Here is a 115,343-nt window from a genome sequence, read left to right as displayed (position 1 = left end):
GGGCCACCGATTCTTCAAGGAATTTGGTATCTCCGCTCTCGATAACCGATTTGAAACGCTGAAGTGCTTCGTCGTATTCTTTCTTGCTAAAGGCGATGCTTCCCAGATAATAGTTCGCATTCGAGCTGAAAGCGCCTTCGGGGAAGGTCTGCAAATAGTTGATCAGGCTGCGGCGTGCTTCTTCGTTGTTGCCACGGTTGAAGAGTTTCTCGGCGGCAATATAGGTAAGCGAATCCTGTTCGCCGACTTCCAGACGGATATTTCCACCCAGTGAGTTGACGTAGTTGGCATACGAATTGATGTCGTTCAGGTCGATGTAAACCGACTTTAAGTCTTGTAAAGCCACTCTGGCTTCTTCGCTACCCGGATAGTTGCTGATCACTTGCTTATAGGCTGTAGCCGCTTTTTCGGGTTGGTTGTCGTTGAAGTAAAGCAATCCTAACTGGATGCCGGCTTTACGGGCAAGGCTGCTTTGCGGGAACTGCTGTATCAATGTCTCGAATGCCTGTGCAGCTTGTGAACTGTTTTCAAGCAATACATAGGTACGTCCTTTTTCGAACAACGCATCGTCCACATATTGTGATTCCGGATAATCGCGGAGCAGGCGGTCCATTGCGCTGATCTTACCCCGGTAATCTTTCTGCAAACCCAGCAGGAAGCCTTTCTGGTAAACGGAATAGTCGCCGGCAGACGGTTGCAATTGGGCGGCATGTGTATAGTTTTCTTCAGCCTGTGCGAACTGGCGGTTCTGGTACAGGCAGTCGCCGATACGGTTGTAAGCATCTGCCAATGCCGGTGCCTGCTGGTTGTTTTCCAGATTGATATACTGGCGGAAACGGTTTTGTGCCTCTCCGTATTCTTTGAGTTTGAAATAACAATATCCCAGGTTATAATGGGCCAATGCGTACATATCTGTATTCCGCTGGCGGGTGTTGTTCAGATAAGTACGGTAGTCTGAAATAGCCTGGCGATAATCTCCTTTGCGGTAATAGGATTCGCCGCGCCAGAAATAAGCGTCATTGCGCGATTCCATATTATAAGAACCCAGGTTGATAGCCTTCGAGAACAGGTCGACCGCTTCATCCAGCTTCATGTTGGTGAAAGCCTGCGTTCCCAGCTGGAACAGAATGTCCTGTTTGGCTTCCAGTATCTTGGTGCTCGGATGATTGATCTTATTGATAGAGTTGAGAGCTGCCTGGTAGTTCTTGGTTGTCAGGTAGACTTCCACCAGGTAGTCGTTTACTTTGTCGGCATATTGAGAGTTCGGGAAATCATTCAGGAAATCTTCGAAGATCGTAACAGATTCGCCGAATCCGGTAAAGGCAGTTTCATGGATCAGCAGCGCATAATTGAACATGGCTACTTCCTGAATCTGTTTGTCGAATGAAGAGGTTGCCGCAGCCTCGAAAGCCATACGGGCATTGTTCTTGTCTTTCAGTTTCAGGTAAGACTGTCCGAGATAGAGGTAGGCATTCTGCGAGAGTGCGTCGTTTTCGCGTACTGTCTGCGACAAGGCGTTTACGGCACTGCTGTAATTCCCTTTATTGAAATAGCAAACACCCAGAATGTACAAATCTCCTCTTAACGGGCTGTCGGTCGACGATACATATTTGCTCAACATGTTGGTCGCCTTGTCCTGGTTGCCCAAATGGTAATAGGAATTACCCAGGATACGGTACACTTCGCTGTTATTCTTGCTGTTCGGATAGGAGGAAAGAAGTTCTTCCCCTTCGCTCACTACCTTTTCATATTTATTCTGAATGAAATAGATCTGTGTAATATAGTACAAGGATTGCTCGCGGTAATCCGGCATCTCTTTCAGGCGGCTGAACTCTATCAGCGCGTTATTGTATTTGCCGGTTGCATAATCGATATAGGCCACATAATAGGTGGACGCTTCACGGTACTTGGTACCGATTTGCTGTATCCGCGAAAAATATCTGCGTGCCTTATCCATCTCGCCGGTCTGCAATAATGAATAGGCCAGCCAGAAGCTGTAAGCCTCCTGTTGCTCCGGACTGAGCATGTCTATATCCGATTCGTTGAACCAGAAAATAGCTTTTTGGTATTCCCCGCGTTCGAAATGAATGGAACCGATCAGGAAATTCACTTCATCGCTATGGCGTGAAGCCGGATAATCTTCCAGATAATCTTTCAATAGTTCGTCGGCATTGGGACGTCCCTGTTCATAAGCTGCATATACGATCATATAGTCAGCTTCCTGGATCAGGTCGGCATCTTTTGCATGCTGTTTATAAGCTTCCAGCTTATCGATGCAACCCGGATAGTTCTTTAAACTAAACAATTCTTTACCTTCTATGAACAAACGGTCCGGTGCCTCAAACTGGTACGACCGTTGCCCGCTAGCCACATGACTTCCTACCACCAGGCACAGTGGAATAAGTATTCTTTTCATCGCTCCTTCGCTTTAATGTACAGATATTAAACAGTCTCTGTTATTTCTAAGTTGCAAATATAAAGAATAACATACAAAAGCTAAGTAAGTTATTAACAAAAAGAATTAATATTTGGAATCATAAACAAATATCTTATGTTGCAAAAGGTGCTTGCGATATCTTTGCAGTGCATGGAAACCAGGCCCAAAAGAAGGAACCTTTGCCTTTCTGGCTTTGAACGCCGATCTTTCCATTCATTTTGTCGGTGATGGCTTTGCAAATGGAAAGTCCTAACCCTGTACCCTGTGCAAAGGTGTCGAACTTTTCAAACCGATGGAAAACGCGGGGCAGATTCTTTTCAGAAATGCCGATACCTGTATCTTTTACATATATCTTTATTCCATTGTTTTCATATTCATACCCCATGGTTATGTCACCTTCGGGTGTATATTTGATCGCATTGGTCATAAAGTTGAGCAGGACCTGTATTAGTCTGTTTTTATCCAGATTTACCATACATTTCCGGTAAGGGTTGTGTGCTGTGAGTTTCACCTTAGAAGAAGTACATTTAAGGCGTAAAGTGGCTGCTGTTTCTTCGAACGCTAGCTTTACCTTTTCTGTTATGTCTTGCCCGTAGCTTTGGCGATACGTAGACCGTGTTATCTGTACTTCGCAGAAAGCGGGAGTTGTTATTCTATTTCAGGTCGGTCGTCACCTCCATTGTCTCCAACGGTGAGCAGTATTGGAAAGCCGGGCGTGCGATATAGTCGCCTTCTTTCTCTGTTAACGGATTGTCGTAGAGTTCTGCATTAAAATTGTACTTTGCCATAATTTTACATTTTTAGTTTAACAATGAGTACTGAATATGGATTGTATTATATTGTTTCTGCTTCCGGATGATTACAAGGTTTCACTTCGCAGGGGAACCAGGCCCAGAAGGTGGAACCTTTACCGACGGTACTTTCAAATCCTATTTCTCCTTTATAGGCTTTTACGATGGTTTCGCAAATAGAGAGCCCCAGACCGGTTCCTTGAGCAAATTGGTCGAGCTTTTCAAAACGGACGAAGACGCGCGATTTTTTACTGTCGTCAATACCGATTCCGCTATCTGCAACAGACAAGAGCAGACCACCTTTCGAAGGCAACTCATAGCTGACGCGTATAAAACCGGCAGGGGTATATTTAATTGCGTTGGTAATGAAATTACCTAATACTTGCAGTAGCCGGCTATGGTCGATGTAGGCCAGGAAATTTCCATCGGTCGGTATTTCCAGAATAAATTCGACATCGGTATTTCGAAGACGTTCTTTGTATGTCAGTTCGGTATCTTTAAAAAGACTGGGAAGATTTACCCAGATGGGTTTGAATTGGACGAACCCGGCATCAAGCTTGGAAAGGTCGAGTATGTCGTTTATCAGCTTAAGCAACAGATCGTTGTTGTGGGTAATAATATTGGTGAACATTTTCTTTTCCTCTGGGTCGTCAGTTTCGCTCAGTAATTGTGAAAAGCCGACAATGGCGTTGAGCGGCGTGCGTATCTCATGGCTCATATTTGCCAGGAAGACGCTTTTTAGTTGGTCGGAACGTTCTGCAGCGGCTAGGTCGCGCAATATTTTCTTGTTTTCGGTGATATTTTGCATATATCCGATGGCTTGTATAGGCTTTTTTGTCTCTGGATCTCTTTCTTCTATTGATATCTTAATGTCGAATGTTTGAGTGAATTCACCGTTGATGTCGAAACGCATCTCTTGTTGTGCTTCTTCTTTTCGGCCGTTTAAAAGCTCCATCATATCGGCCAGTATCTTTCCACGGTCGTCGGGATGTATATTGTTTATCACCTCATCCAGGGGCATGCCTTCTTGTGTTTGCCGGAAGACTGTAAATTGTTGTTTCAACCTTTCGACAGGAATTGTTAATATATTCTTTTGCATATCCCATTTCAAAGGAATGATTTTACCTATTTCGAGTATTTGTTTGATTTGCCGGTTCTTTTCAATCAGGATTCGGTTTAGTTCTACCCATTTTGTGTTGTTACGGCGGTAACCTACATATTTGCTGACTATCTCGTCATTCACGTTTTTGAAAGGACCTCCGGCAATCGTACAGTATTCCCACTTTTCATTGTTGTCGTATCGGATACGTACATCGAAAGAGTAAGAGTGGTTCTCGCCTTGCTGCATACCATTCATGGCTGCTTTTACGGCTTCCGTGTCAAGATCGGTTGGATGTATGGCCCGGCAGTAATCTTCAAAATTCAGAAGAATAGAAGGGTCGAAATGATTGAGAGGTTCGTTATATGCTTTGAATGTTCCAGTTTTTACGTCAAATTCCCAAAGTACGAGAGTTGAATTCTGTATGATGAAATTGGTGCGTTTCATCTCTTTTTTAAGCTCTTGCTCGGTTTTCAGAGTTCGGTTGTAAAGTTCATGTATTTCTTTATTCATTTGCTCGATCTTCTGCTCCTTGTGGATGCGTTTATCGATGTTGTATATCCCATTTACGATACGGATTACTGTACCGTTTTTGTCTTTTATGCTTTTGAACGAGCAATCGTAATAGTTGTATTGTTGATTTGAAGTCCGTAATATACGGAAGACTTCGACGCAGAAGTCCGTTTCTCCTGTTGAAAGTTTGTGGTAGAGTTGGCGAGCGCGCCCAAGGTCATCTGGATGTATATAATGACCGAACAGCTGTTCGGTCGGAGAGTTCGGATTTTCTGAACTCTCCGACTTGATATATGTAAAACTCTTTTTTAGGAAGTTCGAGGTAAGAGAAGTGCATTTTGCCGGCTTGAACAGCCAAGCTTAACATTTCAAGTGTGTTTTTTTGCTGTTTTCTGGTGGATGTGAGTTTTTGGTGTTCACGTTGTACCCTTCTTTTCAATTGGTTGACGATAAGTAAGATTACAATGAGCAGGATTACCAGTCCGCCTATGAGATAGTTATATTGGAGGAGGGTATCCTTGTCTTTATATATACCGAACCATTTGTCATATATTTTATCGTAAGTGCCGTTCTTTTTCAGACGGGCCATAGAACTGTCGAGGTCCTGTATGATCTGGTTGTTGTTGATAGTCGTGAAGCAGTAACTTTGCGGTTCTATATCGAGGTTACGGATCTCAAGATTCTTGAGATTATTTTTTAGGATGATGTGGCGGGCTGGATTGTTACCACAGAGAGCGGCGTCGTATTTGCCGGAGTTGACAAGGCGAAGTGCCTCTTCCATATTGTTGAAAGTATGAATGAGGGCGGTCGACTTGTGCTTTTTGAGTAATTCTTCCATGATTTCTCCTTTTTGTAAAACGATATTACGTCCATCAAGGGCTGATAGATTGCGTATAGTTGAGTTTTTCCGGCAGATGACACTGGGATAGACATAGCTGTGGGGCAGTGTAAAACTGAAATCCTTGTCACGAAGTTCTGAATAACACAATCCGGTGAGTATATCTGCCTGACCGTTTCGGATAGCCTCTACCGCATCTGTGAAATGACACAGTTCGAGTGTGTATTTGCGTCCCATGTCATCCATTACTGCTTTAACCAGATCTACAACAAAGCCGATAGGGTTGTTGTTATTGTCAAGAAATTCGTAAGGAGGATACATGCGATCGCCTACAATACGGATAGTAGTTGTATCGGTACTCTTACTTACGGCATATATCGGAAGTATTGTCTGATAAATAGTAAGAAGAAGTATGAGGTTTATTGTTTTCATATAAATAATAGTAAATTATTATTAGAATCCTTGATCGTTTTTCGGCTTCTTGTAATCTTTCCAGCTTATCTATATATTCAAGATATAATTGATGATGTCAAATATATAGCAGAGGCAAATGTAGTATGTTTATTTTGTACAAACAACAAAAACTCGTTGATTCTCTATGTTAATAACTGAATTTGGTGTGTGTAATTTATTCGTTCCCTCGTGGATGTTCGGTTTAATGTAACAAAACCGCCGCGAATCACTTCGGGGCGGTTTCAGATTCCACATTTACCATCAATTATGTTTTATATAATTATGTGGAGTATTTTTTGTTCTTGTTTTATTTAATCATCTTATAATAAATCTTCTTAGCCCAGAAGAGGTTGGTGTAATAACCACTTGGCTCTTCGTAGTTTTTGGCGATAGCTGCCTGGCAGTTTTCGCTGTTGTAAGTCAACTCATCGTTCGGATAAGGCAAACGGTTAGGAGGAGTCGGATAGTTTGTTACCTGGTCGTCAGTAGCAAATGAAATAGTCGGATAACCTGTACGACGTACCACATTCCATGCTCCTAATTTATCCAAATAGCCGAAGTTTAACCAAAGCTGTGTGCAAATAACTTCCTGTGTCGGTTTCCAGATCTTTTCAGCATAAGCTGTAATATCTGTTGTGCTTGGACGGACCAACTCGCGGTAACCATAATAACTGTCGTTGCCTTCCTTAGCCAATGATGAACTTTCTTTTTGATCCCAGTAATATTCGCAAGATTGTTCCACACCAGTGATGAAGTTGCTTTTTGCCAAATCAGCGTTTGCAGCAACACCATACCCCATCAGATAAGCTTCCGCTTTACTGAAACTTACTTCTGCGGCACTCAGCCACAAACCGAAGAGGTTTTCATTGCCTTGATATTCAGCCCAACCTGCTACAGCTAATGAGTCTATTTTATTAAAATAGTTTGAAGTCATAAGACCTTTTTGGGCATATTCCTGTTTTTTCTGATCATTCAAATTGGTAATTTCGGCATTTGTCATACGAATATCGTAAGCAATATATTCACCGTCAGGATTGCAATCATACATGGCTGCAATACGCGGGTCGGTATTTGCATCTGGAATTCCGTTTGCCGGAAGATTCATGACATTTAAAACATTCTGAGTGGCACCGCCATTACCATGAAGTGCTTGTGACAGACTTTTACCAAAGTTGAATTTATCTGTTTGAGTATCGGCTGTAACACCCATGTTTTCTTGATTATTGTCGATAAGCGGATATTTAGTCGGATTGTTTAGGATCTCAGCAATAGCAGCATGTGCCTCGGATACACAATCACCGCCGGTAGACAAATGAAGTGCAATACGCAAACGAAGGGAGTTGACATATTTTTGCCATTGTGTTGCATTGCCTGCTGCTACTGTATAGTCTTGACGAGATAATGCTGTAAGACCTGTTGCATCCACATTGCCATTAGCAAAATAGTCGCCTACTTCTTTTAGGTCTGCAAGGATTTGTTTGTAAAGCGTTACGTCATCATCATACACACATTTTATCTTGGCTGCATTATAATCGCCATCTCTCCATAGTGTACCTGCACCATTGAAAGGGACATCACCGAATACTGACAGCATTTCATGAAGCTGCGCTTCAACAAGTGTACGGCTCAAATAATAGAATACAATGTTGGAAGGTTTCAAACCATCTTCCAGATTTTCGTATGTATGTTCCAATACACGGTGTTGGGTCAACATGGTGTAAAATTCTTTCCAGCGGTCGTCATAACGGCCTTCGCCTGCTCCCATGAAACGTCCACGTGAGTTGTCATTACCGATGATGCCGGAGAAAAGGCCGGAGGTAGTTGTTTGTATGTAATGACGATAATAGATCGGGTTCATCCATGTATTCCCAGCTTGCATGACTCCTGTGAATACCTGAGGTACAGCCACTGTGGACGTTTTAGATGGATCTGTGTACTTATCGTCGTAGTCAGCATTTGAACATGACGTGACCGACATAAGTGTAAGCCCGGTTAATGCTAATGAAATTATCTTTTTCATAAAATTGATTCTTTGTTTTAATATGATTTCAATGAATTATAATATTAGAAGCTGGCACGGACAGAGAAACCGAATGTACGGGCACTTGCCGTAGAGCCACCAATTTGTGACTGGCTGATCCAGTCTGTACCATCGGTGGTTTCAGAATCGAACAACTTCAATGTGCGGTAAACATAGAATGGGTTGCGAACGAAGCCGGAAACAGTCAATCTGCTGCAAGCAAATTTGTTAGTTAAATTTACCGGTAAAGTATAACCTAAACTGATTTCACGACATTTGATATAGCTATTTTTCTGGATAGCTTCCTGATATGTCATTGTAGCGCTTGTTCCCCAGCCATAGCTACCGTCATTAGCTTCAAATTGAGTCACTATGATGTCATTTGGAGTACCGTCTTCTTTTACACCGGGAAGGATCAAACCGTTGTCCCATACATAATGACCGTTGATCATGGTTTCACCGCGTTTGTAGTTGCCCATTTCACCAGCATTGACTACGCGAATAGAACCCTTGTCGGCTAAATTGTCTGTTTCGCTATAATAGAATATACCACCTGTTTCATGATCACGAACGCCAATAGCATCTGTAATATTACCTACGGACTTCATATATTGCCAAGGCTGGTTGATCAAGCAACCGCCAAAACGGAAGTCGAATGCCATGTCAAGAGTGAAGTTCTTATAGCTCAGGCTGGTACCAAAACCTCCGGTTACCTTAGGCATGGCATTGCCTACTTTGTGTCTTTTAGATGTATCTGTGATATACAAACCGTTTTCGCCTACGATTCTGTTGCCGTTTTCGTCAGTTTTCCAAGTATAAGTGTACCAGTCACCCATTGCTTCTCCTACATGAGATTCAAGTGTGGCTGCACCACCGTCGATGCTAACATGGCTTAGGACGTCAAGACCGTCAACTAGCTTCTTCACTGTATTTTTGTTCCAGGCTACGTTGGCACGTAAATCCCATTTCCAGTCTTTGTTTTCGATCGGAGTACCGTATACATTCAATTCAATACCCTTATTGGCAAGTTCACCTACGTTCATCAACATACTGTTTGCTCCCATAGATGTAGCAGCAGTAGCCGGAAGAATCTGGTCTTTGATTGTATTTGTATAGAAGTTGAATTCCATACCCAAACGGTTGTTCAGGAATTTGTTTTCAATACCAACTTCAATCTCATGTTTAGTTTCCGGTTTAATACTTTCGTTACCGATAGAACTTGGAATTGTATTATAAGTATATACATTGTTGCGTGTCAAAGATCCTTGTTCGAAGGCTAAGTTAGCACGGTAAATTTCAGGAGCGTTACCAACGATACCGTATGATAAACGTATTTTACCATAATTCCACCATGACGGATTCTTGTCACCCAACAGTTCTGTATACAATAAACTTGCACTGACTGACGGATACCAGAATGAATTGTTGCCATGTCTTAAAGTAGAAGTCTTTTCTTGGCGGATAGATCCTTCCAAAAATCCCCAGTTGTTATATCCGTAACTAGCAGTTAAGAATGCACCGGTCTTTAGAAGATCTCTTTTTGTCATAGATGCATTCTTGGTACCTACTGATGCATTCAGATGGAACCAGTTTTCTTGTGTTAAACCTTGTGAAGTACTTACGGATGATTCGTAGAAAGATTCCTGACGGGCATTCCATCCTAAGTTGGCTGTAATGTTATGAACATCGGCAAATGTTTTGTCGAACATCAACATGATATCACTATACACGATTGAATAGCGGTTGTTTTTCAAACCATAAGAATCGCTATATTGACCGTTGGTAGAAAAGACATGGGCATTCTCCGTATTGTTCTTATTCTCGATTTTGTCAATTGTGAGGTCGGTAGCCAAACGTCCACTTAATGTTAAGCCCGGAATAATTTCCCAAGTAGGGTTCACTGATCCGATAAAACGTTGGTGTTCTTCTTCCTGAACCTTACCTAAAATATTCCAGAAATATTCAGACATCAAGGAGGTAGACCCCATTGGAGTATAAAGGAACTGCTCGTCTGGAGTTAGTGTATTAGGTGTACCACCGTTGCCAGCATAAATACTATTCTGGTAGCCTAAGCTAGTTACTGTATGGTCGCGGATGTAAGCCACATCAGTGAAGCCACTGAACATACCTGAATAGTTTGTCACTAAACGACTGATACGATATGCACGGTTCTTGATGAACTGGTTCTGATAAGTAGCTGAATAATTTAATTTAAGATTCTTTGTAATGTCATAAGCTCCACTCAAATTGAAGTTATGTTTGTGGTTATTGGAATTCAACTGCATGGATTTTGCATCGTTGAACGTATAAGATAAACGGACATTGTTACGCTCAGAACTGTTAGTCATAGACAAGTTGTATGTCTGATTAACACCTGTGCGGAAGATGTCGTTCCATTGATTATGGTCAATTGGTGTAAATGCACGCTCGTTGCCATCGAAATAAGTAACAGACTTGTTTGCGTCATATTTTGCACCCCAAGAGTAATAAGTTTCACGGTTTGTTGTTGTAATCGGATTACCATTGCGGTCTACACGAAGATTACGAAAACCGGTCAAAGCCGATTGGTCATTCATTCCGAGTACATAGTTATCATACCCGGGGCCATATTCTTTTTGAATTTCGGGCATATAAGCAACTTTATCGAAACTTACGTTTGCACTGAAGTCGACGTGAGTGCCTGTACCGTTCTTTGCTTTTTTCGTAGTGATCATCACAACACCGTTGGCTGCTTCCGAACCATACAAAGCAGAAGCGGCTGCACCTTTTAAGATAGAGATGTTTTCGATATCTTCGGGGTTGATATCAACCATACCGTTTGATTCAATACGTTGGTTCGTCCAATAACCGTCTTTGTTAGCATTACCGTTACGGATGGGAACACCGTCCATGATGATTAAAGGTTGTGTGTTACCCGTAATTGAAGAAAGACCACGTACTGAGATAGAAACAGCTGATGTACCGCCACCGGGAGCAGACTGGATACTAACACCGGCAGCTTTACCATATAGACCGGTTGCTAAAGTTGTACCTCCAGTTCTTGTCAATTCTTCTGAAGAAACAGTACTTACGGCATAACCTAATTTCTTGGCATCTTTCTTGATACCCAAAGCTGTTACGACTACTTCGTCCAGCTTCTGAGTGTCTTCTGCTAGTTTAATGTTTAATGAAGGCTGGCCTGTGTAGGTGACTTCCTGAGTAGCATATCCGATAAAAGAAATCTGGATAATGTCTCCGTTTTTTACTCCTTCTAAATTGAATTTACCATCCATATCGGTAATACTACCGTGGGTGGTTCCTTTGATCACTACTGACGCTCCGGCAACAGGTCCGAAATCATCTTCTACAACACCGCTTACTTTACCACTTTGTTGGGTAATAGCGGTTTCTTGCTTTTCTGGCGCTAAATTGGCATATACACTTGTAGGAAGTGTTATTGCTCCTGCGACAAGAATTAAGCTGACAGGTTTGAAGTGTTTCAACATAATTAATGAGTTTATTTATAATAATACTAGTGTTAGTGGAGTTACTTTAGATTTGACGTTTATTGATGTTTTTGATCTTAGTTCTAAAAGAACTATGTTGAAACAAGAATAAAAAGACTATAATTATCAATAGTATCACCATGGTTAAGTAGAGTTAAAAAACTTTTTTTATAAGATTGTTTTTTCAAGTGTTCTATATGTTGCTTTTCGTCCCATTAATAAATATTGCTTAAATAATCTAGGGGGATATTACATAAAACCAACTAGTTTATGATTCTATTAAAATATACAATATGAGTGTAATCAAAGGGTGAAGTTTACGTTAAAGTATAGAGTGGTATTTATATATACCTTGTTATTGTAAATGTTAAAAATAAAGCATAATCCTTCTTTTGTTGACGTAAAATAACAGTATGTAATAAATTATTAATACATTTGTGCCGAATATTTAGTATGGAGTTCTTTTAGAACTATGATGTTTTTTATGATTATATATCCTCTTTTTTTGAAAAAAATCTAATAAACAGGATGTAGTATAAAAATTGTAACACAGAAAATAAGAAGGACGGAATATTCCGTCCTCTAATTGTCAATTGATAGATGAATCGATGGAAGTTAACAGTTGTTTTCTTTGTAAAGTCTAATAGCCTTCTTTATTGACATCAATCCAAACTCTTCCGCTTTCAACTCTTCCTTTTTCACGATAACGATTTCGGCGGCATCATCTTCCGCATGGACACCTGTGAAATCCTTTACATGGCATTCAAAGAACATATCTACCGTGTGCACTTCGAAACCGCAATACATATATAAATTAGGAATGGAAAAAAGATAACGGCATTCGGTAATATCCAGTCCCGTTTCTTCTTTTACTTCGCGGTGTGCCGCATCTTCTGCTGATTCGAACATATCGACGAATCCGCCCGGCAGGTCGAGCGTCCCTTTGGCAGGTTCTTTAGCCCGGCGCACCAGTAGAATCTCTCCGGCGGCATTTCGGATGAAACAGGCTACTGCCGAAGAAGGATTGAAATAGTATACGAAACCGCACGTTGTACACTGTTTCGCTTTTTCATTACGTTCGATGAAGGTGTTGGCTCCACATTTGGGGCAATAGATAAATTGATGCAAAGGATGGTTCATGTCTCTGATAATTAAGTGATATATAAAAAAGAAGGGCGACCTCAGGCCGCCCTTGATCCGGGGCAGAACCCCAGTGAATACGATTACTCTTTCACTTCCCAACCCAAAGCGCTGGCTCCCAATACGGCAGCATCGCTTTCTTTCAATTGAGAGAAAAGAAGTTTTGTTTTACCTTCGTAAACCTTCAGCATGTTCTTGTCCATAGAACGTTTGATCGGATTCATGATCAGATCGCCTGCCTTGGTAAGACCACCGAACAGAATAATGGCTTCCGGGCTGGAGAATGCAACAGCATCAGCAAAAGCTTCACCCAGGATATTTCCTGTAAATTCGAAGATTTCAAGTGCCAGTTTATCATTCTTCATGGCTGCATCGAATACATCTTTTGAAGTGATTTCATCCGGATCCAGATCGCGCAACAAACTTTCGTCTTTACGGATTTCGAGGTATTCACGGGCTGTACGTGCTACACCGGTAGCGGATGCATATGTTTCAAGGCATCCCTGACGACCGCAACCGCAAGGACGGCCATTGTTACGACGCATAATCACGTGTCCCAACTCACCGGCAAAACCGTCATGTCCGTAAACCAGATTACCTCCGATAACGATACCGCTACCTACACCTGTTCCCAGAGTGATAACGATAAAGTCTTTCATACCACGTGCTGCTCCGTAAGTCATTTCACCGATTGCAGCAGCATTGGCGTCGTTAGTCAATGCAACGGGAATACCGCCGATTTGTTCGCTGATCAACTGTGCCAAAGGTATTTTACCTTTCCATGGAAGGTTCGGGGCAAATTCAATACAACCGTTGAAAAAGTTGCCGTTAGGAGCTCCTACGCCGACACCTTTGATCTTATCCGGACCTCCGGCCTGGTCGATTACTGATAAAAGACCTTGTCCCAGTTCCGCAACATATTCTTCTATATCAGTATATTTACCAGTTTTGATTGATCCACTGTACAAGATTGTTCCTCTTGCATCTACTACGCCGAAAACAGTATTGGTACCACCTATATCAATACCTACTACATAAGGCTTCTCCATGATTTTATATTTATGATTAATAATGAGTCTTTCTGGATAGCAAATATAAGAGGAATATGCTTAGCTGCAATGATTTTATTAAAAAAAATGCTGAATAGTATCAGTTTTCAAATGTGACAATAAATGTAACTTTACTTAATAACCGGATCAAAATACGTCATTTTCAACTTTTTTCTTTCCGGTGACAACCGTTCTTTAGGTGTTTTTTTTATATTTGGTAGATTCTTAACCCATTAATGAATAACACTATGCCACAGGTTTCAGACATACGGCTTATGGTCCGGGCGGAACAACCTGTTTTATCGACCCGTACGAAAGTCAGTTACAAGGATTTAGAGTGGACGCTTGCCCGAAAACGTCAGGATGCACTGGCCCTTCTCCGGAAAACAGGGGAATATATGACGGATGTGCCTTTTATCATTTACTACGATTATCTGAATATGGATATATATGACCTGGATGTGGAAATTTGTTTCCCTGTGTCCTGCCTGATGGAAGGAGACGAAAACGTCCGGTCACGCGTAATACCGCAATCCAAAGTCGTGCATTGTTTATTTAAAGGCGATTACGAAGAAATTGATTATTTATATGGCGAGATGACTTTCTGGATGATGCAGAAAGGATACGAGCCGGAAGGTACGGCCTATGAATTTTATTACCGGCGGAAAGAGGAACCTTTCGATGACGGGTTAACCAAAATTGTATTGCCGGTGAAGAGCTGATACAATTTTGGTTAAGGTATTGCCTTTTTTATTTAGCCGGTAGTATTTCGATCCAGTAATCGTCCGGGTCGTTAATGAAATACAATCCCATGGCGGTATTTTCGTAACATACGCAATCCATTTCCTTATGGAATTTGCGTACTTCGTCGTAATCGCCGGCTACACGAAAACAGAGATGGCTTTCGTTATCTCCCAGTTCGTACGGCTCGTTACGGTCTTTCAGCCAGGTCAATTCCAGCAGGAAACCTGTCTGGTCGTCTGTCAGGTAAACGAGAACGAAAGAGCCGTCGGCTGCTTCCTTGCGGTGATGTTCCTTCAGACCCAGCGCTTTGTTATAGAAAGCAATGCTTCTTTCGAGGTCGAGGACGTTGATGTTGAAATGATCAAATCTACTTTTGATTTCCATACTTGTTTTCTTTATAAATTAAAAATCAGTGCTTTCTCCGGGATAGGACAACAGGATATAACGGCATCCCTTCGATTCGGCATAAGGGCCGAATGCTACTACTTCGGCGGGATGTTCCCAAAAGTGCATAGGGACTAAAACGTCAGTCTTTATCCGGTCGACAAACTGTTCCGCTCCCCGCATAAAATCAGTTCCGATACGCGGATCGACCGGAAACATGGCGAGATGCAGATGTCCGGTTGTCTGAGCCAGTATATCCAGTTCCCGCAAATAATCGCCTTCGGCTTTAGCCACTTCCTGTGGTGTCGATTCGTCTTTCCAATGCCAGTTATTCAGGTCGCCGGCATGAAACAGCAGTTTGCCTTCCGCTTCTATCAGGAAAGAAATGCCTACATCAGTCGAACCGAATGCCCGGATACGGATATTTTCATCTTCAAAAACGTCCCCTTTCTTAAGGTAAACAGCATCTTCGGCTGTCGCCCGGTGGCGTTTCAGAATATCTTTGGAGAAAATATATTTGATATCCGACTTAATCTCTTTCCATTTCAGGACGTCCGGGTTGAAATGATCCGGATGGAAATGGGAGGATAATATATATAATGTACCCGCGCGTCGAAGCAGTTCATCGTGGACAAATCCCGTATCCGGTGTTTTCCCCGTATCTTTAAAATAATCGATCAGGATAGTATATCCTTCTGTTTCGATCGCAAAGCCACTGTGATAAATATATGTAAGTCTCATACTGTATTCTTTTATTTTCATGTAAATAAAACATGATACGGTGTGATTAAGTTGCTTTTGGCGATACAAATATACAAAAGGATGAATGAAACAGATAATAGTTACCGTACGAATGTAAATAATATAGGATACTGGTTTTGGTTTTCTGCCGAACAAACTGATTGTCGATAGCTGTCAGTAATGTTGTTGATAGCTATCGGTAATTTTGTTAATAACTATAAGTAATATTGCTGATAGCTGTCGACAATAACTTACATAACTATATAAAATTGATAACATCTTGTGAGTTAGTCTTGTAGGTAGTGTAAGTATAGTTTGCAAATGTAATATTGTTTTTGGTTATTCCCTGCTATTTTATTTGATGAATTTATAAATAAAATGAATGGGGCAATGCAGTATATTTTGTAGTTGTCGATTTATTTAGTAAGCATTCCTTGATTACTTGTGTTTATCTGATAACAAAACGATAGTTAATATCTTGTAAAAATTAGTACCTTGTGATACAAGGTATCTTATATAAATATATATTTGTTGCGTCAGAGGGTAAAAAAGTTTCTTAAATGTGTAACATTTTTTACAAAGTGTACGTCTAATAAAGAAAAGTAATGACAAATATGATGATTCAGCTGAAAGGAATTAACAAAACGTATTTCAATGGTGCTCCGCTGCATGTCTTGAAAGGCATAGACCTGGAGATCGAAAAAGGAGAGATGGTTTCCATTATGGGGGCATCCGGTTCGGGGAAATCGACGCTGTTGAACATACTGGGGATTTTGGATACTTACGATACTGGTACCTATCATTTAAACGGACAATTGATTCAGAACCTCAGCGAAAGCCGTGCAGCTGAACTTCGTAACCAGATGATCGGTTTCATTTTCCAGTCATTTAATCTGATCTCTTTCAAGAATGCGGTGGAGAATGTCGCCTTGCCACTCTATTATCAGGGTATAAACCGTAAGAAACGAAATGCGATGGCAATGGAATATCTGGATATGGTCGGACTGAAAGACTGGGCGGAACATATGCCTAACGAAATGTCGGGCGGGCAAAAACAGCGTGTAGCCATTGCCCGTGCCTTGATTGCTAAACCGCAGGTGATCCTGGCCGATGAACCGACCGGTGCACTCGACAGTAAAACGACGGTCGAAGTAATGGAACTTCTGCGTAATGTAAATAAAGAAGGTATGACTATGATTATCGTGACTCACGAGCAATCCGTAGCCAATGCGACCGAAAAGATCATCCGCGTAAAGGATGGTTTGATAGAAAACATCGAAAAAGGAGAGGGATATGTTCGACTTTGATAATTTCCGGGAAATATGGAGTACGATTCAAAAGAATAAGCTCCGTACGTTCCTTACCGGCTTTTCCGTAGCATGGGGGATCTTCATGCTGATCGTTTTGCTGGGAGCGGGAAACGGACTGAAGAATGGTATCATGCACAACTTTGACCGTTGGGCGGGGAACCGTGTGGAGACATGGCCTCGTTATGCCAGCAAACCCTATAAAGGGATGCAGACCAACCGACGGATCGAATATAAAGATGATGACTTGGTGGCCTTGAGACAGCAGAATCCCGAAGTGAACCTGGTATCAGGTGTCCTTTACCAAAGCGATACGCTTTCGTATAAAGAAGAATATAACTCTTATTCTTTACAGGGGGTACATCCGGATAAAGCTATCATCGACAAGATTAAAATGACGGTTGGTAACGGACGTTTTATTAATGAAGTAGATATACTTCAGAAAAGAAAAGTGATAGTTATAAGTCCCCGTATAAAAGAAGTGCTTTTCCGTTCGGAGGATCCGTTAGGAAAATATGTGAATGCTGGTGATGTTCCTTATCAGGTGGTTGGAGTTTATACGGATGAGGACAACAATAATAATGCTCCGGCTTATATTCCTTTCTCTACGGCACAGCAACTTTACCGCTCCGGTTATGGGTTGGATAATATTATTTTCTCCCTGGATGGTATTAATACCAAAGAGGAATACGAAGCATTTGAGAAACGTTTCCGTCAGCAGATGGGGAAACGGCATATGTTTGATCCGGAAGATCTGCGGGCAATCGGTATGTGGAGCACGATTGAAGATTTTGCCATGTTTAACGGGATGTTGAATGGTATAGCCCTGTTTATCTGGATAATCGGTATCGGAACTTTGGCCGCAGGTATTGTGGGAGTCAGTAATATCATGTTGATTACTGTTCGGGAACGAACCCGCGAGTTTGGTATCCGTAAGGCGATTGGAGCAACTCCTTTTTCCATACTGAAACTGATCATCGTAGAGTCTATCCTGATAACGGCCGTCTTCGGTTATGTCGGCATGATTGCCGGAGTTGGACTGACAGAAGGCATTAACTTCATTATGGAAAATGCCAAGATGGGACAAGCCTCTTCCAGCGATGATATGAGTACCTTTTTGAATCCTACGGTCGACCTGACCGTAGCTTTGATGTCAACGTTGCTTATTGTTGGTGCAGGAGTGCTGGCCGGTTATTTTCCGGCTCGTAAAGCAGTGAAAATTACGGCTATCGAAGCCATGAGAAACGAATAAATACAGATAGATATGTTCGATATAGACCGTTGGGTAGAGATATGGGTGACTATCACCCGCAACAAGACCAGAAGCCTCTTGACCGGGTTCGGGGTGTTTTGGGGAATCCTGATGCTTGTTATCCTGTTAGGGTCGGGTACCGGCTTCAAGAACGGAGTATGGAAGAATGTGAATGGTTTCGCTACTAATTCAGCTTTTTTCTTTTCCGAACGTACCGGCGAGCCTTATAAAGGCTACAAGAAAGGACGTTACTGGCAGATGCGTAACCGTGACCTGGAAACAATCCGTAACCGTGTGAAAGGTGTGCGTTATTTGTCGCCGATGGCTATGTCATGGGGCGGACAAAATAATGTGGTGAGAGGACAGAAAGCCGGTACTTATAATGTGCGCGGTGTACATTCCGAATATTTTAATATAGAAACGCAGCACGTACTGGAAGGGCGTTTACTGAATGAGGTAGACGTAAAAGAAAAACGTAAGGTTTGCCTGATCGGTAGTATTGTGCGCGAAGTGTTGTTCACTCCCGGTGAAGATCCGATCGGAGAGTATATCCGTGTAAATGGCATTTACTATCAGGTCGTGGGCGTTGTGAAACCTAAGCCACGTGTACAGATCGGAGGACGTACGGAGGAAAGTATCATGTTGCCTTTTACTACCTTACAGCAGGTGGCCAACCAGGGGGATAAGTTCTGGTTCCTGTGCGCAACCGCCGATGACGGTTATTCATGCGACAGGATGGTGGAAGATATAACGGATGTTTTGAAATCACAAAATGAAATATCGCCTACCGACCCGCAAGCCGTCAGCAGTTTTACGATTGCCAAGCAATTCGATAGTTTTGAAACACTATTTACCGGGATCAATATTCTGGTATGGTTGGTTGGAATGGGTACTTTGCTGGCTGGTATCATTGGGGTCAGTAACATTATGATGGTGACGGTAAAAGAACGTACCCGCGAGATTGGTGTACGCCGTGCAATCGGGGCTAAGCCGTTCGATATTATATCCCAGATCATGAGTGAGAGTTTGTTGCTTACGGCTTTGGCCGGACTGATGGGGTTAAGTTGCGGAGTTTTTCTGTTGGATGTAGCTAATAATTTATTGGCAAGCAGCGGATCGGCAGATTCTCAGGGCACTTTCTTCAGTAATCCGGAAATACATATCGGGGCCGCCGTTGCCGCAACCGTTGTTTTACTTATCAGCGGACTTATGGCTGGATTGATTCCGGCCTGGCGAGCCATGCAGATTAAGGCTATTGATGCTATCAGAGAAGAATAAGGGGAATTGAATATTATAAATTGGAAATTGAAAATTAAGATAGTTATGAAGAATCGTATCGTTAAGAAAATCCTGCGAATCATCTTTTTAGTATTGGTGGGAGCCGCCGTGGTCGGCACTTTCTACTTCTTGTGGAAAAAAGCACAACCTGTCATCACCATGTATGAAGTGGTAACTCCCAAACGCGACTCGGTAGAGACAAAGACTGTGGCGACAGGAAAGGTGGAACCGCGTGATGAGGTACTTATCAAACCGCAGATGTCCGGTATCATCTCCGAATTGCTGAAGGAAGCCGGTCAGATGGTGAAGGAAGGCGAGATTATTGCAAAGATCAAGGTAATCCCTGAAATGGTTCAGCTGAACAGTGCTGAATCGCGTGTCCGTGTGGCGAAGATCAGTCTGGAGCAGATAGAAGCTACCTACAAACGGGATGAAGATCTGCACAAGCAAGGAGTCATATCCAAAGAGGACTATGAAACCTCACTGGCTAATTATAAGAAAGCTCAGGAAGAAGCAGAAAATGCACAGGATGCATTGGAGATTATCCGTGAAGGTATTTCACGTAAATCGGCATCGTCTAGTACGACCCAGGTTCGTTCTACCATTACCGGTATGATTCTGGATGTTCCTATTAAAGTCGGAAACTCGGTGATCCAGTCGAATACATTCAATGACGGTACGACAATTGCTTCCGTAGCCGATATGAACAATATGATCTTCAGGGGAAAAGTGGATGAAACAGAAGTTGGACGTATCCATGAAGGTATGCCTATCAAACTGACAGTCGGTGCTTTGGATAGCCGTACGTTTGATGCCACCCTGGAATATGTAGCTCCGAAAGGAGTGGAAGAAAACGGTGCCGTCCTGTTCGAGATCAAAGCGGCCGTTCAGATGCCGGAAGATGCCTTTATCCGTGCCGGTTACAGTGCCAATGCCGAGATCGTGCTGAAACGTGCGACCGATGTCCTGACCGTTCCTGAAAGTTGTGTTGAATTCAGTGGGGACTCTACCTTCGTACAGATTGTAAAACAGGAAAAGCCGGAACAGTTATTTGAGAAACGTGCTGTTACGGTCGGTTTGTCTGACGGTATCAAGATCGAAGTGAAAGAAGGTTTGTCTGAAGGTGACAAGATTCGTGGTGGTATTGTAGCTGCTAATAAGTAATAGAAATAAAAACGAATAAGCGATGAAACAAATCATATCATCCGTAGCACTGGCCTCATTCCTTTTCTGTCTGCCCGTCGGGGCACAGGAAGCGGCAAAGCAATGGTCGTTGGAGGAATGTATCCGGTACGCTATCGAGAACAATATAGATCTGAAACAAAAGGAATTGGAACAGAAAAGCCGCGAAGTGGACTTACACACCAGTAAATATAGTTGGTTGCCCAGTGTGAATGCCAGTGTGGGGGAAAACTTTGGTTTCGGCCGCTCCGAATCGAAAGATGGTTTGATCGTAGACCGTAACTCGGCCAATACGACAGCCGGTATTCAATTGAGCATGCCTATCTTCGACGGTTTGAAAATACCGAACGATATTGCTGCACGCAAGCTGGACCTGAAAGCATCTATCGAGACTTTGAATAAGGCAAAGGAGGACTTGTCTATTAATGTGGCTTCTTACTATCTGCAAGTTCTTTATAATAAGGAAATGTTGAAGATTGCCCAATTGCAGGTAGATCTGAGCTCTGAGCAGGTGACAAAAACCGAGGCACTCTATAATGCCGGTAAAATCCCTGTTTCCCAGTTATACGATATGAAAGCCCAATTGGCAAAAGATGAAGTCACATTGACAGAATCGCAGAACAATGTGAAACTGGCTTTACTGGATCTGGCACAAAGTCTGGAACTGGAACGTGCCGGTGAAAACTTCGATGTGCTGGAACCGGAAAACGGTGATGCCATTGAACGTTACATGAGCAGTATCATTCCTCCTGACCAGGTCTATGATCATGCCGTGACATTCAAACCGCAGATCAAGGAACAGCAGTATCTGCTGGAGAGCCAGAAGAAAGCGCTCCGTATAGCCCAGGCGGGATATTATCCGAAACTGAATTTAAGTGCCGGTTACAGTACCGGTTACTATCATAATTTCGGTGACGGCGATTATAATAACGCTCCGTTCAGTGGTCAGTTGAAGAATAACGGACAGAAATCAATCGGTTTAAGTCTGAGTATTCCGATCTTCAACCGTTTCCAGGTACGTAACAGCGTCCGTACCGCCCGTCTCTCCATAACTAATCGTGAGTTAATGATGGAAAACAGCAAAAAATCACTTTATAAGGAGATCCAACAGGCTTATTATAATGCGACGGCAGCACAGGAGAAATACATCTCTTCCGATAAATCAGTCGATGCAAGCAAGGTCGCTTTCTCATATGCTGAAGAACGGTATGGTGCAGGAAAAAGTACCGTATTTGAATACAGCGAAGCAAAGACGAAGTATGCGCAGAGTCTGGCAGAACAGACACAGGCAAAGTACAACTTTATCTTCCGCACCAAGATCCTTGATTTCTATAATGGAACACCAATCACTTTATAGTAATATCGACAATAAGATTAAATCCTATTTTTTAACATAATTGATTAGACACACCAAGGAGGAGGGGAGTTTCCGTGAGGAAACTTCCCTCCGTTTTTGTAAATACACATCAAAGTGAGTGAATAAATATTATATTTGTCGCAGAAAAGGGATATGAAACCTCTAAAGAAACATAGTTCATGAAGAACTATGTCCCTTTTCAATTTTTAATATCTATAAGAATCAATACGTTCGCGTTTTGCGAAACAATTAAAACATTATCATTCATATTACATTCCTCCCTGATTATCAAAGAAATCGAACAATAACTATTCCATAGTTCTTCATGAACTAATATAGATGAAAAAGCGACAAGGAGATGTATTATGAATATAAGCCGTATAAATGAAGATATAATAGAACAAATCAGAAAAGGTTCGGAAAAGGCTTTTTCTGAATTGTTCAGTACTTATTATAGCTACTTGAATGCCGTTGCTTTATGTTACCTGGTCGATAAAGAGGCCGGTGCAGAAATTGTAGATGATGTTTTTATTAATATCTGGAATAAGCGAGAGACCTTATCGTATCCAATTCATTATTATTTAGTACGTTCTGTTCAGAATGGCTGTCTCAATTACATCCGTGCACAAAGGAGTCAGCAAAATGTATTGGATGAACACAAAGAACAAATGTTGGCTTTTCAGGAAAATTATATCCAATCGACTCCGGTTCCATTACAATATGTAGAAATGCGCCAGACGGAAGAAGAGATACGTTTAGCGGTAAATCAATTACCTTCAAAGTGCAGGATTGTTTTTGAAGAGTATTTCTATGCCGGCAAAACTGTGGATGTAATTGCCGATAATATGGGTTTGACTGTTAGTACAGTACGAGTTCAGTTGAAGAATGCGACTGATCGTTTGAAGCAAACTCTTAAACATCTGCTTCTTTTCTTTATCTGTTGAAATCTGTTTACTCCAGCCTTTTTTATTCCTCTTCCCGGAAAAGGATCTTTCATCACTATTGTAGAGTATCGAATTAAATAATATATTTGCATGTATAGTTGATCGGTTAAGTTGTTCAAATTAAAAACAGATGGGAAAATCTCTTAAAGATATTGCAGAAGCTCTTAAGGTCTCAAAAACAACAGTTTCATGGGTGTTGTCAGGGCGTGGTGATGAACAAAAGATAAGTTCGGCTACTCAGAAAAAAATAATAGATTATGCTAAACAGGTAAAATATAGACCAAATTATCTTGCTAAAAGTCTTAGTTCGGGTAAAACGAAAACAATAGGATTGGTTGTTCCCTTCATAGGAGATACTTTTTATGCCCAAGTAGCTATGGAGGTTGAACTCGTGGCAGAACAACTGGGATATACCGTTACTTTTTGCAGTTCCGAATCTAATCCGGTAAGAGAAAATAATATAATCCAAATGTTACGATCGAAGAATATTGATGGATTAATCATTGCTCCTACTAACTATGCCAAAAGTGAATTGGAGAATTTAATACAAGAAAAATATCCGTTTGTTTTAATTGACCGTTTTTTTCCGGAATTGAATACTAATTATATTATTATAGACAATATCGGGTGTAGTTATAATCTGGTTAATAAACTGATAAATGAAGGTCGTAAAAAAATAGCCATTATAACTACGGCATCGGCCCTTTTTACCATGAGTTTAAGATATGAAGGATATAAGACCGCTTTGATTGAACATGATTGTTTTATTTCTCCTCACTTATATGGAGAGGTGTCACGCAATGAGTATGAGTTAGATATCATTCGTGTATTGGATACTATTTTTGATACGGTCCCGGATGTCGATGGATTCTATTTTACTACGCATTATTTAGGCATGGAAGGGCTACGCTATTTTTATAAACGGAATATAGATGTCAGTAAAATAGGTTTGGCTTGTCTGCATAGTACTCCGAGTTTTGAACTTTTGGCTCCTAATATGCATATAGCGTATCTTCCTATAAAAGAGATTGGTCGTGAGTCTGTACGTGTATTAATAGAGAAATTAGAAACTACCGATAATGAAGACGAAAAGGTAAAACTGGTTTTGCCTGTATATGATTAAAAACATATCGATCGTAAGATAGTATAAGAAAATCGGAATAAATGTCATTGTTTATCTCTGATAAGACACATATGTTTGCAAAATAATATTTTTTTCTTAGTTTACTTAACCGGTAAAGTTAATTAAGAGAGAAACATAATACCATGAAATATGAGAAGGCAATTTATTCTTTCAGTATGGATTTTCATACTATCATTAAGCTCATTAAAAGCTCAGATTGCGGCTATAGATGTAGACAAAGGAGCCGAAAAGGTTGAAGTTGAAGACATAATCATTGTTTTCAAAATGCATTTTGATATTGGTTATACTGACTGGAGTGAATCTATTTTACAGAAATACACAACCTCTATGATGGATGAAACATTACGTTCAGTAGAGGAAACGGGTAAATTACCTAAAGAAGACCAATTTGTTTGGACTCTTCCTGGCTGGCCGATGAAATATATTATGGAAAATACCTCTGAGGCTTATAAATCCGGAATAGAAAAAGCATTAAAGGATGGACGTTTCAAAGTGCATGCACTTCCATTCACATTTGAGACTGAATCGAGTGATCTTGAAACATTGGTGCGTGGTATGTCCTATTCTTCGCAGATAAATAGAAAATATGACCAACCGTTGGTACGTGGAGCTAAACTAACCGATGTCCCTAGCCATTCCTGGATACTTCCTACATTATTGACACAGGCTGGTGTGAAGATTTTGCATATTGGTTGTAATCCCGGGTCCGTATCACCGGATATACCAACCCTGTTTTGGTGGGAGGGACCGGATGGTTCGAGGTTACTCACTTTTAACTGGGCGGAATATTACGGTTCCGGCGTACTTCCTCCGGCAACCTGGAAATATAAGACATGGTTAGCAATGATACATACGCATGAAAATACAGGTGCTCCGACACCGGAAGATGTTGCTGCCGTATTGAAAGAAGCTCGTGAAAAAGCACCTAATGCCCGGATACGTATCGGTCAGCTGGAAGATTTTTATGATGCCCTGATGAAAGAAAACCCATCATTGCCTGTAGTAAAGGGGGATATGCCGGATACCTGGATTCATGGATATATGTCGATGCCTAAAGAAGTAAAAATCAATAAGGCTATGCAGCGTGTCATTTATAATACGGAAACGTTGAATTCCTTACTCAAACAGTGGGACATAACTCCCGAACCGGTTGAACCTTATGTTGAAAAGGCTATTGAACAATCTTTATTGTTTGATGAACATACTTTTGGGTTGGCAATGAGTCATGGACACCAGGATTTTTGGAAATATGGGGACGATTTTACAGTCAGCAGGGCGCAAGGGCTGTATGATTTTATAGAAACATCCTGGAATGAAAAAGGAAGTAGGGCACACCGTGCTGAACAATATATTATTCCTTCTTTACGGAAGGATTTGAAGACACTGGCTCAGAATGTAGCCGTTAAAGGACGTAAAGTAGTTGTTTATAACCCGCTTCCCTGGAAACGTTCGGGTTTGGTCAGTTTACATATGGGAGTTTATAAAAAAAATTACCAGGTTTATGGTTTGAAAGATGAATTGACGGGTAAGATTCTGCCAGTATATAACGACTACAATCACCTGTCTTTTCATGCGGAAGATATTCCATCCCTGGGGTATAAGACTTATACGTTGGTAACATCTCCTATATCTGAGGATTCCCGAAGTTCCCGTATTGATGAAGTAGAAGCTGTGTTGGAAAACAACTATTTCAAAATAGAAATAAATAAGGAAAACGGTGCATTACTTTCTGTTTGGGATAAACAACAACAGAAAGAAATGGTCGATGAGAAGAATGAATATGGATTCGGAGAGTATATCCACGAGAAATTTGGTCAAGAGGAAATCAACCGTTATAATGCGAATTATGTGAAGCCCGGACATCATGGCTGGGCTGATCAGGAGATGGGGCGGCCGGAAAATCCAGATCTGAAATATGAAATGATAAAGGGCAGATTAAATAAAATCAAATATTTGCAGACCTCCCATTCAGTTAGTGCTACCGCATTCTGTCAGACAGGTGCTGGCGATGACTATACATTAACTTATACGTTAGAAGATAGCTCCCCTTATCTGGAAATTTGTTGGGGGATACGGAATAAACCGGCTGAATCCCAACCGGAAGGTGGTTGGCTTGCTTTTCCGTTTAATCTGTCGAATCCTTCATTCCGGTTAGGGAGAACCGGCGGTGTTGTTAATCCGGCCACTGATTTTGTAAAGAACACCAACCATGATTATTTCTTCCTGAATACTGGTATGGCTGTTATTGATAATCAAGGGAAGGGATTTGGTCTAAATACACCGAATGCCCCGGCTGTCAGTCTGGACCGTCCCGGTCTGTTCCGTTTCTCCGGAGAGTTTATACCCCAACGGCCTAATGTTTTTGTCAATCTGTTTAATAATCAGTGGGGTACTAATTTTACAGAATGGATAGAAGGAGGTTTTTCAGCCAAAGTATATCTGTGGTCGATCGATAAATACAGTAATGAGACTTCTCTTATTACACCGACAGAAGAAACGCGTGTTCCTCTGATGGCAACGTATACAGAGGATGATGGAGGTGAACTTCCGTTTTTTTCTGAAGGGATTACATTGTCCGAAAAAGGAATTTTAGTTACTGCTTTCGGACCGAATACAGATGGTGAGGGAGACCTGTTGAGACTTTGGGAACAAGCTGGTAAAAAAGGCAAATGTACTGTTACATTATCCGGAAAATCATATCGGTCTGCTCAATTCTGTAATCTGCGCGGTGAACCGTTGGGAGATTCGTTTCCAATTAAGAATAATGAACTGTCCGTCGAGATGCATGCCTATCAGCCTGTATCGATCATATTAAAAAGGTAATAAGGAATGTAATTAAATAAAAAAATATGAATACGTTTGAGCCTGACTACAGAAATATTTTAAAGGTATTATATAATCAGAAACCTGATTATTTGCCTTTGTATGAGCATAATATCGATGCCCCTTTTGTTTCTAAATGTATAGGGGAGGAATTGTCGTTAAATGGCCGTAAAAGCTGCTCTGATCTGGATGAGTATTTTAGTAAATATATTTCTTTTTGGAAAGAAAATACCTATGATGCATTCAGTTATGAAGCTGCGATTTGCGAAATCCTTCCCGGTCATGGGGCCATATTAGGGGGGATGCTCGGTCCTATTCAGACCCGCGAAGATTTTGACAGATATCCGTTTGACGATATTCCTCGTATTTTCTGGGAAACATACAGGCCTCGGTTGGAGTCTATCCGGAGAGTGATGCCTGCCGGGATGAAAGCCTATGATGGTTGCGGATACGGCATTTTTGAAACAGCTCAGGATCTGGTGGGTTATGAAAGCCTTTGTGTCATGCAGTATCTCGACCCGGAACTTTTTGCCGACATCTTCCGGAAAATCGGTGAACTCTACGAAACATTGTGGACTAAGATGTTGGAGGAGTACGACGATCTTTTTGTCTTCTATCGCATGGGAGATGATTTGGGGCATCGTATGGCAACTATGCTCGAACCGGATACGATCCGTCAGTTTATTTTACCGCTGCATAAGAAAGTGATCGATATCGTACATAATAAGAATAAGAAGTTCTTACTGCATTGCTGTGGGAATATCAAAGAGATCATGCCTGATATTCTTCAGAACGGGATAGATGCCAAACATTCGAATGAAGACCAGATATGTCTTTTTGATGAATGGATCGATAACTATTCGGATAAAATCGGCCTGTTCGGAGGATTCGATATGAACTATCTGATCCTGAATCCGTATGACCAGGTCTTTAACAAGGTTTTGGAGGAAGGTACCCGGTTCCGTAAAAAAGCGAACGGATACGGTCTGGGATCCGGAAATTCAATACCTGATTACATGCAGATAGAGGGGTTCTATGCAATGGTAGATGCCGTAAAAGAGATAAGAAGAAGGGAACAATTGACTAAATAAATAGAATAGTATGGAAAACACATTAGAAAGAATAGCATTTTGTGTCGAAGTGGGTAAGATCAATGCAAAAACTCCTTATCCTCCTGCAATGAAAGGGGAAGACGGAGCTGATGAATTGACATTGAAGGCTTTGGAGCAGGGGTATTCCCCCAATGATATTTTAACAAAGGGATTGATCGTTGGAATGAACAATATCGGTGTGAAGTTCAAAGAAAATAAAGTGTTTGTGCCTCAGGTTCTGATGAGTGCAAAAGCTATGAGCGGTGGCATGCAACATCTGAAAAGATATTTTAATGACGGTTCGGTCAAACGTAAAGGTAAATTGATTATCGGTACGGTAAAAGGAGATTTACATGATATTGGTAAGAATCTGGTATGTATGATGGTGGAAGGAAATGGTTATGAGATTATCGACTTGGGGGTAGATGTTACCGAAGAAAAGTTTGTGGACGCTGTCAGAGAAAATCCGGATGCTTTTGTCGGAATGTCTGCTTTGTTGACAACCACAATGGTCAATATGGAGTCGATCAATACAGCTATAAAGGCAGAGTTTCCTCAAGTGAAAACATTTATAGGCGGAGCACCTGTGAGCAGCGATTTTGCTCAGAAAATAGGTGCAGACTATTATACAGAAGAGCCTCAGCGGTTAGTAGAGATTTTAAACCAGTTAACATCTAATTGATATGACATCAAGAGAACGTTTTTTGACAGCATTATCGGGTGGTGTACCCGACAGAATTCCTATTATGGAACATCTTTTCAGTTTGAAACTTATGCAAGAGCTGTTGGGATATACAACGGTTTTGTATGATGGTAAAACACAGGCAAAGCTGGCTGCCAAGCTGGGTATCGATGGCATCTGGACGCCGATTAACGGTTTCTGTGGTATCGAAGAGACTCCTCATGAACCGAATGAGATATACAAAGATGAATGGGGCGTTACCTATCAAAAAAATGGCTGGCCGATCATCGCACAAATCGATACGCCTGTAAAATGCCGTGAAGATTGGGAAGCGTATACTTTGCCTCCGGTCGATACGCCTTATCGTCTCAAAATTTTCAAAGATGTGAAGGCTGCTAATACGGAAGACCTGGCAGTCGTGTTGGGAACTTTGGGACCGTTCACCATGCTATCCTGGTATATCATGGATTTCGAGACATTGGCTATTACCATGTATACGGATCCGGAAATGGTACATGAAATAAATGAAGCAGTGTTTGAATGGACATTGGGGGCTATCCGCCTGGCTGTAAAGGATGGGGGAGTCGATTGTGTACAAATATCTGATGACTGGGGTGGTACGAATGCTTTGTTGATTTCTCCGGATGACTTCCGTACTTTCTTCATCCCTTATTTCAGGCGTTTGGTTGCCGGTATCAAAGAATTGGGAGTGCCGGTTATTATGCACAACGACGGGAGAATCTGGGATGTCCTCGACGATCTGGTAGATTGCGGTATCGATGGACTTCATCCGGTGGAAAGAGCTGCCGGGATGGATTTGAAAAAAGTGAAAGAGAGATACAAAGGACGGTTGACGCCTATAGGTAATATCAATAACAAAGTAACGATGGCTTCCTCCAATCCGGATGATGTTCGTAAAGAAGTTTTGGAATGTATCAGGGAGGCTGCTGATGATGGAGGATATATAATTGCGACAGATCATAGTATTCACGATCTGATCCCTACGGAAAATGTGCGATGTCTGATAGATACAATCAATAAGTATGGAAAATATCCTATAGACTTGACTTTTTCCCGCTGATTTCAGGGGATAAAAGCCACTTTGGAACAGTCTTTCTAACAATGCCCATTCAAGCAACCTTATAATGCCCATTGTAAGGTTGCTTGAATGGGCATTGTTATGACCTTAGGATGAGCATTGTTAGAATGCGCCAATGGGGGTGGTTGTAGAAATTGTTTCTATTTCTTTTGTTAAAATCAAAAAAAGTTCGATTTTATCTAAATGTTTTTCGGTTGAGATGTGTATTTATTTTAAACAACCGGAAATTTAGCAGTATATGCAAGATAAAGATATATTATTTGAAGAACTAATGAGTAACTATATTTCAGGTTCCATAACGGACGAGGAGAAGGTTTCTTTGTTCGCTTTGGTAGAGGAGTCTGATTTATACAGAGAGCGGTACAACGAGATGGTAAAGTTGTACGCACTTCTTCATATTCCCGCCTTCGAATCTCAGAAAGAAACCAGATATGCCTATTTGAAAGAATGGTTGCATCTAACCTCCGGAGTTACTTTCCGGCGCCGGTGGTTTATCTATACACGAAACGTTGCAGTAATCCTTTTATTGATGGTTTCTGTTTCCATCGGTTCTATTTTTATATATAATGAATTGGATGAATCAGGCGAGCAGCTATATAATGAAATGGCTGTTCCTCTGGGTTCGCAAACCAAAGTAGTTCTACCGGACGGTTCAACGGTAGTCCTTAATTCCGGCTCTGTCTTGAAGTATCCGTTATCATACGGGAAGAAGGAGCGAAACGTTTATTTGGTAGGTGAGGGTTATTTTGAAGTGGCAAAAAATGTCGAAAAAGTTTTTCAAGTCTATGCAGGTGGTATGCAAGTGAGAGTGACTGGAACAACATTTAATCTTCGTTCGTATCCGGAAGACTCGGAGACGGAAGTGGCATTGATCAATGGTGGGGTAGATGTATTGGCTAATAATAAACAAGTCCGTTTGAAACCGGATGAAAAAGCGATATATAATCGTGAAACAGGTGCCTTATATAGCGAAACGACGGAGTCTCATAAATCATCTTTGTGGACAACCGGACGGTTGAGTTTTGTGAATGCTTCTTTCCTGGATATATTGAAAGATATAGAACGGAAATACAATGTAAAGATTTGGGTAGAGAGTGATAAAGTTGCAAATGAATACTTTACCGGAAGCATTAATCTGACAATGTCACTTCAAGAAGTGTTTAATTTTATTGATGTGGATAAAAAGTATCGTTTCGAACAGAGTGGAAGCGTAATCATGTTAAAAGACAGGTAAAACTACGATTAAAATAGGATGTTTAACTTTAAAAGAGAATATATGGAAAACACAGGTTAAAAAAAGAATCGGAGATGGTTGGCACTTCTCTCCGATTCATTGAATGATTTTTTTGAATTAATTAGTTGTTAACTAACGAAATCGTTACAAAAGTATGAAAAGAAAGTATTTTTCAATCAAACAATTGGGTTTATTTTTGGCGATGGGTGTAATATCCACTTCTGTATATGCCAATACGGCATTACAAAGCGTAAAGGTTACCGTAAATCACAAAAATGCCCCTATTAGTAAAGTTCTTGATGACATAGAACAACAAACAGGTTATTCAATCCTGGTACGTAATAATGATATTAATATCAAACAGAAGGTTACGGTAAATGTAACTGGTTCTTTAAATACAGTTTTGGCAGATGTGTTTGAAGGAATGGAGGTGAAGTATAATGTTGAAAATAAAACAATCTCTATTTATAAAGAGAAAACACCGTCGTTTGTGGCTTCATCTGTGAACCAGGACAAAAAAACAGTTACAGGTACTATTGTCGACCAAAATGGCGAACCTATTATCGGAGCCAATGTCTCTATCCCAGGGACAACTACGGGTACCATAAGTGATGTGGATGGAAGGTTCTCTATCGAAGTCCCCGAAAATGCGCAGCTTCAAATTTCTTTTATCGGTTATCTTAGTCAGGTAATTTCGGTCGAAAATAAAACCGTTATTAACGTTAAACTGCAAGAAGATACTCAAAAGTTGGATGAAGTGGTTGTAGTCGGCTATATGACACAGAAAAAGGGGTTGTTGACCGGATCTGTAGAACATATGCGAGTAGATGAACAGATGAAGACATTACCTACAACTGCTGCCGGTAATTTGTTGGCAGGTAGATTGGCTGGAGTCAATGTCAGTACTCCGAGCGCAGCTCCTGGTTCGAATCCGGATGTGTCTATTCGTACTGTATCTGCTTGGGAAAGAGATAACAAGAAACAACAACCGGTGTGTTATGTTATTGATGGAGTAATTCGTGATGCAAGTGATTTCAATAACTTGTCTCCCAACGAAATTGATGATATCACAGTCTTAAAAGATGCTGCATCTGCTGCGGTGTATGGTTCTCGTTCTGCTGGTGGTGTAATTTTGGTAACAACTAAGAAAGGTAAATTAGGAAAACCAACTGTAAACTATTCTTATTCTTATGCAATAGATACTCGTACAAAGAATATGGATTTAACCAGTGCTGTAGAGGCAGGAGAGTTATATGGACGTATTAACGGTGACACAGACCCGGCAGGATGGGCGTGGTCTCAGGAAGAGTTGGATTATTTCAAGGGAATCAATGATGGTTGGGGATATGACCAGTTGGATCTTATTTGGCGTAATCCAAGTACACAGACACATAATATTAGTGTAAGTGGTGGTAATGAAAAGATACGTTATTTTGCCGGTGGTTCCTATGTGAAACAGGAAGGTTTCATGGAACCTATGACTTACGACAAGTATAACTTACGTTTGAATGTGACGGCTGATATTACCAAAGATTTAAAGGTTGAAACTGGACTGTCTTTAAACAATAACAAGCAAGGGCTTTTAGCTGAGGATTATGATGAAGTGAACCGTGATACATACACAAAGCTTCGTATTTGGCAACCAGATCAACCTGTTTATACTGACAGTGGGCAGTATATTGATTACGGTTGGATCGGAAACGTAGGTGCTAAAGCTGCAGGTGCTGGTGGTTACAGAAAACATGAATATCTGAAACCTCAAATGCTTGTCAGCGCAACTTACAAAGCTCCGTTCCTCGAGGGATTGAGTGCTAGGGTAGCTTTCAGTAAGCAGTGGTATCATGAAGCACAGAAGAAATTCTATAAGTCATACGAAATGCAGATTATGCAGCGTACAGGGCCAAATAATCGTATTATGTCTACTAATGATAACGATATCATTGGTGTAAAAAAATCTACTTGGGGGTTGCCTAATGGTAAGGATATGATTGAACGTGTGTCTAAATGGAATGATAATATGCAACTTAACTTCCAGTTGAGTTATGACAAGGTGTTCAACAATGTACATCATGTAAGCGGTACGTTTGTAACAGAGTGGTATGAAGCTAGTGGGACAGGTGTAACCGGTGGTCGCGAATCATTCCCGCTTTATTTAACAGACCAGTTCTGGGCTGCTAGTGATGCACGTGCTGATAGTTGGGCAAATGGGGATGTGGATTGGCAAGATGGACGTATGTCGTATATTGGTCAGTTTAGTTACGATTATGCGAACAAGTACATGTTTACATTTTCTTTCCGTGAGGATGGTTCAATGAAGTTTGCTCCTTCTCAGCGTTGGGGATTCTTCCCAGCTGCATCTGCCGGATGGGTACTTTCAGAGGAAAGTTGGTTTAATACGTCAAAAATCAACCGTCTGAAAGTCCGTGCTTCTGCTGGTCTTACCGGTGACGACTCGGTTGGCGGATGGCAATGGATGGAATCTTATGAAGCCGGGAAAAAAGCTTATTTTGGTAAATCTCCTGCCCAAAATGTAGGTTTGACTTATGGCAAAGTTGTTAATCCGGATATGACTTGGGAGAAATCATTCAGTTTCGATTTAGGTGCTGATATGAACTTCTTGGATCATTGGGATCTTTCTTTTGATTATTGGTATCGTAATACCTATGATATTTTGGATACACGTGTTGTTTCAACTCCTACCACTTTTAGCCAGAAACTTCCTGCAGAAAATTATGGAGAAGTTCATGCACAGGGTATTGATTTGCGGTTAGGTTATAATGGAGCGTCTGGTGACTTTACTTACTTTGGTAATTTGACAGCTTCTTATGGTTGGAATGAGGTTGTCACGAAGGATTATGCCGAGAATGCTAAATGGTTTGATGTTCCTGTAGGACGGTCTTTAAGTTATATCACAGGTTTGGAAGTTGATCAAATTATTCGTACTCAAGCAGATTTGGATGCTTTCAATGCTGCACATCCTAATTATCTGCATAAAGGGCAAAAACCTGAATTGGGTATGATGGTCTACAAAGATCTTTCAGGTCCACAGGGCACTCCTGATGGAATCATTGATGATTGGGATAAGACGATCTTGAAGAATAAGAATAATCCGTTTATCGTTGGTTTAAACTTGGGTGGAACTTGGAAAGGTTTCGGACTTGACATGATGTTTACAGGCCACTTTGCAGAATACAAATGGGCTGATGACTTAGCAGGTGGTGTAGAATGGAACCGTATGTGGCATGATTGGTATGACAATAGTTGGACTTCAGAAAATCCGAATGCAGAATTGCCAAAAAGAAAGAGTGCAAATGTTACTCGTACTTATGATGACAAGAGTGATTTCTGGTTGAAGAAGAATAATTATCTCCGTATGAAATATTTGACAGTAAGTTATACTTTACCGGAGAACCAGTTCTACAACAAAGTTTTTAACAATGTGCGCTTGTTCTTTACAGGCACTAACTTATTTGTTCTGGGTGGTTTCAATAAGAATTATTATGATCCTGAAATTGGTCAAGGTAATGAATTCCCGATTTCACGTTCATTTAACTTTGGGATAGATGTAACTTTCTAAAAAAGCATGTGTATGAAAAAGAATATATTGATATTAGGATTGTTCCTGTTAGGTATGGGTAGTTGTAGTCTTGATTACGAAAACAAAGAGGCTATAACTCCAGACAATGTTTGGACAGATAAGGCTATGATTAATGGCTTCCTAAACGATATTTATGGTCGTATAACACCGGGATGGCCTGTTAATGCCAACAATACTGATGAAGGTATGAACGGACCTACAAGTATGAATGACTTTGCAAGAGGTAACTATACCGTTGAATTGCAGGGACAGAAGCTGGATTATGAGAAAATAGACCGTATCAATTTCTTCTTGAACAAATTGGAAAATGAGGTGACTATTCTTAATGACGAAGAGAAGAAGCAGTTGATGGGACAGGCTCTGTTTTGGAGAGCTTGGGATTATTTTGATAAAGTAAATACGGTAGGAGGTGTACCCCTGATTCTTGAAGTACAGAATATAGCAGATGTACCGTCTTTGTTCGTATCTCGTAATTCTACGTCTGAATGTATAACGCAGATTTTAAAAGATTTGGATGATGCGATCTCTTACTTGCCAGATTCGTATGATGACAAGGGGTATGGTCGTATTGACAAAGGTGCTGCAATGGCTTTTAAGGGACGTGTATTGATGTTTTATGCCAGTCCGATGTTCAATCCGAACAACGATGCTTCTCGTTGGGAAACTGCTTACAAAGCCAATAAGACTGCACTTGATTATTTGACAGCCCAAGGTAAAGGTTTGTATAAAGGTAATTTTGCCGATATCTGGTATGACGAACAGAATTGTGAAGCGATTATGGTGAACCAATTCTACTATCCGGATCATGCTTTTGATCAAAAGAATATCCGTCCAGAACCGCTTACTCGTGATGGTGCGAATGATAATCAGGCTATTTTGTCTTTGTTGATGGCTTTCCCGAAAGCAGATGGTACTAAATTGGAATTGGATGTAACTCGTTTATCTGATCCTGCATACAACCAACAATTTATGACTGAATTCTATACGAATCGTGATCCTCGTTTCCATGCTACTATTTTCTGTCCGGGAACAATTTATCCATGTACTAATGTACAACTTGAGGGTGGACAGAAGTATTGGAATGCTTGGTATGAACAAGAAGTAGACGGCAAGACTCAAATGAACTCATTGGTGGATTTTCAAACAGGAACTTCGATTGGCGGAGGTATGTCCGGTTATTTCCAAAAGAAAGGATTAGACGAAAGTTTGAATAATGCTTCTGTTTATCAGGCAGAAACAGACTGGATTGAGATCCGTTTTGCTGAGGTTTTGATGAATTACGGCGAATGTGCCAACGAAATCGGTAAAACTCAGGAAGCTTTGAATGTATTGTATCAAATCCGTGAACGTGCCGGTATAGAAAATACGACTGGTAATTATGGAATCACTGCTACTACCCAAAGTGATATTCGTGAGGCTTATGTAAATGAACGCTTTGTTGAATTTGCTTATGAAGGTAAACGTTGGAATGATTTACGTCGTTGGAAACGTTTCGATATATTGAATAACTTGAAGCATCGCTCAACTCTTTATGCTGTAATTAACGATAAGGCGGATGCAGAAGGATTCGATTTTACAAAAGATATGTTCGATCCGGAAGTTCGTAAAATGTTCCATTTTGTTTATATAGAGAATGTAGATAAAGACGATCTCTACACGTTCAATTTGGATGAGAAATACTTGTTCTATCCAATCCACAAGGAGGCACTTGACCGTAATTCCAAACTGGAGCAGAACGATGCATGGGGTGGCACTTTCGACCCGTTGAAATAAGTGTTTGATCTGAATTTCAGTACTTCGGTCACACGTTTGAAACAGGCGCGTCTGATTGACTATCTGGTGACGTTGTATGTCGGTGCGCGTCCGGACAACGGAGAGAGTGACAGGCCTGAGATAGAATAGGCTTGGATGAGATAAGCTCCGATACTTAAGCAGGGTATGCTTGGGTATCGGGGCTTACTTTGTTTTTGAGGAGTATGTTAAGGTGGTTAAAAGCACTAATAATCCACTGAAAAGGCAGTTTTTTGCTATGTTTTGGCAAATAGCCAACCTTTACTTTTGTTCGGTGGGGAACGTTCTGTTATCCGGCTGTAATTCGAATACGTCTCAATCTTTTCAAACCGATTATTTCGGTATTGATGTTGATTCGTGCGGTTGTTTCAATAAAAGTTTTTGCGAATGACTAAAGTAATAAGTATTGGGGTATATATTGATTAAAATTGACAAATAATAAAATCTATGAGTTTGAAATCAAGTTTAGCCATTGTTTTATCATTGATGGCTAGTTATGTTGTGGAAGCGCAACAGGTTTGGAATCCTGACAACGGCAACGGGACTTTTACGAATCCTATCATGTGGGGTGACTGGCCGGACCCGGATGTTATTCGGGTGGACGATAAGTTCTATTTCGTGTCTACAAGTATGAATTATGTGCCCGGATGTCCGATTGCCGTGTCGAAGGATTTGGTCAATTGGGAAATGGCCGGCTATGCGGTCGATCGTTATGATGAGGACCCACGTTTTGACATGCAAGGAGGAACAATGTACATGAATGGTTCGTGGGCAGCAACGATACGCCACCATAACGGTAAGTTTTATGTCGGTTTTTGTACGCCTAAAGGGTGGGGAAACGAACAAGGTCATTTCTCGATTTGCATAGCCGATAAGCCGGAAGGACCGTGGGAGCGGACGATATTTCCGGAGTATTTGTATGATCCGGGATTGTTTTTCGATGATGACGGTAAAGTATATGTAGTCCATGGCCAGCACCGGTTGTTCATTACAGAACTGAATGAAGATGTGAAATCTGTTAAAGGTAAACCTGTAGAGATTTGGGAGAAAGGATTTAAAAATAGCCGGACCTGGGGACCGAATTTCGGCATGGAAGGTGCTCACATGTATAAGATAAACGGCATGTATTATATCACCTGCCCGGCAGGAGGCACAGAAGGGTGGCAGGTCTGTCTCCGTTCGAAGAATATTTACGGCCCGTATGAACATAAGGTGATTGTGGAGGATGCGACCTCTTATCCGCCCAACGGACTGCACCAGGGGGGAATGGTACAATTGAAGAATGGCGATTGGTGGTTTATCATCATGCAAGACCGTGGTCCTATCGGCCGTGTACCTCATTTGCTGCCGGTGAAGTGGGTAGACGGATGGCCCATGTTGGGAGTCGACGGTAAGGATGTGATTACCTATCCGAAACCGGAAGTGGGAAAGAAACAACAGCGGTTGGCATCTCCGGCCACGACAGACGAGTTTAACGGTAAACAGTTGGGATTACAATGGCAATGGAATCACAATCCTGACAATACGAAATGGTCGTTGACGGAATGTCGCGGATATATGCGTTTGAAGGCCTCGCAAGCCCCGAAGTTATATGAAGCCCGTAATACATTGACCCAGCGTGTGCAAGGTCCGTCTTCGGAAGGTTCGGTGGAGATGATCGTGTCAGGAATGAAAGATGGCAATGTGGCAGGACTGGGAGTTTTCCAGCTCCCTTATGCTTATGTGGCAGTGAAGCAGGAAGGCAGCAGCCGTAAGATTGTCATGTATGACGGTGACAAGGAGATTGAATCGGTGGATAACTTTAAAGGCGACAAGATTTGGTTCAGGGCACGTGTCATGGACAAGAATTTTACGGCACGTTTTTATTACAGCCTGGATGGGGTGAATTACTCTCCAATCGGTAAAGAACACAAGATGGAGCTGGGATTGCCTTGGACCGGCAATCGTTTCGCTTTGCTCAACTTCACCACGAATGCGGAAGGCGTGGATGGATATGTTGATTTTAACTGGTTCCGGTTTACGAATAAATAGTAAAGGTGACGTTTAATTGCAATAATAATCCACGGAAAAGGTAGCTATTTGTTATTTTAAATAGCGATAGCCGTTTTTATATTTGCATGGACTAATTTGTTAATATTTAAAGCATGAAAAAAATAGTATTGGGAATGTTGTTGGCATTCCCTGCCATCGTGTCGGCGCAACATACCGGCAAAGTTTTTGTAGACGCGAACCATAATGGGCGTTGGGACAAAGGTGAAACTTTGATGAAAGGAATATCGGTTTCCGATGGATTAAACGTAGTTTTAACCGATGAAAAAGGATGTTTTTGTTTGCCGGGGCACGAGAAGGAGCGTTTTATTTTTATCACGACTCCTTCGGGGTATAAGACCGAGAATGCGTATTATCACCGTATTGAAGAGGGGCAGACCAGCTATGACTTCGGGTTGTTACGCTATGATGCGGTGAAAAGTGATGGAAGCCATAAGTTTATCCATATATCGGATACCGAGATCGGTGAGGAACAAGGGCAAGACGAATGGACGGAAGGAATGCGCGAATATGCCGCCAATGAAAAGGTAGCTTTTATTATCCACACGGGCGATATTTGTTACGTAGGCGGTTTAAATAACCATATCAAGGTGATGAATTCATCGAATATGCCCGAAACACAAGTGTTCTATTCGGTAGGTAACCATGATCTGGTTGCAGGAAAATACGGGGAGGAATTATTCGAAAAGATTTATGGACCTACATTTTATTCGTTTGAGGTAGGTAACGTGCATTACATTGTCACCCCGATGCCAGGAGGCGACCATGCGCCAAGTTACCGGTTGGATGACGTGTTCACTTGGATGGCGAACGATTTGAAGCATGTCGGCAAAGATAAAGCGGTTTATGTGTTCAACCACACCATCCCCGGCGAATGCGGGTGTCCTGACTTTAAATATACGTTGAAAAATAAAGAAACGGTTGATTTGTTGGCTCATAACCTGAAGGCATGGCTTTACGGGCATTGGCATGTCAACCATATTTATACCCATCCGGATAATGGGATTGGCGTGATCTGTTCTTCCACGCCAGTTTATGGCGGCATTGACCATGCTTCATCCGCTTTCCGTGTCATGAACATTGATGGCAAAGGCGACTTTACTTCTGATTTCCATTATTCCTATATGGACAAGCACATGGTCATCGCTTCCATTCAGAACCACCAGGCGGCCATTACCCCGGAAGGGACTATCCCCTTGGTTGTGAATGTCTATTCAACTGCTAGCCCGGTAACCAAGGTACGTTATTCTTGTACTTTCGAAGGGAAGACTCTATTGGCTGGTAAGCCGATGAAACAACAAAGCGATTTTGCCTGGACGGCCGAGATGACTTTGCCGCAAATAGCCGAAGGGCATTATGTGACCGTTATTGCCGAGGCTCATTATGCAAATGGGGAGATCGGTAAAAAGACGGCCTCTTTTTTGTATGACAAGCAAAATACGTCCCGGATTGTAGCCGGTGGGGATTGGACGAATCTATTGGGAAATCCGGAACATATTGGTATTGTGAAAGATACGCTTCGTGCTCCTCGCTTGGCTTGGACGAAAAATGTCGGTTCCAACATTTATATGTCGGCACCGGTTGTTAGCGAGGGCTTTGTTTATGTCGCTTCAATTGATGATAACGAAACAGGAAAAGCGTCTCTGACCAAAATGGAGGCAACTACAGGTAATATCGTCTGGAAATGTTCGCTTAAATCATCCGTTCGCAATAGTATTGCTGTAGAATCAGATTTGATATTTGCTCAGGATGTACAAGGTATCGTGTATGCAGTGAAGAAATCTGACGGTTCTATAGCCTGGCAAAAGGATTTGAAAATTGGCGTGACTCCAGCTTTGAACGATGGACTAATTGCTAAAGATGGCATTGTTTATGCTGGTACTGGTTATCAACTGACAGCATTTAAGGCTACGACTGGTGAAATCATTTGGCAAAATAAGGACTGGGGACGTGGAGAGGGCTGTGTGGCTACTTTGGCGTTGAGCCAGGATAATGTAATAATTGGTAGCAGACACTGGGGAGGCTTGTTCGGCAACGATGCGAAGACCGGCGAGATGCTTTGGGGCGATTGGGATTCTGATTTGCGCTTCCGTGCGGCTACTCCAGCCGTATGGGGAGATGTCATGTATGTTACCTCCGCCAATTCGTTGTTGATGGTAGAGAATAAGACTGGGCGTATCCTGATGCGTAAGAAATTGGGTGAAGGGGTCGAGGTGGCTTCTACTCCTTTGGTGACGGACGATGCGATCATCTTCGGTACTTCTACCAATGGGGTGGTAGCATTGGATAAAGAGACGTTGGAAGAAAAATGGCGTTTCAAGACCCGTGAAGCGATGATTCTCTCCGCCCCTTACCAAGGGAACCATCCGGCAACGGTGGAAGCCAGCCCGGTCATTTGTGGGGATCAGGTCTATATAGGGGCTTCCGATGGGACACTCTATGCAATCAAAGCCAAAACAGGACGTTTACAGTGGCGTCATCATATGGGAGCTCCAACCTTTGCAACTATTGCCGTGTCGGGAAATGGCCTTTTCGCAGTGGATTTTGGGGGTAATGTGTATGGATTTGTCGGAAATTTAAAACAATAGAATCAATATGAGGAAATTTTATTTAATTATTGCATGGATAAATTTGATAGGATTGTTGGCCTGGGGGCAACGCTCCGAATTGAATTTTGATAGAGACTGGCGGTTTGCCCGGTTTGGTTTGCAGGCGGATGGTTCGCGTGTGGAGGAACCGGATTCTTTACAGTCATATTCGTATAACGATTGGGATTGGAGGAGGCTGGATGTTCCCCATGATTGGGGGATCGAGGGACCTTTCCGTATTGACTTGGATGGATATACCGGAAAATTGCCTTGGAAGGGGATCGGTTGGTATCGTAAATACTTTGAAGTATCGTCGAAGGATAAAAAGAAACGGTTTTATCTGGATTTCGATGGTGCGATGGCGAATGCCGAAGTGTGGCTTAATGGGAATAAAGTGGGCGAATGGGCTTTCGGATACAGCTCTTTTCGGGTCGATTTGACTCCGTATCTTTTGTATGATAAAAAGAATGTGGTAGCTGTCCGGCTGAATACCGAAAAGTTCGGCTCCCGTTGGTATCCCGGTGCCGGTATTTATCGGCATGTACGGTTGGTGAAAACGAATCCTGTACATGTGGGGCAGTGGGGTGTTTTTGTGACAACACCTGAAATCACAGACGAGCAGGCCAATGCCTTGGTCCATGTCGAAATACAGAATAATTTATTGGAAGCGGTAGACGGACAGTACGTGGTTGATATTTATGAACTGGATAAGGATGATGTACCGGGCGCGAAAGTCGCAGTCGTAAAGAAACAATTACTGTTGAAACCAAACCAATTGATTGGTGATACGGTCTCTTTGCTTGTGAACTCTCCTAAACGATGGAGTCTGGAGAATACTAACCGCTATTTGGCCCGTGTGTCGGTTTATAATAAAAACAAACTGGTGGATGTGTATGATGCACCATTTGGTTTCCGGACTATTCAGTTCACGCATGATAACGGCTTTCTGTTAAACGGCAAGCGCGTGCAGATAAACGGGACATGTAACCATCACGACTTGGGGGCTTTGGGGGCAGCAGTGAATAAGGTTGCCATGGAGCGACAATTGCGCATACTGAAGAGTATGGGGTGTAATGCAATACGTACCTCTCATAATCCTCCGGCACCGGAATTGCTGGAGTTGGCGGATAAGATGGGGTTTCTGGTTATGGACGAATTGTTCGATAGTTGGACAATAGGAAAGAAAGAGTATGACTATAGTTCTTTATACGAAAAATGGCATGAAAGAGATATAGAAATGTTGGTATGCCGGGACCGAAACCATCCATCGGTTATCCTGTGGAGTACGGGAAATGAGTTACCTGAACAATATAATCCGGAACTGGGCATTGTCCGGCATTTGACGGAAGTGGTTCATCGTTTCGATACGACCCGTCCGGCTACGTTCGGAGCTTCTTATCCGAGTAAGTCTGCCGTGAATGGAACGGAATTGCAGGTGGATGTCCATGGTATGAATTATGCGGCAGGCGTATATGGAGGACCTGATTTTTATGGAGAGTTTTTGAATAAGAAAGGACATGAGCATTTGTCGGGTTATTCGAGTGAATCCAGTTCGACAATGAGTTCCAGGGGCGAATATTTTCCACGCCAACTCCATGTTTCATCTTATGATTTGACGCAACCCGGATGGGGAGGACTACCTGATTGGGAGTTTGCTGCATTGGATAAATATCCGGCCATTTGTGGTGAATTCGTATGGACCGGTTTTGATTATTTGGGCGAACCGACTCCATTTAATAGTGATGCCAGTGTCTTGTTGAATCACTCGGCTGCCATGACAGAAGAAGAACTGGCTAAGCAGCGTGAAGAATTGAATAAGATAGAACGTAACCGCCCTACGTCGCGGAGCAGTTATTTCGGTATTGTCGATTTGGCTGGTTTCCCGAAAGACCGCTATTACCTATATAAGGCGCGTTGGATGCCAGATACGCCGATGGTACATATCCTTCCACATTGGAATTTTCCCGATCGGGTAGGTAAAGTGACACCTGTTTTTGTATATAGTTCGGGGGACGAGGTGGAACTTTTCTTGAATGGCAAGTCGTTGGGAAAGAAACAAAAGCAACCGTATGAATACCGTTTCCGTTGGGATAGCGTGGTGTATCAGTCGGGAGAGTTGAAGGCTGTTGCTTATAAGCAGCATAAAAAGTGGGCGGAAACTCGTGTGCGGACTACCGGTGATCCCGTTCGTCTGAAAGCCGTACCGGATAAAACATTGATCAAAGCGGATGGCGAGGACTTAGTCTTTGTTAAAGTATCGTTGGTGGATAAAGATGGATACGATGTGCCGACAGCCGAGAACCGTATCTTCTGTAGCTTGGAAGGTGACGGGGAAATTGTTGCAACTGATAATGGTGACCCGACTTGTTTGATCACCTTTTCGGAACCGTCCCGTCCGGCATTTAACGGTTTGTTCCTGGCTATAGTCAAAGCTAAACGAGATGGAAATAAACCGCTTCGCTTGACTATCGAGGCGGATGGTTTGGAAAAGGCGACGGTTGATATTGAGATAGATCATGAATAATAAAATAAGAACATATATGGGTTTGAAATTATGTTTAGCTATCGTTTTATCAATGATGGGCTGTCATGTTGAATACGGATGTGAAGTCGGTTAAAGATAATCCGTTGGAAGAAAAGCGTACGTTTTTTCCAACGGATACGTACGTTATAGGGTGGGGGCCATCATGCCAGCACTACTATGTCGTCTGGCTAGCATAGTAGTATCAGTACCATTTGCACTACTTGCAATAATAATCCACGGAAAAGGTAATTATTTGCTATTATATGGGAAAGCCGAAACCTGTAATTTTGTATTTCTCTGTTTCTAAAAAGGAATTTTTTAACTAGTTTATCTAAATGTTTTTGGTACAAGAAGTGTATTCTTATATAGACAGTAAATAAAACTTATAAATTATATCATGAAGAAAACATTATCTTTTGTAGCTGCAACTCTGTTGTTATGTAGTTGCGAGTCGGGTACACATCAATCGTTCAAAACAGATCGTTTCGGTATCGATATAGATAACCGGGGATATATCACCGGTATGTGGAACTTGACACGCGAAAGTCGTAATTTCAGTCCGGCGGACCAGCCGTCGCCCCTGTTGTCTCTTTATGACGAAGACCTGAAACGGTATTATTATCCGCAAAAGGCTCATTACAGCGGAGGCAAGTATCGGTTGGAATACGAGAACGGCTCTGTGGCAACGGTTGCTTTGGATGAGAAGACAAAATATTTCAAGTTGAAGTTGGAAAGTTTGGAACCTCGTAATGGAATCGATGGTATACAGTGGGGTAATTATTATACGAATATTACCAATTTATTGGGGGAAATGATCGGGGTGGCCCGTGATACCTCGGCTGCGGTAGGTTATGCTATCGGAGCTTTGGCGTTGGATGATAATACGATTGGCGGAGAATCACGTTTTACATCCGAAACAGGTCCTTCGGGTTATATTGCCCATACGCCTGATCCGGTGAATCATCCATTACCGTTAACATTGCATGAAGGGCAACAGTTTACGATGGGAGGCGACGGAATCAACGATGTGGCTTTTTATAATCGGAAAGAATCGTATTTCCGTATTCTATATGGTAATACGGCTTTTGTTGATTGTAACGGACGAATTAATATACGCTATCATTCGCGTGATCGCCGGAAAGGTAAGATGATCTATTCTCCGGAAGGTAATTCTATCTTCCAAAACAATGAACCTAACCACATGATGCGTCAGGATGTTCCGGGAGTGGATTTCATCGGTTCGTCTATCGCTTTGTGGGGTAGCCCGGATAGTACGGCTTTGATGGAAGTTATTCAGGATATCGTTTTGAATGAGGGTTTGCCTTATCCTACTTTCCAGGGTAAATGGGTAAAAGATCCTACAACTTTCATGCCGGATCTATGTACATACGGAGGACTTATGGACAGTGTGGCGTCGTATGCGAAACAGATGGGATTGAAAGTGATTCATACGTACGACCAACCTTTCTTGCATGCCGATAGGGGAAATGGCGGTTTCATTGACGGTCCGGGACATGAAAAGAAACGCTATCATTTCACAGATAAGGATTTGTCTACTCGCGAGTATGCCGACCTGTTGGCTAAAGAGGGGTTGATTTTGGGGCGTACCTCCATATCTAACTCAATGGCACCCGGAACGAAGGATTGTAGTCCGGTACCATCGGACAGTATCTGTATTTTACACCGTCGTTTTCTTACGGAAAATTTGAACGAGACGGATACGATGATTTATATCGATGATCCTACTCATTTGGAAGAAGTAGCTTGTTGGGAAGGACATAGTCCGGAATTGAATATGGTTAAGATCGGTAAGGAATTGATTCACTATTTGGGTGTTACAAAGGAAAAACCATATCGGCTCATGAAAGTGACACGTGGTTATTGGGGGACTCGACCTGCTGCTCATGTAAAGGGGGATGCTGTGGATAAACTTCAACCTGCGGTAGGGGGAGCATATGCCGGATTGATTCCTAACCTGGAATTACAAGATGAACTGGCACGCCATTATGCCGATATTTGCAAGAACAGCGGATTGGGTATGTTCGATTATGACGGACAGGAGTTTTATTTCCACACTGGTTTTGGCGGTTATGGCGTGAAACGTTTCTTCCGCAATATGTTTGAGCAAGCGAAGAAGCATGGTTTACCGGATATTCGTTTTACGGGAGCGACTTTGTCGGAAGGCTCCTGGCATTATCAGAGCACTTGGAATGTGGGAGGCGGTTTGAATATTTATGATGTGAAGAAGCGTGTATGGGGTAGTACGACCAGTCAGGGTAAAGACCTTCGTGATGTTACTTATGCCAACTTTTTCCCGTCTTCATTTGGTGGAAACTTCCCGATTACGGCTGAGTCGACGGTGGAAGATTTTGAGCATATTGAAGCTACAGCTATCGGTTATGGTTGTACGTATGCGTTCAGGATCGGTCAGAAAGATGTAGAAAGTTGTCCGCAAAAATATGCGATATTCAATGTGGTTCGTACCTGGGAAGAAGCTCGTAGGGCAGATGCTTTTCCGACGCATATTCGTAAGATGTTACAAAATCCGGCATTGAGTTGGCGATTGGAGAAAAAGGCGGATAACAGTGGTTGGACTTTGTATCAGATGGAGAACGGGCAAAAAGGACGTTCGTTTGATTTGTGTGAGAACAGTAAGCAATAATAATCCACAAAATAGGCAGCTATTTGCTATTTTAAATAGGAATAGCTGCCTTTATATTTGCGTTATCTAATTAATTGTAATATTATAATTTTTAAACCATGAAAAAAATACTATGCTTGATTTCGATGTTCTGTTTGTGTGTGAATGTGTTATCAGCCAAAGAATATCATGTATCGGTAAAAGGGAGTGATGCTAATAACGGAGATATTTCATCTCCTTTTAAAACTATAAATTGGGCTGCTCAGAAAGCGTTGCCGGGAGATACGGTTACGGTACATAACGGTGTTTATCGTGAATGGGTGAATCCGTTGAGCGGTGGGGAACGGGAAGGAAAACGTATCCTGTATCGAGTGGCCGAAGGTGAGAAAGCTGAAATAAAAGGTTCAGAGTTGGTGACTGGTTGGAAAAAGGAGAAGAAAGCAAAGGGAGTATGGAAGGTGGTATTGCCTAATTCATTCTTTGGAAATTACAATCCGTTCAACGACCGTCTGTATGGTGACTGGCTATGGTCTGAACGGGTTCATCATACGGGAGATGTATATTTGAATGATGTTTCGCTTTATGAAGAATTTAGCCTGGATAAGGTGTTTGCACCGGATACACTCCGTACAATACGTGATCCCCAAGGATGTACGAATGTATGGTTCGCAGAAGTAGATGCGGATAATACAACGATTTATGCAAATTTTGGAGATATTGATCCGAATAAGGAAACAGTAGAAGTATCGGTTCGTCCTACTTGTTTCTATCCGACACGTGAGGGACTGAATTATATCACGATTCGTGGTTTCCATATAAGCCAGGCCGCCACGCAGTGGGCTGCTCCGACAGCCGAACAGGTGGGGATGATTGCTCCCCATTGGTGTAAGGGGTGGATTATCGAGGATAATGTTATTAAGAATTCCCGAGCCAACGGTATCACTTTGGGAAAAGAACGTGCCAGTGGACATAATCTGGAATGTAACGACAAACGTCTGGACGGTACATTGCATTATGTAGAAGTAATATTCAATACGCTACGTCGCGGATGGAGCAAAGATAACGTCGGTTCCCATATCGTTCGGAACAACGTCATTTCAGATTGTGAGCAAACCGGTATCTGTGGTAGTATGGGAGCGGCGTTCAGCGAGATTTACGGAAACCATATCTATAATATCCTGGTAAAACAACAATTTGGCGGAGCTGAAATGGCTGGTATCAAATTACATGGTGCGATAGATACTTATATTCATCATAACCGGATTCATAAGTCGGGTAATTATGGAATCTGGCTGGACTGGATGGCACAGGGAGCACGCGTATCTTCCAATTTATTGTATGACAACCTGGCACAGGACTTGTTTTTCGAAGTGTCCCACGGACCTTATGTAGTAGATAACAACATTTCCCTTTCACCTCGTACGATACAGGAGAATACCGATGGCGGAGCCTATCTGCATAATATCTTTTCCGGAGACATCAACCGTTTGGATGACCAGCGTTACACTCCGTATCACTTGAACCATTCTACCGAAGTGAAAGGCATACGGACTATCACCGAAGGCGACCATCGCTTCTTTAATAATATCTTTATTGGTGGTGACAACAGTAAGTTAAAATATGGAATGATCGTATTCGATGTATCACAACGTCCTATTTATGCAGAGAATAATCTGTTCCTGAACGGTTCTCTTCCGATGACGAACAAGACGCAGGATTGGGTGGAGAAAGCAGTCAATCCGAAATTGAAAGTAGAGGAAACCCTCGACGGCGAAGTATATCTGGTAAGTGACATTAATCTGCAAGAATTATCTTCATTTAAAGGAAAAAAGGTAGATGCCGAACGTTTAGGTATCACTCAACTGACAGGATTCCCGTTTGAGAATCCAGACGGAACACCTTTCAAACTGGAAAAAGACTTTTTCGGTAATGAACGTTCTGCTACTCCGGTTGTCGGGCCGATAGAAAAATTATCTTCTACCAAACGGATAAAAGTATGGCCTAATTTAAAATAGTAATTTATGTTTTATTCATATATAAATTATTTATTCCTGGTAAGTAGCCTGTTTATAGCAGGGGTGTTTACGGGGTGTCAGTTCGATGGAAAATGGCAATCGAACGATAAGGTTACAGTCGTTTCGACTAACAGAATGCTAAATCCTATCGCTCCTCCCGGATTGTATATTGCAGATCCTGAGGTAAGGCAGATGCCTGATGGACGTGTTTATGTCTACGGATCGCGCGACGAACCTGGTAACGCCTGGTGCTCTCGTTCTTATAACGTATTGTCTTCGTCCGATCTTGTGAACTGGAGTGTGGAGCAATTTTCTTTTGCTACTGATGGTCCGGGCAAACAAGTAGATTATACAGATAGGATTTTATATGCTCCGGATTGCATCCATCACAACGGGAAATATTACCTTTATTATTGTCTTGCCGGAGGTGGAGACGATGAAGGTGTGGCAGTATCCTCTTCTCCTTATGGTCCGTTTAGGGATGGGAAGGTGATAGAAGGGGTAAAAGGCATTGACCCGTCTGTCTTTATTGATGACGATGGGCAGGCTTATTTGTTCTGGGGACAGGGGTATGCTAAGGGAGCAAGGCTAAGTAAGGATATGCTCTCGATAGAAGGAGCAGTTCATGATAGTTTGCTAACCTATGAAACGCACTTTTTCAATGAAGGCAGTTCCGTCCGGAAAAGGAACGGCATCTATTATTTTGTATATGGAAGCCATTCTCAACATGGAGAATCTAACTGTGCAACGTTAGATTATGCGACTGCGACATCTCCACTGGGTCCCTACACTTACAGAGGTGTTATTATTGATAACTGGGGAAGCGGAAGGAACCTGGTGAATAACCATGGTTGTATTGTCGAAATCAACGGACAATGGTATATCGCTTATCATCGTCCGACGCATGCGAGTGCGACCATGCGAAAAGCCTGTTTGGAACCAATAACATTTAATCCGGACGGTACTATTCCGCAGGTGGAAATGACCACGCAGGGAATCGGTGGCTCTATTTCGCCTCTTTATCGGATGGATGCAGCAAGAGCTTGTCTGATGTCAGGAAATGTTATGGTTGCAGTGCGTCGTCCGGATAATGATATTCCGGTAGAATACTTAGCGGACATTCGCGATGGTGATTATGCCTATTGGAAATATTATGATTTTACAGATACAAAAGTAAATCATTTTGTTTGTAAAACATGGGATAGGAACAAGGCTGCTCAGATAGAAATACGGCTGGATAGCCCTGAAGGGGAATTGATCGGGACGTGTGATATAACTCCAATGGAAGGTGAAACAGCTTATGCTATTCACGAAACAAATATTAAATCAGTTACGGGAAAACATGCATTGGTATTTGTGTTTAAGGCTGTTGATCCTGCTGTTAAAGGGCTGGATTTGATGAATCTGGAGTGGTTTGTTTTTGAGAATAGAAAAGAATAGATGTTTTTGAAAATAGTAAGATAGTGCATCTATTTCGTAAGATATGTCAAGTTCAAATGGTACTTAATACAATATCTTTGTGTTAATATTATGTTGATTTTACGAAAATAGTCTTTTGACGTATAAATGTTTGAAGTACAAGTGATACATTATGTTGATTTTATTGTCTTGATAATAAGTTTATTGGTGTTTCACTTGTGCTTGAATATAGAGTTTTGTTTACTTTATTTTAAGTTCTGTAAGAACTAAGCTTTTTTAATTAAACCAAAACATTAATAATTATACTCTCCTGTTTTTTCTCTGAAAACTTTATTCTAAGCTTGTTTTGCTAATGTCTTGATAGACAGTTGGTATCCTATGCGCTTTTGCCATAGTTCTTACAGGACTAAGGCTTTTTAATAGCGTTTAATGTGGATTATGAGTATAAACAAGTCTATCTCTGTCAAATGGTGGAGCGAATATAAAAATTTGCTTTGGCCTGTTACATGCGTAATCCATATATCGCAAGAATGTATAAGAAATACAAATATAGTGTGAAATAGAATTATGTGTAACCTTAAAAAACAGATTGCGTATGGAATACTGACCTAGTAAAAAAAGAACCGGAGAAAGGCCTAATTTTCTCCGATTCGTATTTGAATTAAAATCAATTAGTTATTAACTAATAAATTCTTTACAAAAGTATGAAAAGTTTTTTTACCACATTTAAAGTCTTTGGTATATGTTTTTTGTTAAACCCAATGTCCCCTTCGTCGGTTTTTGCCGAAACGAATGATAAAAGCTCTGATTTTCCGCTGGAGAATATGGGACAAAATACGGTAGTCTCTCAAAAACGTCTCGTAACAGGAGTAGTCTTAGATTCGCAAGGAGAACCCGTTGTTGGAGCTAATGTATTTGAAAAAGGAGAAAAGACCAATGGTACTATCACTGATATAGATGGCAAATTTTCATTGAATGTTTCTGATAATGCAACCTTAGTTATCTCTTTTGTCGGTTTTAAAAACCAAGAGATAGCAGTGAAAGGAAGGGATAAAATAGATATCCGGTTGGCTGATGATACGGAATTACTGGATGAAGTGGTGGTAGTCGGCTATATGACACAGAAGAAAGGTCTGGTGACTGGTGCCGTATCATCTATGAAAATGGATGAAAAATTGAATACATTACCTACAACTTCGGCAGGAAATATTTTAGTCGGTAAATTGGCCGGTGTAAGTGTTAGTACTCCGAATGGTCTTCCAGGAGCAGCTCCTAGCATTTCTATTCGTACAGGCTCTTCCTGGAATGATCAGAATGTGACTTATGTCATTGACGGTGTTGTTAGAGGCGGTGGAGATTTCAATAATTTAAGTCCGAACGAAATTGAAGATATAACAGTCTTGAAAGATGCTGCGTCTGCGGCTATTTACGGTTCACGTTCTGCCGGAGGTGTAATTATCGTTACTACCAAAAAAGGTACTAGAGGAAAGCCGGTTTTCAATTATTCTTATGGGTATAGTATTGATACACGTACAAAGAATTCAGATTTAACCAGTGGCGTTGAAGCAGCTGAGTTGTATGGTCGTATCAATGGTGAAGCCGACCCTGCCGGTTGGGCTTGGTCTCAAGAAGAAATCGATCATATCAGAACGATCAATAATGGCTGGGGATATGATCAATTGGACGCAGTTTGGCGTAATCCGGTTACTCAGACTCATAATTTCAGTGTAAATGGCGGTAGTGAAAAAGTTCGTTATTTTGGTGCTGCTTCTTATGTTAAGCAGGAGGGTTTTTTAAAACCGTACACCTATGATAAGTATAATATTCGTATGAATGTGACTGCGGATATAACAAAAGATTTGGAGGTTTTTGCCGGATTAGCTATTTATAATACTTTCCAGGGGAATGCTGTATTTGAAAATGCTGAGGCTAATTATGGTAAATTGAGAGTTTGGCAGCCTGATCAACCGGTATATACCGATAGTGGTAAACATATTGATTTTGGATGGATTGCAAACAATGGAGCTTCAGTCGATGGTAAGGGGGGATATAATAAGTCACAAATGTTGAAACCTCAAGCTGTTATAAGTGCAACATATAAAGCTCCTTTTCTCAAAGGTCTTAGTGCTAAGATTTCATATAGCAGAAGTTGGGTACATGATCTTAATAAGATATATTATACTAATTATGATTTGTATCAAGTTAAAAAATCCGGTACCCATAATCATATATTCTCTACTAAGGATGAGGATATTATTGGAACGCGGAAGACAACCTGGGTAGGAAAAGACTATATACAGCGTAAGTCTTCTTGGAGTGGTGACAAGCAGTTTAACGTTCAATTGAGTTATGAAAATGTTTTCAATAACTTACATCGTGTATCAGGTACTTTGGTAACAGAGTGGTATGAAGGTGATGGGGCTAGTGTACATGGTGGTCGTGAGACGTTCCCTGTTTATATGACAGACCAGTTCTGGGCAGCCAGTAGTGCTCGAGCTGATACTTGGGGAGGTGGTGATACCGATTGGCAAAGCGGCCGTTTTTCTTATATAGGACAGTTCAGTTATTCTTATGCCGACAAGTATTTGCTTAGTTTTTCTTTCCGCGAAGATGGATCTATGAACTTTGCTCCCAGTCAGCGTTGGGGGTTCTTCCCTGCCGGTTCGTTGGGATGGGTTATTTCAGAAGAAAGCTTTTTTAATAAATCAGCAATTCAGTTCTTGAAATTACGTGCATCTGTCGGATTAACCGGTAACGATTCTGTCGGAGGTTGGCAGTGGCAGGAGTCCTATAAATCCGGTTCATCTGCTTATTTTGGCAGTAGTCCGTCAAAATCGGTCGGTATTACCTATGGTAGTGTTGTAAATCCGAATCTGACTTGGGAAAAAGCATTGAGCTATAATGTCGGTGCAGATGTGAATTTCCTGAACCATTGGACTGTTTCGGCCGATTACTGGTATCGTAATTCTTATGATATTTTGGGGAGTCGTCAGAATACATTGCCGAACTCGTTTAGTTTAACAATGCCGGCTGAAAATTACGGTGAAATTCATGCGCAAGGCTTTGACTTACAATTGGGGTATCATGGGAACAATAAAGATTTCTCATATTATGGAAATTTGACTATGTCGTATGGATGGAATAAGACGATTAAGCAAGATTATGCTGAAAATGCTCGATGGATTGACATCCCTGTAGGTAAATCTCGTAGTTATATCACAGGCTGGGAATTTGATAAAATTATTCGTACACAGGAAGAATTGGATGCATTTAAAGCAGAACATCCGAATTACCAGCATAACGGTTTATCACCGGAGTTAGGTATGATGGTATTTAAAGATTTGAGCGGTCCTGACGGAAAGCCTGATGGTATTATTAATGATTGGGATAAAGTTATTTTGAAAAACAGTAATAATCCTGTCATTTATGGTTTGAATTTGGGTGGTAGTTGGAAAGGCCTAAGTGTGGATATGATGTTCTCCGGACAGTTGGGCGTTGACAAATGGGCTACAGATTTGGCTGGTGGCGTTGAATGGAACCGTATGTGGAAAAAATGGTATAATGACAGTTGGACACCGGAAAATCAGAATGCAACTTTACCAAAGCGTATCAGTAGTAACAATGCAAAAACTTATGAAACAGCTTCAAGTTATTGGTTGAAAGATGCAAGTTTTATGCGTTTGAAATATCTGACAGTTAGTTACGATCTACCTAAAAATCAGTTTTACAATAAGTTGTTCGACAATGTTCGGTTCTTTGTAACCGGTACCAACTTGTTTGTATTAAGTAGTTTCAATAAAAATTATTATGATCCTGAAATTGGTAATGGTAATGCATTCCCAATATTGCGATCTGTAAACTTGGGTGTAGATGTCAAATTCTAAAAAGACGAATAAATTATGAAACGAAATATAGTAGCGTTGTTTGGCGCATGTGTGGTTTTGATGACTAGTTGTGATTTGGATTATACCAATAATGGAACAATAAATCCCGATAATGTATGGTCTGATAAAAACATGATATCTTCTTTTTTGACAGATATTTATGGGAATATGTTACCAGGTTGGCCTGTATCAGCGAATAATACCGATGAGGGGATGAACGGACCCACTAATATGAGCCAATTTGCACGGGGACAGATAACAATTGATAATTATACCACTAACTGGGGGTATGGTAATATTGACCGTATCAATTTCTTTTTGGATCAGTTAGAAGGTGTTACTGTTCTGACCGACGTAGAAAAAAAGCAGATGCGTGGTCAAGCTCTTTTTTGGAGAGCTTGGGATTATTGGGGAAAAGTTTTCTCCGTTGGAGGTGTTCCTTTGATTACCCATTTTCAAGATGTGACCAATGTGGAAAGTCTGTTTGTTCCGCGTAGCAGTACATCTGACTGTGTGGCACAGATTTTGGCAGATTTGGATGAAGCTATCGAAAGTTTGCCGGATACTTGGGCTGGAGCTGATTATGGACGAATTGATAAAGGTTGTGCAATGGCTTTCAAAGGTCGTATGTTATTACAGTATGCCAGCCCGTTGTTTAACCCTGATAATAACAAGGCGCGTTGGGAAGCTGCTTATAAAGCAAATAAAGATGCTGTAGATTTCTTACGTGGTGTAGGGAAAGGACTGTATGAAGGTGACTTTGCGGATATTTGGTATGACGAGCAAAATAAAGAAGTAATTATGGTGAACCAATTCTATTATCCTGACCATGCGTTTGACCAGAAGAATATTCGTCCGGAAGCATTAACAAAGGATGGTGCTAATGATAACCAAGCTATTTTACCTTTGTTGTTGGCTTTTCCAAAATTGGACGGTACTAAATTGGAATTGGATATAGAGCGTTTGGCCTCCGATCCGGATTACAATAAACAGTTTATGGATGATTTTTATATGAATCGTGATCCACGTTTTCATGCTACAATATTTTGTCCGGGTACAAAATATCCAGGTGCTTCAGACCAACTGCCGGGTGATATGAAATATTGGAATGCCTGGACAAAATTAGAAGATAGTGAAGCTTCACAAGGATTTGTATATTATTCATTGATCCGTGATGAAATTGATAGAGGACAGCAGGAAGGAGCTAACTTCTACCAGAGAAAAGGGTTGGATGAACTTACGATTACAGAGGTTTATAATGCCGAAACTGATTGGATTGAAATTCGTTTTGCAGAGGTGCTGATGAATTATGGTGAATGTGCTAATGAATTAGGAAAGAGCGGTGAAGCTTTGCAGGTGTTGTATGATATTCGTAAGCGTGCTGGTATTCAGTCTTCTACTAATTATGGTATTACTGCTACTACCCAGGACCAAATTCGTGAGGCTTATATCAACGAACGTTTTATCGAATTTGCTTACGAAGGAAAACGTTTCTTCGATTTGCGTCGTTGGAAACGCTACGATATATTGAATAATTTAAAATATCGTTCTACCTTGTATCCGGTCATCAATGACTATAATCTTGTTAAAGAGGGTAAATTCGATTGGACGAAAGATATGTTTGATCCTGAAGTTCGCAAATTATTCCATTTTGAATATATAGAATGCGTAGATAAGGATAAACAGTATATGTTTAATTTAGATCTGAACCATTGGTTTACATCTGTTGCCAAAGATGTTCTCGATCGTAATTCTAAGATTGAGCAGAACAACGAATGGGGAGGTACTTTCGACCCATTAAAATAAGCAGACTTGATTGACTTCAAAGCATGCAGATTTTATCTGTAAAGATTTATCTGCATGCTTTTTTATACATTCTTATAGCATAAAAGCAATAATAATCCACTGAATAAGCATCTTTTGGCTATTGGATGAAGTTTTTGTTGTCTTTACTTTTGTCCGATCGACAGGAAACGGTTACCTCATACTTATGCTTTTTCAAAGTTTAAATATTAACGACTAATACAATGAAAATATTAAAATTGTCTGTGGCTTTCTTAAGCCTGCTTTTTCTACCTTCCGGTCAGCTGTATGCACAAGCCGACAATTACGAAAAACATAAGAACGACGATGTCTCTCAAATCTCGAATCGAGAGATGACGTTTTATCTGGTATTCAAAAGTCATTTTGATATCGGTTATTCGGCATTGGCACGTGATGTTGTACATGAATACCGTACTTCCATGATTGATAAAGCCATGGATGTGATGGATAAAAATGCGGATAAAATGAAAGATATGCAGTTTGCGTGGACCGTCCCCGGATGGCCTTTGGAACAAATGTTTTGGGATCGGCAGACTCCGGAGCGTAGGTTGCGGATAGAACGTGCTTTAAAAAACGGAAACCTGGTGACGCATGCACTTCCTTATACAACACATACGGGAACGCTTGAACTCGAAGATCTTGTGCGTGGTCTGGGCTATTCTTCTTCGTTGGCTCGTACATACGGTTTACCACTTCCGACTGACGGGAAAATGACGGATGTTCCGGGGCATACCTGGGTTTTACCGACCATTTTACACCATGCCGGAATCAAGTTCTTTCATTTCGGTTCCAATCCGACCAACCGTGTGGTGAAGGTTCCGACTTTGTTTTGGTGGGAAGGTCCAGATGGTTCAAGGGTGTTGACCATGTTTTCGGAGGGATATGGCGGAGGAATGTTCCCTCCTGAAGGATGGAAGCTGAAATCATGGCTTACATTCGTGCATGCAGGCGATAATGCCGGACCTCCAACGGCAGAAGAGGTGGAAAAGGTAATTACCCATATAAAAGAGAAATATCCCAATGCTAAAATACGCATCGGTAAAATGTCTGATTTTGCAGAGGCTGTTTTTGCTGAGAATCCCGAGTTGCCGGTGGTACGTGGAGATATGTCCGATAGTTGGGTACATGGCGTAATGTCTAATCCGCAGGCAACCCGGACTGCAAGAAGAGTACGTCCCCTGATGCCTTTGCTGGAAACTTTGCATACACAGGAAAAGGAATGGGGAATCATGCCTTACGAAATTGATGAAGACTTGGCTTATATATATGATAAAAGCCTGATGTACGGCGAACATACCTGGGGACTTGCCAACCAGCATTTTGTTCCCGGCTTAACCGGCAAAGACTGGTATAAGATGTATGTTACCGGTTTGGACCCTGCGTATGCCCGGATGAAAGAGTCATGGAAAGAACATATCGGGTATATTGAAGATGCTGAGCAGGCTTTGCGGCCGGAACTGGAGAATGAACTTGCTACGTTGGCTGAAAATGTTGCTCAGGAAGGTTTCCGTTTCGTTGTATACAATCCGCTTCCATGGGAACGTGGAGGGATGGTAAATTTTGTATTACCGTCACAAGGTTCTATCAAAGAGGCTTATGTGAAAGAAGTGGGGACCGGTCGTATCTATGACCTGAAAGTGTATGGTGCCGATTCAAAACGCCTGGGTACTTTCTTCGCCGAAGGTATACCGGCAAATGGCTATAAGACATATATCCTGACAGATGAGTCACCTGCCCAAGTCGAAAACTCATTAAAAGGGGAAGAACAGGCTAATTATATAGAGAACAAATGGTACAAAGTCTCATTTGACAAAAAGAAAGGATGCATCAGGAGTATCTGGGATAAGACAAATAAGCGGGAGTTGGTGGATGATCGGTCTGAAAATGGTTTTGGCTCTTATGTGTATGAAAGGTACGACAAAGAGCAATCATACCGCTATCTGAAAGAATATATATATGACAAATACAAAAATTCTCATTATCAGATAACAGGTAAAAGTACCTATTTGGATGAACGGACAAAAGGTATACATGAATCTCCCCGGAATATGGAATTTCATGTGGAGAACCATAAGTCATCCATCCGTGGCGTGTTAACTCCTTCTGCATTTGTCGGAGAGGAAAAACATACGGCTGGCCTGACCGTGACGCTTTACGAGAATATGCCTTGTATAGATGTGAAACTTTCCGTAATCAATAAGCCGGCAACGGAAGAACCTGAAGCCGGATGGATTGCATTGCCGTTTAAAACAAAATCTCCGGAATATCGGGTTGGACGTATCGGTTCGGTTGTCGATCCGGCCAAAGATTTGATAGAAGGCAGCCAGTTTAATTATATCTGGTCCAATTCGGGAATAATGATAAAAGATGAGGAGTATTCCGTTGGGGTTTGCCCGATAGATGCACCTGCATTTGTTTTGGGCGATTTGGATTTTATGCATTATGCCGATACCTATGAAAATCCCCGGTCGCATGTGTACTTCAACTTGTTTAATAATCGTTGGAATACAAACTTTGCTTCTTTTTGGAATGGCAACCTGACTTCGGAAGTCCGTCTATGGGTGAACCCGAAGAATGCAGATGATGAGTCCGGTTTAATAACTCCCGCATGGGAAACCCGTCTGCCTTTGCAGGTCGGAATCGCCACCTGTCCTGCCGGTAAATTGCCGGTAATGAACGAAGGCGTGAAAATATCTCGTAAAGGAGTACTGTTAACGGCTTATGGCAATAATCCTGACGGTGGCGGCAAATTATTGCGTGTATGGGAACAAAGCGGTGAAAGCGGTCTCTGTGAAATCTCTTTGCCGGTAAAGAGAGATGGAGTGGCACAACCTGTGAATTTGAGAGGCGTTCCCAATGGAAATCCAGTCAAGATACAAAATGGTGTATTTAAAATAGAATTGGGTAAGTTTGAACCTGCCAGTTATTTGATCTATTAATTAAACTACCGTATCGGGAGAAATGGGATATTTTCAAGTGTGACATCAGTAAGCAATAATAATCCACTGATTTAGCAGTTATTTGCTATTTTTTAATAGAGATAGCAACTTTTATATTTGCGTTGTTAAATCTGTACATAAAGTATATACCAATGAAAATAAAGAGAACAACATTAACAGTAGCATTAGTCGTCCTATGTTTTTTCGCAGAAGCGAAGGTCAAACCTGTCGTACATTATAATTTCGGTAAATCGGGAAATGTGACCTATGCGGTGGCTCCCGATAAATTAAAACCGGTAACCGGAACGGGAGAGCTAACCGCTTTAGGCCGTCCTGTTTTCTATGCCGATGCTCCCGGTAACAAAAAAATGAAGGGAGAAGGAGGTCTTTTATTCAATGGTGACGGGGATGGTTACAGATTGGCGAATCCATTTGGAACACCTGCGGAGAATCAAATGCTGGAAGTGTGGGTGAAGCCGCGTCATAATAGGCAAAGAGAGCAGAAGAAGCATTCGTCCCAGGTTGTTGTGGCTAATGGTAACGGAAAAGAAGGATATGTAATTGTCCGAAAAGGAGATAAATGGCAATTAATCTCCGGAGGTTCCGGTGTTGTGACTATCGGCGAGGTTGCCGAAGATGTATGGACCCATCTGGCAATGGTAGTGGATGGCGAGAAAGGTTCCGTATGGCTGAACGGAAAGAAGACCGGTATCTTTAATCCTACCAAGGCGATTGCTTCCAACTTCTCGATTGCTGTATCTGAAGAAGGAAAGGAGGCATTCTATGGTGAAATATATGAGGTCAGATATAGTACGTTTACCGCAGGGAAGTTTGACCCTGACTCTGATTTTTTATTGGATTACAAGAAGATAAAGGAACAAAGCAAACAGCGTCTGGCTGAGCGACAATCCCTGGTTCGCCAACTGGAACAAGAGGGGGCGGGTAAGGAAATCGTATCGGAATTGCCGAATCTCCGCCAACAAAAAGATTGGTTGATCGAACCCGTAGAAAGCCAATGCCGTATGTACGTGCAGAAGTCGGACGATGGAGTGACTTCGATGTTTCAACTGAACAACGGACTGATTTCCCGTACTTTTTATGTCAGCGAGAATCTGGCTTGTGTGGGGTATAAGAATCATTCCAACGAAGCGGAGTATCTTCGGGCCGTAAAACCCGAAGCCCGTGTATGTATCGACAGTGTATGGTATGAAGTCGGAGGGCTGAAAGAACAGCCGGAGTTATCCTATTTACTGGATAGCTGGTATCCGCAACTGGAAGCATCCGACCTGGCATTTACATTGGAAAAGGTGGAAACAGGAATGCCGCTGGAACGTTACCCATGGACCCGGAAGTTTAATGCTGTTTCTACCGATTGGCCCGCCAAAGGGTTGCGTATGGAAATGACATTTGTCCCGACAGGGAACATGCCCGCCGTAAAGGATGTAAAAGTGAAAGTCATTTATGAGATTTATCAGGGTTTGCCGGTTATGGCAAAATGGATTGAAGTTATCAACGAAAATGATACGAATATAGTGCTGAATGATATGGAATGCGAGGTATTGGCTGTTAATCAGGACCAGGTAAAACGCATCCATGTCGAAAGCGATTTCTCTTTTGCTCTGGTGAATGCCGATATAGAAGGCAGTGCACTGATGCATTATGCCGGAACTCCCAAAATCTACCATGTCGGCAGTTCTACGACCAGATGGATGGTGGATAAGGAGTATAATACCTGGGCCAGCCACAATCAGGCGGAGGATAAGTTTTTAGGATTTCCTCATCATAATCTGTTGATAAGCACATTGCCGATGGGTCCCAATACCCGGATAGGCAAGGATAGCCCGTTTAAATCTTATATCACTTTCGAATTGTTGCAGGATAGCGACGATCGTGAAAGACAATCGTTGGGACATCGCCGGATGTATAAGAAACTGGCTCCCCAGACAACCGAATCGTTGATTGCGGGAGGTATTACCTCTCACGATGAGGAGAAACTGAAGTCTTTCATCGACCAGATGTCGGAATTGGGACTTGAACAGCTGGATATTCAGGCGTGGCCGGGTGTCAGCCATGATAATCTGGATTCTGCTTATGTGCAATTATGGCGTAGAGTCGCTTCTTATGCCAAAGAACGGGGTATTGTCATGGGTGGTTATGAGTTGCAGGTCGCTTCCCGCGGACGAGGAAAAGAGGTGGATTGCATCCATCCGGAGACGGGAAAACCGGGTAGTCTTTTTGGACAAAGTGTTTGTATTGCCAGCCAGTGGAAAGATACCTATTATCCGAAGATGTGGGAGTTCTTCGATAAGACGGGTTTTATGACTTACAATATGGATGGCCCGTATCATGGCGATCCTTGTGCTTCAACCGTCCACCCGCATCATACCGGCCTGGAGGATTCACAGTGGCAACAGTGGAAAACGCAGGTGGAAGTGATCCACGAATTACAGCGCAGAGTCATGTATATACCTATTCCCGACTGGTATTTCCTGAACGGACAATGTTCGACAGGAATGGGATATCGTGAAGCGAGTGCTAACCTGACTCCGCAACAGCAGTTATTATTAGGACGTCAGTATATCTATGACGGAACCTGGCATAAGATACCGCCTATGGGGTGGATGACCTTGCAGTTAGTCGGTTTCTATACGAATGATCCGCGCGTCGGTCTGGAACCGTTATGCGAAAATCTGGACCGTTATGAGCAACAATTGATTCAGTTTCTGGGAAGTGGTTGCCATCTGACTATCCGTGGGAATCGTTTATACGATACCCCGGAGACAAAACAGTTGGTATCTAAATGGATTAACTGGTTCAAAGAGTACCGTGATATTCTTACGTCGGATATTATCCATGTCAGCCGACCGACCGGACGCGACTTGGATTGCATGGTGCATGTAAATCCGTTTATCAAACACAAAGGGATGGTTATCGTCTTTAATCCGACCGACCGCGATATTACGAAAGAAATGCGTCTTCCGTTGTATTATACCGGATTGAAAGGAAAAGTAACGATTATAACCTCCGATGGCTCTAAAAAGAATTACCCGTTGGATCAGAACGGAAATTTATTTCTTCCGGTATCTGTAACAGCACAGGGTACTTCTTGGTTTTTAATAGAGGAGTAATGTAAATAGCCAGGAGCAAACGAAATTAGGTCGGTTTGAACCTTAAAAATATAAAAAAAGACTGTTGCATATAAATCTTACCGGAGTGGTAGGTGTATTTATTATAGAAAGGTAATCTTATTTGGAGATAATTGTTAGTCGATAAGTGGAATTTGTAAAATGCGTTTAAAGTAATAATCAGGTTTGATATGAATCTATACAAGTGTGTTTTTATATGTGCTCTCTATCTTTTGTCGGGAGCTCATGTTGGTGTCATTGCACAACAAGCTTCATGGCTTCCGGAAGTAAAGAATGCGAATAAGCCTATTCGTTTGCTGGAGTGTACATACAATGAAGCAGAGTTAAAGCAAAGTAAGGAGATTAGTACGACCACCGATTGGGAAGTCCGTACGGAACAGACAACGGTGAACGGCGGTAAAACGTATACCTTCACCTTTACCGCTAAACAGGATATGAAAGATGCCGGAGTGGCCGTTGCTTTCGACCAATATGGCTGGACGAGCGATAATTACGTGATGATTCCCTCTTCCGTGTACAATGGAAACCGGCAGCGTATCGTTAACCGTGCGTATGCGACCGGACTGGATAATACTGATTACCGCCGGAAAGACCTGGCACTGACCTCTAACCCTATTCCTCAATTGTCCCCGGAATATGGTGCCGGTTCCCGTCTGGAAGTGAATATAAGTAATACGGCTACTCCGGCTATCACGATCCTGGACCGGGCAAAACAAAAGGGTATATTCCTGTTGACCGACCAGGGTATAGACTGGAATAACCAGGTGCTGGACCATGCCCTGATCGTGGAGGAAACTCCCGACAGAAGTGTGGCTTCATTTATCATCAGTGCTCCGGGGGTACGTGAACGGAAGCCTGAATTTATCGGTTTCAGCAAAAGTCCCGACCGGGGCGTACAGGTAAAGAAAGGCGATCAGATCGTTATTCGGGTAACGGAAGTGACTTTCCCTTGTAAAGATGTACCTGAACTGCTGGCCCGTTTCATGAAGGACCGTAAGTCGCATGCCGGCGGAGAAGCGCCCCGCAACCTGATGCCGATGAGTGAAGTGTTGACCCGTATGGTGAAAAATATCGATGACCGTTACTATATCGGCGACCAGTGGCAATACTATTGTCCGGAAAATGCCAATTGGATGTCGTACGGCTGGATAGGCGGCCTGATGAATACGTATCCGATGCTGGCTTTGGGTGATGCGGAACATCTGCAAAAAGTAAAGAACACATTCGATTTCGCCTTGCCGCGTGCCAAAGGGAAAAGCGGATATTATTATGATGTGCTGGGAGCAGACGGAAAGCCTTTTTCCCGGGATGCCGCCGCCAATCATCCGGGAGTCGGATTGACCCGTAAGAACGGGGATATCCTGTATTGGATGGTTAAGCAGTTTATGTTGCTGAAAGAACAGGAAAAAGCCAATGCTATCGACTCTGAATGGGAAACCAATGTACGGCTTCTGGCGGATGCCTTCGTCAATACCTGGAAGAAACATGGGACATGGGGAAATTACCTGGACGTAGAATCCGGCGATATCGCTGTTTACAATACGACCAGTGGGGCCATGGCGGTGGCTGGCTTGGCATTGGCCTCCGGCTATTATAATAATCCGGATTATCTGAAGGTCGCTTGTGAAGCGGCAAAAGAGTACTATGACAGTTTCGCATTGGTCGGTTTTACTTCCGGTGGTTGCGGTGATATCCTGCAAAATGCGGATTCGGAGACGGCAGTTGCTTTGATGACTTCCTTGATGACATTGTATGAAGTAACCGGTAAGGAACAATATCTGAAACAGTCGGCCGACCTGGCAAACCTGTGTGCCACCTGGACTGTCTCTTTTCCTTACCGCTTGCCGGAGAATACTCCCCTGGCAAAGTTGGGGGCAAACCTGACCGGAGCCGTATGGGCCAGTACGCAGAATAAGCATGGTGCTCCCGGTTTCTGTACCCAGTCCGGCGATGCCTTGTTCAAATTGTATCGCTCGACCGGCGATGCCTCGTATGCCGAACTGTTGCGTGATGTCATCCATGCGCACGCCGAAGGTATCCAGCCGAATGGAAAGATTACGGAACGTCTGACCTATTGCGATGCCGACAGCCGGGGGTCACGTGGCGACGGCGGACAGACGGGTTGGAACGAGACGAACGGTGCCCTGATGGCGTTGGAAATCCCCGGTATTTATGTGCGTACCGACCTCGGTTCGTTGTACATTTTCGACCATGTGGAAGCGAAAATAGTAAAGCAAAACAACAAGCAGACGGTTCTTCAAATTACAAATCCTACTGCCTATGACGCCACCGTAACAATCTTTGCCGAGAATGCGGAACAGGCTTCCCGCCCTCTGGGTGATAACGCTTTCCTGCAATGGAAAGACAAGGTGACGGTAAAGGCCGGTAAAACGGTAAACTATAAAATGAAAACAAATTAATATGATACCTTATATGGATAATATGTGTAAGAAATGTCTCTCTCTCCTGGCTGTATCCTTGACGCTTTTCGGTTGTACGACCGAAAAGACATGGGATTTTCAGACCGATTATTTCAGTATCGGCATTAACGACAAGGGGTATATCACGAGTATGAAGAATACGACTGTCTCCCCGAACCGCGAGTTCAGTCCTGCCGACAAACCCTCTCCGTTGCTGTCGCTCTATGATAGTGAAAAGAAAGTGTATTATACGCCCCAAAAGGCCGTTTATAATGCAGAGGCTGATTGCTTTACCCTCGAATACCCGAACGGTTCGGTAGCAACGATAACCCTGCAACCGGCCGATAAATATTTCAAACTGACCTTGAACAGCCTCGAACCCCGGAATGGCATCGACTGCATCCAATGGGGTTCCTATTATACCAATATCGACAACCTGCTGGGCGAAATCATCGGAGTGGCCCGCGATACCAGCGATGTAGTCAATTACAGCATCGGTATGCTTGCCCTCAACGACAATACCATTGGCGGTACCGCCGATATAGAAGGGGATGCGGCTCCGTTCCAATATATCATTCACACGCCCGACGCGAAACGTTTCCCGTTGCCGGATAGCCTGCATGAAGGACAGGTGTTTACACTGGGCGGAAACGGTATCAGCGACGTCGCTTTCTATGCCAATAAAGAACCTTATTACCGCATCATGTACGGAAATGCCGCGATGGTAGATAGTCTGGGACGTATCTTTTTGAATTATCAGTCGCGCGACCGTACGAAAAGTCGTCAGGTTCATTATTCCCTGATACCTAATATGCCGGCCAATATTCCGAACCATATCGATGTGGAACCGATTCCGGGAGTCGATTTTATCGGTTCTTCCATCGCCTTGTGGGGAAGTCCCGACAGCACGGCTTTGATGGACGTGATACAGGATATCGTCCTGTCCGAAGGATTGCCTCATCCGACTGTCAATGGAAAATGGATTAAAGACCCAGCCGCCTATTCGCCCGATGTTATGACCAGCGGAAACCAGTACGACAGCATCATTTCCTATACCGCCAAACTCGGTTTCCCGGCTATCCATGCCTACGACCAGGGCTTCTTGCGTCCCGACCGTGCCAATGAAGGCTATCTGGATGGCAGGAACCAGGAAAAGAAACCTTTCCGCTTTCACTCGGGTAACAAATCCCATCGTGAATTTGCTGACATGGCGGCCGCGAAAGGCATCATGCTGGGACGTGTCAATATAACGAATTCACTGGCACCGGGCACGAAGGATGCCAGTCCTGTCCCGAGCGATAGCCTGTGTTATCAGCAGAAACGCATCTTGATGAAAGACCTTTCTCTCGAAGATACCGTTATCATAGTAGACGATCCTACCTATCTGGAAGAAATAGCCAGCTGGGAAGGACATTGTGAAAATCTGAACATGGTAAAGATCGGCAGCGAACTGATTCATTATCTGGGTGTCTCCGAAACGGCCCCTTATACCCTGAAGAATGTGACCAGAGGTTATTGGGGAACCAAGCCAACCGCACATAAGGCAAATGATACCGTCTATAAATTGCAGGTAACCATCAATTACGGTTACGAAGGTATTATCCCGAATCTGGCTCTCCAGGACAAGATCGCCGAATATTATGCCGATGTATCCCATCTGTGCGGTTTGACCCTTTACGACTTCGACGGGCAGGAATTCCTGTTCAATAACGGTCACGGTTACTATTCCGCCAAACGTTTCTTCCGGAAAATGTTCGGTCGGGCGAAAGAGTTGGGAGTACCCTATATCCGTTTCTCCGGCGCTACCCTGTCGGAAGGTTCGTGGCATTACCAGAGTGTATGGAATGTCGGTGGCGGACGTAACCTCTATGACATCGATACCCGCGAGTGGGGTAGTGCCACCAGCCAGGGAAAAGACTTGCGCGATGTCACTTATTCCAATTATTACCCGGTCTCTTTCGGTGGAAACTTTGCCATTAAAGATACCTCTACCGTTGAGCAGTATGAGCATGTACAGGCAATCTCGGTCGGTTACGGGGCCACTTACTTCTTGGCGATCAACCAGAAAGACGTGGAAAGTTGTCCGCAGAAAGATCAGATATTTGCTGCGATCCGCACCTGGGAAGATGCCCGCCATGCCAACGCTTTCCCTCGTGCGATAAAGAAACTCCTGCGCGACCCGTCCTATGATTGGCGGCTGGAAGCAGGCGCAGACGGTAACAGTTGGACGCTTCATCGGCTTGTCGATGGAAAAAGTGTGGAAACCTTTGACCTGAAACGGGCGAAAGGTTATTAAAATAGCACAGTAGTGTCACTAAGGATAGCATTATAGTGTTACATATAGTAGCTCTATAGTGCTATCCTTAGTGACACTATTGTGTTATTTGTCGTTTGAATCTTGAATCTTTTTAAATAATAATCTATGTATATTTCTTCATCATCTTTTAGCTATCGTCTGTTAAGCGGCTTGCTTTTCTGCCTGCTGATTGCCTGCCGGAATGAGGCAGACAGTAATAATCAATATGTAAATAAATGGATTGGGACCGGTTTGGAAGGAAGGGTGGCTCCTGTAGCGTCTGTTCCGTTCGGGATGATGCAGATAGGAGCGGATACGCGTCCGTATGGTGCCGGCTATCATTATGACGATCCCTCTATCCTGGGCTTCAGCCATCTGCATAAAAGTGGCGGAGGATGTGCCGATTTTCTGGATATCTTATTTATGCCCTTACCTTTGAATAGCGGTATGGCGGACGAAGAACTTTATTCAAAACAGTATCAGGCGGTATTATCCCATAAAGGCGAGAAGGCCGAACCCGGATATTATTCTGTCGGTTTATATGATAAACAATTGACGGTTGAACTGACGGCTTCCCGGCGCTGTGGCCTACAGCGGTATACGTATGCCTCTGAAGGTGAGATACCGGTGATTGTCGATTTAAAATATGGCTCGGAAAGTGCTTGTACCATACAAAGCGAGCATGATGTCGATACGGTGTATGCGTCGGCTTTTGAATGGGTTGATCCGTATACCGTTCGTGGATATCGTTGCTCGAACGGGTGGACGCCGGGGCAGCAGGTTTATTTTTATTCCACCTTTTCTACCCCTATTAAGGAATGCGTTTTATATGTCGACGACCGGCGAATGGAGGGGATGACTTCGGCGGAAGGAACGAACATAAAGGCTTTATTGACTTTTGAGAGTAATACGGGTGAATTGGAGGTTCGGACGGCACTCTCCTCGGTGGATACACAGGGAGCTGCCAAGAATCTTTGGGCAGAGACAAAAAATAAAACATTTGATGTCATCCGCGAAGAGGCCGCCGGCAAGTGGCACGATGTGTTAGGGCAGATAGAAATCGAAACGACAGACCGTAAGAAGAAAGAACTGTTTTATACTTCTTTACACAATGTTATGCTGTATCCGTTTTTATTTTCTGATGTGGATCATTGTTTCAGGGGACCGGATTGGCAGGTTCATCAGACGGACGGGTTCGATTATTACGGGGGAGTCATCGGTTTTTGGGATACGTTCCGGGCGGCCTGCCCGCTTCTTTCGGTGCTTCATCCGGAGGTGGCCGAAGACTATGTAAAAACATTGCTGGAACATTACAAGTATGCCGGTCAGTTGCCTATCTGGACGTTGTGGGGCATTGAGAATTATCAAATGACCGGAATACATTCGCTTCCCGTAATTACCAACGCTTATTTGAACGGTATTATCGGTTTCGATACGGAACTGGCTCTCAAAGCAATGACCGAATTGGCGATGAAGGATACGTGCGGGTATTCGATGGGCTATTTCGTCGGATTGGAAAATTATAGGAAATACGGTTACGTACCTTGTGATATGGAAATGGAATCGGTGGCCCGCACGCTCGAATATGCTTTCGACGATAGGGCGTTGGCACGTTTTGCCGAACAGATAGGAAGAAGCGAAGAGGCTGCTTATTTCAATGAACAGTCTTTCAATTATAAAAATGTATTTGATGCTGATATTTGCTTTGTCAGAGGAAAGACAAAAGAGGGTAAATGGCGTACACCTTTTGCTCCGTTGGCCTCTTCGCACCGTAAGGATGATTATTGCGAGGGGAATGCCTGGCAGTGGTCTTTCTTTGTTCCTCACGATGTGGAAGGGTTGGCGGCTTTGATGGGCGGAAAGGAACGGTTGGCTGCCCGCCTGGATTCGCTTTTCACGATGTCTTCTGCATTGGAGGGCGACGATGTATCCGGTGATATCTCCGGCCTGATCGGACAATATGCCCATGGCAACGAACCCGGTCATCATACGATTTATATGTATAATAAAGTGGGGCAGCCATATAAAACCCAGAAGTATGTCAATCAGGTACTGACAACCTTGTATAATAATACGCCGGATGGCATATGCGGGAATGAAGATACGGGGCAGATGAGTGCCTGGTATGTCTTTAGTGCCTTAGGTTTCTATCCAATGGACCCGGTTTCCGGCCAATATGAGTTGGGAGCTCCTTTGTTTGAATATGCAAAGATCAAATTGCCTTCGGGAGCGGATTTTATTATAAAGGCCAGGAATCTATCCGATAGCAATATCTATGTCGATAAAGTCTTTTTGAACGGGGAGGAATTGAAGCGAACCTATATTACTTTCGAAGAAGTATTACAGGGAGGAGAACTGGTATTCGAAATGAAGGGAGAAGATATGTTATAGATGTTGTTATGTATACAATAAATGTATGTGTTTTTATTGCTTATATAATTGATAGTCTGTATATTTGCAGTTGTAGGTATTTGAAAAACATAATAATAAGATGTAATTTATACAAGAAGTATGAAAAGTTTGTTGCTAACCTTTTTGATTGCACCGTTATTGATCGGTTGCCAGGATACTCATCCGATAAAGGCAAAGATTGCCCAGTCTCCGAAAACCTTTTGTAACCCGGTCAACCTCAACTACCGGTTTATGAAAATAGATGGAGGTGAGGGGATTCGCGAAGCTGCCGACCCAGTTGTGGTGTCGTTTAAAGACAAATATTACCTGTTTGCCTCAAAGTCGTCCGGCTACTGGTATTCCGAAGATTTTACAGATTGGAAACATGTCTTCATCACCGATTCCGTGTTGCCGATAGAAGATTATGCACCGGGGCTTTTTATACATAAAGACCATCTCTATTATGTCGGTTCTACACATGGAAAAGGCATGCTGTACCGTTCGGCTGCACCGGAAACGGGCGTATGGGAACCGGTGAAGGAAATCTGGTCTTACTGGGACCCTGCTTTTTATGTGGAAGGGGATAATCTCTATATGTACTACGGCTGTTCGCCCGTAGACCCTATCTATGCACAGGTTTTGGACCTGAACACCCTGGAGGCCCGGACAGAAGTGATTACCTGTTTCAACAGTAATAAAGAAGAATATGGCTGGGAACGGACAGGCGAGCACAACGAATTGCCCCGCCGCCCTTATATCGAAGGAGCCTGGATGACGGCTCATCAGGGGAAATATTATTTACAATATGCCGCTCCCGGAACCGAATGGAAATCGTATGCCGACGGAACGTATGTCAGCGACTCTCCCTCGGGTCCTTTTACCTATATGGAAAATAGTCCGGTCTCTTATAAGCCGACTGGCTTTATCGGGGGAGCCGGACATGGCTGTATGTTTACCGTAGGCAGCGAAAACTACTGGAAGGCGGCGACCAATTCCATTTCCGTCCGGCATATGTTCGAACGGCGCGTCTCTTTCTATCCTGCGGGTTTCGATAAAGACGGCTATCTCTATACGGATACTTATCTCGGCGACTATCCGATGTTTTTACCTACGGAAAAAAGACAGGCTTCCAATAGTTTCCAGCCGGGCTGGATGCTGCTTTCTTACGGCAAGACGGTTACGGCTTCCTCTACGTTGGATGGTTTTCCGGCAGAGAACATCGTGGATGAGGATTCGCGTACGGCCTGGGTTGCCGCTACCAACAACGATACGGAATGGTTGCAGGTGAATTTGCAACATCTTTCGTCTGTCAATGCCATTCAGGTCAATTTCGATGAATATGGGGCCAAACAGAAGGGCTTCGTTCCGGGTGTTTACCAGAGTTATGTGATTTATGCCTCGGTGAATGGGGAGGACTGGTATCCGGTAGTGGATTACAGCACGAAAAAGACGGATACCCCGCACGATTATATCGAGTTTGAAGAACCGTTCAAAGCGCGCTATATCAAACTACAGAATAAAGAATATACCGTATCGTCCAACCTCTCGATCCGCGATTTGAGGATATTCGGAAACGGTTTGGGTAGCAAACCCCGTCCGGTGAATGGCTTTACGGTTAAGCGGAATGAAGAAGACCCGTGTAAAGTCAGCCTGGCCTGGAACGAAGTGCCGCATGCCCAGGGGTATATTGTCCGTTATGGCATTGCCGAAGACAAGTTGTATAGTAATTTCCAGGTGATGGGAGAGACCTCGCTGGAGATCGGTAGCCTGAATAAAGGTGTTACTTATTATTTCACGATAGATACTTATAACGAAAACGGTATTACCCGGACCGAACAGGTGGAGGTCTGCCGTTAATCCATTTAAGAAACAATAGATCAGAGAAATGAAAAGATTGATTTTTACAGTGATGTTATTACTCCCCTGCCTTTGGCTGGGTGCCCAGTCACAGCGGGAGAGAGAGTTGTTGAATCAGGATTGGCTTTTTGCTAAAGGGCATGCGGCTAATCCGGAGAAGGATTTTAATTACGGGCAGGCATTGTCGTTCTCTAAGATTGCCTTTTTGCAGGAGTCGACTATGCTGGATGCAGACCAGGAATCACGTTTGGCTATTCCTCATACGCAACGGTTTGACGACAGCAAGTGGGAGAAGATCTCTTTGCCTCATGACTGGGGGATGGCTTTGGGATATAGCCAAGAGCAATTCAAGATGAAAGGATACCGTAAGTTGGGCGGACGTGCACCCGAAAACAGTGTGGGCTGGTATCGGAAACGGTTTACTCCCGAGTTGGTAAAAGGGAATCGGTATACGCTGGAGTTTGAGGGTATCTTCCGTGATGCACAGGTATGGATGAACGGTGTCTATTTAGGACGCGGTGAGAGCGGTTATGTGCCTTTGGTCTTCGATGTAACGGAATGCCTGAATTATGAAAAGGATGCGGAAAATGTGATTTCCGTCCGTGTAGATGCGACTCATTCCGAATTATGGTCGTATGAAGGTGCCGGTATCTATCGGAATGTATGGTTGACCCGCACGGCTCCCGTGCATATCCCGCAATGGGGGACGTTTGTCACCAGCGAAGTGGATCTGCAAAAGAAGGAAGCCCGTGTGAAGGCACAGATAGAAGTGACGAACCAAAGTGGTAAATCGGTCGATCTTATTGTGCAAAACAGTATAATCGACTGTCAAGGGAAAGAAGTAAACAAGTCTGGTACAACCCTTACCGTACCCTCGTTGGAAACGAAAGAGGTGGAAACATACATGGATGTACGGCAGGTTGACTTATGGTCGTTGAAGACTCCGACGCTTTATACGTTGCATACTGATATTTTGTTGGATGGGGCAGTTGTCGATAGCTACGATACCTCTTTCGGTATCCGTGACATCCGTTTCGATGCCAACGAAGGTTTCTTCCTCAATGGCGAACGAGTACAGATTCAGGGGGTATGCTGCCACCAAGACCATGCCGGTGTGGGGATTGCTGTTCCGGACCAGCTGAATGCGTGGCGAATCGCCCGTCTGAAAGAGTATGGAGTAAATGCATACCGCGCCTCCCATAATCCTCCGACGGAATCTGTCTTGAATGCTTGCGACACGCTGGGTATGCTGGTCATGGATGAACTGCGTGTATTGAGCTCCAGTGATGAAGGTCTGAGCCAGCTGAAGACAATCATTCGCCGCGACAGGAATCATCCGTCTGTTATCATTTGGTGTTTGGGAAACGAAGAACCTGCCATACAGGGAACAGAGAAGGGGCGTATGATTGTTGAGCGCATGAAAGCCGTTCAGCGCAAACTGGATCCTACTCGTCCGTGCACGGCTGCCATGAACGGTAGTTGGGGGGAAGGTTTTACCTATGCCGTAGATGTACAAGGTTCTAATTATTATAAAATAGGCAATATCGACGCAGTTCATGAAAAGTTCCCGAATCTGCCTTGTATCTTCACCGAAGAGGCAAGTACGGTGATGACGCGTGGTATTTATGAGACTGATGCGAAGAAGGGTTTCCATCAGGCTTACGATCGTGATGTTCCGGGATGGGGAGCACGTGCACAGGAATGGATGCGTTATGTCGATGCACGCAAGTTTGTTGCCGGTGCTTTCGTATGGACCGGATTCGATTATGGAGGCGAGGCGCAGTTGCATTTCTGGCCGGGTGTAGTTTCTCATTTCGGAATATTAGACTATTGCGGTTTCCCGAAAGATGCATTCTGGTATTACAAGGCTTGGTGGACGGAAGAACCGGTGTTGCATGTGCTTCCTCATTGGAATGGAATCGGTACGGATTCGGTCGATGTACATCTGTATACCAATATGGATGAGGTGGAATTGTTCCTGAATGGCAAAAGCCTGGGTAAAAAGACGGTTGAAAAGTTTGATATTCCAGCTTGGCGTGTTAAATATACCCCAGGTAAGCTGTTGGCCAAAGGGAAGAAGAACGGAAAGAAATACACCGAGTTGGTCGAAACTACCGGAAATCCGGCTTCCTTGCAACTGGTCAGTGAAAACGGTACTTCTATCCAGGGTGATGGTAACGACGTTGCTATCATTACCGTAAAAGTGTTGGATGCCAAAGGACGTGTAGTACCTACTGCTGAAAACGGAATTCATTTCGATGTCCGTAACGGCAAGATTCTGGGAGTGGGTAATGGTAATCCTTGTAGTCAGGAACCGGATGTCTTCCCTGCCGGAAGCGATGTACACCGGAATGCATTTAACGGCTATGCCCAGGTACTTGTCACCAGTGACCGTTCCAGACAACCGATCGAATTGACTGCTGTATCGGAAGGGTTGAAAGAGAGTAAGATTATTGTAGAAGTAACCAAATAAAATAGGCAATTACATGAAAAGCAAACTGAAAAGTATCGTGTTACTGGCCGCTCTCTCTTGGGGCGGCCTGACGGCACAAACGTACGACTATCCGTTTCGTAATCCGGACCTTCCGTTGGATGTCCGGGTACAGGATATCATTTCCCGTCTGACGCTGGAAGAAAAAGTCCAGTTGATGAAACATGCCGCCCCGGCTGTTCCCCGTTTGGGTATTCCTGCTTATAACTGGTGGAACGAAGCGTTGCATGGCGTGGCTCGTACGAAGGAAAAGGTGACTGTTTTCCCGCAGGCGATCGGTATGGCTGCCACCTTCGACACGGAAGCTCTTCAAAAGATGGGAGATATGACCTCTTCGGAAGGACGCGCCCTGTTCAATGAAGACCTGAAAGCAGGCAAGACCGGCGAAATCTATCGTGGACTGACTTATTGGACTCCGAATATCAATATCTTCCGTGATCCCCGCTGGGGACGTGGACAGGAAACCTATGGCGAGGACCCGTACCTGACAGCCAAAATGGGTTCGGCGATCGTCCACGGCCTGGAAGGAAATAATCCGGAGTATCTGAAATCGGTGGCTTGTGCTAAACATTATGCCGTACACAGCGGTCCTGAACACAACCGCCATTCTTATGACGCCCGTGTTTCCATGTATGACCTTTGGGATACTTACTTGCCCGCTTTCCGGGAACTGGTGACTAAAGCGAAGGTACATGGTGTGATGTGCGCCTATAACCGTTTTGAAGGAACTCCCTGTTGCGGGCATAACGAGTTATTACAGGATATTCTTCGTAACCAGTGGAAGTTCGACGGATATGTGACGTCCGACTGCTGGGCAGTCAGTGATTTTACCAAGTATCATAAAACACATAGCAACGATACGGAAGCCGTAGCCGATGCCGTTCTGAACGGTACAGACCTTGAATGCGGTAATCTTTATCAGAAATTGCAGCAAGGGGTGGAGAAAGGCTTGATCTCCGAGAAAGATATCAATGTATCTTTGGCTCGCCTGTTCGAAATCCAGTTTAAGCTGGGTATGTACGATCCTGCTGACCGCGTGCCTTATGCATCTATCGGTCGTGAAGTGATCGAATGTGATGCCCACAAAAAGCATGCCTATGAGATGGCGCAGAAATCAATGGTGTTATTGAAGAATAATAAGAATATCCTACCGTTGAATGCCTCCAAGATCAAACGTATCGCCCTGATCGGTCCGAATATGGATAATGGCAGCACGCTGTTGGCTAACTATTTTGGTACGCCGAGCGAAATCATTACCCCGTATAAGAGTTTGCAGAAACGCTTTGGTAACAGTATTCAGATCGATACGCTGACAGGTGTCGGTATTGTTCAGAAACTCGAAGGTGCTCCTTCTTTTGCTCAGGTGGCTGCTCAGGCTAAGAAAGCAGACATTATCATTTTCGTGGGTGGTATCAGCGCTGATTATGAAGGCGAAGCCGGTGATGCCGGAGCTGCCGGTTACGGTGGGTTTGCCAGCGGTGACCGTACAACGATGAAACTGCCTCCCGTGCAGACCGAACTGATGAAGGAACTGAAAAAGACGGGCCGTCCGCTAATCCTGGTCAATATGTCCGGTTCCGTGATGAGCTTCGACTGGGAGAGCCGCAATGCCGATGCGATCCTGCAAGCCTGGTACGGCGGACAAGCTGCCGGCGATGCCATTACCGATGTTCTCTTTGGCGACTATAACCCGGCCGGCCGTATGCCGTTGACTACCTATATGAATGACGAGGATCTTCCGGATTTCGAGGATTATTCGATGGCAAACCGTACGTACCGTTATTTCAAAGGCGATGTAAGATATCCGTTCGGCTATGGTTTGAGTTATACTACCTTCGGGTATGCTCCTTTGCAGAATGCCTCCACCGTCAAGACCGGAGAAAGCATTCAGGTAACCACAACCGTAACGAACACCGGAAAGCGTGCCGGCGACGAAGTGGTTCAGTTGTATGTATCCCATCCGCAGAACGGCAACACCCGTGTCCCCTTACGTGCCCTGAAAGGTTTCAAACGTATTCATCTGGATACAGGCGAAAGCCGGCAGGTAACCTTCACCCTTTCTCCCGAAGAACTGTCTTTGGTGGATGAAAAGGGTAACCTGGTCGAGAAAGAAGGCACAGTCGAATTATATATCGGCGGCGGCCAGCCTTATAAATCGGAAGGTAGCTTCGGGGAACTGAAGATTGAAGGGGAGAAATATGTAGTTTATTAATTTCTATTGCATATCACAACTGTGCTCCTTTCATATCACAGTTGGATTCCGTTTGTTTCACAGATGGATTTCTTTTGTATCACAGCTGTGATATGCAAAAAGAATCAGATGTAAATAACAAGGGAAAGCAGGCAAACAGCACTGCCTCCCTTGTAATAACCAATAACCGGAAGGGAGATAGAACACTCCGGTATACGAGCTTGCAGGCGATTGATCCGTTTTCATATCTGTTGGGATCAATTACTGCAAGCTTTGTTATTTTTACCCCGATATTGGTTGTATAATTATTTATTTACTTATTTTTGCGCGGGGATATTAGGAGATGAGACATCCGCTTTTTACTATTATATACAGAGAAAAAACTATATTGCTATGATTATTAACGAGAGTACATTCAAAGATGCATATAATGATTATTTTGAAATTGTATGTCGTTTTTTGAATTATTATACCCGCGATTATCAGGCAATAGAGGAGATGGTTCAGGATGTCTTTGTCTGCTTATGGGAAGACTACGAAGAAAAGGAAATATTGAATACAAATGTAGTAAATTGCACAACGCATCGTGCAATTGAGGTAGATACAAGATAATTCCGGACTTTATCGTGCATTGACATCAGATGGAGATGAAGTATTTCAGCAGCGTCCTTTGTACGAAGATTTATTCTTTCAATATTATCGTCCTGCCTTGCATAAAGAGGAGGAGGTAAAGGCTTCTGCCGGGGGAATTTACCTCTCACTACAAAAGAAGAGCAGTGTGAAACTTCCAATGGGCAATGTTTCCGTCTTCGGCCGCTTTTTGAAGAGGCTGGGAGTAATGACGCAACTGGTGACAGGGGCGGTTGTATTTAGTGGTTGAAAAGTCGTGAATACGCAATAATAATCCACACAATAAGCAGCTATTTGCTATTTTTTATAGCGATAGCTGCTTTTATATTTGTGTTTGAAATGAAGAGACACATAATTGAACAGCATATCCCTTAGCGGAGCACAATTTATTTACAAATGAAGAAGATTTTAATACTATCCCTGTCCGTATTGAGTACACTCTTATTTTCTGCTTGTACGGATCAAGCTAATCAGCCGGAAAGTCAGGCAGAAAATATCATAGGAAAACACACCATCCGCTTTACGGAACCTCCTAAACGTATACCCGCACCGCATTCGGTCGATGCACCTTTGTTGGGGAATGGTTTTACCGGGGTAGCCTTGTCGGGAACACCGGAGTCGCAGGTCTTTTATGTCGCCAGGAATGATTTCTGGAGACTGAAGTCTGCTTTGGACGAATCATTTCCTCTTGTCCTGGGTAAGATAGAACTGGATATCCCTCAATTGAAAGATGCCTCCTATCTGGTGGAACAGCAGCTATATGATGCCGTATCGACCGCCCGTTTTACCAAAGGGGATATTTCCGTTTCCTACAAAGCCTTTGTTCCTGCCACGGAAGATATGCTGATAGTGGATTTGAATATGGAAGGGAATGGTTCTGTGGAAGGTACTGCCGGCATATCTTTCTTGGGAAAAGAAGAACAGATTAATAAACCGCCTCTTGAACGGATATTCCCCGATGTCAGGGAGCATGAGACGAAACCGAATGGTGTCGAGTATCTGTCCCGTGCCTTTGTAGACTCTGTCGATATACCGACTAAAGGTGCTATGGCGTTACGGGTAAGCGGATCTACGGATGGCAAATTTACCCTGGAACCGGGAAAAACGGTCCGTTTGGTGTGTGCCTTCTCCAGCAATTTCAAGAGTGACGATTGCGTGGCTACCGTCATAAAAAAAGTAGAAGATTTTACTCCGGCACGACAGGCTGAGATAGAGAAAAGCCATAAAGAATGGTGGCGGAACTATTGGGAAAAATCGTATGTCAGCATACCGGATAGTGTAATTGAAAAACAATATTACCTTTCTCTTTACGGCATGGGTTCCTGTAGCCGGGATATTGATTTTCCACCCTCTATTTTTGGTACCTGGATCACGAAGGAACGCCCTTACTGGAATGGGGACTATCATCTGAACTATAACCATATGGCCCCTTATTATGCGCTTTACTCAGCCAACAGGATCGAGCAGGCTGATCCCTATATTTCCTCTATGCTGGCACAGATAGAGAGAGGAAACTATTACTCGGAGAAAGTCACCGGTATTCCGGGAGGTATTTTGCTGCCTGTAGGTGCGGGACCTTTGGGTGTTGAGACGACTCGCAGGACTCCGTTCATGGATACCTATTATTATGACTGGATTAAAAGCGGAAATATAGAAGACGAAGGTATGTTCTGGGGACAAAAAAGCAACTCTGCCTATGCTGTCGTTAATATGTCTATGCAGTTTTATCATACCTGGGATGAAGTCTATACCCGGAAAGTGTATCCTTTCGTAAAAGGGGTTGCTACCTTTTGGGAGAATTACCTGACACGTGAAGGTGACCGCTATGTCATTTATAATGATGCGATCCATGAAGGTACGGTCGGGACGATGAATCCGATTCTATCATTGGGACTGGTGCGGATGGTGATGCAGACCGTTTCTGACATGAGCGCTCTTTTAGGAGTCGATGAGGAAAAGAGAACGCAGTGGCAGTTTATCAACAAGCATCTTTCCGATTATCCGTTGCAGGAGCGAAACGGTAAGACAGTCTTCCGGTATACGGAAAAAGGTTGCGATTGGTGGGACGGAAACACACTGGGAATCCAGCATATTTATCCGGCAGGCCAGATCGGTCTGAATAGTGATCCCAAGTTACTGGAGGTCGCTTATAACACAGTCGATGAAATGCAACGTTGGCTGGATTCCAATGGAAGTAACAGCTTTTTCCCGGCAGCCGTGCGGATCGGTTATAAGCCGGATAGCATCCTGGTTCATTTGAACACTTATTCAAAACATACCTACCCGAATGGCTTCCAGTTAAATAACCCGCATGGTATTGAAAACTGGAGCACGGTACCCAATACAATCAACGAAATGCTCTGTATGGGACATCAGGACATTGTCCGTGTCTTTCCTGTATGGCCCCGCGGTAAGGATGCCTCGTTCCATCAGATCCGGGTAGAAGGTGCCTTTTTGGTTTCCGGCGAACAGAAAGGCGGAGCAGTCACATCTTTGACTCTTGTCAGTGAGAAAGGCCGCGATTTAACTTTGCAGAATCCGTGGAAAGGTAAGAAAGTTGAGATTACAGACCCGGTTGCCGGTAAGAGAACCGTGGACGGTGATTTTATAAAAATGAAGACAGAGGCCGGTCAGACGTACCGGTTTGCCATGGGGAAATAAAGGTCTGCAATAATAATCCGCTTAATAAGCAGCTATTTTTTATAGTAATAGCTGCTTTTATATTTGTATGGTAACGCCACCATTTTACCAGTCCGTTACCTCGCTAATGCAAAATAATATTAAATAGTTGTGCTCGAATCACGGAAACTATAACGGTATAGTATCCTTAATATAGATTCGGTAATAATGCAATGTATCATTTATAGAAAAAATACCACGAATGCACAAAATTGAGCAGTTATCAGACCAACAGTTAATGAAAGAGATTATGTCTGATAACTTTAAAGCTTTCACAGAGCTTTACAATAGATATAAACATACTCTCTTTCAGTTTGTCATCCGGCTTTCGCACGGCGATTATTCGATGGCAGAGGAAGTTGTGCAGGAGACATTTATCATTATCTGGGAGAACCGGAAGAAGATTGTGGTTGAATTTTCATTTCAGGGTTATCTGAAAAAGGTATCTCGTAACCTGTTTCTGAAAGAAACGGCAAAACGTATTCAGGAACAGTTGATGATCTCACAGATTGAGAATGTCAGGGAAGCCGAGAATTGTGTGGAGGATGAAGTCGAGTTGAACCTGTTGCTGGAGGAAGTGGAGCGTATCATCTCTATGTTGCCACCCGCCAGGCAAAAAGTCTATCGCTTGAAACACATCGAGCATCTTTCGCAAAAGGAGATAGCCAGCCTGCTGGGTATTTCGGAAAACACGGTGGAGAGTCATCTGAAACAGTCGACAAAGTTCCTAAGCCAAATGCTGAGAGCGAACAGGGGTGACTTGCTGAATGGCATAGCTTTATTACTTTATCCTATTTTTTCATTCTTATTTTAAAGGAATAACTATGAGCAGACAGATTGAATTATTAGATAAATTCTACGATAATAAAGCTACTGAAAGTGAAAAACGTCAGTTAGCCGGGCTGTTGAATGACCCGGACAGGTGGACGGATGATTTTGATAAAATATGGGATCATTCCTTCGGTCATATGCCTGATTCGACAGATGAGCGGATTTTTAAGGCTATCACTGCAACGGCTAACCCAACAAAGATAAATATCAGAAAGTTTTTTATGCGTATGGCTACCTGCGCGGCTGTTTTCGGTGCCGTCGCCATATCGTTATTCTATTGGAACGAAAACCGCTTGTTAACCAAATATAACGATATGACCGTAGAAGTAGGTCACGGACAAAAGTCGGATATTTCCTTGCCGGACGGCACAATAGTCCATCTGAATGCCGATTCCAAACTGCGTTATGGCAGTCATTTTAACGGGAAACAGCGTCAGGTCGAACTGACCGGCGAAGCCTATTTTGATGTAGCAAAAGATGCCCAATCTCCTTTCATCGTAAAAGCCGGTGATATCCAGGTACGTGCTTTAGGAACTTCATTTAATGTCCATGCTTATCCTGATGATGAAAATATCACGACTTATCTGGCAGAAGGTTCGGTTATAGTTTCATCGCCGGACCAGTCCCTTCATTTAAGTCCGGGAGAAGTGGCTGTCTATTCGTTGGCAGATACCCGGATGACAAAGAAACAAGAGGAGGATGACCGGTTGTTTATCGCCTGGATGAATAATGAAATGGTATTCAACGATGAGCCGATCCTGAATATTATCAAGCTGCTGGAGCGTAATTATAATGTGAAGTTTGAGATTAAAAGCGATAAGCTGAATAGCATAACTTTCACCGGTACACTGAAAAATGCCAGCTTGCAATCAACGTTATATGCTTTGCAATTTACCTCTTCTGTCTCTTATAAGAAAAAAGAGGACGTGATAGAACTCTATAGTGATTAACCCTTTAAATATTATCGATATGACCTAGAAAAAACACATGTACGCAAAAAGGGAAAGTGCTTGCAACACCTTCCCCTTCATTAGTCAATCAAGAGAGTTGAATATTCGCAAGTAGTCACTCTCTGGTAATTAACCATTTAATACTACACAAAAGTATGAATAAAAAATCAGAAACTATTTCTTCCTTTATTCAAAAAAGAAAGATTATGAGAAAAGTAGGGGTTATATGTTTGTCTGCCTTTCTCACAACTTCAGTATTCGCACAGGTAACTGTCAACGTAAAGCAACAAACGATCAAGCAGGCGTTACGTTCTATTGAGAAAGTAACTGACTATCGATTCTTTTACAGTAACCAACTTCCGGATTTGGATAAAAAAGTAACTTTCGAGGTGAATAACCAATCGATAGAAGCAACAATGAGCAAGTTGTTGAGCGGTACAGGTTTGGTTTACGAAAAGAAAGAAGATAACCAGATTTATTTGGGGATAAAAGAAAGTAAAAGTGGCCAGAAAGAAAATAAGAAAATTACAGGAACGATTGTTGATGACAAGGGTGAACCGGTAATTGGTGCAAATGTATCTATTAAAGGGTCAACGGTTGGTACGATTACTGACATTGACGGAAATTTCAGCTTGGATGCAATGTCGGGGGCGACATTGCTCATATCCTATATAGGATATGAAACTCAGGAAATCACGGTCAGTAATCAGTCTGTGTATAACATAAAATTGTCTGAAGATACACAAGCGTTGGATGAAGTTGTAGTGGTTGGTTATGGTACTCAAAAGAAGATAAACCTGACCGGTGCCGTAGCAACAGTAACTCCGGAAGACATCCAAAGTCGGCCGATAACCAATGTGACACAGGCCTTGCAAGGTGTCACTCCAGGTTTGAATATTACGTCATCATCTAAATTTGGAGGTGAAGTCGGTAGTCCCATGGATATGAATATCCGTGGTGTAGGTTCTTTGACAGAAGGGTCGGGTAAACCTTATGTATTGGTGGATGGTGTACCTATGGAACTGGATTTGGTCAATCCGAACGATATTGAAAATATCTCTATCTTGAAGGATGCTTCTTCGGCTGCAATTTATGGAGCAAGAGCTGCCTATGGTGTTATCCTAGTTACTACCAAATCTGGCTCGAAGGACGAGAAGTTCACTATCTCTTATAATGCAAACTTTGGCTGGAAGACACCTACCATGTTGCAAAAGACCGTTAATTCGTTGGATTTCGTCACGGCTATGAACGATGCTTGCGACAATGCCGGGGTGACGCACCTGTACACAGACGAAATGGTCGAACTGGTAAAGAAGAATATCGCCAGTGGTAATAGGATGGATGGTGTTATACCGGATCGTTCCAACCCTACGCAATGGGGACAGAATGGTGATACGTATGCCAATACGGATTGGACGGATGTCTATTTCAAAAATTGGGCATTTCAAAACAGCCATGACGTATCTATTACAGGTAGAACCGGTAAATCGTCTTACTATGCCGGTTTGGGTTATATGAAACAGGAGGGGCAGTTGAATTTCTTCGATGAAAACTATCGTAGATATAATGTGACGGTAAATAATAGTACTAAGCTTACTCCTTGGTTGACTTTTAAGTTGAACTCCAAGTTTGCACGAAGCGACCGTGACCTGCCTGTGGGTTATAGCGGATACGACCGTACCGTAAATTATCACATGATAGCAAGAGCTTATCCGACATTACCGGTTAGAAACCCGAATGGAGGTTTTATGGAGTCTAACAGTGTAGTTCAGATTTTGCAGGAAGGTGGTTCGGAAAAACAAGAGACTACTACAGCTTACATCACGCCTAGTTTCGAAATAAATGTGCTTGATGGATTGAAAGTGAATGGAGACTTTACCTATAATTATGTGGGATATAACCGTGATACCCATTTTGCCAAAGTGTATGTACAGGATGTAAAACCGACTGAGTCTCATTATCACCATGCGAATAACTTCAACCAAATAGAAGAGGAGCAACGGACGGATACGTACACTACCGGTAACTTGTATGCTAACTATCAAAAGGCGTTCGGCAAACATTCTTTGGATGCTTTGGTCGGTGGACAGCTTGAATACTTCAAGCGAAAAGGTTTGAAAGGTTCTAAACGCGACCTGATTACTGATAATGTCCCGTCTATTGGTACGGCTACCGGATTGACTAATTTGAGTGACGAGATCTCTGAATGGTCTACTGTTGGTTCCTTCGTCCGCTTGAACTACTCGTTCGACGATCGTTATATGTTTTCCTTCAATGGTCGTTATGATGGCTCATCCCGTTTCCGTGAAGGCAAGCGGTTTGGTTTCTTCCCTTCTTTCTCTGCTGCCTACAATATGCATCGTGAGAAATATTGGGAACCTATCGCACCGATTGTAAACACATTCAAACTCAGGGCTTCATATGGTACGCTGGGTAATCAGGAAGTACCTAACTATTTGTTCTATGAAACTATTCCTATCAAGACGAATTTAGAATATATCATCAATGGGGCTCGTCCTATCTATACGCAAACACCGGATTTGGTTAGCTGGGACTTGACTTGGGAAGAGTCTCGTACCTTGAATATTGGTGCAGATATGTCTTTCCTGGATAACCGTTTGAGCGCAACTGTTGAATGGTATTCACGTGAGACCGTCAATATGTTCGGTCCGAGTGAAGCACTTCCGGCTGTGCTGGGTAAGGATGCTCCTAAGAAAAATAATGCTTCATTGCGAACAAATGGATTTGAACTTACCTTGAATTGGAAACACCGTGTGAACAAGGATTTCAGCTACTCTATCACCGGTACGTTGGCTGATGCCCAAACAGAGGTAACTAAGTATAACAATCCGACCGGGATTATCTCGGATAAAACCTATTTTAAAGGACAAAAACTGGGTGATATCTGGGGATATGTAACCGATGGATTCTTTACTAGTGAAGAGGATGTCAAGAAGTCACCGGATCAATCGGCTATCCACGCTAAATGGAATCCCGGAGATATGAAATACATAGATTTGAATAAGGATGGTAAGATTGACTGGGGTGACAATACGATAAATAACCCCGGCGACAAAAAAGTCTTGGGTAACAATACACCGCGTTTCTTGTATGGTTTGATGTTTGCCGGTCAATATAAAGATTTCGATTTCAGTGTATTCTTTCAAGGTGTTGGTAAGCGCGATGTGTTTATCGGTTCTACTACTTATTTCGGTTTTCAGGGTAATAAGTATTTTGATAACGTTCATGAGCATAATATGGATTATTGGCGCGAAGATAATAAAGACGCATTTTTTGCTCGTCCTTATTCAACCGGCGAAGTGAGCAAGAACCAGCAGGTACAGTCTCGTTTTATCCAAAACGGTGCTTATTTGCGTTTGAAAAACTTACAACTGGGTTATACGTTGCCAAGCGAATTGTTGCAAGGAGTAGGTATTGACAAACTTCGTTTCTACTTCTCTGGCGAGAACCTCTTGACCTTCACAAAATTGATGGATGGCGTAGATCCAGAAGGTACTTCCGGAGCATGGGGGGATGCGAAGTCTTATCCGCTCTCATTAGTATGTTCGTTTGGTGTAAATCTTACTTTTTAATTGATTAGGGATATGAAAAAGAAATTATTGATATGTGCCTCTGTTTTAGCTTCTGCATTGGTAAGTTGTGATTCATTTCTCGACAGAGAGCCTTTGGATAAAATTAGTAGCGAAGCCTATTTCAAGACAGCTAAGGATTTGGAACTTTATGTGAATCAGTTTTATACAGTTTTTCCAGCATTTGGCGGTTTCGGTATCGGTTATTTGGCTACTGACGGTAATAGTGACAATATGGTTACTGAAGATTACAATACTCAGTTGGCCGGCTATACGACGGTACCTGGAAATGCTAGTGATGCCGGATGGAATTGGGGAGAGATCCGTTCTATTAACTATATGTTGGGTAATCTGGGACACATGGAGACTGCGTTCGATCAAAACAAGCAATTTATCGGCGAAGCGTACTTCTTCCGTTCTTACTATTATTTCTCTTTATTGAAAAAGTTTGGCGATTTGCCTTGGGTCAATGAGGCATATGATACTGACTCTAAAGAGTTGTTCAACCCGCGTGTTGCTCGTAACGTTATCGTTGATTCTATGTTGGTTGATTTAGACAAGGCTATCGAGTATATTCCGGAAAAAGGCAAGGTTGATGCCGGACGTTTATCTAAAGAGGCTGCTTTGCTGTTTAAATCGCGTGTGGCGTTGTATGAGGCTTCTTGGGAAAAATATCATCAAGGTACCAAGTTTGGTGTGGAAGGATCGGACTATAACGCTTATTACCGTGTGGCTGCTGATGCGGCTAAGCAAGTGATGGATATGGGAACCTATTCTTTGTTTACGACCGGCGATCCGAATACCTCTTACTACAATTTGTTCAATAAAACGGAGTTCCAAGATAATCCGGAAGTCATACTTGCACGTACCTATTCGCTTTTACTGGGATTGACTCATAGAGCGCAGAATTATCTGATCTATAGAGGATCCCGTACCGGTTTGAGCAAGAGCTTGGTAAATGATTATCTTTGTTTGGACGGAAAGCCTGTTGCTGCACATCCGGAACATTCAGATAAGAACTTGACTGACGAAATAAAAGATCGTGATCCCCGTCTGGCACAAACTATTTGGTGTCCGGGTGACTTACGCTATGGAGTTGGTGAAGAACCTTTGTATTTCGAACTTCCTTTTTTGAATTTGACAGGCGAACAGCATTGTACGACTGGTTATCAGTTGAAGAAAGGTTCTGATCCTTATTGTGTGGATACGGAAAATGCAGAGACTGGCGTTATCGTGTTCCGTTATGCAGAGGCTTTGCTGAATTATGCAGAAGCTAAGGCTGAGTTAGGTGAAATCACGCAAGAGGATGTGGATAAAACAATCAATGTCATTCGCCAGCGTGTGGGTGTGGCTGGTCTCCAGTTGAATAATATTGCGAACGACCCGAATTGGCAGTTCCCTGCCCTTTCTCCTATTATTAACGAAGTCCGTCGTGAAAGACGTGTGGAGTTTGCTTGCGAAGGCTATCGTTTGGACGACTTGATGCGTTGGAGAGCACACGAACTGATTGTAAACAAACGTTTGAAGGGATATTATTATAATGCTTCTGATTTTCCGGAGATCGTTGTTGGAGAAGGTGTTTATTTGGATGAAAATGGGTATGTAGATCCTTATCAGGTATCTTTGCCTAACGGATTCCAGTTTAATCCGGAAAGAGATTATTTGTTACCATTGCCTACCACAGAACTGGTATTGAATGGTAAATTAGAGCAAAACCCAGGTTGGAATTAAGTTCTTAGGCTTAGATGCCCTCAGTCCCTAGACCAAGCCCCCCTCAGTCTAGGGACTTACTTTGTCTCAGTTTGGCAGGGAGTAATAATCCACTGAAAAGGTATTTATTTGCTATATTATAAAGAAATGGGAGTTTGTATTTTTGTAGCTTTGATAATTATAAGAATAAGATTTTATGAAAAAGCATTGGAACATTATAGGTCTATTGATATTGTCAATATTTCTGTTCTCCTTTAAACCCAAGGAGAAAGATCCTGAAATTATTTATTTGCGGGAAAACCCTACACCGGGAATGCAGTTGTCTGCTACCGAAGTCCAAAAGTATGTTTATCAGCGGACGGGTAAATTGTTGCCGATAAAGAAATTTGGGAAAGGAAAGGCGGCATCTGCCATCATGTTGATATGTGATAGTATGAAGTTAGAACCTGAGGCGTTTAGCCTTTCTGTTGAAAATTCGTCCCTTTATTTGAAAGGCGGGTCGGATGTCGCCCTTTTGTATGCCGCCTACCAATATGCCGAATTGTTGGGTGTGCGGTTTACATTACATGGAGATATCATTCCGGACACTCCCTATCAGGGTTCTTTGTTGCAATGTGGCAAAGGAGATTATAAGCCGTTATTTGCATTGAGAGGCTTATTGCCTTTCCATGACTTTCCGGAAGGACCGGATCTGTGGAACGAAGATATGTATAAGTCTTGCATGACACAGATGGTAAAAATGAAAATGAATTTCTTCTCTTTGCATACTTATCCGCATGTAGAGCCGAATGTTTGGGTCGGCTTGCCGGAGGATATGGATAAAGAAGGAAATGTAACTTATTCGTATCCTACAACCTTAGCTAATACCAGCCGTCCGGGAGCCTGGGGATATTCGGCTATGGATACACGTGATTATTGCTGCGGAGCTTCTGCTCTATTTAAAGATTCTATATACGCCAGTCCGCTTGTAGAAGGACTTTTGCCATGGCCGAAAGGGCAGGATCAGATGAACGAAGTGTTTAATCGTACCGGAGCTTTATGGGATGATGCATTCTCTTTCGGTAAACAATTGGGTATTCGCTTTTGTGCAGGATTGGAATCACCTTTGTCTATTCCTAAAGAAGTGGCAGAACGTTTGAAAGAAAAGAACATAGCTCCTGGAAGTCGTGAGGCGAAAGAATTATTATATAAAGGTATCTTTTCACGTATACAGAAAAGACATCCATTGGATTATTTCTGGTTGTGGACTCCGGAAGGATGGACTTGGGGGACTCCTTCCAAGGAATCTATACAGAGTACGGTGGAAGATGTTCAGATCGCTCGTTCCGTATTGTCAGAAATGGGGGATCCTTTCGGTTTCGGATTAAGTGGTTGGGTATTAGGACCACCCAATGATACGAAGTTGTTTGACCGGTATTTGCCAGCCGGTGATTTTATGTCTTCATTGAGCCGTTTGGTAGGGCAGGAGCGTATTGATCTCGGATATAAAGAACTTCCGAATAGCCGTATGAAAATGCCTGTACTTTGGTTGGAAGACGATCCCGCTTTGACGACTCCGCAATTTTGGGCAGGACGTTTGCGTAGTGATATAGCAGAAAGTTATGCGGCAGGTTGTAGCGGTATAGTAGGTAATTTTTGGCGAACTCGTTCCATCGCTCCCAATATTATAGCCATGGCTGATGCTTGTTGGGAACAGGAGGATTGGAATCCGGATTTTGGAAAGCCGTATCAGTATGTCCCTGTGCCGACGAATGATATTCGGATAGGCGGTGTCGGGACAAATTATTACAGGCATATCAAAGGGACGGAAGACCAGTACTTATACAATACCCAGCGTTACGATTTGGAAGGCTTTAAAGTGAAGGTACCCAACGGAAACTATAAAGTGACTTTCTTGTTCAGTGAAACTATGTTTAACGAACCGGAAAAGCGTGTTTTTCATCTGAAGATACAGGATTCGGAAGTATTGCGGAATATAGATGTTTTTAAAGCAGCCGGACGTGATAGTGCTTATACGATTACTTCCGGTATGGTCAAGGTGGATAATTATACGTTGAATATTCAGTTTGAACCGGTGGTTGGTCCTACGTTTTTATCCGGATTTATAATAGAAGGGAAAACGGCAGATGTGAACCAAATCAAAGGTACGCCTTACAGGCGGTGTATAGATGTGGGCGGCGGTTTATATAAAGATTTTGAAGCTGATTTGAGTGAACAGGTTGGAAATAAGCAAGAAAGGCCTCGTGATATGTCTGCTACTTCCCTGTATTAGGATTATGCGTGTCATGAGTTCGGACCGGAAGTAGGTAATCGGGTGGCTACCATTTTTGAATCGTTGGATGGAACAGTCGGAAATGAGGGACATTTGGGATTCCGTATGCCTCGTCCGGCAGCTTGGATTACCGGTCCGGGTGTTATTCAACCCAATGAAACGCCTTGGGAGGAAGAAGCGGTTAAATATGCATTTGTCGATTCTTTATATGCCTTACGAGGGCTGATCAAAGGGAAAGGGAATAAAGCCCGTTTTGATTATTGGTTGAATACGTTCTCTTGTTTGCGAACGATGGGTGAATTAGGGTGTATGCGCGGATTGTTGGATAAACAGATGCAAGAGTTGTCTGCCTTGTTGTCAGAGAATGAGAAACGCTCTTTTGTAGAAGATAAAATACTTCCTTTGCGAGTAGACCTGTCACGTAAATGGGAACAGATGATCGGTTATTTGATGCAAACTGTATATACATCCGGAGAGTTAGGAACTCTTATCAATTTAGAATCACAAACCCGGAAGACTTACGGATTCCTGACTAAATACGATAAAGAATTGGAAACAGCCTACGGGAAGATATTACCGGCTGAAATAGGTTTGTCTAAAACCTATTCGCAGTCTCCCCGCCTGATTGTTCTCAATGAACGTACGGTTCTTGATAAGGAAGAAGACTATAAGATGGAGGTAGTTGTTTTAGGAATGACTAATTCAGATAAAGTTCCGGTCTTGATGTATCGTGAATTGGGGAAAGGAAAGTTCAAAGCTATAAAAATGGTCTGTGAGAAAGGAAATATCTTTAGTGTACAGATCCCGGATAATACAGGAAAAACGCTCGAGTATTATGTTTCGATGGAGATAGAAGGAAAAGTCTTATCTTACCCTGCATCTGCACCTGAGAAGAATTCAACTTGGGTTAGGCTGTAAGTAAGCAATAATAATCCACCAAATAAGCAGCTATTTGCTATTTTTCATAGCGGTAGCTGCTTTTATCTTTGTACCCGATAAGATATGTCGCATTGAAAATGAATATTCGTATCATGAAAAGAGTAAATCTGTTCTTCTGCCTCCTGTTGCAACCTTTGTGGCTTTGTGCGCAAACGATATTGCCATTGGTAAGTCCGGCGGAAATATTAAAAGCAGAGATCCGGGTGAGTGACAAATTCGTGGATATCGATCTGTTTGACAAGGGAGGGAAAGTTGTCGAGGCGAAAACTTTGCAACTGGAGTTGGATAAAACCATATTAGCCGGAAACTGGCAGGTAGCCGGTCAGACGAGAACTTCGGTCGACCAGACCTGGCAACCGGTTTACGGCGAACGTTCGCTGGTAACAAACCGGTATAATGAATTGGAACTGTTGCTTCGTTCCGATGAAAACCAAAAAGAAATGACATTGCTTGTCCGTTTGTATGACGAGGGACTAGCTTTCCGTTATGCTTTCGACAAAGTGGATTTCTGGAACTGCACGTTGGTGAATGAGAAAACACAATTCCTGTTTGCGCGAGATTGTGATACTTGGGTGACAGGCGGGGCACAAGGAGCTTATTCTAAAACCAAGTTGGGAGCCTTGAAAGGTACGGCCGATCGCCCGCAGGTCGTGCAGATTTCTGATAAACAGTTTGTGGCAATCGGCGAAGCGGCTTTGGTGGACTATTCACGCATGAAACTGGGTAAGAGTGAAGAAGGAATCGGTGTACAATCGGTTTTGTCAGGTAAGGTAAATCTTGATTTGGCGGGTTACCGATCTCCTTGGCGTTATGTGATGGTGGCCGATCATCCCGGGATGTTGGTACAGAACAATTATTTTGTCTTGAATTTGAATGAACCTAACCAAATAGAGAATACGAGTTGGATCAAACCGGGGCAGGTGATTCGTGAAGTGACATTGACTACAGCCGGAGGATTGGCTTGTGTGGATTTTGCTGTAGAAAACGGGATTGAATATGTAGAGTTTGATGCCGGTTGGTATGGGGATGAGTATAATCCGGAATCGGATGCATCGACTATAACCGTCGATCCCAAACGCTCAAAAGGTCCGCTGGATCTTCATAAAGTGATAGAGTATGCTAACCAAAAAGGGATTGGCATTATTTTGTATGTCAACATGAAAGCTTTATCGAAACAATTGGATCAAATACTTCCTTTATATAAACAATGGGGAGTAAAGGGCTTGAAATATGGCTTTGTCGATGTCGGCGACCAATATTCGACAGCCTGGCTACATCAGGCAATCCGTAAAGCGGCCAAATATGAACTCATGGTCGATGTTCACGACGAATACCGTCCGACCGGTTATTCCCGTACCTACCCGAACCTGATTACGCAGGAAGGTATCCGCGGAGATGAGGAAAGTCCGAACTTGAATCAGGCGATCTATACGTTATATAACCGTATGATTTGCGGGGCAGGCGATTACACGAACTGTTTCTTTGCCGAACGTGTGACGGAAAAGATGGGCGGACGTGCGGCTCAATTGGCTAAACGTATTGCCATTTACAGCCCGTGGCAGTTTATCTTCTGGTATGACCGTCCTTACAAGGCTCCGTCACGTGACGGAGGTGCCGGTTCAACTGAATCGGTGATTAAGACGGATGCTATAACCGACTTTTATTGTTCGATTCCTGTTGTATGGGATGATACCCGCTTTTATGAAGGCGATATGGATTCGTATGCGGTAGTTGCCCGCCGTTCGGCATCCGACTGGTATGTCAGCATCCTGAATGCCGGCGATAAACGGCAGGTCGTATTGCCGCTTGATATGTTGAAAGACCAGTCCCGGTATAAAGCGACTTTATATTATCAGGCACCGGGTAAAAAGAAAGAAGTTGTCAGCGTGAAGGAAATCAAATTGCAGGGACAGGAAAACCTGACGTTGGATGTGGAAGGTAACAGCGGTTGCGTATTGTACCTTACGCAAGATTGGCCCCAACGCTCTTACCAGGCCGGACCTGTCGACATGGAGGTTGTGCAGCGTGGAGATTCGGAGTTTCCTGTCGGTTTTTCGGCATTTTCGCTGGAGAGCCATTTTGTCTGGTGCGGTTCGGCTATCCGGGCGGAAGAGGATGGAAGATACTATCTGTTTTATTCTGCCATGGAGTCGGGAACCGGACATCCGCCTTTTGTCGATGCCTGGCTGTTAGGGTCGAAGATAGGGGTCGCTGTTTCCGATTCTCCTTATGGGGGATACAAAAATATTGGTTTTGTCTATAATAAGGACGGCTATACTCCGGACCGGAGTTCGTGGGATGCCCAGACCGTTTCGAATACACATATCAAGCGCTTTAACGGGAAATATTACCTGTATTACTGCGGTTCGGTAGACCCCGGAGAGAATGCCCGTATAAAAGGAACGCTGAGTAAAAGGGACCGTATCCAGCAAAACCAGAAATTGGGAGTGCTGTGTTTTAACTCCATAAAAGACTTGCTGGAGGGTAAATATACCTGTAACGAACAACCGTTGCTTATTCCCCGTTCGCGGGTAAAACCGAATAATGTGTTGGAACCGTCGCCGGAAGGAACAGCGGTGAAACCGGATAACCTTATCATGGTGAATCCGGCTGTCGTTTATTGTCCGGCAAACCGGAAATATTTCCTTTATTTTAAAGGGAATGTCTATGACCCCGGTTGGCGTGGTGTGCATGGTGTGGCCATCTCCGACGAACCCGCCGGCCCTTTCCGGGTATTGGACGATAATGTCTTTGAATTTGAAACAGGTACGGATCAGAAATTGAATGCCGAAGACCCGTATGTCTGGTATCACCGCAAAGACCGATGCTTCTATGCTGTCTTCAAAGATTTTACCGGAGGATTTACCCAAGGTAAGCCCGGTCTGGCTATCATGTATTCAAAAGACGGCCTTCATTGGGAATTGCCCGAGCACTCTTTATTTATGAACAAGGAGATTATCCTGAAGAATGGCGAACATGTCGATGTGGACCGTCTCGAACGTCCCCAATTGTTTTTAGATGAAAACGATGACCCTATAGTCCTTTATTCCGCCTGTTCCATCACCCCGTTAAATCAGAAGAAAGACGGTAGTTCGTTTAATATACAGATTCCGATAGTGAGGCAATAATAATCCATTAAAATAGCAAGATTGTCCATTTTCTGAAAATAGTAAGAGGCCTAACTTTGCCTTGAAAACGGATTGAAAAAGTATATCAGCCGGGTTATTGTCCATTTTTATTTGTTTGGAAGTTCGGCCTCTTATACAAGGATAGTGTGTATCGGTCATCTCCGTGTGAACTGATTGTTCAGCTTGAAAATTATACTTTGAAGTGAGTTGTAACCTTATTCCGGTTTACTAGCTGATTAACCATAGTTCCACTAGGACTCAGGCTTTACTTGAAATATCAAAAACACTCAACGTATCCTGTTAAAACAAATAAAAAAATACAATCAGTTAGCTGTCTCTCAAACATCTAACCATATTCAAAACCTTGAATCCTCTCTTTTCACATGTATTATTCATAAGTCTTTTCTTTTTTATATTAGGCTTTACAAGCTTTGTATTATAACATTCATTTGAATATTTGCCATCTATTTTGTTTTATGCGTTGCAATAAAAGCTAAAATTAACAAATTACAACCTGCTTTGTGGTGTAGTCCTAGTGGAACTCTGCACCTCTATTACTATTTGTTAAAGGAGAAACCGGGTTGCATAGGGAAAGGCCATATTAATAATAAATAAATTTTGGTAAGTATGGAGAATTTTAATCGTACTGATTTTCTACTACCCAAAACCGTAAAAGTAATGGGAGTAACATGTTCTATGTTGCTGGCTTCATCGCCGTTGTTGTACGCGGAAGATGCTTCTTTGAAAACTCCCGGCTTGGTAGTAAACGTCGTCTCAGAAGGAGTGGATGTAAAGGGAGTAGTGTCGGATGAGTTTGGTCCGGTTGTCGGTGCCTCGGTTGTTGTAAAAGGTACGACAAATGGTATCATGACCGGTTTAGAGGGAGATTTTATTTTAAATGGCGTAAAGAAGGGCGACATCATTGTTGTCTCTTATGTCGGTTACATTACACAGGAAATTACCTATACGGGACAAGCTACGTTATCTATCTTGTTGAAAGAAGATACGCAGGCATTGGATGAAGTCGTTGTTGTGGGATATGGTACGACTTCCAAGCGTAAGACTACTTCCGCCGTTTCTACGGTAAAGGCTGACGATTTGTCGAAAGTCCCAGTTCCGAATGTAACACAGAGTTTGGCCGGACGTGCCGCCGGTTTGATCGTAAGGCAATCGGGAGGGGGTGTCGACAGTAAAGCTTCGATCTCTATCCGTGGTGGCGGAACACCCCTCTATGTGATTGACAATGTGATTTGTGAAGAACGTGATTTCCAGAATTTGAATCCGGAAGATATCGACCAGATGTCTATCTTGAAAGATGCTTCCGCAACAGCTGTTTATGGTGCGCGTGCAGCCAACGGTATCGTGATGATTACCACCAAACGAGGAAAAGAAGGAAAACTCAATGTAGGGTATAACTTCAATTATACGTTGAGTCAACCGGCTTATCTACCTAAAAAAGTGGATTCTTACAACGCTGCCCTGTATGTGAACCGCGGCTTGGAATATGATGGCATGCCTGCCAACTATACACAAGAAGATTTGGATTTGTTCCGGAATGGAACCGATCCGTATGGCCATCCCAATACGGATTGGCAGGACTTGACGATGCGTAACTTCGCTCCGGAACAACGCCATAACCTGTCGGTTACCGGTGGTTCTGAAACGATGAAGATTTATAGTGGATTGGGATATTATAATCAGGAGTCTATTTATCGTACCAACTCCAACAATATGCAGCGTTATAACCTGCGCACGAATGTGGAGGCTGATTTCAAATCGATCGGTTTGAAGATTTTGACCGGTGTTGAAGCTTACCTGTACGATTATAACTCGCCGGCTTCGGCTACCGGTTCCGGATATGGTGCTGTATGGTCGCATATTCAGAACAGGAAACCGTACGAACCCGGCTATAATTTGAACGGACAGATTTATAGCGGTACGACCGATAACCCTTTGAAAGATATCAGCGACGAAGGTGGTTATATAAAAAGTAACTATAGTTCGGTCAGAGGGTTCATGAACGCGGAATGGGCATTACCTTGGGTACAAGGGTTGACTTTGAAAGCAATCGGCAGTTATACGATAGCCAATGACCGCTCTAAAGCGTGGTATAAGGATGCACCGACTTACGACTGGGACGGTAATATTGCCACACCGGGAAAACCAAGTTTGAGTAAAAATACCTATTACCATCGTAACTTCAATACGCAATTCCTGGCAGATTATGCCCGTACCTTTAACGAACTGCATACGATCGGTGCTACGTTCGGTATAGAAGCCAGCGGTAGCGATTACGATAATACATCTGTTTCACGTAAGGATTACCTGTTTGATGTAGACCAAATTGGTGCCGGACCGGCAAGTACGATGGAAAATAGTTCGTTTGAAGGTGTGAATGAACGCCGTGCAGCTTTGATCGGACGTTTGAAATACGATTATATGTCGAAGTATATGGCTGAGTTCAATATCCGTTACGATGGTAGCGATTGGTTCCCGGCTGGTGACCGTTGGGGTACGTTCTTCTCCGGTTCGTTGGCGTGGGCTGTGTCGGAAGAAGAGTTTTACAAGTCTTTGAACTTGGATAAGGTGTTTGAACAGTTCAAACTCCGTGCTTCGTATGGAGAAATCGGACAAGATGGTGGAGTAAATCGCTATGATTATATGGCTTCCTATAATTTGAACCAGCGTGGTGCATTTTTAGGTGGTACATGGGTGCCGACTTTCAGCGAAGGCGATTTGGTTAGCCCGGATATTACTTGGTATACAACAAAAGATTTCGACTTCGGTTTCGATTTCGTGTCATTGAATAGCCGTTTGTCCGGATCGGTAGACTATTTTGCGAAAGTGACGACCGGCTATTTGGCATCTCCTTCTAAAGTCGGTTATACCGCACCGTTAGGAAAGAACTTGCCTAAATTGAAATCCAACGGTGAAAGCATCCGCCGTGGTTTTGATTTCGTGCTACAATGGAAAGACAATATCGGCGACTTCAAGTATGGTGTTTCGGCCAACATGACGTTCTATGATGACCGTTGGAATATTAATCCGAATGAAGCGGAAACAGACACAAAGAACCCTTACAAGAGGAATACGCAGGTGGGTAGTTATTATGGAAACTTACACAAAGTTTTGGGCTATTACACCGGATATGAAGATGTCTTAAATTCGCCGAAACGTAATGGATCTACCAATTTAATGGCAGGTGACTTGAAATACTATGACTTCAACGGGGATGGTAAAATCGACGGAGAAGATCAGGTGCGTCGAGGAGTTGCCGGTTCGCCGAGAGCTAACTACGGTATCAATATCGACTTAGAATACAAAGGATGGTTTATGAACATGTTGTGGCAGGGCGCTACCAACTACAACCTGTATATTGATGGAATTCTCCAGGGCGGTAACAGTAACTACCTGCCGGTTATTTATGAATTCCAAAGAGACATCTGGGCTCCTGACAATACGGATGCGCTTTATCCGCGCCAACATAATTCACCGAGCTTTAATGGTAACAATAACTTCGAGAGCAGCGATTATTGGTTGGTGAATGCCCGCTACCTCCGTTTGAAGAACCTCTCTGTCGGCTATGATTTCAAACATAAATTGTTGAAGAATGTGGCATGGTTGTCTAAATGCTCCTTGTCTTTGGCCGGTTACAACTTGTGGACAATTAGTCCGGCAAAAGAGTATGGTTTCGATCCGGAGTCTGGTGCAGGCAATGGTTATACATATCCTATTTCCAGGGTATATACGGTTAGTTTAAATGTCGGTTTCTAATTATTAAATGTATAAGAGATTATGAAATACAATAAATATGTCTTACCTTTTTGCATGGTAGCCATGCTCGGAATGCAAAGTTGCGGGGATTTTTTGGATACCTATCCCACCGAAAGTTATGGCGACAATGTCGTTTGGGCAGACCAGGGTACGGTCGATGCCTTTGTGGTGGGTAATTATGGAAATGCCTACGACCAGTATTTGGGATTCAATTACTGGGACAGAGTGTTTGTCAATAACATGATCAACTGCCGTTCGGGGTGTCCGGGCGAAGCGCGAGGATTAATGGAAAATACGTTTGGTTGGGGATTGAATGACCGTTTCGGTGCCATCCGTAACTGCAATCTGATTATTGAGAAGGTGGCGGAATCCGAAGTGTTGGATGACTCCTTCAAGAAACGTTATACGGCAGAAGCCAAAATGATGCGTGCCATGATTTACTATGACCTGGCTCGTAAAGGGGGACGTTTCATGTGGGTAGATCGTGTGTTGACCGAAAGCGACAATTTTGAAATACCTCTGACGAAAAATATTGAAGAGAGTTATGGTTATGTATTGAAAGACTTGCGCGATGCGATTGTCGACTTGCCGGAGGAGGCTGTTGCCGGTCGATTGACTAAAAATGCAGGTTTGGCATTCTTGTCCGAAGTGTGTCTGACGGCTGCTGCTTATACCAACAACGCTTCCGGTTTGCATGTAAGTGTAGGGGTAGACCTGTATCAGGAGGCTGTCGATGCGGTAGATGCCATCAAAGGAGTTTCTTTGGACCCTAATTATGGTGATATTTTCAATGAAAACGGAGCATATTCGTCTAATGAAATTATCTTGGCCAAATACTGGAGTGCCGATAATACGTCGATGGTAAATACCGATATGCAAAGTCTGACTCCGAACGTGTTGAACAGTAATGTGGAATTAAACGGTTGCGGTCCGTTGTTTAAGGTAGGCGATATGTTTGAAGGCTGGTTGGAGTATACACCGACTCAAAATTTGGTAGACGATTATTTGGTGGTCGATCAGACGACCAATAAAGCTGTTCGTTGGTCAGAGTCTTCTCAGTTTGTAAACAATACCCGTGCCATCACTCGTGATGAAGCGTTGGAAAAGATTGAACATAAAGATCCGAATGAATTGACCGGAGCCCATTTCAAAGCCTTTGAGGTGACAACTCCGGGAGTGAATATCAGTGACCTGATGTATAACAACCGTGATAAACGTTTCGAAGCATCCATCATCCACGACGGTTCTGTCTTTTACGGTGAAAATATCGCGATGAATAATCACGGAAATATGAGTCGTTGGGCCACTGTACGCTATGCGCAAGATCATGTGCCTTTGAGTAATTACGGTACCCGCAAATGTATGTACACGAACCTGAGTCCGCGTCCGTTCTGGAATGTGACTACTCCGTATCACAAAGTTGTGTTCCGTTACGGCCGTGCCCTGTTGAATAAAGCCGAAGCATTGCTCCGCCTGAACCGTGTATCGGAAGCGGTGGAAACCATGAACCAGACACGTACGATACATGGCGGTCTGCCAGCCTCTACGGCAGCCAATTTGGCGGATGCCTGGGTTGACTATAAGATCGAACGTCGTGTGGAACTGTTCTATGAGGCAGACTTCTATTTCAGCTTGCTCCGTTGGGGTAAATATGGTAATGAAGCCAACGACGGTAAGGCACCGGGCAGCGTGATCGATGAATTGTGCGAACCGGCTACCTTTATTGAAATATCCAAAGACCGTTCGGCCGCTTATGTCGGAAATGTACAGTTTAGTAACGACGAACGCAAGTTCGATACACGTTCTTACTTGTTCCCGATCACTAAATCTGTGATCAATGCGAATCCGGCTATTACGGATGCCGACCAGAATCCGGGTTGGGAATAATTGTTTAATGATTAATTGATATAAAAAAGATGAATATGAAACGAATAGATATGAAATGGCTGATGCTGTTGTTGTGCCTCCCTTTGCTGATGACGGCGTGCGATTGGGAAGATCTGCCGGCATATGAAGAGGCGGAAATTAGTGCGGTACAGTTTTATTATCGCTGGCCGAGTGATGCTAAAGATCCGGTTACCGGCGAACCGATCGTGAAAGAACAGCGTTTGAATACAACGAATAATGTAAACTCTGAAGCCGGAACGGTCGAAGTGTCTGTTTCTGTGCCTGGTGCTAGCGGCGATTTTACGGAAAGTGTTCGCAACGAAGTCTCGGTAAGTAGATTGTGGGGACAGGCTACTATTTCTACGGCTGCCCGTATGAGTCCGATAAACGGTAGTCCGGCGATGGGAACTCCCGGCGACTGGTCGAAAGAAAACAAGTACGAAGTGATGGCTGCCGATGGGACAAAAAAGATATGGACGATAAAAATTATCCAGTTCGATAAATAATCGTTTATTGTGTAAATAACCCGTTTCCCTCGATGAAATCGTGGTTTTTGAAAAAAACAGGACTATAGTGCTAACATATCCGGCACTATAGTCCTACTTGTATCAGCACTATTGTGCTACAGCTGATTAGACCATATTGTCGCCTCTCAAATCCGCCTTGATGCATTTGTCAACAAATTGTCAACAAAAAAACAGACAAGTTGTGTAATTGCCTTGTACCTTTATTCGGTAAGGGCTCCGGAAGAAAAAGGCTATAATAAATTAGTCGAATGGAAAAGCAAATTACACATCTTTGTGGCGGGTACTATCGCTCGTTCAAACAGTTTAAAATACATGTAGAAATGATGGATAATAATATGACTTTTTTGCAGGAATGCGCACGTTTCCTGCTGGAAACGCATGAGGAAAAGAACGAGTTGAAGCAACGTTTCACGAACCTTTTCTTTGAAACCTATGGACAACAGATCGCCGGAGACTGCGGCTGTTCACACCTGGTTTTCGATCATCAACTGATCCAGGTAAGACAACCGGAATTTTTAATCGACCTGATGCATGTTTCCCTGAATTTAGGGGTAATAGATTGTTCTTCAGATCATTTAGGCCGAAATCTTAATGCCGTTTTCAAAACGAAATTCTCCTTGTCGACCTTCCAGAGAAAGTTGCGCGCCAATACCCTCAGGGAAGGTATACTGTATAAAAAAATCAAATCATGCAAGGACGAATAACCGGTCTGTACATAAAATAATCAACAGTAAACAATAAGTTAAAAACGGCCGTTTTTCTTTCGGATACCTTCTTTTTTACGGTCTTAGCTGCAATAAAATTATACTCTTTTGCCTTTTCCCGTTTACTACCTTTGCCTCTGTGATCTTTTAAACGATGAAAGAGGAAACCTTTATAAGAGTCTTTATATAAGATATTCTTTATATATTATAAGAGTGTCCGGCCGACTGTCCCACGACTGTCCCAAAGGTTTCGTCTGTGTAGGGTAGAGTATTTGAAAATGAGAGATTTATGCAACTGTGATGCTGTCCCGTCCCTGTCCAGGTGACTGTCCCAGACTGTAACATGATTGTTTAACTTAAATCGCAAGAGATGAAAGGTGAAGATTATCAGAGTGTTAACTCTGGAAAAAGAAAGAAAGGTTTTTTGTGCGTTCCCAATTATTGGCTGGACGACTTTTACTCCGATGAACCGGAGCGGCGTAACAAGGCACGTATTTACCTCTGTTTGCTGAAACATGTTTATTTCGCGGACGGCGAGATCGTAGTCAACGGGCAGCGGATGCCTTGCCGTAAAGGGGAGTGGGTGACCACCTACCGGCAGCTGGAGCAGAAGACCGGGGTGGCGCGGACAACGATCAGCCGCTTGATCAAGCAGCTGGCAGAAGAGGGGAACATCCGTATACGCTACGACGGCCATTTTACCTTCGTGCAATTTCCTCCGGAAGGAGTTCCGAAAGATGTTCCCGCTTCCGACGGAAAAGAGTCGCCTCCCGCCAAGCCGGCGAAGCCTCGTACTCCGCCTGCCGGCCGACCGAATTATAACAGATTTAAAGATAAAGAATCATGAAAAACGAACAACCGAAAAACGCCGGACAGCCAAAGACAGTCAGTGTCGCAGCCGGCAATTACATGAGTACAGACAATGGGATGCCTTCGTCCGAAGAGATGGAACAGGCCGTCGTATTGGCCATCCTGACGCAGAGCACTGCCATTTGCGAAGTGGGCAACCGTCTGCGTCCGGAGATGTTTACCAATCCTGCTTATTGCCTGGTTTACCGGGCGATGCTGGCGCTTTACCAGCATGAGGCGGATATCGATATGCTGAGTGTGGAACGGGAGATGCGACGGATCGACCCGGAGCATGCCACGCAACTGAACGGGCTGGCTTTTATTGCCGATGGCATGTTGAAGGTGCGCAATGCCCGTTTCATCAAGACGTATGCCGCCTGGGTGATCCGTTGCTGGGTGTTGCGACAGGCCATTGCCGGGATGACTGCGCGTATGGTCGAAGCGCGTGAACCGGGTGTCGACGTGATGGCATGGCTCAATGCTTCGCGTAAGGACCTGGAGAAGCTGGAAGAGGAATTTGCCGTACATAGCACCACCCGCACGGCGGCCGAAGTGGGCGACCGGGTACTGGCGGAGATTTATGACGAGCAGGAGCGGCGCCGTGCAGGCGAGCAATTGCAGATCACTACCGGCATCGACGAGTTCGATCATTATCTGGGCGGACTTTACCGCGGCGAACTGCTCGTGCTCGCCGGGCGTCCGTCGATGGGAAAGACGGCGCTGGCCCTTCACATGGCGTTGGCGGCGGCCCGGCAGGGAAAGAAGGTTTGTTTCTTCAGCCTGGAGATGACCGAACGCCAGCTGATCAGCCGCCTGTTGTGTACGTTGAGCGGCGTGGAACCGGACAAGCTGCGTTTTAAACTGATGGATGCCGATGACCAGCAGCGGCTGGATAAGGCGGCAGCCGAACTGCGCAAGCTGCCTCTTTTCCTCAATTATTGCAGCGGTTGCGGGTTGGCGGAGATACGGGCGCGATGCATGGTGCTGAACCGCAAGCATAAGCTGGACCTGATGATCGTGGATTATCTGAACCTGGTCAACGTCAGTGCCGACCGGGGAGAGGTGAAGGACACGATGGACCTGGCCCTGGGCGAGGTGGCGGGCGGATTGAAGACGTTGTCGATGGAACAGAACGTCGCCTGCCTGGTCCTGGCACAGTTGAACCGTAACTGTGAAACGCGTACCGACCATATCCCGATGATGAGCGACCTGCGCAACTCGGGTGAGATCGAACAGATCGCCGACAGTATTGCAATGGTTTACCGTCCGGAACAGTATGGCGAACTGAGTGACCCTGTTACCCGTGAATCATTCTATCATGTGGGCCGCTTTTTCGTCATCAAGAACCGTAACGGTGCCACCGGCGAAGTGCGTTTCCGTTACAACGACAGCCTGACACAGATTTATCCGTATAAAAAATAAGATCATGAATATGCAACAACTGAAAGCCGCCAATCCGATAGAACGGGTGGCGGCACGCTACGGCACCTTACTGCGTTCCGGAGCCAATTACAAGATGCTTTGTCCTTTCCACGACGACCATCATCCTTCGCTCGGCATCCATGTGGGCGGACAGTATTTTAAATGCCATGCCTGCGGGGCGGGAGGCGATGTGGTCGGGTTGGTGATGGGGCTGGAGCGTTGCTCCTTTGCCGAGGCGGTGAAACGCCTGGGTGGGGATAGCCGTGGCGAAGCGGTCCAGGCAACCCGTAACGTACAGGAGCGTACAAAGCAAGCTGTGCCTGAGCCGACCCCGAAAGCGACTCCGGAAGCGACCCCGGAACAGATGCTTGCCCGGAAACAGGGGATGGAGGCGAATGTCCGTTTTTTATCCTCCCTGGTCCCCAGTGCTTCGGGTCATACGGAATTGTCGGCTACCTGGCTCGACTTCGGTGTGGCGCAGGCAACGGCGTTTGTCCCCGATGACTATCGTTACCTGCGTAACCGTATCGTTTTTCCCATCTATAATGCGGCTGGCGGGTTGACCGGTTTCGGCGGTCGGCGTCCGATGGCGGCTTCGGAGGAGGAGCCTAAATACGTGAATAGTCCGAACAGCCTTTGGTTTGACAAGAGCCGGATGTTGTACGGTATCCACCGGGCGGCGGAGGCGATCCGCCGGGAAGGGTTTGCCTACCTGACCGAAGGGTATAAGGATACGCTGGCGATGCATGCGGCAGGGTTGACGAATACGGTGGCCTTGGGTGGTACGGCTTTTACGGAAGGACAGGCGAAGGTGTTGCGTGGTTTTTGTGGACGGGCGGTCCTTTTGCTGGATAATGATCCGGCCGGGCGGTCGGCGACGGAGCGTTTGTTGGCGCAACCTCCCGGCGGCTTATCCCTGGACAGCCTGCTGTTGCCCACGGCGAAGGATGCCGACGAGTTGTTCCGCCGGCTGGGGCGTGATGGTTTTAACCGGTACATGCGATTGCTTACGGAAGAGGTGGGGAAAGGGGAGAAACGTCTGCTGGCTTTCTGCCTGAAATATCCCGAAGTCGCCTCGCATATGGAACGGATGCTGGAGGAGGACGATCTGCCGTTTACCTCGGAGCCGTATCGGAATTTATTGCATTTCACGGCGCAGGGTGTGGCTGTTTCCGACCTGCCTGTCCCCGAATCCCTGTTGGCGGAAATCCTTTCCGTTCTTCTTCCGGAGCTACCGCTTCCAGCCGGAGTATCGGCATCCCTGTTGAGTGAAGAGGAAGGTACGGTCTGCCATGAACTGGCCGGACATTTCCGCCTGGAATATTACGAAGAACGTATCCTGAGCGAAACCGCCTGCCTGAACGGACAGCTTCGGGCGGCAACGCCTGCCGACGGCTTCCGTCCCGCCTTGCTGGCAGACCTTTCCCGCCATATATCCCTGCTGGTCCGCCTGGGGGAAGACCTCCAGCGAACGCCGGTGGTGGAGAGGAGGTGGTTGCAGTGAATGTTACCGGATGCTTCGCTTGACGCTCACCAGATGAGGCCTTTCATAGAACGCTTTGCGTTCTCCTGGGATTGCCGATACCGATTATCTCGCAAATACGACAAACAAGTAGAAATACCGACAAACAAGTACAACCGCCGACAGTCACCGACAATGGCGGACTGCGCCTTTCCGCCGGAGCGTATCTTTACGATGTAATATTACAAGAGAGAGTAAAACAGATTCAGTAACTTTTTAAATCGTAAAATTATGTCAGTAAAGTATCGATTGGTATTGCGGAAGGATATGACCAAAGGGGCGGCAGCCGATGCAAAGTTGTTTTATGCAGCGAGCAGTTCGAATGGAATGTGTGACCTGGCTAGTTTGTGTGAAATCATTGCCGACCGTTCGGCAGCTACCGCCGGAGATGTGAAGCTGGTGCTCGACGGGCTTCTGTTTGTGGTAAAGCAGAAGTTACAGGACGGGCAGACGATCCAGCTGGGTGACCTGGGTTATTTCCAGGCAGTGTTGGGAAGTAAGGGGTCGCCTACGAAAAAGGAGTTTACCACAGATTTGGTGAGGCGGCCGCGTGTCGTCTTCCGTCCGGGCAAGACCCTGTTGGAGCTGGCCAAGAAGTTGAAGGTAGAACGTATGGTGCTCGATAAGAACGAACCGGATTCGGGGAGTGGCAGCGGTGGCGGAGATCGCCCGGAAATAGAATAGGCACCGTAGCCGGGATGCGGTCTGTCAGCATCCCGGTGGTCCCAGGTGGCGGAAGATACAGGCTGCCTGTTTAGGCGTCAGCAGCTTACGTCCGGGTTTCCAGCCATTGGCAGCCAGCTGGGACAATAGTTCCTGGCTGACCCCTATCCAGCGGGCGAGTTGCCTGGAGGCACTTTCGGGTTTGACATGCGGGAAATAGAGGATAGCCAGTTCCTGGTAACCCCATGACCGTTCTTTCCCGTAATCGGATTCGGTAGTCTGTTCTTCTGTATTCATAATATACTTTTCTTGAATGATTTACTGTTTCAAATATAGTGAATTATTCTTTGAATGTCAAGCTTTGTGTGATGTTTTATCCGGCTAAATTGAGTTTTTTATGACAAAATATGAGTTTGTAAAACGTTTCCTTCCGGAAGCTGAAGCTGCGGAGAAACGGTTCCATCTGAATCCGGTCGTTATGCTGGCACAGGCTGCCATCGAGTCGGGGTGGAATGAAAGTAACCTGGCGAAATTACATCGTAACCTGTTCGGTATTACCGGATATGGCCCGTCCAACGAGTTCTGGCACGGTTGCCGGGTGGAATTGGTCCCGCGCGGATTGCCTTTCCGCAAGTATTCCGATACGCAGAGTAGCTTTCTGGATTATGCCCGGCTGATCGTTACGGCTTATCCGGCCGCTGCCGCAGTCAGTTATTATCCTTCTGCTTTTGCGCATGAAATTGCGTACAGCAAATATATCAGCGAAGTAAACGGCGATAACCGGACCGCTTACTGTCATTTGCTCGACCGTCTGTCGGTTGCGATCGGCAAGCTGATCAAAGCACCGGTGTGTTGATTATCTTCTACCAGTAAATTTTTATCGTATGAAAACACTTCGTATTGTTTGTAATTTCCTTTTATCCTTGGTGCAGGCCCTGTTTCCCCGTGGCCTGAAAGGGAGGCACAGCTGCCCAGGCGATCCCGTGGCTGGCGCTGATAGCACTGTTGTCGCTTCTTCTGAAGCAGACGGAGGTGGCGCTGGCAGCCATCGGCGCGATCTTGTCGATCATCCGTCCGGGGAGTCCGCCGGGGACCCATCCGCCACAGAATCCGCATTAGAGGAACCTCCTCCGGCAACCACGGCCGGTAATTTGATGGGGTGGCTGTTGATCGGGGCAGTGGCGGTGAAACTGTTCTGTTGAAAGGAATGTATATTTACAACCTGAAATTCTGCCTCCTGAACTCCATCGGCGAAAGCCCCATCACATTGGAGAATGTGCGGGAGAAATATTGAGATTCTTTAAAACCGAGCTTGTGAGCGATCTGATTCACCTTCATATCAGTCTGGATCAGTAACTTGCAGGCTTTGTTTATTTTCAGGCGTGTGAAATAATCCATAGGGGAGTGGCCTGTCTCCTTAACGAATTTGCGGTAGAAGTATGATTCCGAATATCCGCAGAAATTAGCGAAATCGGCCAGCTTGAGGTTACTCTCGATATTATCGTTCATAAAATGTACGACGCGGTTCATCACATTTTCAGAATACTCTTTGGGACGGAAGTTATTCCGGTAGACATCGATGAACAGGAAAGAACCCAGGAAATGGGCAAAACACAGATTGGCGTAATGCATATGATCCATAGAGGTACTTTCGTTTAGCGTAAAGAAAATCTCCTCAAACAGGTCGAGCCGTTCTTCAATGCGTGACTGGGCGGAAGGAGAGACCGTTGTCGGCTTATCGAAACGGCTGGAGAAAAGAGGGGCTTTGCTTCCCCGGAAATGAATCCAGTAGATCGTCCAGGGACTGGTCTCATCGGCTCCGTAAGCATGCGGGATATTCCGGGGCAGGATAATGAATTGGTTAGCCTCCAGATTTTGCCGTTTCCCGTACAACTCTATCCAGCCGCATCCTTCCTTACAATAGATGAAAAGAAACTCATCGCATCCGGTTGGCCGGTTGATATAATGATGGGAAGCCCTTGAGAAGTATCCCATCGAATAAAGATACAAGTCACTTGTCAGTGGACTATCTTCCATCAGATCGATCATCGGGATAGGAAGATAGATGAAACGTTCGCCGGAAAATCCTAGTTCTACTTTTGCCATTTTTCATGTATTTCGCTATTCACAGCATAAAATAAGCAATAATAATCCACAAATAAGACAAGATTTTGCTATTTTTTATAGGTTGGTAGGACTTTATATTTGTACCTTACTTAAAGTGTGGCTTACAATAAGGGGAAGATCGTATGATGAAAAGAAAATATTCAATATTTGCAGTGTTTATTTTATTGGTAGTTGCAGCTTGCGGAGAGAGTAAGTATGTGCTGCAATCTCCCGATGGCAGTCTGTCCGTAAAGGTCGGGCAGTCGGATGAAGGTAATCTTATCTACCGTTTGGAAAAAGTAATAAGTATGAAGCATTTCAAAATGCTTTAAAGTTGAATTATTTAAATATGATGTTATGATGATGAATATATCAAAAGGTGTGTTTACTCTTTTTACTGTAGTCGGTTTGGCGGCTTGCAGCAATGTGCAGATTGAAGGTTCCTGGATCGAGCCTGTCCCCGGTATGCCTGAGATGGTACAAGGTATTACGTTAGAGAATGGGGGGAAGGCTACTTCCATCAATATGGCCACCCTGCAATATGAGTCTTGGGAGAAAAATGGAGATAAACTGGTGTTGTCGGGTAAAAGTATAGGTAACCACCAGACTATATCTTTTTCGGACACATTGCAGATAGAAGAGCTTACGACTGAGAATTTGGTGTTGAAAAAAGGTGATTTAGTTATAAAATATCAGAGACAAAACTAGAGTTAGGGGAAGAACCTAAATTGAATACAATGAAAAAGAAAATAGCTTATTGTTTGTTTGCATCTGTATTATCTTCTGTGATTTATGCAGATGTTGTTCCGTCTTCAGTCGATTATGTGGTGCGTCCTCTCTATGGTTACAGGGCGGACGGAACTCCCGGGCGTATTGTGACGGTTAAATTGAAAGGAAAGGAACTGAAAGGAGAGCTTTCCGTAGATGTGATAGCCAAAGGAAAAACAGAAAAGAACCATTTTGCATTGAATGCGAAAGATTCGACGGAGGTCGAAATTCTGTTACCTTCCACAGTACCTACAGGGAAGAAGTCGGAAGTCACCTTGGTTCTTCGTGGGGCGGATAAGGTGTATAAGCAAAAAGTCAGTGTTATGCCTATGCGTCATTGGAATGTTTATTTGTACAACCATGCTCACGTAGATATAGGATATACCAATACGCATAAGAACGTAGAACAACTTCACAAGAATAATATCATTGAAGGGATAAAACTTGCAGAAGAGACGAAGAACCATCCGGAGGGTGCCCGCTATGTGTGGAACCCCGAAATTGGATGGCCGCTCGAACGCTTATGGCAATCCAATCCGGAGATGCGGGATGGGGTCATAGATGCAATCAAGAAAGGACAAGTGTGTGTGGATGCCAGTTATCTGAACCTGAATACTAGCATTTGTACAGATGAAGAGATGTTCCACATTTTTAAATTTACGCGGGAAATGCAACGGTTAAGCGGACAACCCGCAGACGTTTTTCAACAGTTCGATATTCCGGGCATATCGTGGGGACTTGTTCCGGTAATGGCACAGGAGGGAGTTCGGTATATTATTTCCTGGCCTAATTCCGACCGGGCGGGAAATGCCCATGCCAATATGGATGGTAAGCCTTTTTGGTGGTTGGGGCCGGATGGAAAGTCGAAAGTATTGTTTTTCCAACCTGGCAGTTATGCCAATAGCGGGAGTATGGGAAAAGGTGGAGAGACGGGACGTCCGTGGTTCGGCCAGCGTGATCCGGAAAAGGTTCCGAAAGTAATACGTACCGGATATGCGAATGTAGACTTTACCAAGCAGTTGGGGGCTATGGAGAAAGATAATTACCCCTACGATTTTGCCTTGTTCTCCTGGTCCTTGTGGGACAACAATCCCTTGGATGCCGATATTCCTTTTGCGGTGAAGGAGTGGAATGAAAAATATGCCTACCCGAAGATTCGTATTTGTGGTGGTCACGAAATCATGTCGATGATAGAGGATAAATATGGAGACCAGTTGCCGGTCGTATCCGGCGACTATACGGAATACTGGACGGACGGTTTAGGTACGGCAGCCGGTCTGACCGCCAAAAACCGAAATGCCAAAGAGCGGTTGACGCAGGCGGAAACAATCTGGTCCATGCTGGCAGATGGCGGGAAAGCTCCACGTGAAGATTTCGATGAGGCTTGGCGTTATATCCTTTTAGGTTCGGAACATACCTGGTGCTTCGAGAACCCGACCGAACCTTATTTCCAGGATGCCATCTGGAAAGTGAAGCAGTCTTACTTCCATGAGGCCGAAGACCGCTCGATCGATATGCTGGATGAATCGCTGGCTCCTGCCACAGACAAGTCGAATGGGGCACTGGGGCCTAAGGAAGGTCCTTCTAATGGAGGTATCGCCGTCTTTAATACGCATTCATGGCCGCAGAGCGGTGTGATCCGGTTGACGGCAAAGGAGAGTTTGAAAGGGGATAAAGTGGTCGACCAGCATGGGAAAGAGGTACTTTCCCAACGCCTTTCTACCGGTGAGCTGTTGTTCTATGTTCCGGAAGTACCAGCATTGAGTTCCCGTCATTTTCGGGTAGTGGAAGGCAAATGTTCTTTGTCGGGCAGTTGCAAAATAGAGGGAACGACACTGGAAAACGATTGTCTGACGGTTCATGTGGACCAGGCAACCGGTAATATTGTTTCTTTATTGAAGAAAGGTGCTGAATATAACTATATCGGCGAGGGAGCCAATACATTCTCCTGGTTGCCGGCGAATGTGGATGCTCCGCAGGCGGATACGGTATTATCTGTTTCCGTAGTGGAAGAAGGTCCTTTGGCTGTAGAGCTGCGTGTGGCATCGAAAGCAACCGGTTGCCGGAGTGTCTCCCGTTCTGTCCGTTTGTTGGCAGGCCAGCCGTGGGTGGAAATCTCCAATGTCGTGGATAAATTGCCTTTGGTGGAGAAAGACGGCATTCATTTTGGCTTTGCCTTTAATCTGCCGGACTCAAAGACCCGTGTCGATATTCCCTGGGGAGTGATGGAAGTGGAAAAGGACCAGTGGCCGCAGGGTAACCGTAACTGGCTAGCGATGCAGCGGTGGCTGGACGTATCGAATGCGACTCATGGCGTGACTTGGTGCTCGTTGGATGCTCCTCTCTTTGAATATGGTAACCGTACAGCCAATATAGCTTTGGGCTGGGGGGATAAAGGCAATTGGTTGAAAAAGCTGGAGCCGAGTTCGACTATCTATTCCTGGGTTATGAATAATCATTGGCACACTAATTTCCCGTTGACGCAGGACGGTCCCGTACGTTTTCGTTACCGCTTATTCCCTCATGAAGGATATGACGTGGTAAAGGCTAACCGATTCGGTCTGGAACAATCACAGCCGCTGGTTTATGCAACGGCAGACAAAGTTCAGGTCGTAAAGCCAGTTATTGCTATTGGTAATGATCGGGTATACACAACGATTCTGAAGAGTACGGATAAAGATAAGGAACTGATTGTTCGTCTCCGTTCTTTGTCGGATAAGGAAGAGTCTGTAAAGCTCTCTTTCCCGAAAGCCGATCCGAAAAGTCTTATGATTTGTGATCGTGAAGAGAGCCCGTCAAGACCAACCAACGGGGAACTTACAATGAAACCTTACGGGCAAGTTACATTGCAATTAAAATATTGAACATAGATAAATATGTCTCCCTGACGTTTATTTCCAGGCTTTTAAAGCGGATATGCTGAGACCGGACTTGTAAACTTTCTGTTCCTTTTTATACTAATTAGGACGGTTGTTTGCAGGTCCGGTTTGTTTTGGGATACGTGAAATACGTTTGCAATAATAATCCACAAAATAAGCAATGTTTTGCTATTTTTTATCGGGTAGGCAGCCTCTATATTTGCATCACACTTACAGTGCGATATACAATAAAATAATCTTAAATACACATGAATATGACATCAAAACAACGTGTTCAAAACGCATTGAACCATAGCACCCCCGACCGGATACCGGTGGACTTTGGAGCCACTTCCGTTACCGGTATCCATTGCAAGGTCGTGGAGGCGCTGAGACAACATTACGGACTGGACCCTCACCCCGTCCGTGTCATCGAACCCTTTCAGATGCTGGGTGAGATAGAGGAGGATTTACAGGAAATAATGGGTATTGACTGTGTTCCCGTCTTCGGACGCAAGGACATGTTCGATATCGACGAAACCCAATTACACGAGCAGGTTACTCCCTGGGGGCAAAAAGTAATGATTGCCTCCGGTATCGACCTGACGACGGATAAGGAAGGCGACGTGTACATTTATGCCGGTGGCGACCGTTCCTATCCGCCCAGTGCCATCATGCCTTCGGGCTGCTATTTCATCAACGCGACGGAAAGGCAGGAATATGTGGACGACGAGGCCATTACTCCGGAGGATAACCTGGAAGAGTTCGGCCCTGTTTCCGAAGAAGATTTGCAATACTATAAAAAGACCGTGGAGCAGGCCGCAGCAACCGGAAAGGCCGTTGTTGCCAGCTTTGGCGGGACGGCTTTGGGCGATATCGCTTTCGTGCCCGGCATGGGATTGAAGAACCCGAAAGGTATCCGCAACGTGGCCGAGTGGTATATGTCGACCGCCATGCGCCGCGACTATGTGCAGACGGTCTTTGAGAAACAGACCGATATAGCTATCGCAAACTACCAACGGTTGTGGGATACTGTCGGAGAGAAGGTAGACGTGGTCTTCACCTGCGGGACCGATTTCGGTACCCAGGATTCCCAGTTCTGTTCATTGGATACCTTCAGGGAACTGTGGCTTCCTCATTACAAACGGATGAACGACTGGATCCATGAGCATACTACCTGGAAAGTGTTCAAGCATACCTGCGGGGCTATCCTGCCGATTCTTCCCGGTCTGGTGGAGGCGGGTTTCGATATCATCAACCCGGTACAGATTAATGCGAAGGATATGGACCCTGTGGTCCTGAAAAAGGAATACGGCAGCCAGGTTACTTTCTGGGGCGGCGGTATTGATACCCAGTGTATCCTGCCGAATGCAACACCCGAAGAAGTGCGCAGCCATGTTTTGCAGGAATGCGAGATACTGGGAAAAGATGGAGGATTCATTTTCAATGCCGTCCATAATATCCAGGCCAATGCGCCCGTCGGGAATGTGGTGGCAATGATTGAAACCCTGCGTGAATTACGGAATCAATAATTTAAAAGAAATAAAGTTATGGCAGATTTAGAGAGTTTGTATGAAGCTATTTTGAAAGGGAAACTCGATGTCGCCAAGGCAGTGACAACCGAGGCGATAGCAGAGAATGTAGACCCGCAACTGATTATCAATGAGTATATGTCGCGGGCCATGGAGGATATCGGAAAACGTTTTGAGGAAGGAAAAGCCTTTGTCCCTGAACTGTTGATGGCGGCCCGTGCCATGAAAGGGGCGCTCGACCTGTTGAAGCCGCTGATGAAAGGAGCCGCTTCGCACCGGTTGGGCAAGGTGGTAATCGGTACGGTGAAAGGCGATTTGCACGACATCGGAAAGAACCTGGTCGCTTCCATGCTGGAAGGTTGCGGCTTTGAAGTGATAAATCTGGGAACGGATATCTCTTCAGAGAAATTTATCACGGCGATCAAGGAAAACCAGGCGCAGATTCTTTGTCTTTCCGCCTTGCTGACCACGACGATGAATTATATGCAGGAAGTGATCGACGCTTTGGAAAAGACCGGTATCCGCCAGGAGGTGAAGGTCATGATTGGCGGTGCCCCTGTATCCGAATCGTTTGCCCGTCAGATTGGAGCCGACGGCTACAGCGATAATGCGAATGCCGCCGTGACGCTGGCAAAATCATTGTTATCCGCTTAATTGTATGTTTGATTGTAGTTTGGATTTTAGCACGTTGTCCCTGACGGCAAACGACCTGTTTGCCGAGATGGGATACGGCAACACAGCCCCGGAAGAACCTGTGGAGGCACTGGCCCTTTCCATGCTGAAGGAGGTTTCTTCCCGGACTGTTCCCCGTTGTACTTTCGGCCTGTTCGACGGTACGGTGGATGACGGATATGTTACCCTGGATGGCGGAGAACCCTTTCCCGTAGGGGGGACAATCGCTTCCCTGCTGAAAGGCTCCGAACGGTTCGCCCTGTTTGCCGCCACGGCCGGGATGGCTTTTCAGGAATACCAGGACAGCCTGAAAGCGGAGGGAGATATCCTGAAATGCTTCATTGCCGATATTATCGGAACCTGTATTGCCGAGAAAGCCGGCGACCAGATGGAACGCCTGCTTGAAAAAGAACTGGGAGGCGAACGGCATACGAACCGCCTGAGCCCTGGCTATTGCGGCTGGCACCTCACCGGACAGAAAACGTTGTTCCGGCTGATGGGAGGCGCCCCTTGCGGCATCAGCCTGTCTGATGTCTGCCTGATGACTCCTATCAAGTCGATTAGCGGAATAATCGGCATCGGTCCGGAGGTAGATGAGAAAAAATACGGTTGCCAGTATTGTGAACTGGAAACCTGTTATAAACGAAAAAGAAAGAAGAAATAATGGAAATACAAGAATGGTTGCAAGAGACAATCAGGCAAAAAGAACGTAGGGCTATCCCTATCATGACCCATCCGGGCATTGAACTCTGTGGAAAAACAGTGAGAGACGCAGTCACCAGTGGTATGGTGCATGCAGACGCTATCTGCCGGTTGAACGAGCAGTATCCTTCGGCCGCCCCGACCGTGATTATGGACCTGACGGTAGAGGCGGAGGCTTTCGGAGCGAAGGTGGTCTTCCCCGAAGACGAGGTGCCCAGCGTAACGGAACCGCTGGTATCCGATAAGGAGTCGATTGATAATTTACAGATACCGTCTCTGGATACCGCACGTGTCCCTGAGTATCTGAAAGCAAACCGTCTGACGGCGGAACGTGTGAAGGACAAGCCTGTTTTTGCCGGCTGTATCGGTCCGTTTTCACTGGCGGGACGTTTGTTCGGTTTGTCCGAACTGATGATTGCCCTGTATGTGGAGCCGGAGAACATCACTGTCCTGTTGGAGAAATGTACCCGTTTCCTGATCGATTATTGCCGTGCGATTAAGGAGACAGGCGTTCATGGCGTGATTATGGCGGAACCGGCTGCCGGGCTGATTTCAAATGAGGATTCGCTGCTTTATTCGACGACCTATGTCCGCCAGGTAGTGGAGGCCGTGCAGGACGAACATTTTATCGTAATCCTGCATAACTGCGGAAATGCAGGCCATTGTACGGAGGCTATGGTTCAGTCGGGAGCGGCCGCACTTCATTTCGGTAATAAGATCGATATGCAGGATGCCCTTGCCAACTGTCCGGAAGACCGTCTGGTGATGGGGAATCTGGACCCGGTCGGTCTTTTTAAACAGTCCTCGTCAGAAGAAGTATATACCGCGACTATGAATCTGTTACAGCAGACCAAAGCATGGAAGAATTTCGTTTTGTCGACAGGTTGTGATGTCCCGCCCCATATTCCGGCTGAGAATATCGAGGCATTTTATCAAGCACTTACTAATTTTAACAGGTCAATGTAAAAAAAGGAGGTGTATCAAAATAAACTTTTGATGCACCTCCTATTTTGGATTCTGTTACTTTTTACCGGATAAACAGCAGTTCGCGGTATTTCGGCAACGGCCACATCTGGTTGTCCACCATCAGTTCCAGTTCGTCGATATGTTCGCGTATTTCATCCAGGAACGGAACGACCGTGTCATGGTAGGCGATCGCCTTGCTGCGGTAGTCGGTGATGACGTTCGCCTTCTTGCGGGCCTCGATCATCTCGTCCGTCATGCGTGTTACGGCATTTACGTGTTTGGATATTTTGCGTACCAGGCGGCGCGGTTCGGCAGACAGTTCCTCATATTCTTCCGGACTGAACGTTTCTTTCAGCTTGGTGATATTGCTCAACAGCAAAGACTGGTAATGCAATACGACCGGGATGATATGGTTCATGGACAAATCTCCCAGGACGCGGGCTTCGATTTGTACTTTCTTGATATAGATTTCCCATTTCACTTCGTTGCGGGCTTCCAGCTCCTTTTCGCTCAGTACGCCTGTTTCCCTGAACATGCGGATTACTTCCGGCTTCAGGTAAGCGTCGTATTGCAATGGAACGCTGTTTTCGCAATCCAGGCCGCGGCGGGCAGCTTCCGCCTTCCATTCGTCGCAGTAACCGTTGCCGTCGAAACGGATGGGTTTGGATTCTTTGATATAAGCCTTCAATGTTTCGAAGATAGCCACTTCCTTGCTCTTGCCTGCTGCCTGGAGTGCTTCCACGTCCTTCTTGAACTGTTGTAACTGATAGGCTACGGCGGAATTGACAGCCAGCATGGCCGAACCGCAGTTGACGGACGAACCCGGAGCACGGAACTCGAAACGGTTGCCGGTGAAAGCGAACGGCGACGTGCGGTTGCGGTCCGTATTGTCCAGTAGCAGTTCGGGAATCTGCCCGAAGCCGAGGCTCAGGCGTTTCTTGTCGTCCACCTCGATGGCATCTTCAATCGAACTGTTTTCGAATTTATCCAGTACCTCGCTGATTTGTGTACCCAGGAAGGAAGAGATAATGGCAGGAGGCGCTTCGTTGGCCCCCAAGCGGTGGGCGTTGGTTGCCGAAGCGATACTGGCTTTCAGCAGCCCGTTGAATTTATAGACGGCCATCAGCGTATTGACCACGAAGGTGATGAAACGCAGGTTGTCTTCGCGGTCCTTGCCGGGCGAGAACAGGTTGATGCCCGTATCGGTTCCCATCGACCAGTTGCAATGTTTACCCGAGCCGTTCACACCCATGAACGGTTTTTCGTGAAGCAGCACGCGGAAGTTGTGGCGGCGTGAAACACGTTTCATGACCGACATCAGCAACTGGTTATGGTCGTTGGCCAGGTTGCATTCTTCGTAGATGGGCGCCAGCTCGAACTGGTTCGGGGCCACCTCGTTATGACGGGTTTTCACCGGGATGCCCAGTTTGTAACATTCCACTTCCAGGTCTTTCATGAACTCCTGTACGCGTGAAGGGATGGCGCCGAAATAATGGTCGTCGAGCTGCTGGTTCTTGGCACTTTCGTGTCCCAGCAACGTGCGTTCCGTCAGTGAGAGGTCCGGACGGGCGGAGTAAAGCTCCTCGTCCACCAGGAAATATTCCTGTTCCCAACCCAGGTATGTGATTACTTTGTGAACATCTTCGTTGAAATAGTTACAAACCTCTTTCGCCGCTTTGTTGAGTGCTTCGACAGAACGTATCAGCGGTGTTTTGTAGTCGAGAGCCTCGCCGGTATAGGCGATGAAGACTGTCGGGATACAGAGGGTGTCGTCTACAATAAATGCGGGGGAGGAGGGGTCCCAGGCAGAATAACCGCGGGCTTCGAACGTGTTGCGCAGTCCGCCGTTGGGGAAGCTGGACGCATCCGGTTCCTGCTGTGCGAGCAGTTTGCCGCTAAATTCTTCAATCATACCGCCGTTACCGTCGTGTTCGACAAAAGCGTCGTGTTTTTCGGCTGTCCCGTCGGTCAGGGGCTGGAACCAGTGTGTATAATGGGTAACTCCTTTTTCCAGTGCCCACATACGCATACCGGCTGCCACATGGTTGGCTATTTCGCGGTCGATAGGTGTTCCGTTATCAATGGCGTGGGTCAGGGCTTTGTACGTTTCCTTGGAGAGATACTTTTGCATAGCCTTGCGGTTAAATACGTTCTCGCCATAGTACTCGGATACTTTCTGTTTGGGAGTGACGGCTTCTACGGCCTTACGGTTGGAAGCTTTCTCCACTGCATTAAAGCGTGAGATTGACATATGGATTATTTTAATGTTTTACCGGCCGCAAAGATACAAGCAAATCTTCATTTATGCTTTCAACGGGTAGTTAAAAACAATTTCGTAGAACATTTTGGTAGCGGAGATGTGAAATCGTTGGCTGTGTTTTGAATGTTGAATATTGTATAATATATACTTAAAAATACCGGCAGGGAAATGAGTGTTCTATATAGCCTATGAATATTTAACGATAAGTCTTGTCTGAATGAAGTGTTATTATATGTATATAGGAATTAGTT

General features: G+C 44.0%; 72 protein-coding genes and 1 pseudogene (1 of these 73 running past the window's edge). 58 read left to right on the top strand and 15 right to left on the bottom strand.

All coding sequences use genetic code 11. The features are described 5' to 3' along the window. From DWW91_RS16810 to DWW91_RS16770, 10 genes and pseudogenes are all read right to left on the bottom strand, one after another. Positions 1 to 2,416 carry the 5' portion of a tetratricopeptide repeat protein gene (locus tag DWW91_RS16810; RefSeq protein ID WP_122328397.1) on the bottom strand. The gene continues 584 nt to the left of window position 1, outside the view, so only the first 2,416 of its 3,000 coding nucleotides appear in the window; the start codon lies at positions 2,414 to 2,416; its stop codon lies off the left edge, out of view. 133 nt (positions 2,417 to 2,549) lie between these two features. After that, positions 2,550 to 2,948 carry a cell wall metabolism sensor histidine kinase WalK gene (locus tag DWW91_RS16805; protein WP_147426553.1) on the bottom strand — a complete coding sequence of 133 codons (399 nt, stop codon included), beginning with the start codon at positions 2,946 to 2,948 and terminating at the stop codon, positions 2,550 to 2,552. A 142-nt stretch (positions 2,949 to 3,090) separates the two neighbouring features. Continuing rightward, complete coding sequence (locus DWW91_RS28345; protein WP_255420036.1) at positions 3,091 to 3,225, bottom strand: hypothetical protein; 135 nt, start codon at positions 3,223 to 3,225, stop codon at positions 3,091 to 3,093. 46 nt (positions 3,226 to 3,271) lie between these two features. Continuing rightward, complete coding sequence (locus DWW91_RS28125) at positions 3,272 to 4,840, bottom strand: HAMP domain-containing sensor histidine kinase (RefSeq protein WP_122328395.1); 1,569 nt, start codon at positions 4,838 to 4,840, stop codon at positions 3,272 to 3,274. 114 nt (positions 4,841 to 4,954) lie between these two features. Continuing rightward, positions 4,955 to 5,071: pseudogene (locus tag DWW91_RS28415) on the bottom strand (hypothetical protein); the annotation flags it as partial. After that, entirely contained in the window at positions 5,058 to 6,110 is a 1,053-nt protein-coding gene (locus DWW91_RS16790) for a transporter substrate-binding domain-containing protein (protein ID WP_122328394.1), read from the bottom strand. The pseudogene DWW91_RS28415 and the gene DWW91_RS16790, both read right to left, overlap by 14 nt. Before the next feature lie 328 nt (positions 6,111 to 6,438). Next, positions 6,439 to 8,151 carry a SusD/RagB family nutrient-binding outer membrane lipoprotein gene (locus tag DWW91_RS16785; RefSeq protein WP_122328393.1) on the bottom strand — a complete coding sequence of 571 codons (1,713 nt, stop codon included), beginning with the start codon at positions 8,149 to 8,151 and terminating at the stop codon, positions 6,439 to 6,441. A 44-nt stretch (positions 8,152 to 8,195) separates the two neighbouring features. Continuing rightward, positions 8,196 to 11,636, bottom strand: coding sequence for a SusC/RagA family TonB-linked outer membrane protein (locus DWW91_RS16780; RefSeq protein ID WP_122328392.1), 3,441 nt, complete (start codon positions 11,634 to 11,636; stop codon positions 8,196 to 8,198). 615 nt (positions 11,637 to 12,251) lie between these two features. Further along, entirely contained in the window at positions 12,252 to 12,776 is a 525-nt protein-coding gene (locus tag DWW91_RS16775) for an NUDIX domain-containing protein (protein WP_122328391.1), read from the bottom strand. Between the two features lie 83 nt (positions 12,777 to 12,859). Then, a complete protein-coding gene (locus DWW91_RS16770) occupies positions 12,860 to 13,825 on the bottom strand; it encodes an ROK family protein (RefSeq protein ID WP_007654811.1) in 966 nt (321 codons plus the stop codon). A gap of 248 nt (positions 13,826 to 14,073) precedes the next feature. Between DWW91_RS16770 and DWW91_RS16765 the strand changes: the two genes are divergently transcribed. Further along, positions 14,074 to 14,547 carry a GyrI-like domain-containing protein gene (locus DWW91_RS16765; RefSeq protein ID WP_048314394.1) on the top strand — a complete coding sequence of 158 codons (474 nt, stop codon included), beginning with the start codon at positions 14,074 to 14,076 and terminating at the stop codon, positions 14,545 to 14,547. Positions 14,548 to 14,575: 28 nt separating this feature from the next. On the opposite strand, the gene DWW91_RS16760 is transcribed toward DWW91_RS16765, so the two are convergent. Together DWW91_RS16760 and DWW91_RS16755 are read right to left on the bottom strand one after the other, a co-directional pair. Beyond that, a complete protein-coding gene (locus tag DWW91_RS16760) occupies positions 14,576 to 14,953 on the bottom strand; it encodes a VOC family protein (RefSeq protein ID WP_007654808.1) in 378 nt (125 codons plus the stop codon). An 18-nt stretch (positions 14,954 to 14,971) separates the two neighbouring features. Continuing rightward, positions 14,972 to 15,694: an MBL fold metallo-hydrolase gene (locus DWW91_RS16755; protein ID WP_122328390.1), complete on the bottom strand. Its 723-nt coding sequence runs from the start codon at positions 15,692 to 15,694 to the stop codon at positions 14,972 to 14,974. Between the two features lie 617 nt (positions 15,695 to 16,311). Between DWW91_RS16755 and DWW91_RS16750 the strand changes: the two genes are divergently transcribed. From DWW91_RS16750 to DWW91_RS16510, 49 genes are all read left to right on the top strand, one after another. Continuing rightward, positions 16,312 to 17,001: an ABC transporter ATP-binding protein gene (locus tag DWW91_RS16750; protein WP_122328426.1), complete on the top strand. Its 690-nt coding sequence runs from the start codon at positions 16,312 to 16,314 to the stop codon at positions 16,999 to 17,001. Further along, the gene (locus DWW91_RS16745) at positions 16,988 to 18,253 is read left to right on the top strand and encodes an ABC transporter permease (protein WP_007654797.1); all 1,266 of its coding nucleotides are present in this window, start codon (positions 16,988 to 16,990) and stop codon (positions 18,251 to 18,253) included. The genes DWW91_RS16750 and DWW91_RS16745 overlap by 14 nt, the downstream gene beginning before the upstream one ends. 12 nt (positions 18,254 to 18,265) lie before the next feature. Continuing rightward, entirely contained in the window at positions 18,266 to 19,531 is a 1,266-nt protein-coding gene (locus DWW91_RS16740; RefSeq protein ID WP_007654795.1) for an ABC transporter permease, read from the top strand. Between the two features lie 45 nt (positions 19,532 to 19,576). Further along, positions 19,577 to 20,695, top strand: coding sequence for an efflux RND transporter periplasmic adaptor subunit (locus DWW91_RS16735; protein ID WP_007654793.1), 1,119 nt, complete (start codon positions 19,577 to 19,579; stop codon positions 20,693 to 20,695). Between the two features lie 22 nt (positions 20,696 to 20,717). Next, positions 20,718 to 22,070 carry a TolC family protein gene (locus DWW91_RS16730; protein WP_122328389.1) on the top strand — a complete coding sequence of 451 codons (1,353 nt, stop codon included), beginning with the start codon at positions 20,718 to 20,720 and terminating at the stop codon, positions 22,068 to 22,070. A gap of 365 nt (positions 22,071 to 22,435) precedes the next feature. Next, entirely contained in the window at positions 22,436 to 23,014 is a 579-nt protein-coding gene (locus tag DWW91_RS16725; protein WP_122328388.1) for an RNA polymerase sigma-70 factor, read from the top strand. A 130-nt stretch (positions 23,015 to 23,144) separates the two neighbouring features. Continuing rightward, complete coding sequence (locus DWW91_RS16720) at positions 23,145 to 24,137, top strand: LacI family DNA-binding transcriptional regulator (RefSeq protein ID WP_122328387.1); 993 nt, start codon at positions 23,145 to 23,147, stop codon at positions 24,135 to 24,137. A 150-nt stretch (positions 24,138 to 24,287) separates the two neighbouring features. Continuing rightward, on the top strand, positions 24,288 to 26,981 hold the full coding sequence (locus DWW91_RS16715) for a glycoside hydrolase family 38 C-terminal domain-containing protein (protein WP_122328386.1): 2,694 nt from the start codon (positions 24,288 to 24,290) through the stop codon (positions 26,979 to 26,981). A 26-nt stretch (positions 26,982 to 27,007) separates the two neighbouring features. Continuing rightward, on the top strand, positions 27,008 to 28,072 hold the full coding sequence (locus DWW91_RS16710; RefSeq protein WP_122328385.1) for a uroporphyrinogen decarboxylase family protein: 1,065 nt from the start codon (positions 27,008 to 27,010) through the stop codon (positions 28,070 to 28,072). Between the two features lie 10 nt (positions 28,073 to 28,082). Next, entirely contained in the window at positions 28,083 to 28,754 is a 672-nt protein-coding gene (locus tag DWW91_RS16705; RefSeq protein ID WP_007654785.1) for a corrinoid protein, read from the top strand. Position 28,755: 1 nt separating this feature from the next. Beyond that, on the top strand, positions 28,756 to 29,835 hold the full coding sequence (locus tag DWW91_RS16700; protein ID WP_122328384.1) for a uroporphyrinogen decarboxylase family protein: 1,080 nt from the start codon (positions 28,756 to 28,758) through the stop codon (positions 29,833 to 29,835). A 256-nt stretch (positions 29,836 to 30,091) separates the two neighbouring features. Continuing rightward, positions 30,092 to 31,087, top strand: coding sequence for a FecR family protein (locus tag DWW91_RS16695; protein WP_010802024.1), 996 nt, complete (start codon positions 30,092 to 30,094; stop codon positions 31,085 to 31,087). Between the two features lie 154 nt (positions 31,088 to 31,241). Next, positions 31,242 to 34,664, top strand: coding sequence for a TonB-dependent receptor (locus DWW91_RS16690; RefSeq protein WP_007654782.1), 3,423 nt, complete (start codon positions 31,242 to 31,244; stop codon positions 34,662 to 34,664). A gap of 12 nt (positions 34,665 to 34,676) precedes the next feature. Then, positions 34,677 to 36,458 (top strand): RagB/SusD family nutrient uptake outer membrane protein, encoded by a 1,782-nt coding sequence (locus DWW91_RS16685; RefSeq protein ID WP_007654781.1) that lies wholly within the window; start codon positions 34,677 to 34,679, stop codon positions 36,456 to 36,458. Continuing rightward, positions 36,459 to 36,587, top strand: a complete 129-nt coding sequence (locus tag DWW91_RS28340) for a hypothetical protein (protein ID WP_255420035.1) — start codon at positions 36,459 to 36,461, stop codon at positions 36,585 to 36,587. A 336-nt stretch (positions 36,588 to 36,923) separates the two neighbouring features. Beyond that, positions 36,924 to 38,507, top strand: a complete 1,584-nt coding sequence (locus tag DWW91_RS16680) for a glycoside hydrolase 43 family protein (protein WP_122328383.1) — start codon at positions 36,924 to 36,926, stop codon at positions 38,505 to 38,507. A 113-nt stretch (positions 38,508 to 38,620) separates the two neighbouring features. Continuing rightward, entirely contained in the window at positions 38,621 to 41,113 is a 2,493-nt protein-coding gene (locus DWW91_RS16675; RefSeq protein ID WP_233584511.1) for a PQQ-binding-like beta-propeller repeat protein, read from the top strand. A gap of 7 nt (positions 41,114 to 41,120) precedes the next feature. Then, on the top strand, positions 41,121 to 43,637 hold the full coding sequence (gene galB / locus DWW91_RS16670) for a beta-galactosidase GalB (protein WP_122328381.1): 2,517 nt from the start codon (positions 41,121 to 41,123) through the stop codon (positions 43,635 to 43,637). 397 nt (positions 43,638 to 44,034) lie between these two features. Next, positions 44,035 to 46,299 carry a hypothetical protein gene (locus DWW91_RS16665; protein WP_122328380.1) on the top strand — a complete coding sequence of 755 codons (2,265 nt, stop codon included), beginning with the start codon at positions 44,035 to 44,037 and terminating at the stop codon, positions 46,297 to 46,299. A gap of 98 nt (positions 46,300 to 46,397) precedes the next feature. Next, on the top strand, positions 46,398 to 48,293 hold the full coding sequence (locus tag DWW91_RS16660; protein WP_122328379.1) for a right-handed parallel beta-helix repeat-containing protein: 1,896 nt from the start codon (positions 46,398 to 46,400) through the stop codon (positions 48,291 to 48,293). 6 nt (positions 48,294 to 48,299) lie between these two features. Continuing rightward, positions 48,300 to 49,733 (top strand): family 43 glycosylhydrolase, encoded by a 1,434-nt coding sequence (locus DWW91_RS16655; RefSeq protein WP_122328378.1) that lies wholly within the window; start codon positions 48,300 to 48,302, stop codon positions 49,731 to 49,733. 740 nt (positions 49,734 to 50,473) lie between these two features. Next, entirely contained in the window at positions 50,474 to 53,596 is a 3,123-nt protein-coding gene (locus DWW91_RS16650; protein WP_229061040.1) for a TonB-dependent receptor, read from the top strand. A gap of 15 nt (positions 53,597 to 53,611) precedes the next feature. After that, positions 53,612 to 55,402: a RagB/SusD family nutrient uptake outer membrane protein gene (locus DWW91_RS16645; protein WP_122328376.1), complete on the top strand. Its 1,791-nt coding sequence runs from the start codon at positions 53,612 to 53,614 to the stop codon at positions 55,400 to 55,402. Between the two features lie 221 nt (positions 55,403 to 55,623). Further along, the gene (locus DWW91_RS16640; protein ID WP_122328375.1) at positions 55,624 to 58,359 is read left to right on the top strand and encodes a glycoside hydrolase family 38 C-terminal domain-containing protein; all 2,736 of its coding nucleotides are present in this window, start codon (positions 55,624 to 55,626) and stop codon (positions 58,357 to 58,359) included. Between the two features lie 152 nt (positions 58,360 to 58,511). Next, positions 58,512 to 61,487 carry a LamG-like jellyroll fold domain-containing protein gene (locus DWW91_RS16635; RefSeq protein WP_122328374.1) on the top strand — a complete coding sequence of 992 codons (2,976 nt, stop codon included), beginning with the start codon at positions 58,512 to 58,514 and terminating at the stop codon, positions 61,485 to 61,487. Positions 61,488 to 61,675: 188 nt separating this feature from the next. Further along, on the top strand, positions 61,676 to 63,925 hold the full coding sequence (locus DWW91_RS16630) for a hypothetical protein (protein WP_122328373.1): 2,250 nt from the start codon (positions 61,676 to 61,678) through the stop codon (positions 63,923 to 63,925). Between the two features lie 13 nt (positions 63,926 to 63,938). Then, positions 63,939 to 66,221: a hypothetical protein gene (locus DWW91_RS16625; RefSeq protein ID WP_233584510.1), complete on the top strand. Its 2,283-nt coding sequence runs from the start codon at positions 63,939 to 63,941 to the stop codon at positions 66,219 to 66,221. A 126-nt stretch (positions 66,222 to 66,347) separates the two neighbouring features. Continuing rightward, positions 66,348 to 68,612: a GH92 family glycosyl hydrolase gene (locus DWW91_RS16620; protein WP_122328371.1), complete on the top strand. Its 2,265-nt coding sequence runs from the start codon at positions 66,348 to 66,350 to the stop codon at positions 68,610 to 68,612. A gap of 120 nt (positions 68,613 to 68,732) precedes the next feature. Further along, positions 68,733 to 70,469: a discoidin domain-containing protein gene (locus tag DWW91_RS16615; RefSeq protein WP_122328370.1), complete on the top strand. Its 1,737-nt coding sequence runs from the start codon at positions 68,733 to 68,735 to the stop codon at positions 70,467 to 70,469. A gap of 28 nt (positions 70,470 to 70,497) precedes the next feature. Continuing rightward, the gene (gene galA / locus DWW91_RS16610) at positions 70,498 to 72,942 is read left to right on the top strand and encodes a beta-galactosidase GalA (RefSeq protein ID WP_122328369.1); all 2,445 of its coding nucleotides are present in this window, start codon (positions 70,498 to 70,500) and stop codon (positions 72,940 to 72,942) included. A 13-nt stretch (positions 72,943 to 72,955) separates the two neighbouring features. After that, complete coding sequence (locus tag DWW91_RS16605) at positions 72,956 to 75,172, top strand: glycoside hydrolase family 3 C-terminal domain-containing protein (protein ID WP_122328368.1); 2,217 nt, start codon at positions 72,956 to 72,958, stop codon at positions 75,170 to 75,172. Positions 75,173 to 75,544: 372 nt separating this feature from the next. Further along, positions 75,545 to 75,763 carry a sigma factor gene (locus DWW91_RS16600; RefSeq protein ID WP_229102406.1) on the top strand — a complete coding sequence of 73 codons (219 nt, stop codon included), beginning with the start codon at positions 75,545 to 75,547 and terminating at the stop codon, positions 75,761 to 75,763. Positions 75,764 to 75,782: 19 nt separating this feature from the next. After that, complete coding sequence (locus tag DWW91_RS16595; RefSeq protein ID WP_048314368.1) at positions 75,783 to 76,031, top strand: DUF3874 domain-containing protein; 249 nt, start codon at positions 75,783 to 75,785, stop codon at positions 76,029 to 76,031. A 146-nt stretch (positions 76,032 to 76,177) separates the two neighbouring features. Then, complete coding sequence (locus DWW91_RS16590) at positions 76,178 to 78,442, top strand: hypothetical protein (protein ID WP_048314366.1); 2,265 nt, start codon at positions 76,178 to 76,180, stop codon at positions 78,440 to 78,442. Between the two features lie 220 nt (positions 78,443 to 78,662). Beyond that, positions 78,663 to 79,274, top strand: coding sequence for an RNA polymerase sigma factor (locus DWW91_RS16585; protein WP_007654740.1), 612 nt, complete (start codon positions 78,663 to 78,665; stop codon positions 79,272 to 79,274). 10 nt (positions 79,275 to 79,284) lie between these two features. Continuing rightward, a complete protein-coding gene (locus DWW91_RS16580) occupies positions 79,285 to 80,241 on the top strand; it encodes a FecR family protein (RefSeq protein WP_010802063.1) in 957 nt (318 codons plus the stop codon). A 206-nt stretch (positions 80,242 to 80,447) separates the two neighbouring features. Then, on the top strand, positions 80,448 to 83,834 hold the full coding sequence (locus DWW91_RS16575) for a SusC/RagA family TonB-linked outer membrane protein (RefSeq protein WP_007654729.1): 3,387 nt from the start codon (positions 80,448 to 80,450) through the stop codon (positions 83,832 to 83,834). Between the two features lie 12 nt (positions 83,835 to 83,846). Continuing rightward, positions 83,847 to 85,562 carry a RagB/SusD family nutrient uptake outer membrane protein gene (locus DWW91_RS16570; RefSeq protein ID WP_053078007.1) on the top strand — a complete coding sequence of 572 codons (1,716 nt, stop codon included), beginning with the start codon at positions 83,847 to 83,849 and terminating at the stop codon, positions 85,560 to 85,562. Between the two features lie 175 nt (positions 85,563 to 85,737). Next, positions 85,738 to 87,813 carry a malectin domain-containing carbohydrate-binding protein gene (locus DWW91_RS16565; protein WP_122328367.1) on the top strand — a complete coding sequence of 692 codons (2,076 nt, stop codon included), beginning with the start codon at positions 85,738 to 85,740 and terminating at the stop codon, positions 87,811 to 87,813. A 42-nt stretch (positions 87,814 to 87,855) separates the two neighbouring features. Next, positions 87,856 to 88,731 carry a hypothetical protein gene (locus DWW91_RS16560; protein ID WP_122328366.1) on the top strand — a complete coding sequence of 292 codons (876 nt, stop codon included), beginning with the start codon at positions 87,856 to 87,858 and terminating at the stop codon, positions 88,729 to 88,731. A gap of 113 nt (positions 88,732 to 88,844) precedes the next feature. Then, the gene (locus DWW91_RS28120; RefSeq protein WP_082150341.1) at positions 88,845 to 91,880 is read left to right on the top strand and encodes a glycoside hydrolase family 97 N-terminal domain-containing protein; all 3,036 of its coding nucleotides are present in this window, start codon (positions 88,845 to 88,847) and stop codon (positions 91,878 to 91,880) included. A gap of 627 nt (positions 91,881 to 92,507) precedes the next feature. After that, on the top strand, positions 92,508 to 95,654 hold the full coding sequence (locus DWW91_RS16545) for a TonB-dependent receptor (RefSeq protein ID WP_048314363.1): 3,147 nt from the start codon (positions 92,508 to 92,510) through the stop codon (positions 95,652 to 95,654). Between the two features lie 21 nt (positions 95,655 to 95,675). Continuing rightward, positions 95,676 to 97,541 (top strand): RagB/SusD family nutrient uptake outer membrane protein, encoded by a 1,866-nt coding sequence (locus DWW91_RS16540; protein WP_048314362.1) that lies wholly within the window; start codon positions 95,676 to 95,678, stop codon positions 97,539 to 97,541. A 35-nt stretch (positions 97,542 to 97,576) separates the two neighbouring features. After that, positions 97,577 to 98,047, top strand: coding sequence for a hypothetical protein (locus DWW91_RS16535; RefSeq protein ID WP_048314400.1), 471 nt, complete (start codon positions 97,577 to 97,579; stop codon positions 98,045 to 98,047). 269 nt (positions 98,048 to 98,316) lie between these two features. After that, positions 98,317 to 98,772, top strand: coding sequence for a hypothetical protein (locus DWW91_RS16530; protein ID WP_122328365.1), 456 nt, complete (start codon positions 98,317 to 98,319; stop codon positions 98,770 to 98,772). A gap of 370 nt (positions 98,773 to 99,142) precedes the next feature. After that, on the top strand, positions 99,143 to 99,619 hold the full coding sequence (locus tag DWW91_RS16525) for a hypothetical protein (protein WP_122328364.1): 477 nt from the start codon (positions 99,143 to 99,145) through the stop codon (positions 99,617 to 99,619). Further along, entirely contained in the window at positions 99,616 to 101,043 is a 1,428-nt protein-coding gene (locus DWW91_RS16520) for a DnaB-like helicase C-terminal domain-containing protein (RefSeq protein WP_122328363.1), read from the top strand. Before DWW91_RS16525 ends, DWW91_RS16520 begins: the two co-directional genes overlap by 4 nt. 4 nt (positions 101,044 to 101,047) lie before the next feature. After that, the gene (locus DWW91_RS16515; protein WP_122328362.1) at positions 101,048 to 102,547 is read left to right on the top strand and encodes a CHC2 zinc finger domain-containing protein; all 1,500 of its coding nucleotides are present in this window, start codon (positions 101,048 to 101,050) and stop codon (positions 102,545 to 102,547) included. Positions 102,548 to 102,796: 249 nt separating this feature from the next. Then, on the top strand, positions 102,797 to 103,249 hold the full coding sequence (locus tag DWW91_RS16510) for an HU family DNA-binding protein (RefSeq protein ID WP_007654699.1): 453 nt from the start codon (positions 102,797 to 102,799) through the stop codon (positions 103,247 to 103,249). Between the two features lie 24 nt (positions 103,250 to 103,273). On the opposite strand, the gene DWW91_RS16505 is transcribed toward DWW91_RS16510, so the two are convergent. Further along, positions 103,274 to 103,525, bottom strand: coding sequence for a DUF4248 domain-containing protein (locus tag DWW91_RS16505; RefSeq protein WP_010802073.1), 252 nt, complete (start codon positions 103,523 to 103,525; stop codon positions 103,274 to 103,276). 100 nt (positions 103,526 to 103,625) lie between these two features. Between DWW91_RS16505 and DWW91_RS16500 the strand changes: the two genes are divergently transcribed. Beyond that, on the top strand, positions 103,626 to 104,084 hold the full coding sequence (locus DWW91_RS16500) for a glucosaminidase domain-containing protein (RefSeq protein ID WP_010802074.1): 459 nt from the start codon (positions 103,626 to 103,628) through the stop codon (positions 104,082 to 104,084). Between the two features lie 359 nt (positions 104,085 to 104,443). Here the strand turns inward: DWW91_RS16500 and DWW91_RS16490 are convergent, their stop codons facing one another. Next, the gene (locus DWW91_RS16490; RefSeq protein ID WP_046145298.1) at positions 104,444 to 105,334 is read right to left on the bottom strand and encodes a helix-turn-helix domain-containing protein; all 891 of its coding nucleotides are present in this window, start codon (positions 105,332 to 105,334) and stop codon (positions 104,444 to 104,446) included. 143 nt (positions 105,335 to 105,477) lie between these two features. Between DWW91_RS16490 and DWW91_RS16485 the strand changes: the two genes are divergently transcribed. From DWW91_RS16485 to DWW91_RS16455, 7 genes are all read left to right on the top strand, one after another. After that, the gene (locus DWW91_RS16485) at positions 105,478 to 105,666 is read left to right on the top strand and encodes a hypothetical protein (protein WP_048314353.1); all 189 of its coding nucleotides are present in this window, start codon (positions 105,478 to 105,480) and stop codon (positions 105,664 to 105,666) included. Positions 105,667 to 105,691: 25 nt separating this feature from the next. Continuing rightward, the gene (locus DWW91_RS16480) at positions 105,692 to 106,042 is read left to right on the top strand and encodes a lipocalin family protein (RefSeq protein WP_233584509.1); all 351 of its coding nucleotides are present in this window, start codon (positions 105,692 to 105,694) and stop codon (positions 106,040 to 106,042) included. A 29-nt stretch (positions 106,043 to 106,071) separates the two neighbouring features. After that, complete coding sequence (locus tag DWW91_RS16475; RefSeq protein ID WP_122328360.1) at positions 106,072 to 108,966, top strand: glycoside hydrolase family 38 C-terminal domain-containing protein; 2,895 nt, start codon at positions 106,072 to 106,074, stop codon at positions 108,964 to 108,966. A gap of 269 nt (positions 108,967 to 109,235) precedes the next feature. After that, positions 109,236 to 110,492 (top strand): uroporphyrinogen decarboxylase family protein, encoded by a 1,257-nt coding sequence (locus tag DWW91_RS16470; protein ID WP_122328425.1) that lies wholly within the window; start codon positions 109,236 to 109,238, stop codon positions 110,490 to 110,492. Positions 110,493 to 110,510: 18 nt separating this feature from the next. Further along, positions 110,511 to 111,146 carry a corrinoid protein gene (locus DWW91_RS16465; protein WP_046145284.1) on the top strand — a complete coding sequence of 212 codons (636 nt, stop codon included), beginning with the start codon at positions 110,511 to 110,513 and terminating at the stop codon, positions 111,144 to 111,146. A gap of 4 nt (positions 111,147 to 111,150) precedes the next feature. Next, entirely contained in the window at positions 111,151 to 111,828 is a 678-nt protein-coding gene (locus tag DWW91_RS16460; protein ID WP_122328359.1) for a vitamin B12 dependent-methionine synthase activation domain-containing protein, read from the top strand. Continuing rightward, entirely contained in the window at positions 111,828 to 112,832 is a 1,005-nt protein-coding gene (locus tag DWW91_RS16455) for a uroporphyrinogen decarboxylase family protein (protein ID WP_010802083.1), read from the top strand. Before DWW91_RS16460 ends, DWW91_RS16455 begins: the two co-directional genes overlap by 1 nt. A 61-nt stretch (positions 112,833 to 112,893) precedes the next feature. On the opposite strand, the gene DWW91_RS16450 is transcribed toward DWW91_RS16455, so the two are convergent. Beyond that, positions 112,894 to 115,083 carry a glutamine synthetase III gene (locus DWW91_RS16450; protein ID WP_046145282.1) on the bottom strand — a complete coding sequence of 730 codons (2,190 nt, stop codon included), beginning with the start codon at positions 115,081 to 115,083 and terminating at the stop codon, positions 112,894 to 112,896. Between the last annotated feature and the right edge of the window lie 260 nt (positions 115,084 to 115,343).

Source organism: Parabacteroides sp. AF17-3 (assembly GCF_003635445.1).
Classification (GTDB): Bacteria; Bacteroidota; Bacteroidia; order Bacteroidales; family Tannerellaceae; genus Parabacteroides; species Parabacteroides goldsteinii.
The sequence above is the reverse complement of the archived record's forward strand: the minus strand, read 5'-3'. Positions and strand labels throughout refer to the sequence as shown.

Excerpts from the sequence above, each read along its gene's own strand:
- DWW91_RS28345 (WP_255420036.1), bottom strand. The coding sequence starts at position 3,225 with ATGGCAAAGTACAATTTTAATGCAGAACTCTACGACAATCCGTTAACA.
- DWW91_RS28125 (WP_122328395.1), bottom strand. The coding sequence starts at position 4,840 with ATGAATAAAGAAATACATGAACTTTACAACCGAACTCTGAAAACCGAG.
- DWW91_RS16790 (WP_122328394.1), bottom strand. The coding sequence starts at position 6,110 with ATGAAAACAATAAACCTCATACTTCTTCTTACTATTTATCAGACAATA.
- DWW91_RS16785 (WP_122328393.1), bottom strand. The coding sequence starts at position 8,151 with ATGAAAAAGATAATTTCATTAGCATTAACCGGGCTTACACTTATGTCG.
- DWW91_RS16780 (WP_122328392.1), bottom strand. The coding sequence starts at position 11,636 with ATGTTGAAACACTTCAAACCTGTCAGCTTAATTCTTGTCGCAGGAGCA.
- DWW91_RS16775 (WP_122328391.1), bottom strand. The coding sequence starts at position 12,776 with ATGAACCATCCTTTGCATCAATTTATCTATTGCCCCAAATGTGGAGCC.
- DWW91_RS16770 (WP_007654811.1), bottom strand. The coding sequence starts at position 13,825 with ATGGAGAAGCCTTATGTAGTAGGTATTGATATAGGTGGTACCAATACT.
- DWW91_RS16765 (WP_048314394.1), top strand. The coding sequence starts at position 14,074 with ATGCCACAGGTTTCAGACATACGGCTTATGGTCCGGGCGGAACAACCT.
- DWW91_RS16760 (WP_007654808.1), bottom strand. The coding sequence starts at position 14,953 with ATGGAAATCAAAAGTAGATTTGATCATTTCAACATCAACGTCCTCGAC.
- DWW91_RS16755 (WP_122328390.1), bottom strand. The coding sequence starts at position 15,694 with ATGAGACTTACATATATTTATCACAGTGGCTTTGCGATCGAAACAGAA.
- DWW91_RS16750 (WP_122328426.1), top strand. The coding sequence starts at position 16,312 with ATGATTCAGCTGAAAGGAATTAACAAAACGTATTTCAATGGTGCTCCG.
- DWW91_RS16745 (WP_007654797.1), top strand. The coding sequence starts at position 16,988 with ATGTTCGACTTTGATAATTTCCGGGAAATATGGAGTACGATTCAAAAG.
- DWW91_RS16740 (WP_007654795.1), top strand. The coding sequence starts at position 18,266 with ATGTTCGATATAGACCGTTGGGTAGAGATATGGGTGACTATCACCCGC.
- DWW91_RS16735 (WP_007654793.1), top strand. The coding sequence starts at position 19,577 with ATGAAGAATCGTATCGTTAAGAAAATCCTGCGAATCATCTTTTTAGTA.
- DWW91_RS16730 (WP_122328389.1), top strand. The coding sequence starts at position 20,718 with ATGAAACAAATCATATCATCCGTAGCACTGGCCTCATTCCTTTTCTGT.
- DWW91_RS16725 (WP_122328388.1), top strand. The coding sequence starts at position 22,436 with ATGAATATAAGCCGTATAAATGAAGATATAATAGAACAAATCAGAAAA.
- DWW91_RS16720 (WP_122328387.1), top strand. The coding sequence starts at position 23,145 with ATGGGAAAATCTCTTAAAGATATTGCAGAAGCTCTTAAGGTCTCAAAA.
- DWW91_RS16715 (WP_122328386.1), top strand. The coding sequence starts at position 24,288 with ATGAGAAGGCAATTTATTCTTTCAGTATGGATTTTCATACTATCATTA.
- DWW91_RS16710 (WP_122328385.1), top strand. The coding sequence starts at position 27,008 with ATGAATACGTTTGAGCCTGACTACAGAAATATTTTAAAGGTATTATAT.
- DWW91_RS16705 (WP_007654785.1), top strand. The coding sequence starts at position 28,083 with ATGGAAAACACATTAGAAAGAATAGCATTTTGTGTCGAAGTGGGTAAG.
- DWW91_RS16700 (WP_122328384.1), top strand. The coding sequence starts at position 28,756 with ATGACATCAAGAGAACGTTTTTTGACAGCATTATCGGGTGGTGTACCC.
- DWW91_RS16695 (WP_010802024.1), top strand. The coding sequence starts at position 30,092 with ATGCAAGATAAAGATATATTATTTGAAGAACTAATGAGTAACTATATT.
- DWW91_RS16690 (WP_007654782.1), top strand. The coding sequence starts at position 31,242 with ATGAAAAGAAAGTATTTTTCAATCAAACAATTGGGTTTATTTTTGGCG.
- DWW91_RS16685 (WP_007654781.1), top strand. The coding sequence starts at position 34,677 with ATGAAAAAGAATATATTGATATTAGGATTGTTCCTGTTAGGTATGGGT.
- DWW91_RS16680 (WP_122328383.1), top strand. The coding sequence starts at position 36,924 with ATGAGTTTGAAATCAAGTTTAGCCATTGTTTTATCATTGATGGCTAGT.
- DWW91_RS16675 (WP_233584511.1), top strand. The coding sequence starts at position 38,621 with ATGAAAAAAATAGTATTGGGAATGTTGTTGGCATTCCCTGCCATCGTG.
- galB (WP_122328381.1), top strand. The coding sequence starts at position 41,121 with ATGAGGAAATTTTATTTAATTATTGCATGGATAAATTTGATAGGATTG.
- DWW91_RS16665 (WP_122328380.1), top strand. The coding sequence starts at position 44,035 with ATGAAGAAAACATTATCTTTTGTAGCTGCAACTCTGTTGTTATGTAGT.
- DWW91_RS16660 (WP_122328379.1), top strand. The coding sequence starts at position 46,398 with ATGAAAAAAATACTATGCTTGATTTCGATGTTCTGTTTGTGTGTGAAT.
- DWW91_RS16655 (WP_122328378.1), top strand. The coding sequence starts at position 48,300 with ATGTTTTATTCATATATAAATTATTTATTCCTGGTAAGTAGCCTGTTT.
- DWW91_RS16650 (WP_229061040.1), top strand. The coding sequence starts at position 50,474 with ATGTCCCCTTCGTCGGTTTTTGCCGAAACGAATGATAAAAGCTCTGAT.
- DWW91_RS16645 (WP_122328376.1), top strand. The coding sequence starts at position 53,612 with ATGAAACGAAATATAGTAGCGTTGTTTGGCGCATGTGTGGTTTTGATG.
- DWW91_RS16640 (WP_122328375.1), top strand. The coding sequence starts at position 55,624 with ATGAAAATATTAAAATTGTCTGTGGCTTTCTTAAGCCTGCTTTTTCTA.
- DWW91_RS16635 (WP_122328374.1), top strand. The coding sequence starts at position 58,512 with ATGAAAATAAAGAGAACAACATTAACAGTAGCATTAGTCGTCCTATGT.
- DWW91_RS16630 (WP_122328373.1), top strand. The coding sequence starts at position 61,676 with ATGAATCTATACAAGTGTGTTTTTATATGTGCTCTCTATCTTTTGTCG.
- DWW91_RS16625 (WP_233584510.1), top strand. The coding sequence starts at position 63,939 with ATGGATAATATGTGTAAGAAATGTCTCTCTCTCCTGGCTGTATCCTTG.
- DWW91_RS16620 (WP_122328371.1), top strand. The coding sequence starts at position 66,348 with ATGTATATTTCTTCATCATCTTTTAGCTATCGTCTGTTAAGCGGCTTG.
- DWW91_RS16615 (WP_122328370.1), top strand. The coding sequence starts at position 68,733 with ATGAAAAGTTTGTTGCTAACCTTTTTGATTGCACCGTTATTGATCGGT.
- galA (WP_122328369.1), top strand. The coding sequence starts at position 70,498 with ATGAAAAGATTGATTTTTACAGTGATGTTATTACTCCCCTGCCTTTGG.
- DWW91_RS16605 (WP_122328368.1), top strand. The coding sequence starts at position 72,956 with ATGAAAAGCAAACTGAAAAGTATCGTGTTACTGGCCGCTCTCTCTTGG.
- DWW91_RS16600 (WP_229102406.1), top strand. The coding sequence starts at position 75,545 with ATGATTATTAACGAGAGTACATTCAAAGATGCATATAATGATTATTTT.
- DWW91_RS16590 (WP_048314366.1), top strand. The coding sequence starts at position 76,178 with ATGAAGAAGATTTTAATACTATCCCTGTCCGTATTGAGTACACTCTTA.
- DWW91_RS16585 (WP_007654740.1), top strand. The coding sequence starts at position 78,663 with ATGCACAAAATTGAGCAGTTATCAGACCAACAGTTAATGAAAGAGATT.
- DWW91_RS16580 (WP_010802063.1), top strand. The coding sequence starts at position 79,285 with ATGAGCAGACAGATTGAATTATTAGATAAATTCTACGATAATAAAGCT.
- DWW91_RS16575 (WP_007654729.1), top strand. The coding sequence starts at position 80,448 with ATGAGAAAAGTAGGGGTTATATGTTTGTCTGCCTTTCTCACAACTTCA.
- DWW91_RS16570 (WP_053078007.1), top strand. The coding sequence starts at position 83,847 with ATGAAAAAGAAATTATTGATATGTGCCTCTGTTTTAGCTTCTGCATTG.
- DWW91_RS16565 (WP_122328367.1), top strand. The coding sequence starts at position 85,738 with ATGAAAAAGCATTGGAACATTATAGGTCTATTGATATTGTCAATATTT.
- DWW91_RS28120 (WP_082150341.1), top strand. The coding sequence starts at position 88,845 with ATGAAAAGAGTAAATCTGTTCTTCTGCCTCCTGTTGCAACCTTTGTGG.
- DWW91_RS16545 (WP_048314363.1), top strand. The coding sequence starts at position 92,508 with ATGGAGAATTTTAATCGTACTGATTTTCTACTACCCAAAACCGTAAAA.
- DWW91_RS16540 (WP_048314362.1), top strand. The coding sequence starts at position 95,676 with ATGAAATACAATAAATATGTCTTACCTTTTTGCATGGTAGCCATGCTC.
- DWW91_RS16535 (WP_048314400.1), top strand. The coding sequence starts at position 97,577 with ATGAAACGAATAGATATGAAATGGCTGATGCTGTTGTTGTGCCTCCCT.
- DWW91_RS16530 (WP_122328365.1), top strand. The coding sequence starts at position 98,317 with ATGGAAAAGCAAATTACACATCTTTGTGGCGGGTACTATCGCTCGTTC.
- DWW91_RS16525 (WP_122328364.1), top strand. The coding sequence starts at position 99,143 with ATGAAAGGTGAAGATTATCAGAGTGTTAACTCTGGAAAAAGAAAGAAA.
- DWW91_RS16520 (WP_122328363.1), top strand. The coding sequence starts at position 99,616 with ATGAAAAACGAACAACCGAAAAACGCCGGACAGCCAAAGACAGTCAGT.
- DWW91_RS16515 (WP_122328362.1), top strand. The coding sequence starts at position 101,048 with ATGAATATGCAACAACTGAAAGCCGCCAATCCGATAGAACGGGTGGCG.
- DWW91_RS16510 (WP_007654699.1), top strand. The coding sequence starts at position 102,797 with ATGTCAGTAAAGTATCGATTGGTATTGCGGAAGGATATGACCAAAGGG.
- DWW91_RS16505 (WP_010802073.1), bottom strand. The coding sequence starts at position 103,525 with ATGAATACAGAAGAACAGACTACCGAATCCGATTACGGGAAAGAACGG.
- DWW91_RS16500 (WP_010802074.1), top strand. The coding sequence starts at position 103,626 with ATGACAAAATATGAGTTTGTAAAACGTTTCCTTCCGGAAGCTGAAGCT.
- DWW91_RS16490 (WP_046145298.1), bottom strand. The coding sequence starts at position 105,334 with ATGGCAAAAGTAGAACTAGGATTTTCCGGCGAACGTTTCATCTATCTT.
- DWW91_RS16485 (WP_048314353.1), top strand. The coding sequence starts at position 105,478 with ATGATGAAAAGAAAATATTCAATATTTGCAGTGTTTATTTTATTGGTA.
- DWW91_RS16480 (WP_233584509.1), top strand. The coding sequence starts at position 105,692 with ATGATGATGAATATATCAAAAGGTGTGTTTACTCTTTTTACTGTAGTC.
- DWW91_RS16475 (WP_122328360.1), top strand. The coding sequence starts at position 106,072 with ATGAAAAAGAAAATAGCTTATTGTTTGTTTGCATCTGTATTATCTTCT.
- DWW91_RS16470 (WP_122328425.1), top strand. The coding sequence starts at position 109,236 with ATGACATCAAAACAACGTGTTCAAAACGCATTGAACCATAGCACCCCC.
- DWW91_RS16465 (WP_046145284.1), top strand. The coding sequence starts at position 110,511 with ATGGCAGATTTAGAGAGTTTGTATGAAGCTATTTTGAAAGGGAAACTC.
- DWW91_RS16460 (WP_122328359.1), top strand. The coding sequence starts at position 111,151 with ATGTTTGATTGTAGTTTGGATTTTAGCACGTTGTCCCTGACGGCAAAC.
- DWW91_RS16455 (WP_010802083.1), top strand. The coding sequence starts at position 111,828 with ATGGAAATACAAGAATGGTTGCAAGAGACAATCAGGCAAAAAGAACGT.
- DWW91_RS16450 (WP_046145282.1), bottom strand. The coding sequence starts at position 115,083 with ATGTCAATCTCACGCTTTAATGCAGTGGAGAAAGCTTCCAACCGTAAG.